The following is an 86,346-nucleotide window of genomic DNA, read 5'->3' as shown; positions in this document are numbered from 1 at the left end:
GAGAAGAAGACTCATCAGCTTGGGATGAAGATTCCTCAGGAGAAGAAGACTCATCAGCCTGGGATGAAGATTCCTCAAGGGAAGAAGACTCATCGAAACTGGAAGAGGACTCCTTAAGAGAAGAAGACTCGTCTAAACCGGTAGAGGATTCCTCAAGAGAAGAAGACTCAGCAAAACTGGAAGAGGACTCTTCACGAGAAGAAGACTCATCAGAGTAGGATGAAGATTCCTCCAGCATAGAAGTGAATTGTTTTACTAAGTCTTCATTGAGAATGGAACCATTCTCAATGGAAGAAGACTCATCTTGGATAGTAATCGAATGACGGTGATCCTTGCTTTCTTCCTCACCTATTCCATCTGCAGATGAATATTTTTCTGTATTGTCTTCATCGGAAGGAGGATTCATTTTCACCATTTCTTTCGTCTGGCTGCCTTCTTGTTCTGATAATTGCATGAGGAACTGGGTTTCCAATTCACTTGAATGTATTTCTTCAGTTTCATCTGATAGGTAATCCTCTGATTCCTCATAATCCATAATTTGCTTATACTTTATTTGTCGGTCAGGAACCTTTGGGGGAGTGAATATTAAAGGATGAGATGCCTTAGGTTTGTATGGGTTATTATTTTTGGGGATCTGTTCTTTTTTTTCGGCTTCAGGAATCTCATTCTGTATAAAAGGTCCATTTGTAAAACTATTATTTTCACCTTTGTTAATTCTATCATTTGTTATACTGTTACCTGGTGGGAGTGCATATTGCTGTGCCTGGTAGTACGTGACAGGCATTTTACTTTGAAAATAATTCATTTCATGAAAAACATTCCTCTCATTATTCATTTCGTAAAGGAAGGACCGCTTTAATAAGATCCGTTCCTGTCCCCTCCTTGTAACTTTCTTCAATAAGATTTTCCACCAATAATTAGGAAGGGGATTATACCCGAAAGAGAGTATATCCCCTAATTCATTTCATTGTTTCTGAAATCAATCAATCAATCACAATCAGAGTCCCAATCATGATCATTGGTTGTGGAAGAAATGCGTACTTGCTGATTTTGAAGAACCTTCAAAGTAAAATCTACTACCATTTTTTCTTCTATTTTTGTAAAAACCCCTTCATCTAATGGAGAAGAAACAGGCAGAGGCTCTCTGTCAATAGCTTCATCCCACTCAATAATTTTGCTTGAAATCAATTCGCAGAATGGCAGTTCATTGTAAAATTGCTTGCTTTCCTGATGGAATTGGGAAAGGTCACTTGTTAACAGTTCATCTTTTTCAGGAAACCCTGATGGCAATGGTTTTGACACGAAAAAATCAAATTCTCTACGATCGTTCGTTTCAGGCATGACTGGATTTGATAAAAACTTTTTGATTTCAGTTACACACTGGAATGGAATATCCACAGTTAATGAATGTAAATCTGAGGCCACGGATGTGGGATTGCTTTCTGATATATCTTTGCACGGGCTTGCATATTGAATATTTTTACGTACAAATCCTTTTACAAACAATTTATTTGTCGGCAGTAGAAGACGGCACTGAGTGATTTTTAATCGCTTCTTGATATCTTTAATTTCTAATACCAGCTCAGGAAAAGTAATAATAGTATCCACATTCACCTGCAATGTAACTTCTGCTAAAACTACGGGTACTTTTGTAATAAGTTTTCCAATGGAAACATGTGGATGGTGGTTATGAATCGACTCACACTCGCAATGATCATCACATTTATGATGATGTTTTTTATTTTTTTTCTCAGACATATTTTCTCCTCCTAGATGACTCAGAATAGTTTTATCGTATGCGGTACAAATGACTATGTATGGGTATTGGCCCATGGACATTTAAGTAAAGGGAAATTTAAAATCTCAAAAAGAAATCAATAAGATATTTTCTGGATTCCCAATTTTAAGAAAAATGAATATATATCTGATGTGAGCATTTTTATTTTTTATTGCAAAGAAAATCTCGGCATTACCATCTCTTTAAACAGAGGATTCATGATAATGACGAGATTTATTTTTATTTAGGAATTGTAGTGAATTCCTTTTCTAAATTACTATGGTAGAGCAGTTACTCTAACTTGCTGATTTTGCAATACTTTAATAGTAAAACGTAAGATCATTTTTTCCACGATACGTTGGAAAGTTCCCTCTTCAAATGGTGCATTTCCAGGCAGAGGTTGACGGTCTACCGCTTCATCCCATTCAAGTATATTATGTGAGATGATCTCACAAGTTGGAAATTGATTGTAAAAGCCAGTGCTCGATTGATGGAACTGGGAAAGATCGCTTGATAGGAGATGGTCCTTTTCAGGGAAGCCCATTCCTAAATTCTGTGATCTGAAGAAGTCAAATTCCGCACGTGAATTCAGTTGTGGACGTTGTGGTGGAGAAAGAAATTCATCTTGTGGAATTGTTGTTACACATTCAAATGGTACATCTACAGTAAGTGATTTTAGGTTTGAAGACACACAAGAGCCTGAAGAATCGCGAATAGGTGTTGCATATTGAATGTTTTTTCTTACAAAACCTCTGAGAATTAAAGTTCCTGGTGAAAGGTCAAAAGGGTTTTGAGTACCAACAACTGGATCTAGCAATAAACTACATTGAACAATTTTCACCCGCTTTTTTATATCCTTAATTTCCAAAACAGGGTCTGGGAAATTAATATTAGCTGAAAGATTAGTAGTGACTGTTCTTTCTGCAAGTGTAACAGGTACTCTTAGAGTCACTGTACCAGCGGGTGTAGTGACTGGAGTGACTTCAACACTATCACATTCACCTAACCCGGCAGTCTTATTAAAATCGATACAATCATTATGATGATTTTCACACATTTATTTTCCTCCTTTTTAATTTAAGGTTCTATTTATGGTATGCAATCAAATAGAGTTCGCATAGTTAAATGAATCAGTATAAACGCGGAAAAATTATTAGAATTTATATTTTTAAAATTAGGTACTTGCACATTGAAACTCCTACTTTGCATAAGATTCAAAAGGAGGTAGATACGATGAATAGACATAATTTTCTTGCTGTTGACATAGGAAACAGCTGGTATAAGGCATTGGCTTCTGATAAAGGAATCGTTAACGAATATCAAATTCCAAACGCCATTTCATTTTTTGATGAAGAGTTTTTCGAAAAACCATATGATGATGATGATGTAGTTTTGGAAGAAAATCTTATTGTTGAAATAAAAAGCAAGGCAATTTCTGATAAAAGGGAAATATATTATATGGGGAAAGCTGCTGCGAAACAAAGGGATGTCAGTTTAACAGCTTTCAATAATCAGAAAGTTGATGAGGATCGTACCTATGTGCTGTTATTTGGCCTTGCAGCTTATCATGCTGTTTTATCAAACCCTGACGAAACGGACATTCAATATCATATAGATCAATTGTCTGTATCATTGCCAACGACTCAATACAAGGAAAAGAAGGACATATTTAAACAACGTTTACTTGGTACGCATACAGTTATTTTTCATAAGATACCACAATTGCCTGAGCCAAAAGAGTTAGTGGTCAAACTTCATGTGAAAGATGTAATCGTTGGTGCAGAAGGGGCGTGCGCTTACCTTGGTTTGACGCGAGACCTCGATACGTTAGGGATTAAAGATGATGCACTAATTAAAGAAACACGTAAAGGAATAATAATTGGTGACCTTGGAGGAGATTCTGTAGATTTCGTTGGAATCAAGAACAATAAACCTGTCGCGTCTGTAGAGGGAGAACCTTTCGGGATTAATCAGTTCCTGGACGGTATCATTCAAAAAGTTAGTAAATATGAACTTTATAGATTCGATTCACGTTCAGAGCTGGAGGAAAAATTAGCCGCAGGCCAATCGGAGTGGTATGTGGAACCATTTGCAGGAGTAAAAAAAGATATTAGTAAGTATATTATCCCTCAGTTAAAATCAATGGCAGTCAAATACCTTGAACACTTCGACCGTGTTAGAAGCAGATCAAATGAAATAAAAGGTGCAACTAGATATATTGCTGTAGGTGGAGCGGCAAAATTAGCCAAAAGGCAAATTCAAGAATCTGCTGTCAGATGGACCGAAAGAGGTCGACCGATTGAATTATTTTTCCCGGAAGATATGGAAAAACTCAATGTTAATGGATTAATGATCCTGGCAAAAATGAATCAAATAAAGAGGGATCAAGAGAGTGAAGTTGATTTTGCTAGTATTAAAGGCTAGAAGGTGATAGATATGTCTAGAATTTTTACTGATTACCACAATAAGACAGCAATTACTCTCCCTGATGAATTCATCGATGTGAAAACAGGTGACACTCATATTGTTTCTTCCAAAATTCAGGACCAAATTGAATATCATGCGAAAAACAATACTCTTATCCATCTTGTCTTATCTGCACTAAATAGTTACCTTCATCCAAGATTGCCTAATGGTAATCTTGAAGAAGTATTATTGGAGTTATCAGAAATAAAAAAAATGCTGCAATATGGCACCTCCCCAAAAAAACATTCTCCATATGTCACACAATTAGGTGATTTGCAAAAGGAGTCCAAAGACTTGAATTTAGAAGATATCGAGGAAGTGCTAAATGCTTTTGGAGGATAGAAGTTATCAAAAAGGTCATCACTTAAATTTAAGTTTACCTTTTAGATAAAGTAGTTTAAACCCAGTTAATTAACTGGGCTTAAACTACTTTTTCATTTATTTTAAGCAAACTGCAGGCAAGCATGTAATAGCGCAGAAGCAGGAAAGGTCAACTGTAATGCAAATCCCTGTTTTTTCTAAATCGTCTACATCTTTACCATCGATTTGACAACATGGAGAACAAACATCTTTAGATTTGCAATTTTTACTATCTGAAGAGTGCTCCTTTTCAGATTTGATTTTTAAAAGCTCAAGAACGGCGCAATTATTTTCAATTGCCTTTATTCTGAATATGAATGAAGTGATACAAGCGAACTTTTCCTTTTTCGAATAACTTGAATAAGTAGTTACTCCAGTAGCTTTAAAAGGTTCACAATCACCGCAATAAAGAATGAAAGGAATTGTGTTTTTCTTAGGTTTCTTCGACTCACCTAATAATTGCTGAATGGATTCCTTGCAGGAAGTATCGCACTCTTTTTCCTTTTTGACCTTCTTCTGTGCATGTAATATCGCTTTTAGAACATCTTCTATACAATGTTCTTGATGTCCAGGAGGATTCCAAGGGTGGCTACTACTACTGCTGCTACTGCTGCTACTGCTGCTACTGCTGCTACTGCTGCTACTGCTGCTACTACTGCTGCTACTGCTACTTTCATCAGAATGATGATCACAGCTGCTTTCATGTTTCTTTTCAAGATGCCAATGGACCTTCTTATCAAACTCCTTTTTCTTGACATGAATCAAACCCATGTTATTCCACTCTCCTTTAAAAATTTTGTTCAAATTAGCATACGGAAATAATCGATTTTTGAGTGAGAATCCGGCCTATAAATTGGAATTATTTTATGGACAAGGGGAATGATTTTTCATTTAATGAAAAGTGGTACTATAATAAATGGGTAAAATATACATAATAGGATAATTTATATTGATAAGTTAAATTTCTTGCGGGGCCATTGGGACAATGCCTATGCCTAAACAAATGAGATTCTATTGGACGAGCCTGAAAGAAGAAAAGGAGAATTGCTTTTTGGCTTTATGATAGTTAGAGGTAATAAGAGTGTCACTGTCACATTACATAATGAATCCTTAGAGGGGACCAGAGGAAAAACACATTGTATGTAGGATAGATGATCTTTATTATATGAGGGGGTTTTTTGAAGAGACAAGAGTATATTCTTTAACTGAAATGAGGTTTGATCGCTATGAAGTGTTAGTAGCTATACTGGTATTAGAATAAAGCAAGTGATAACAAAATTGGTGTCAGGCGCGGAAAACGAAACATTTCCATTGCCTGACACCAATCAACCCTTACTTGTTTCAATATTCCGGAGTTCATACTCACATTCAGGACAATGGAAGATTACATTTTGATTTGATTGAGCGGTTAGAACCATATCAATTTCGTGTTGGGCGTTGCAGTTCGGACATATGACTTTAGGAAAATTAGTGTTCATCTACATCCCTCCGTTTGTATGTTGTGGTGTTTTGGAAGATTGTATACATAACTCATTTTTGAGAGGTGCCAAGGTAGGAAATTTTCTAAAGATGTATGCTATTATAGAAAGAATTAATGAATGCAGGAGGTCCATTATGGCTATCATCGATATTACTGTAATCCCAGTAGGGACGGAAACACCAAGTGTGAGCGAGTATGTGGCTGAAATACATAAAGTTCTCCAAAAACATGAAGGGGAAATCAAATTCCAATTAACTCCAATGAGTACGTTGATTGAGGGTGACCTAAAGAAGTTGCTTGAAGTGGTTCAGGAAATTCATGAAGTTCCTTTTCAAAAAGGTTTGCAGCGAGTGTGCACGAATATTCGCATTGATGACCGACGCGACAAGAAACATTCAATGGAGAGCAAGCTACAGGCAGTTCAAGCGAAATTATAAGGTAGTGCTGATTTTGGTGCCTGTCACTCCCCGAAGTTTGTCGAATGTTTTTGACATTTTTCGGTTGGTGACAGGCACTTTTTAAGTAAATAAGAAAGTTTAAAATTCTTACGGAGACCACTGTCTAGCTCCAGCGCCCAGCCCCTCGGGGTCATAAGCCAAATCGCTCCAGAAATCAGGATTTCCTGCGCGCTTCGTCTTATGCCTGTCGGGGCTGATCAGGGCGCTTCCGCTTTTCTAACACAACACAATAATTTTATAGGGTGTAGTTTGGGCAGGTATGCTTTTTGTGGAAGCGCCATAGATCACAATCAGATTACGGTTAGCTGGGGGGCTCGTAAATGCTTGCCCGTTTTGTAATATGATTTGTGTGTATGGGGAAACGTTTAATCTTAACTGACCATCACTGCTCACTAATTGGTTGTTAAAGTAGCTTACTTTTACATTTTGATAGGGTGTTTCTTTTACCATGACAAGTGCTCGGTATTGTGGAGGGTATATCATTGGCACGGGTGCATTGGCATCATAGTATCCTGTTACTCTGTCTCCTACTCCCACCATTAAGTGATCTACAAAATAAGTAGTAGGCTCCACTACGAAATTAACTGAATTACCGAATCCGTTATCGACTGAGAATAGTTTATAACAACCGGCTGCTGGATCATTTTCTGATACTGAAAAGTCACTAATCATGGTTACGGTTCCACTAAAAGGCTGGAAATTAATCATTTTTATCCTCCTATCGCTCATTAAACTTCTGCCTATATATTATGTAGGGTGAGAAGATTTGTGCCTGTCACTCCCCGAAGTTTGTCGATTGCTTTCGACACATTTCGGGCGGTGACAGGCACTTTTTTTACAATTCAGCAGGAAATCATAATGGCTCAATCAAACTATTAGAAGATGAGGAATACAGGAGGATAATAGAAATGGGAAAATTATATATAGTTGAGGGAATTCCCGGATCAGGAAAGACGACAACTGCTACTTGGCTGGCTGATATATTACAAGATCAGGGAAACGACGTGAAGATTTATTTAGAAGGTAATAGTGAGAACCCGGCTGATTATGAATCGATCTCTTGTCTCTCAGCATTACAGCTCAAAGAGTTGGAAAAAGATTTTCCTGATATCCGTTCATATGCAACTCAAAAACAGAATAGGTTCTTCATTCCATACGGGAATTTATATGAGAAGAACCCCCACCTACATCATGCTCTTAAAGCTTATGATGTCTACGGATTGCCCATCGAAGATTTTTGTGAAGTTACTTTAGCTAAGTGGAAAGAATTTGTGGAAATGGCGCGTTCTGATAATGATGTTTATGTCCTTGAATGCTGCTTCCTACAGAATCCATATACTTTTTTACTTGCAAAGCATGATGTTCCCAAAGAGCAGATATTCAATCACATAGATAAAATAACGGGAATCATTGCGGAGTTAGACCCAGTCATTCTTTACTTTGAACAAGACAATATAGAGGAAAGTTTAAACAGTGTTCGGAAAGACCGTTCAAAGGAATGGTTTGAATTTCTTACTTGGTATTATACAGAACAATCTTATGGGCAAGCACGAAACTTACAAGGCGAAGCGGGTGTTATCCAGTTCTTAAAAGAACGTAAAGAATTAGAAAAAGAAACGCTTGCCCAGCTGCGCATTAAAAGTTTGCTGCTGAATAATAGCGAGTACGATTGGGAGAAGCGAAAGGAAGAAATATTAGCCTTTATTCGATAATAGAGGAACACAATCATATATGATTATAGGAGATTAAGATGATTCATAAACTAGAAGCGAAAAACGAGAACTTGCATGCATCTTTCAGCAAAGACTATGAACCTATTCTTACGATCAACTCGGGAGATTCTATACGGATGAATTCAATCGATATTGGTTGGGGGTTCACACCTAAAGATGGTGAGAGAATCCGTTATCAATCCAGAGAAAAGGAAAAGGAGTGGGGACACCCAGTTATCGGTCCTATTGCCATAAATGGTGCGAAACCAGGAATGACGTTAGAAGTTAAGATCAATGATATCATACCGAGTTGGTATGGTTGGAATTGTGCTGGTGGGTCAAAAAACTGGCATAACATAGCACTAGGCTTATCAGAAGAAAATGAAATTGTTTTTGATTGGGATTTAGATAGCGAGAGGGCACTTGGGTCATGTCATTATAAAAATCACCATTTCACAGTGCCACTTAAACCATTTATGGGTGTCATGAGCACAGCACCAAGCGAACGAGGAATACATTCTACTATTCCTCCAAGGTATTGTGGCGGAAATATTGACTGCAAAGAGCTTGTAAAAGGGAGTACCTTATTCTTACCAATTGCAGTTGAAGGTGGATTATTCTCCGTAGGGGATGGTCATGCAGCACAAGGCGACGGAGAAGTTTCAGGGCAAGCAATCGAATGTCCGATGGATCTAGTCGATCTTTCATTTGTCTTAAAAGAAGATATTTCTTTAAAAATGCCTATGGCACATACACCTTCAGGGTGGATTACTTTCGGTTTTCATGAAGATTTGAACAAGGCAACTATTATGGCCCTTGAGGGGATGCTTGAATTCTTACAAGAGTCATATACTTTAAGTAAGGTAGAGGCTACAGCTCTTGCAAGTGTGGCTGTAGATTTGAAAATCACTCAAATTGTAAATAGGGTTAAAGGGGTTCATGCGGTATTACCTGATGGTGCCATTGGGCATTTTCATAGATAAGCCATGACATTTTATAGGTATGGTAAGGAAAGAGAATTCGCAATTGGAAAGGAAGTATTGCACATGAAAGCGATGATTACCGGTATGAATGGAGCAGTTGCCCCGTTTGTTTATAAGGAATTGCTAAAGCGCGGAATAGAGGTTATTGTTTGGGACCGTTCTAAGGTTCCAACAGATGATGCTCAAGTTGTATACGATTATATTAAAGAAACGAATCCGGATGTATTTTTCCAGATTGCTACCGGTCCGGTTGAATGGCTTCAATACATAGCGAAAGCAACGAATGAGCTTGGAATTAAACTTTTGTTTACGAGCACGGTCTCTGTTTTTTCCGAAAAAGGAACGGGACCATACACAGTGGAAAGTACTCCGAATGCAGAAGAAGATTACGGACGATATAAAATAGAATGCGAGGAAACGGTTCGTAAATACCATCAGAATGCTGTCATATTAAGACTAGGCTGGCAGATTGGTACTGAGGCAGGCTCCAATAACATGATTGACTTTTTAGAACGCAGCTTTAAAGAACATGGTGCGATTGAGGCGAGTTCAAAATGGTATCCTTCTACAAGCTTCTTGCCCGAAACTGCCCGTATAATTGTAGAGGCTGCGCTTGAATATAGTCCAGACACTTATCTCGTTAATTCTAATCAAAAGTTTCACTTTTATGAAATCGTCAATTATTTAATGGAAAAACACAAGGCTAATTGGGAAATTAAAGAGGTCACTCATTTTCAACGTGATGATCGGATGTTTGATCAGCGTATAAATATTGCGGAATTATTTTAATAGGTGCCTGTCACTCACCGATATTTGTCGATAGATTTTCGACGCATTTCGGGCGGTGACAGGCACTCTTTTGTTGGGAAAATTTCTGTTTTAGGTTTTCTTCACATTCCGTCAACATTCCTGTGTTAATTTAGAGAGGAATACAACAAAAAGGAGTGAAAAGAATGGTTCGTAAAAAGTTATCGCTTTTCGCATTATTGCTTTTGCTTGTATCTCCAATCTCTTATTGTTTTAACGAATTTGTTGCAGCAGAAAATGCCCTTGATCCTGCACCGCAGCTGCAACCAATCGGAACTGCGAATGGTAAGAAGGTCTTATTTGATAATACACATGGACAAACAGCGGGAGCAGCGGACTGGGTTTTGGATGGGGGATTCTCAGATTTTGCGAATGCTTTAGCCAACAAAGGTTACTATGCAAAAGAGTTGCGAAAAACCACTCCAATCACTTATCAAGATTTACAAGGCTACAATGTGTTCGTCATTGGGGAAGCGAATATTCCCTATAAAACATCAGAACAAGACGCCATGATTCAATATGTTCAAAATGGAGGAAGTATCTTTTTTATAGGAGACCATTATAATGCTGATCGTAATAAAAATCGTTGGGATGCCTCAGAGGTCTTTAATGGTTATCGCAGGGGAGCCTACTCAAATCCCACTAAAGGAATGGGAACAGAGGAAGCCTCGTCAACAGCGATGCAAGGAGTAACAGGATCCGACTGGTTAGCAACCAACTTTGGTATCAGGTTCCGTTTTAATGCGATTGGAGATGTAACTGCCAACGATATTGTAGCTCCAAGTCAAGCTTTCGGGATAACGACGGGAGTCTCGACGGTTGCTATGCATGCAGGATCTACATTAGCTATCACAGATCCAAATAAAGCAAAAGGTATTGTTTATCTTCCGCCAACATCTGCAGCCTGGGGTTCAGCTGTCGACCAAGGTGTTTATAATGGCGGGGGAAGAGCGGAGGGGCCGTACGCTGCAGTTTCCAAACTAGGATTAGGTAAGGCAGCGTTCATTGGGGATTCTTCTCCAGTGGAAGATGCCTCTCCTAAATATTTGCGTGAGGAAACTGGTTCTAAAAAAACAACGTATGATGGTTTTAAGGAACAAAACGATAGTACCCTGCTTGTGAATTTGATAGATTGGTTGTCACTACAGGAAAGCTACACGGCCCTGTCACAAGTAAGTGGATTACAGCTTGATCAGCCAACTGACTTGTTATCGATGGAAAATCCACAAACTTCAACAGAACCAGTAGCCGAACCATGGTCTGCACCTGCTGCAGGTTACAAATGGTACGATCCATCAACGTTTAAGTCTGGTTCATACGGATACGGTTCTAGTGGAAGTGGCGGAACGGTAATGGTGAATGAGAAATTCGAGTCAGGTTCAAAGACGGCCTATACCTCAGGAAATGTTACACTCGCGAGCGGTTCATGGTATTTTGATAATGCCCTTATCGGCAATTTGTCTGGAGATAAGAAAAATGGTATACAGTCCGCTCGTGTACGTGCAAGTGGAGCACTGACAATGAACTTCGATGTGAGCGGGGCAAAAAGCGTTCAGATTTCACATGGTAACTTTAGTACGGATACTGGGGCGGTTTGGCAGTTACAAATGTCCTCAAATGGTGGCTCGACATGGACAAACGTTGGCAGCTCTAACACTAGTTCCTCCACATTAACAGTCAAAACGTTTACCCTCACCCAGACAGTTCCTGTTAGATTCCGAATTGTCGTTACAGGAACCTCAGGCATGAGGCTAAACTTTGATGATATTGTCATAAGTAATTAATGCTTTTTTAGAACATACAGCATCCATTTTGGGGGTGTTGTATGTTTTTTTATTTAGGCTCTGTTAAAGTACATTGTTGATTTTTTGCACTTGTTGATTGGAGTGGAAGGCGCTTGACTCCTCGAAATTCCTCAATGATGCTACCGCATCATTTCGTGCGATGTAAATTCAAGGATGCTTTCCTTGTGCTATCGCATTTTCTTCGTGCGTGGGTTATTTCGAGGAAGATTATCAATGTCCTGGGGGATTAGCGTTACAGGCGAGACCCCGCAGGAGCGATAGTGACGAGGAGGCTTGGCGCGAACGCCCCCAAGACGAATTTGCTCTTGAAAAAGCCGGCATTAGGGCTTTTTCGAAAATTCGTACCGGAAAGCAAGCGACTGGAACGGAAATCAACAGGCAAGTATAACAGAGCCTTTATTTAATACTCATAAATAAGGATATGGTAAAATTAGGATGTTGGCTTGAGTGAGAACTACAGTCGGGAGTTGTTGATAAAGATGAATCAATTATCAGAACGTTTTCTTCAGTTTGCAAAGAAAGAGTGCAGAGGGTCTAGTGAGTTGTATGAGTATTTGTCTATGCAAATTGCTCAGGATGACGAAGTGCTTTATTTATGTGAACATGTACAAAAAGGGCAGCCTGTACCCAACTTGTTATTCGGTGCGGTTCATTATCTTTTGCTAAAAGGCAAAGATCATACTTTAAAAGAATATTATCAAAGTCTAGTCAAGGAACCAAAATCGATAGAATGTTCTTTTCCTATTTTCAAAGAATTCTGTATGACATTCAAAGAAGAAGTCATTTCAATTCTTCAAACCAAGTTAGTACAGACGAATGAAGTGAGACGTTGCGCTTACCTCTATCCTGCCTTTTGTTATATATACGAAAGAATGAAAAAACCATTAGCATTGGTTGAGATAGGAACAAGTGCGGGTTTACAGTTGCTTTGGGATCAATATAGTTACTCATATGGTACGGGAACTACTTACGGAAATAGATCCTCGAATGTACATATTACCTCTGAAATCAGATCCAGTTATGATCCTTTACTATTTCTCACCGCCCCCCCTGTCACACAAAGAATCGGACTTGATTTACATGTTAACGATGTTTCTAATGAAGAGAATTTCCTATGGTTAAAAGCATTGATTTGGCCTGAACATAACGAAAGAAGAGAATTATTTGATAAGGCTGCTCAATATGTTAAGGATTTTCCTATCAAATTTATTGAAGGTGATGGGGTAAAATTAATTCTTAATATTTCGAGTCAAATTCCAAGTGATTCTGTTCTATGTATTTTTCACACACATGTTGCTAATCAAATTCCCTTGGAAGGGAAAAAGGACTTATTTGAGAATATTAGAGTCATAGGGGAAAATCGAGACGTAGTGCATCTATATAATAATATGACAGACGGAGATCTCCATTTAGATTATTTCATGAATGGTATCAAGTACACGCATAATGTTGGAAAAACAGACGGCCATGGTAGATGGTTTGAGTGGAGGTTAGAATAACTCGTTTTTCATATTTTATAAGGGTTGTACATATATTACACTAATACATTTTCGAAGGTGGTTTCTGGTGGAAGCTCATTTAGGAATATTTATTAGTGCTTTATGTACTGCATTAGGAGCATTACCTGCTCTATTATTGAATAATGTGTCCCATCGCCTCAAGGACAATCTTTTGGCATATAGTGCAGGAATTATGGTGGCGGCTTCCACTTATGCACTTATTCCCTCGACTTTAAAGCTGTCGAATATGTTTGTCTTAACGGTTGGAATTCTTCTTGGAACCTTAACCTTAACTTTATTGGAAACCTACTTGCCACACGTAGAGTTGGAGCATGCAAATCATCCTGGTCAACAAGCAAATCCTCTTTTGTTGATAGCTGCCATGGCCATACATAACATCCCAGAAGGAATATCTGTAGGAGTGAGTTATGCGAGCCATTACGAGGAATTAGGTTCGCTGGTGTCGTTTTCAATAGGTTTACAGAATTTTCCCGAAGGCTTTTTAGTTTGTCTATTTCTAATTACCAATAGGGTGTCTAAACTAAGGGCTTTTTTGTATACAGCTTTTACAGGGGCCATAGAATTTGTTTCATCGCTGATCGGATTGCAATTAACAGATCAGTTTCTTGGGGTAGTGCCGTATGGGTTGGCTTTCGCAGCAGGCTCAATGCTGTTTGTTGTATACAAAGAGTTAATCCCAGAAAGCCATGGGGATGGAAACGAAAAATCTGCCACATTTTCATTTGTTATCGGTTTATTAACGATGATTATCATTACTGATATGTCATAGCCCTGCTCACTACCTAAGTTGAGTCGATATTATTTTCGACAAATTTCGGGTGGTGACAGGCACTTTTTTAAATCCCCAACGGCTTCAAACTAAAATAATACAACGCTTGATTGACCTCTTCTATCTTAAAAATCTTTTTCTCTATACAAAATTGAATGACAAGGTCAGATGTATCACTTTGCGATAAGGAATAACCGGCGGAATCTAAAAAATCGTCGGTTTCTTCACTGTTTAGTTCTAGTGCCAACGCCAGTGCGATTACGGTATTTTTTTTAGGCTGGTAGTTTGGATTAGAACGTAATTTTGAAAAATGTTTACGATCCATTCCCGCTTTTTTGTATATCTCTGGATCACTGACACCTTTTTGATCAATATAAGTAAACAATAACTGTGTCAGTGTAGGTTTATGATTATTCTTAATAAAGTCGTCAAGTTCATCCAACCATACTTCTTGGCTGCACTTTTCTAGTGAATCGGAGAATATCATATGACTCATCTCAGGAACATTTAAATGGAAATCAATGAATTCCTGTAATTCGTCAAATAGCTTTTTATCAAGCAAGTGGTCTACCTCCCTAAATGTCGCTTAGCAGGCGACCAAATTATGGATATGATTAGCTACAATTATATCATGAAAGAATTTAAGGGAGATGATCATAATGAATAAGGATTTAACAGAAATTATTTTCCTGCTTGATAGAAGTGGATCAATGGCAGGCCTTGAAAGTGATACGGTTGGGGGATTTAACGCATTTGTTAAGAGGCAATGTCAGTTAGAAGGAAAAACGATTCTTACAACGGTTTTGTTTGATGATGAATATGAGGTCTTATGGAATGGTATTGAAGCTAAAAATGCAGTATTAACCGAAGCTGAGTACTATGTTAGAGGGTGTACAGCTCTTCTTGACGCTATTGGGAAAACGATTTTGGATGTGGGCAGAAGGTTGTCGCAAACTGAGGCTGAAAATAGATCGGGAAAAGTCATTTTTGTCATAACAACCGATGGGATGGAAAATGCGAGCAGTGAGTTCACTTATGGAAAAATAAAAAAACTAATCAATCATCAGCAGGAGAAATATAATTGGGAATTTATTTTCATGGGCGCAAACATTGATGCAGCTAGTGAGGCAGAGAGCATTGGGATTGCAAGAAATCATGCCTATAAGTTTGAGGCTTCAGACAAAGGTGTGGAGTGCATGTATGAAATGATTTCAGAAGTAGTATCAGAAAAAAGGCAGAAATGAGCTCTTAACATGCAAAAAGCATAAGACATCTATCCTAATCTAGAGGCTTAGCCCTCTAGATTTTTTATTTACTGCTGGGCTTCTAATTATATAAAAATACTTTAAGGTTATTTCCTTTATCTAGGGTTGCTAGTAATACCTCGTTTACAGTAACGCCATAAGTTTCTTTGATGCTGTCTTTAAGCCATTGTTCGTCTTTTCCAAGCTGCTGTAATTCATTGTTATCAATCGTTCTTTCCTTAATAACTGTTTTTGGAAAATCAAAAGATTTTATCGGTAAATTTAGATCGGCAGTAGTAACGGGCTGATGTTGAGGAGCTAAAAATATCGATATCGTTCCTCCTGGTTCCCAAAGTGCAAGCGCTACTTTTTGAATATCATCTGTTTTTTCTTTTCGTAATTCAGATAGTAGAAATTCAATCGTTATCTTTGCTTTAAATAAGTTCTTATATAGAATTTGTCCATTTTCAATAAGAGGCATCGGTGAAGGGTTAAAGAACGTTCTAATTCGATTCGATTTCAAGCTCAAAAGAATTCCTGATAGATAGAGAATAACTAATACACTTATCGAAATCATGGAACCTTTAAGCCCTAAACCCTCGTCAGATAACGGGTGGGCAAGAATATTTCCTAACAGTAGTAGTATCACGAAATCCAAAAATCTCAACTTTGAGATGGATCGTTGTCCCATTATTTTTGCTACAAAGACCAAAAAAAAGAAACTAACGATTGCTCTCATACTCCACTCGACTGCTGTAAGAGATTCTTGACTGCTAAAAAAATCCATTGGTGCTCACCCCATAATAACAAATCCTTCATATTAGATTGTTCAATTTAGTATGTTTTATCCACTAATATATAATAAGTTGGTTATGATTAGAGCGAATATGTATAAGGATGTTAAACTAAGTAGTAGCTAAATAAGTGATAACTACTGGACAACGAAAATTAAAATGACATTAGCTTAATTTCCAACCCCAAGAAGGAGCAAGGCATATGAATATCAAACTCAATCATAAAATCATCATTGATCTGTGCGGGCCAGTCTCTTTCAAACGAGGGGATGCTTTTTTTCGTTCCCATAAAGTGAAATTTGAACACTTTGAAGCGGATCGATGTGAAGCTACGGTTATTGGAGCCGAGGATTTCCATGTCATTATTGAAAAAGATGATATGGGTGGATTTCGAACAGAGTGCAGCTGCCCATCGCTTGCTTCCTTTCAAAAGGATTGTCAGCATATAGCAGCAGTGTTAATGGCTATAAATGAGCAACAGCGCCTTGAAACGACTGAAGAACATTCAAGCAAACCAAAAGACGATTCAATGGACATCAATTTTTCAGAAGGATTACTGAGCATTTTCCAAAGCAAGCCCAGAAAAAAAAGTGGGCAACAACTTCATTTTGAAAAAAGAAAAACGATTGATGCAGAATTTATCTTGAGCCCTATTAACATAGATAATGGACAGTTTTTATTGGGGATCGAAATAAAAATCGAAGCCGAGAATGTTGAAGACATAAGAGGTTTCTTTAAGAATGTGAAAGAAGGAAAGGTCACAAATTTATCACCGTCCTTCACTTACGATCCTAGCCAACATTGCTTTTCACATGAAACCAATGTTGTTTTGCAGCAACTTATCCAAATTGTTGATGATGAAAAGATATTTATAGATAACAAGTCGGAGTACCATGAAGAAAAAAGGGGGAAGCATCAATTGATAATCCCCCCATCTTCATGGGATAGCCTTTTTTCTCAATTAAGAGTGGATCCAAAGGTAAAGTTAGAGGTAGAAGGCGAAATGTATGAGGGCCTTCACTTATCGACTGAACGGCTTCCCCTTCGATTCGATTTTTCTGAAATCGAAGGCAAAGGCTATCAATTGAAGATGCGCGGATTCAATAAGCTAATCATATTGGGTTCATATAGCTTGGTATTGACTGATGGAACATTTGTAGAGCTGAAAGATGAAGATTGCCAGCGCCTTACAGATATGAAACGGATGCTGGATTCTACAGGGAAGAACGCTATACCCATTGCCGAAAAACAAGTGGGTTTTTTTCTAGAAAAAGTCGTGCCAGGTTTGAAGAAGTTAGGCGAGGTTCATCTATCAAAAGAGATATCTTCCCAACTAGTGAAGACGCCTCTGAGTGCCAAACTATTCTTGGATCGAGTGAAGAACCGGCTGCTCGTCGGGCTTGAGTTCCACTATGAAAATGTTGTCATTAATCCTTTAGAGGATAAGGTAAACAAGCTCCTCATCAGGGACGTAGCAAAGGAGAATACCATCCTCGAGTTGATGGAAGATAGTTCTTTTGCCAAGACAGATGGTGGATATTTTCTCCATAATGAAGATTTAGAATATGAATTTCTATATTATGTGGTCCCAAAGCTGCAAAAACTTGTACAAATTTATGCGACGACTGCAGTCAGGAACAGAATTTTCAGGGAGAGCGCTCCACCAAAAATTAGGGTGAAAGTCAAAAGAGAGCGGACCAATTGGCTTGAGTTCAAATTTGAAATGGACGGTATTCCAGATAGTCAAATACGTGAATTGCTTTCAGCGCTAGAGGAAAAACGAAAGTATTATCGATTAAGAAACGGCTCGCTTCTTTCGTTAGAGACGAGGGAATTTAAAGAAATTCAACGATTTCTCAATGCACTTCCTGTTCAAAATGAGGATCTTGAAAGTGGGTTAAATGTTCCAATTGTTCAAGGACTTCGACTGATGAATAGTGTCGAAGAAGATCAAACGTTCACCTATGAAGAATCGTTCCGCAGATTCCTAGAAACGATTGAAAACCCCAGTCTCATGAATTTCAAAGTGCCAGAAAACTTGCAAAAGCTTCTTCGAGACTATCAAACGCACGGGTACAAATGGATGAAAACCTTAGCCGGCTATGGATTTGGTGGTATCCTGGCTGATGATATGGGGTTAGGGAAAACACTGCAAAGCATTGCGTACATCGCTTCGGAACTTCCTGATATCCGAAAGAGAAACCTTCCTGTTTTGGTTGTCTGTCCATCTTCACTGACGTATAACTGGCTAAGTGAACTGTTGAAATTCACTCCTGATATACAAGCCATTATTGTGGATGGAAAACAATCAGAAAGGTTAAGGATACTTAAGGAGGTTTCAAAAGCTGATGTCGTCATCACTTCTTATCCATTGTTACGTAAAGACATCAAGACCTATGAAAATCAAAAATTTCATACAGTATTTTTTGATGAGGCACAGGCTTTTAAGAATCCTATCACACAGACAGCTAGAGCAGTAAAGAAGATAAAAGCCGTACATCGCTTTGCTCTAACCGGTACGCCCGTGGAGAATTCACTTGAAGAGCTGTGGTCTATTTTCCACGTCGTTTTCCCAGAATTGTTCATGGGGTTACGAGAATACAGTCATCTCTCCAAAAAGAAAATCGCTCGCAGGATTCGTCCATTCTTGCTGCGTAGACTAAAGGAAGATGTACTAGGAGAGCTTCCAGAAAAAATTGAGTCGTTGGAGTCCATGGAATTGCTTCCTGAACAAAAGAAATTGTATGCTACTTATCTAGCGAAGCTACGACACGATACATTGAAACATCTTGATAAGGATACTTTGAGGAAAAATAAAATAAGAATTCTCGCAGGATTAACTCGGTTAAGGCAAATATGCTGCCATCCTGCCCTTTTTGTAGATGGATACAAAGGAAGTTCAGCGAAATTTGAACAACTTCTCAAGATTGTAGAGGAGGCCCAACTTTCAGGAAGAAGAGTTTTGATTTTTTCCCAGTTTACAAAGATGTTGAATTTGATTGGCAAGGAGTTAACAGAACAAGGACTGGCTTTCTTCTATCTTGATGGTCAAACTCCATCGGAAGAACGAGTGGAAGTTTGCCATCGTTTCAACGAGGGTGAACGTGATCTTTTCCTGATCTCATTGAAAGCCGGAGGCACAGGTCTTAATTTAACTGGCGCAGATACAGTGATCCTCTATGACCTATGGTGGAATCCAGCCGTAGAGGAGCAGGCAGCTGACCGAGCCCATCGAATGGGGCAGAAGAATGTTGTTCAGGTCATTAAGCTAGTTTCCCGAGGAACGATTGAGGAAAAGATGAATGAATTGCAGGAGAAAAAGAGAAATCTCATTGAAGAGATTATTGATCCAGAACAGAAAGAGAATTTCTCTCTGACGGAAGAGGATATAAGGGAAATATTGATGATTTAGACAGGTGACAAAAATCTATTTCCTTTTGTTTTAAAGATTTTCTCTCCTAAATGGCTGTTTTTTTCGTCTACCCTAAGATTAATCTCTACAGAAGTCCAATTATTTTCGTCCAAATCGAAATCAATTTCTACTTTCTATATAAACACGCCTTATTTTTAATATCTGACTCCCAATTATAAGAAAAGGAACCGTTTCAACCGGTTCCTTTTCTTATTACAAAAAATTGTCAGAGGTAGATGCTGTTTAATAACAGAATTCTTGAAAAAATCCCACTCTTTGGCATATAATCACTAGATAAACATGAAGGAGAAACCATCTATGATACGACGCTTTTTTACGTATTACCGTCCGCATCGAAAGTTATTCATCATTGATTTTAGCAGTGCTGTGATTGTGGCGTTGCTTGAGTTGGCGTTTCCGCTGGCTGTTCAATGGTTTATTGATAAACTTTTGCCAAGCGGTAACTGGAATACCATAGTAGGAGTTAGCATCGGGCTGCTTCTATTGTACGTAATCAGTACTTTTCTGCAGTTCATCGTTAATTACTGGGGACATAAGCTTGGGATCAATATTGAAACCGACATGAGGCAGCAGCTTTTTCAACACGTTCAGAAACAGTCATTCAGGTTCTTTGATAATACAAAGACGGGACACATTATGAGCCGCATCACAAACGACTTATTTGATTTAGGTGAACTCGCCCATCATGGACCAGAGGATTTGTTTATTGCTGTTATGACGTTTGTCGGCGCGTTCTGGATTATGCTAACAATTAACGTAAAGCTGGCGCTTATAACGATGATCATCGTTCCATTTTTGATATGGTTAATCACTTATTCCAATGTAAAAATGAACGCTGCATGGAAGAATATGTACAGTGACATTGCAGATGTAAATGCAAGGGTAGAGGATAGCGTTGCTGGTATCCGAGTCGTTCAGTCTTTTACAAATGAAGATTTTGAGATTGAGAGATTTACAGTTAACAATCGGAAGTTCCGTTCTGCAAAATTGGCTGCTTACAAAGTCATGTCATTTAGTTCTTCGAGTATCTATATGCTGACTCGGCTTATTGTTTTGATTGTCCTTGTTTATGGGGCGTGGCTCAGTTTTCGCGGAAGCCTCAGCTATGGAGAATTGGTCGGTTTCTTGCTTTATGTGAATGTATTATTCAAACCTATTGATAAAATTAGCGCGATTCTCGAACTATACCCAAAAGGAATGGCCGGCTTTAAGCGTTTTACAGAATTAATGGACCAAAATCCAGATGTGGTAGATCAGGAGAATGCCCTAGAGATTTCTCGTTTAAAAGGAGACATTGTCTTTCAAAATGTAACCTTTGGATATGAGAATCATAAGCCCGTCCTTGAAAAAATTGATTTGGAAATTAAAAGCGGGGAAACGATTGCCTTTGTTGGTCCTTCAGGCGCAGGTAAAACGACTATCTGCACTCTAATTCCGCGCTTTTACGATGTCAATGAAGGTTCAATCCAAATCGATGGCATCGATATCCGCAAAATGACAAAGAAATCGTTGCGCTCACAGATTGGAATCGTCCAGCAGGATGTTTTTCTCTTTACAGGAACGCTTCGTGAAAACATTGCATATGGTTCACTTGGAGCAAACCATGAGGATATTGTAAAAGCTGCCAAAAGAGCTCATCTAGAAGATTTTATCGCCTCCTTGCCAGCAGGATATGAGACACAAATAGGAGAACGAGGTCTAAAGTTATCGGGAGGACAAAAACAAAGAATCGCTATTGCAAGGATGTTTCTTAAAAACCCGCCGATTCTTATTTTGGACGAAGCCACATCTGCACTTGATACGGAAACGGAAAGAATTATCCAGAAGGCTTTAACTGAACTCTCCCAAAATCGTACGACACTCGTAATCGCTCATAGACTTGCGACGATAAGGAATGCAGACAAGATCGTGGTTGTTACAGAGGCCGGCATTGCCGAGCAAGGAACACATGACGAATTGATCAGACAAGACGGAATATTTGCCAACCTTCATAAAGTACAGTTTGAAACAACTTTACAACCGAATTAACTATAGCGTAAAGATTGTATAAAAAAAGAGGTTCCCACATGATATTTAAAAAATCAGCAGTGGAACCTCTTTTTTTCATTTACTTATCTTAATCGAATTAACTTATGTCGTAAGAAGGATAGCGTAAACGCTAAAGAAAAAGTAGTTAAAGTAATTGGAATGAAGTAATATATGATTTGCTGCTGGGTATCAAAAAGGTTTTTCAAGACGTACTCATATACAAATCTATCTGTGATATTCGAGGCTAGATAAATATCAAGAGATAATAAAGAAACTAGTGTTATGGCCTTTGAAATGAAATTAACCTTAATGTTCATATCATAAAAGATAAGGAAAAAAATCAACGAATGAATCGCAATAAGTAGTGAGGAGTAATATCCTGACATTCCCTTAAATATTCCGCCCATTGCATAATGAACTTCGATAAACGTTTCGAAAAGGATGACTGTGAAGAGCGCAATCAATCCCCACACTTTGTTAAGTTTAATTTGATATTCTCTAATGTAACACCCGATTAGATAATAAGTTATAGGATAAATTGTTACCCAAAAGTCTGGGAAGAAAAGGATTCCTCTTAACTTGTGATTCAAAAAGTCAGGAACGCCAGTAATAAAAAATAAAATTGCAATCAATATTATTTTTTGCTTCCTCGTATTTATATTTTTATATAGGATATTGATGTACGGGCTAAGTAAGAATAACCCAATATACATATTCACATACCATGAGTAACTGTCAGCCTTGAAACTTAAAATCATCGCAAACCATTCTAATGCAGAATTATTTTCTTTAAAATAATACTCTCGTACCAAGATTGCGATAATTGAATAAATGAGATACACGACGAGGATAGGTATGATTTTTTTGAAATAGCTTTTTGTTGGTGTTTTCTCAATTTGTAGATAGCCTGTAAGGATGATGAACAGGGGGACACAAATTAAAAAACTCATCCTCATGGAAACTTGAAGATACATGTTTTTTCCTAACAGTGATGTCGAATAAAACTCAGTTTTGAGAAAGAAATGCACACATATTACAAATAGGATGGCAAATGCCCTTACTAGGTCGAGCCCTGTTTTTCTGTTTGTTTTCATGGTGGAAAGCCTTCCTTCTAGATTAACTCTTACTATATTCAAATAACTTTACAATATTAATTCTTTTTTATACATGATGCAATAAAAAGAGGGAGGATTGCTTCTTATGGGGTATGAGTGAAGGCGTAAAGTATAAGTGTAGGAATGAAACCTAGTAATTTTGGCTGAAGGAAAGGGTTTTGATATTCGAAATAATAGAGGAATTCACGAAGCTCATAGAGAAATATCCATAGGATTAAAAAGGTTTGAATGAGTGATTATTCAAGCCTTTTTTTATGTAGTAGTGTTATTTAACGGAATTCCTTCAGAATATGATAGATATGGGGTGCGTAATTGTTAAAGTATACTCGGTTAGTCATGTTCGTGCTTTTAAGCACGGTTTGTTATTTGAGGCTGCCTGACAATCATTACTTACTAAAGGGATTTGTCATTTTGGCTGCTATTATTTTTGCTTTCAATCATTTTGTCATCTTTACTAGCAAAAATCAAAAGACCGTAAATATCGTTATTTTAACGGATGCCTTTCTAAGCTTTACCTATGGCTTCTTATTTCCTGGTTCGACTTTATACTTAATATTATTAGGGATCGTTTCTGTTACTTTGTTTTTACATAATGATAATAAAAAGTTCTTTAAAGCCTGTGCAATCATATTTCTTATAATGTGGATCTCTGTCATGTATTATTGGAAAAAGGAAACGGGGTATCTAGATTTTTCTGATAACCTCATTAGTACTATGTTTGTGTTTTATGGTGCGGTTGTCGGAGATTTGATTCGGAAATTACTGAGTGCGCGGGAGACAATGAATGAACAATACACCCAATTAAATGATTCTCATGACGCGCTTTCGGATGCTCATCAGCAACTGAAAGTGTATTCAAAGCAAGTGGAAGAACTCACTTCCATTCATGAGAGAAATCGGATCGCAAGGGAAATTCATGATACGGTTGGACATAAAATGACTGCCTTGCTTGTGCAATTAGAGTTGGGGCGTGAATTAATCAAACTTAATCCTGATAAAGCAGGAGAAACGCTGTCGGTTTGCGATGAACTTGCTAGAGGAGCTCTTGACGAAATCCGATTTTCTGTAAGGACTATTCATCCTCAAGAGAGTGAACACCTTTCCTTTATTCCATTGATTCGTAAACTACTAGGAGACTTCTATAAAACGACAAGTTTGGAAACGGTTTTTGAGTTAAGCGGAGATCCAGTCATGATTCCTGTTTCGTTGCAACCGACATTGATAAGACTCATTCAGGAGGCAATGACCAATGCAAAAAGACATGGAGATGCAAGATCCTTTTGGTTAAGCATCGATTGTTCTTCTGACGAAATCATCGTTACGACGAAGGACAATGGGAAAGGGGTTCCTTCGATTCATCCAGGTTTTGGACTTATCAATATGAAAGAGCGCGTTGAAGAACATGGGGGATCAGTTTTATGTCAAAGTAAGGAGGGCGAAGGTTTCCACATGAAAATGAACTTTCCTCTTCTGCAAAAAAAATGGGTCGCAGGGGGAAGTAAATGATAAAAGTAATCATAGTGGACGATCAGCCATTGATTCGGGAGGGGTTAGCCAGTCTGCTCGGTTTGAGACCAGAACTATCGGTAATCGGGACAGCTGCTGACGGACAGGAGGCTTTTCAAAAAGTATTAGAGTTGGCCCCTGATATTGTTCTAATGGATATACGCATGCCGGGAACGAGCGGTGTGGAAGGGACGAGACTAATCACAAAAAATACATCTGGAACAAAGGTGTTGATGCTGACAACTTTCAAGGACAGTGATCTCATCTTTCAAGCCTTGGAAGAAGGGGCGAGCGGTTATTTGCTGAAGGATATGTCGACTGATACCATTGTGAAAGCCATCCAAACCGTTCATTCGGGTGGAGTCGTCCTGCCGCCAGACATTACCGCTCAAATGCTCAGCGAATTAAAGAAGACGCGTACCATTGAGAATGTAAATGACAAAGTAGAGTTTCCGAAAGAATTGGAAGAACTGACCGAGCGGGAGACGGATGTTCTTCAACAACTTGGATTTGGATTGAGTAATAAAGAGATAGCAAACTTATTGTTCATTACAGAAGGAACTGTGAAGAATCATGTCTCTAATTTGATTAATAAACTTGGGTTGCGAGACCGTACACAAGCGGCCATCTTTGCAGTAAGATATGGCATCACGATTTTTGAGTAATGTATAGGTACATGACTTTTAGCATAGAGAAAACGAAAGTAGGCCTGATAAGGGCCTTTTTTTATGGAAAAGTTCTATCTTGCGCTACATGGAAAAAATTTCTTTTATTAATAAAATAAGAGTATAAATTGGAACAGGGGAGTGACCAGCAATGTTAGTTGTGGAGGATATCAAAAAATCGTTTAATCATAAAGAAGTTGTGCGAGGAGTTTCGTTTCAAGTCAATAAAGGTGAGGCTTTTGGTTTATTAGGTCCTAACGGGGCCGGAAAGTCTACAACCATCAGCATGATTTGTGGACTGCTTTCTTACGATGCAGGTGAAATAACTGTTGGTGGAAGTTCAGTCAAAAAGAACACGATGGACGTTAAAAAGAAAATAGGGGTTGTGCCTCAGGAAATAGCACTTTATCCAACGATGTCAGCTAAAGACAACTTGCTTTTCTGGGGAAAGATGTACGGATTGTCCGGTTCACAAGCGAAAAAGAGGGCAGAGGAAGTACTTGAGTATGTGGGATTGAGCGAGCGCGCTAAGGATAAAATTGAGACATTTTCAGGTGGGATGAAACGCCGGATAAATATCGGTGCTGCCTTGATGCATGATCCTGAACTATTAATCATGGATGAGCCAACAGTAGGAATTGATCCACAATCTAGAAATCACATTTTAGAAACGGTAAAAAAGTTGAATGAAAACGGCATGACAGTTATTTACACAAGTCATTACATGGAAGAAGTTGAATACCTTTGTAACCGAATCGGTATCGTCGATCAAGGAAAAATGATTGCGCTTGGAACGAAGAGCGATTTATGCAATCGTCTTGCAGGCGGAACAGTTATTAAAATGATCGTCAATCATCTAAATGAAGAGTTTGTTACATGTATAAAGGAAATGGAGCATGTTGAGCGGATCGTTACCGATACGGAAGCACTTTCACTTGATATTTTTGTTAGTAGCCATCAGCTTGTAGTAGGGGAAATCATGGCGTGCGCTGTAAAACATCATGTTCACGTGCAGTCTTTTGAAGTGAAGGAGCCCAATTTGGAGAGTTTGTTTTTATCATTAACCGGCAGATCATTGCGCGACTAAGGGGGAGAGAAAATGAAAAGCTTAACAATTGCTTGGAAGGACTTTATGATCCGTTTCACTGACAGAAAAGGATTCTTGACGATGATCTTAATGCCTCTTGTACTGACGGCGATACTAGGTTCTGCATTGAATTCGGTCATGGGAGGCGACGGAGGATTCGCGGAAACAAAAGTGGGATTGGTATTAAATGATCAAGATCCACTGGCTGTAACGTTTAAAGAAGAGGTTTTACCAGAACTTTCTTTTATTAAAGTAAAAAAAGTGAAGGATGACAAAGAGTTAAAAGATTTGATTAAGGATGAAAAAATAGATGTAGGCCTTTCCTTTCCTCAAGGATGGAGCAGAGATTTAGAGCAAGGTGAATTGAAAGAAGTCAGTATTTTATCATTATCAGAACAACCATTAAAGGCATCAGTCGTAGAATCCGTACTCAAGTCTTTCAGTGAGCGTGCCAAGATGCTTTCGGTCACGGCTAAAATCGTCATAAGTGATTTGACACAATCAGAAGCTGTTACGACAGGAAAAGTGAACATGAATGAAGCGGCTACTGAAATCGTGCAAGAATTGAAGGAAGCTGGAAAGGATGGAATACCGCTTATGGAGGAATCAGTTGGGAAGAAATTTGTTTCATCCATGCAATATTACGCAGCAGGGATGGCTGTCATGTTCTTACTCTTTAATGCAACGGTCGGTGCCAAATCCATTATTGAGGAGCGTTCAACCGAAACATTGGCGCGCTTAATGATTACGCCAACCAGCCACACCTCCATTCTTATCGGCAAGTTCTTAGGGACATTGTTGTTTGCACTCATCCAATTAGTGATCTTTTTTACGGCAACTACTTTATTCTTTGATGTCAGTTGGGGAGAAAATGTTTTGCAGGTATTTTCGATTGGCTTAGCTTATTCAGTAGCTGTATCTGGTTTGTCAATGGCGTTAGCCGCAGTCGTTTCAGATGCGAAAACCACCGACGTGGTAAGTGGTGTAGGGGTGCAGATTTTCGCAATCTTAGGAGGTTCCATGCTTCCAATCTACTTGTTCCCCGATACATTGCAGATGGTTGCCAGCGTTACACCTAATAAATGGGCGCTAACGAGCTTTTTGGATATTATGTCCGGCACAGAGTGGAACGAGTTGTATGTGCCAATCGTTGTATTACTATTTATGGGGCTTGCGTCGTTAAGCATTGGTACTTGGCGACTGCGAGCGAATTAAGGAGGGGATAGCATGAGAAAAGCATGGACAATTTGTGGTATGGAGCTACAGAGGATTTTGAAAAAAAGACAAAGTTATCTCTTGATGTTTGCAATGCCATTGTTGTTCACACTTATATTCGGATCCTTGTTAGGAGAGCATTCAGAGGATAAGATGACAATCCTATGGGTTGATCAGGACCAATCTGATTTATCGAAACAATTATATAAAAGTTTAAAAGAAAATCAGTCTGTATTTGAGGTAAAGAAAAGTACACAGAAGAATGCAGAACGCCTTCTAGATAACAAAGATTTTCCTGGAGCAATCATTCTTTCGAAAGGTTTTGAAGGAAGCTTATTAGCAAGTGAACAACCAGAAATCAAATTTCAAAAAATTCCGGAGTTCACTTCAAGTTCTACGATTACACAAATCGTGTCTGATAGGTTGGCAAAATTGCTACTCAGTGTTACGGCCTCTAAAAAATGGAGTGATTATAGCGGTGAAGCTTGGCAGGTAATGTACGAAAAAGTCGGAGCCGATTCAGATATTTCTTCAATGCCGATTCAAAAATTGAATCTCGACGCAAAAAAGTCCAATCCTGAATTGAATGAAATGTCAGGGAGGGCCGCTGGATTTTCTATCATGTTTGTGATGATTATGATGATGAGTGTAACAGGTACCATTTTGGAAGCAAGAAAGAATGGCGTTTGGTACCGTATGTTGACGATGCCAGCTAGCAAACTTGAAATCGCAAGCGGTTATTTATTATCCTTCTTCCTTATCGGATGGATCCAGTTCGGTGTCTTGATATTGGCGACTCATTTCATTTTCGATGTGAATTGGGGAGACCCGTTGGCAATTGTAGTATTGGTATCTGCGTTGTTGCTTGCCATCGTTGGCCTTGGATTATTTATTGCGGGTATAGTAAAAACAGCCGAACAGCAAGCTTCTATTGGGAACTTGGTCGTTGTCGCAACTTGTATGGTGAGCGGAGTCTACTGGCCAATCGAAATTGAACCCGATTTCATGCAAAAAATTGCAGGATTCTTGCCTCAAAGATGGGCGATGAGCGGCTTTGCTGATTTGTTGGCAAATGGGGGGACATTGGTAGACATTCTAGATAATGTGGCGATATTGATGGGATTCGCATTGCTGTTTTTGATTGTTGGTATGCGCAGGATTAGATTCGAGTGAACATAGTCGGAACAATTTTTTCTAACGCTCTTTTAAGTGATGCCGTTGATGAAATTAAGGAAGGAAGGGAATCCATTCTCTTTCCAGTTCGTCTACGGAAAGAGAGGGATTCCCGACTTCTACTTAAAAAATTAACACTAAACATTAAAAGAACTTTTCCAAATAGAAATTCATTAAATTTGGCTCAGTCTTCGTACTGGCCATTTTTTTGTTGTCTAAAAAGTAACGTGTAGAAACCTCTAGCTTTTACTTTCTTGTAATCTAGTATGGGACTTATCTTTACCTGAGTGAAAAAGGAAATTAATAAACTACTGCTAACTTTGAGATGTAGTTAATTAATAGATAGGGAGATGAGCAGATGAAAAGAAAGTGGATGTCCGCATTAGGTACGCTTGTGATTGGATTTGGTATTATTTCAGGAAATGGAGCGGCTATGGCGGAGGAAAAACATAAAGACGTTGTAAATGTATCCCACCGTGGCGCTTCTGGCTATGCTCCTGAACATACAATTACTTCTTATCAAATGGGCGAGAAAATGCATGGAGATTATATAGAAATTGATTTACAGATGACAAAAGATGGCCAATTAATTGCGATGCACGATGAGACATTAGACAGAACAACAAATGGATCGGGCAAGGTAAAAGATTATACTCTCAATGAAATCAAACAGTTGGATGCTGGTAGCTGGTTCAATGAAAAGTACCCGCAATACGCTAATCAGGAATATGTAGGTTTGAAAGTGCCAACACTCGAAGAGGTATTTTCAAGATTCGGTAAGAACGCTCATTATTATATCGAAACAAAATCCCCTGATGTTTATCCGGGTATGGAAGAGGAACTTTTGCGCCTTGTAAATAAATACGGTATTAATAAGGATACACTCCTTGTTCAGTCATTCAGTTCTCTCAGTCTGTTAAAAATAAAGGACCTTGACCCATCCGTAAAACTGATTCAACTGCTCTCTTATAAAGCACATGCAGTTATTACAGATTCTGAAATTGAATCTATTAAAAAATATGCAATCGGAGTGGGACCCAACCATAACTATCTAGACAAGGAATACGTACAGAAGGTTGTTAATAGTGGTCTCCAACTTCATCCTTACACAGTTAATGATAAGGAAAGAATGAAACAACTTATAGACTGGGGAGTTACAGGCATGTTTACAAACTTTCCAGACCTACTTCGTGGAGTATTGAAAGGCAGATAAGTTTTAATTTGAAAGATGACAATGCCTAGCGTTGTCCTCTTAGAAAAAATAAGGCCCCAATGAGATTTGATTCAATCTTCCTCATTGGGGCCTTATTATGTCCGATTCCACAGCAGAGAGAATACTAAAGAAAAATAAAGCTGTCTATGCATATTCAAATTCGATAAAAAAACGTCAGAATTTGTAAATAGAAATTATGGATAATGTTCATAAGATTAATCAAATTTTTTGAATGTGTGGCATTTTTGCATTATGAGCCATTTGTGAAAGAAATCGGACATATGTCCTTTCTCATACACCGTTTTTTGTATTTTAATAAGTTCAAGAGTTTCAGAGAGGGGGATTACGTTGAAAGGAATGATCTTTTCAATTATTGCAGGAGCATTTATTTCATTACACGGGGTTTTCAATTCGAGAATGAGCGAGGAGCTGAGTCCTTGGCACACAATCTCGATTGTGCATCTTGTTGGATTTATTGTAGCGATTATTATATATATGTTCGTTCGAGATGGAAGAGTAAAGGGCTTTGGTGAGGTTCCTTTTTTATACGTTCTAGGAGGTACGTTCGGAGTTGTCATTGTATTGGGGGAAATGACAGCTATTCGTCTTTTAGGTATGTCGTTTGCGATCGTGATACTTTTAATCTCCCAGTTGCTTTTCGCTTTCATAGTTGATTCGAATGGACTTTTTGGGATGAGCAGGCTAAAAGTGACATTCCAACACGTAATAGGGATGGTCATGATGATAGCTGGTGTGGTTATATTTAAGTTATAAAATTTTAAAAGGTGATAAGAGATGAAAGAAGTGAATGAGGTTTCTAAGATTCAGGGATATCTCGATCAATTTGATCTAAATTCTATTTTTTCGAGAGAAGTGAAACAGAAATTATCTCTCTATCAATTTCAACAGGGAGACATTCTGTGTTCAAAAGGTGATGAAATTCAACATATGTACTTCCTTGTAAAGGGAAAGGTGAAAATATCGACTACCTCTCCTGAAGGAAAGACTTTGATTGTCCGGTTCAAAACCCCTTTAGCCGTCTTAGGAGATATTGAATACGTAAAAGGAATGCATATTTTTAATACGGTCGAAGCCGTTACGGAAGGGTTTACCCTTGGCGTGCATTTTAATGATTTGAAATCCATGAAATCGAACCAACTCGAATTCTCACAATTTTTATTAGAAATTATTACACAAAAATTTTACACAGAGTCTCATGCAGCAAGTTTTAACATGCTATATCCTGTTGAAACAAGATTAGCTAGCTACTTGCTGTCCCTTTCTTCAGACGGAGAGGGCTCAATGTTTCATGAAGAAATGCAGACGTCAAACTTAACAGAGATAGCCGACGTATTGGGGACAAGCTATCGCCATCTCAATCGAGTAGTCCATAAATTAAACGAAGAAGGAATTATCCGACGGAAGAGAGGTGCCCTTTATATTGCCGATTTACCCAGGCTTCGAGAAAGGGCTGAAGGAAATATATATGAGTAAGAAAAGGAGCGCGGTACAATGGAAGGAATGCTATTTGCTATTTTAGCTGGTGTATTCATCAGTTTACAAACCGTTTTTAATGCAAAAGTGAGCGGAAAAGTGGGAGCATGGGCAACAACCGTACTAGTTCTCGGACTAGGTTTTATTGCGTCTCTCCCGATGTTTATTGCTATGGATGATAGGAGTTTGTTTGATATTGGAGGGATCAACAAGCTATATCTATTAAGTGGTGCGATCGGAGTTGGAATTGTATTTTGTATCACGCAGGCAATAAGACTCCTTGGACCTGCTTATGCCATCTCACTTGTTTTGGTCTCTCAGCTTACAATGGCTGTAATAATAGATACCTTCGGTTGGTTTGGTTTTGCGACAAATCCGTTGACTATGAATAACGTAATTGGTCTAGGATTGATGATGATGGGCATAGTTGTGATTAAAATGAAGGCAAGGTCATGGAAAAGAACACAAAAACAGGGGTCTTTGTGCGAATAGGTAGATTCAAAGATTCATACAAAAAAGTAAGACCTCTTAGGATGTGACCTAAGGGGCAGTTTCCGTTCACGCATTTTCATAAGCCCATTTTGGATAACATATTAAACTTCTTAATATGTTTATAATATAACGTACAGGTCAAAATCGAAGATAAAGCTGCCACAATCATTAGAGTGAATATAATGAAAATTTGATATTTAACTGACTCAAAAGGATTTCCCCCGGCTAAAATCATTCCTGTCATAGTCCCAGGTATTTGAACTAATCCTACAGTCTTTAAACCATCAATTGTTGGAATCATAGCGATTCTTAGCACTTTTCTTTTTAAATCTATTTCATTAAGTTCTTCTTTTTCTTTATTCATAGCTTCTAACACGACAGCACAAGCTACCATAGCATTTCCTATTAGCATTCCACTTACTGGAATTAAATATTGTGCCTTTAAAGGAATAATAGAAAAAGAAACCCAAAGTGAAACGGTAAAGATTACAGTAAATGAAATCGAAGCAAAGACGATAATAAATGATTTTCCTCTTACATCTCCTCTTTTTGATGCATTTAAAGAAGCGATTATGATCATCAAAATGATATATATAAAGATGAAATATAAATGATCTATGGAAAAAATATAAGTCACGAAGATTCCTAATAGCATGAGTTGTCCAAAGCCTTTTAAGGAGGATAAAAGAATGTCTTTTTCCATGTCTAATTTTTGATGGTATGAAATGAGTATTGGAATTATAATCAGTAGAAATATCATGATAAAAGCCATGTTATTTATGTGCTGCATGAATATTCCTTCTTTCAAAAGATTTATCTTAGATATGGTTAACCAGTTGAAAACAAATATTTATAACTAGTAATCAAGTATTTCATCTAAGTATATTCAAATAATTGATAATCATTATCAAATAAATTAGCAAGAATAACTCTTAGAACATACAGAAAAAGCAAATTTTAGTACTCTTAAAAATTTTCTCTTTTTGAGGCGGAAAAGGAGCCAACCAAGCCGTTGCAGCAGCTAAAATGGGTGCAAAAGTTATGATGGTTACAAAAGTAGGAGACGATCTTTTTGCCGATAATACAATTCGTAATCTAGAAAGCTATGGAATTGACACAGAGTTTACAAGTAAGGTGCCGGGAACTTCAAGCGGAGTAGCACCGATTTTTGTGGACCAAGAGTCAAAAAATCGCATTCTGATTATCAAGGGAGCGAATCAGCATTTACTCCCCGAAGATGTTGATCGTGCAACCGAGAAGTTAAAAAAATGCTCCCTGATCGTTTTGCAACTTGAAATTCCGCTTCAGACCATTTACCGTGCGATTGATTTTGGAAACGAGCATGGCATACCTGTCATTTTGAATCCTGCACCTGCATCAAAGGACTTGGATTTTGATTTTGTATGTAAAAGTGATTATTTTATTCCTAACGAAAGCGAACTAGAAATCTTAACAGGTTTGCCTGTTGAGAATGAAGCACAGATTGAAGCAGCAGCGTCTACTTTGATTGAAAAAGGATTAAAGAACGTGATTGTCACAATGGGTAGTCGCGGGGTGATGTGGGTAACGAAGGACAACACACAAATGGTTGACTCACACAAAGTCAACGCTATTGATACAACGGGAGCCGGAGATGCGTTCATTGGATGCTTCGCGCATTATTTCGTGAATAATGGGGATGTGCTACATGCTATAAATATGGCTACAGCTTTTGCAGCATTAAGTGTAACAAAGCGAGGCACTCAAACATCCTATCCAAATAAAGAGGAAGTTGAGCAGTTTTTGAAGGTTCTCGCTTAATTAGTTTCTGAGAATGATAACATAAAGCTTATTGGTGTCAGACACCCTAGGTGGACATTGTCCAACTGGGGAACCTGACACCATTTTTGTTTATTGATAAGATTGCTCTAATTGATTGATAAGCGACCCTACATAAGAAACAGCTTTTTTGATTGGATCCGGTTTGGACATATCAATACCAGCATGCTTTAGTAGTTCAAGAGGTTTCATGGTCCCGCCAGCACGAAGTACCTCCAACCAACGGTCGACGGCAGGTTGCCCCTCCTTTTGGATTAATTCTGCCACTGCAGTAGAGGCAGTTAAACCGGCTGAATAGGTGTAAGGATATAAACCCATGTAATAATGAGGCTGACGCATCCAAGTCAATTTTGCACCCTCGTCGATTTCCACTGTATCTCCCCAGAACTCAGAAAGTACTGCTCCAGTGATCTCAGACAGTTTATTCGCAGTCAGTGCTTCTCCTTTCTCAGCAAGATCGTATACTCTTCGCTGAAATTCCGCTTCGAGTAAATGAGTAACAAAGTTATGATAATACGTGCCTAGCAACTGTAGAATTACCCATCGTTTCATTTGGTTATCCGCTGTTCCAGCCAACAAATGCTGAGCTAGGAGAAGTTCATTTAAAGTAGAAGGAGCTTCGATAAAATACATGGATGGACGTGTATTCATGATTCTTTGATGTTGATGGGCTAAATAAAAGTGACCTGCATGACCGAATTCATGAGCTAAAGTAAAAGTGCCTCTCATGTTATTCTGCCAAGTTATCAGTATATAAGGATGTACTCCATATGGACTCGAGCAGAACGCCCCTGTTGATTTTCCAACATTGTCTGCAAGGTCGACCCATCGTTCGTTAAATCCTTTTTCCATCATAGCGCTGTATTCAGGTCCTAGCACTTTAAGAGAATCAAAGATTAATTGACTAGCTTCCTCATAAGTCGTTTCAGGATTGAAATCCGGATCTAATGGTGCCTTTAAATCACAAAACATCATTTTATCGAGACCTAATTCTTTTTTCTTCAAAAGGGCAAAGCGGCGCATATGTGGTGCAAGTTCTTTAAAGATAATATCAATTTGATTATGATACATTTCTAGTGAAATTTGATGAGGCTCTAATAGCATGTGTGTAATGGTTTCATATTTTCGCAAGCGGGCAAAAGCCCTTTGCTTATTCACTTCAGTTGCATAAGCTGTTGCAATGGTATTTCTATATTTCTTAAGCGTATCGACAAAGGATGCGTAAGATTCTCTGCGTAAATCTGTATCAGATGAAAACTCATAACGGCTCTCGAATAAGGCAAACGAAACTGGAAGTTCATTTCCTTCCTGATCGTGAATCGGTGCAAATTGCATATCAGCCGATTTCGCTATTTCGTATAAATGATATGGGGAACCATAAACTTCCCCTAGAGCAGCAAGTGCTGCTTCTGTTTCTGAGGAAAGTTTATGTTTTTTTGTTTCAAGCAGTTCGAGAAGATTCTTTCGGAAAGGCTGAAGACCTGCTTCTTCTTGCAAATATCTTTCAACTGTTCCCTCAGCCAACGAAAGAACTTCGGAGTTGATGAAAGAGAGGGAAGCATTTATTTTCGTTCTTAATGCTGAAAATTTTGCGGAATTTTCTTGATTAGCAGGATCCGTTCCATCTGTAGCTTGATTGAGACTTGCATAAGTCCAAGTCTTGCTTAGTCTCATTGTCAACTGTTCCTGAGCGCTTAAGCACTCAAGCAATACCTTAGCTCCTGTATGTAGTTGTCCTTTGTATGTATCAAATTTTGTTAAGTCTTCATTTATTTCTTTTAATTCAGCTTCCCATGCTTCTTTAGATGTAAAGAGATCGTCTAAGTTCCAAGTCAACTCCATAGGTACTTCTAAACGGTAAAGTCGTTTTTCCATCGTCTTTGTCATCTTCATCTCCTCCTAAAATATTTCGTCTAACTAAGTTTTATTTTATATTATTAGAAAATTTCGTCAACATAACTATTTTTTGAAAAAGCAATGTTTTGTCATAAAATGAATTGACATGGTGGTGCACCACACAGTTTATGATAAATAGGCGGAGGGATGTTGTGTATAAAGTAAAAGAGTTTTCTGAAATGACAGGATTAAGTAAGGAAACACTCCGTTATTATGCCGAAATGGAACTTCTCGAGCCAGCCTATATTGACCCAAAAAATAACTATCGGTATTATGACAATGGTTCTTATTTGATTGCCATGCTACTGGGGCAACTAAGAAGTTTTGACTTCACCATCCAAGAAATGTTCACTGTCATGAAAGACGAATCATTCAGCAATCTGGAAAATATTTTGCTAGAAAAGAAAAACAATATAGAACAAAAGGTTAAAGACTTAAATAATAAAATTGCTGAAATCGATGAATTTTTGAAATTGGGAAAAGAGGAGGATGAGATATGATTACTTGGAAAAAGGAAACGATGATACCAGTAAATATCGAAAAAGTATGGGAGTTATTTTCACTTGAGAACATTCAACGAATCATGCCGAATGTTATTGAAAATAAAGTATTAGAGCGAAAAGAAGGCATTGTAGGATCAACCTATCAGCAGAAGTATAGGGAAGGTAAGCGTGTAGAAACATATATCGTTGAGGATCTCGAATACGAAAATACAGAAACCAAAAAGCATAATAAAATTGGATTTACATTAGCAAAAGCATTTGAGATTGAAGCAGCCTTTACATTACATAAATTAGACGAGCAGCATACAAAGTTTATCTATCATGGCCAAAACAAAGGAATCAATTTTCTAGGTAAAGCATTATTAAAAATAGGCGGCACGAAGAATAACGAGAAAGTCGTACAAGATTTTATGGACTTAGTAGAGAAAGAAGCATTGAAGCAATAATATAGAGAATACACTACCAAACCTAGTTCAAATGGGAACTAGGTATTTTTTATACAAAATTTTTTTTATGGAAATGATTGACTTTAATGATCATTCATCATATTATATCGTCATACGATATATCGTTAATCATAATAACGCGTAGCGATATAATATGGAGGTCTCAACATGAAAAACGCAACAGAGAAGTTTCTGCCACTAACACATACAACTTACTACATATTAATATCACTTCTAGATCCTTTGCATGGATATGGAATCATGCAGAAAGTAGAAGAAATGAGTCAAGGGGAAGTGAAACTAGGACCTGGAACACTCTATGGTGCCTTAAGCAAATTAGAGAAGCAAAAGTTGATAGCGAAAATGGAAGATCTGGATGAGGAACGCAGAAAGTATTATGTTTTAACAGCCTTAGGAAAAGATGTCGTGAAGTTAGAGTACAAGAGGCTGACAAATTTGATTGCAGCAAGTAAAAATTTGATCGAGGGTATGGGGGAGTTAAAATGAAAAAGACAAAGAAAGTATTTAAGATATTCTTTGCGTGGCAAGACAACAAGGAAGAAGAATGGTTGAATGATATGGCAGTACAAGGCTGGGGGCTAAAGAAGTATGCGCTGTATTATGAGTTTGAAAAAATTGAGCCGACAAACTATGTCTATAAACTGGATTTCAAAGCCGGAAATCATGACATGGATGAATACAAGGCTATTTTTGAGGATGCTGGTTGGGAACATGTAGCACAATATGGAGGTTGGCATTATTTCCGTACTGTTGGAGTTCAAATGGCATCCCCGGATATTTATTCTGATTCAGAATCGAAAATACAAAAATATAAATCTTTAAATAAAAGTCTTGTATTGGGGTTAATCTCTTTGTTCTTTTTAACAGGTGGCTTTTTCTTTGATTTACATTCAAGGTTCTCTGATTTTTCAAAAGTTGCAATGGCTGCTTTCATGATGACGGTTGTGTTTGGGATCTGGAAGGTAAATCAGAAGATTCGAACGTTAAAAGGATAGTTCCGAAGAAAATGAGATGGCGATACTTTAGCATCGCCATCTCGTATCATTAATACTTCTCAATTTGTTTCGCAAGGTAAATACTTAATTTCCTGCGGTCTTTTCGTAGCTTTGTTCGTTCTGGTGCAGAGTCGAATAAGTATTGTTCTTCTTCAGTTTCAGGAAATACTTCAGGAACTTTTTTGGGTTTTCCTTGTTCGTCCAATGATACAAAGGTAATAAAGCTCGTAGCCGCTACTCTTGTATCCCCACTCAATAAGTCCTCTGCGATAACTTTTACAAATACCTCCATAGAACTGCTTCCCGTATACGTTACAAATGATTCGAGGTGAACAGCATCACTCGGTCGGATAGGATGAAGAAAATCAACCGAATCCATTGAAGCTGTGACGCATTCAGATCGGCAATGTTTGGCTGCTGAAATGGAAGCAACTACATCAATATCTGCCATTAACTTGCCGCCAAACAAAGTTTGGTGGTTATTTGTATCTGGTGGAAGAACCCTGTTCGTTTGTAAAACTCTCGATGCCGCACATGGTTTTGCTTCTTCTTTCTGTGTCATATCTGTCTGCCTCTTTTCTGCCTATTCTCTTAATGTGTTTATTATATAGGTTTCCAACAAAAGTTACATAATATAAAAGTCTTTTATAAGTGATGTGCGTGTTGTTGCATTTTTGTAAAAGCAACAATTAATGCGAAAACAGCCTTCAGTAATAAGGAAAAACCCCTGATTTGTTGAATCAGGGGTTAGTGAATTGGGATCAATCTATTTTTTGAAGATGCCAAAAGGCTTGCCGATTGGCAGTACTACTTGTCCAAAGTGAGTGTTTAAGACAATTGCTGCAGAACCATAGAATGAGAGAAGTGCAATGATCATCTCTGATACGGCTGCGAGCATATGTGTCGCTTCGTGCATGATGTCAAATGAGCTAAGTGATAGCCCGATGAATAAGAAATCGATGAATACAAAGATCATGAAAAGCACTTTGTGTGTTTCCATTGCTCCAATAGTCATATAAAGACTGAATATCAAATATCCTATAAATGCGACTCCTAGCTGTTTTGAATCCACATTGGCAGCCAATTCTTCTCCAAAAGCCCCAAGTTGAATCAACCAAGAAAATCCAACCCCAAACCAAAATAAGCCGAATGCACCAAAAGCTGTTGTTCCAAAAATATTATTGTGTTTTGCATCTTGGACACAAGCAAACAACTGAGCAATTCCTCCTAGGAAAAAGGCCCAAGGCAATATAAATGAGAGTCCCTCTGTTAAACCTAATTTTTGTGATGACGCGACAAGAGTAACCATTGCTAGACCAAAAAGCCCGAGTGCGGACGGATCTGCTGTTGTCATTTTAACGTGATGTGTATTCTGATTATCCATACTTTCCTCCTAGTAAAAACATACTTATCTAAAATACAGATATAAAAGAGGGGTGTCAATATCATTTATTGGAAGTACTGAAATACATAGCAGGAACCAAAAAGCGTCTATTTTTTGGGCGTTTAGCCAAAAAGATATGAAATTTTCCTTGCCTACTTAGTATTCTAAAAAATTATTTAAAAATTCATTAGAAAAAACGATGTTTTATTATTTCCTATTCACATTTCAATATTTCAATTGAATGTAAAGCGACTCTTTATCCTCTTGAATTCAATGATACAAAGACTTTGATACTTCGGTTTTCGAATAAAAAACAGAGAAAAATATTTTTAAAATTTTTAAAATTGTTTGACAAATTACGACAAAATAAGGTCTAATAGATATGTCATAATAGTCATTAAATTCAGTTTTAAATAATAATTTATACGGTTCACTAGAAAAGAAATGGCAGGCAGGTGGAAACGTGAGTAAAGAACCTATTCTAAAAATAAAAGATTTGAAGGTTTCATTTCAGTCCGGAAAAAAATTGGTTCCAGCTGTAGATGGAATATCTTTTGAATTAAGAGACGGAGAGATACTAGGAATTGTTGGTGAATCCGGAAGTGGGAAATCTGTAACTTCATTAGCGACAATGGGGTTAATTCCTTCACCTCCTGGGACAATTGAACAAGGGGAAATCCTCTTTAACGGCAAAGACCTTACGAAGCTTTCCGAGAAAGAATTTAGAAAGATACGTGGGAACCAAATATCGATGATATTTCAGGAACCTATGACATCTCTTAACCCGTTGTTTACAATCGGCAATCAAATTATGGAAGCAATCAAATTACATACGGATTTATCTAAGGCAGACGCAAGGGCGAGAAGTATTGATTTACTTAAGCTCGTAGGGATACCAAGAGCCGAAGGAATCCTAAAGGAATATCCACATCAGCTTTCAGGAGGAATGAGGCAGCGTGTCATGATTGCCATGGCTATGGCATGCAATCCGAAGGTTCTGATTGCGGACGAGCCGACTACAGCACTTGATGTGACCATTCAAGCTCAAATCCTTGCATTGATGAAGAACTTAAATAAGAAAACAGATACTTCTATTATTCTCATCACTCACGATTTAGGTGTAGTAGCGGAAATCTGTGAAAGAGTCATTGTTATGTATTGTGGGCAGATTGTAGAGCAAGGCGATGTAAGAACAATCCTAAAAAATCCACAACACCCTTATACAAAGGGTCTTCTAAAGTCAGTTCCTGATTTAAGAGGAAAGAAAGATAGGCTTTATAGCATTCCGGGTAGTGTACCGACACCTGGAACGATTCATGGAGGCTGCCGATTTGCGGCTAGATGTTCAGAAGTATTCGGTCAGTGCCTAGAAGGTAAACCAGATTTATACAAAACAGAAAAAGATGGACATGAAGTGCGATGCTTCCTTCATACAGTAAAAGAAAGGAGTGACGAACATGTCAGAGTTACTTCTTGAGGTTTCAGGTCTTAAAAAGTACTTTCCAATCACAGGAGGACTTTTTGGAGGTAAAAAAGGAGAAGTCAAAGCCGTCGATGATGTTTCTTTTTATGTGAAAAAAGGAGAGACGTTAGGCATTGTAGGTGAGAGTGGATGTGGTAAGTCAACGACTGGTCGCTTGTTGATGCGCCTGTTTGAAGCGAGTGACGGCAAAATTGTTTTTGAAGATAAAGAGATTACGAGTATGTCAAAAACAGAGTTGCGAAAAACACGCCGAGACATTCAAATGGTATTTCAGGATCCCTATGCATCATTGAACCCAAGACATTCCATCCAACAAATTTTGGAGGAACCTTTAATTGTCCATGGTATTGGCACAAAAGAGGAGCGCAGGAAACGGGTTCAAGAAATGCTTGAGGTCGTTGGATTGAGTAGTTATCACGCAAAGAGATATCCTCATCAATTCAGCGGTGGACAACGCCAGCGAATTGGGATTGCCAAAGCGTTGATGACAAAACCAAAGCTTATCATTGCTGATGAACCAGTTTCAGCACTAGACGTCTCCATTCAAGCACAAGTTCTTAACTTGATGAAAGACATACAAAAGGAATTCGGTTTAACTTACATATTTATCGCCCATGACTTAGGAGTTGTTCGCCATATTAGCGATCGCGTCGGAGTAATGTATTTAGGAAGATTGATAGAGTTATCCGATAGCGAGACGCTTTATGAAGATCCAAAACATCCTTACACAAAGGCGCTCCTGTCTGCCGTACCGATTCCAGATCCTGATATTAAAAGGGATACAATTTTAATAGAAGGAGATTTGCCAAGCCCGGCCAATCCACCGTCAGGATGTGCGTTCCACACAAGATGTGTAGAATGTATGGATGTTTGCAAAACCGTAAGGCCAGAAGGCCGAGTTATCGATGGTCATTATGTGGCGTGTCACTTGTATAACAAGTAGAATGTCATGTTTATGATAAAAAAACACAAAAGAATACGGGGGTTAGAAAGCAAATGAAGAAGACATTTAAAATGATGTTGATTTCTCTTCTTGCTATTAGTTTGTTCTTAGTTGGCTGTAACAGCAAATCAGAACAAACTTCTGGTGAAAAAGAACCAGCTAAAAATGAAGGTTCTAAGAAATCTGAATTAATCTATGCGCGTGGCACGGATTCTACATCTCTAGATCCAATCACAACAACTGAAGGAGATACTTTCAAAGTAACAGACAGTATCTTTGATACACTTCTTACTTATGGCGAGCAAGATACTGAAGTTAAACCTGGTCTTGCTGAGAAATGGGAAGTAAGCCCTGATGGCTTAACTTATACTTTCCACCTTGTAAAAGGCGTAAAATTCCATGATGGTACAGACTTCAATGCTGAAGCAGTTGTTTTCAACTTTGAACGCTGGATGAACGGTAATGCTGACAGCTTCCCTTACTACTCAATGTTTGGTGGATATAAAGGTGATGAAGGTCACGTTATCTCTGAAGTGACAGCTGTAGATGATAGCACAGTTAAATTTGTATTAAAAAGACCACAAGCTCCATTCTTAAAGAACCTTGCTATGTCACCATTCGGTATTGCGAGCCCAACAGCTGTTAAAGAATCAGGCGATAAGTTCCGTGAAAAGCCAGTTGGAACTGGAGCATTCAAGTTTGTTGAGTGGAAGCAAAATGATCGTATCGTACTTGAAAAGAATGCGGATTACTGGCAAAAAGGTTATCCGAAGCTAGACAAGATTATTTTCCGAGTTATTCCTGAAAACACTGCTCGTCTAAACGCTCTAGTTAACGGCGAGATCGACATGATGGATGGTTTAAATAACTCTGACGAAGGCACAGTTACAAGCAATGCAAATCTTCAATTAATCGAACGTCCTTCTATGAACGTTGGTTACCTTGGCTTCACCCTTACTCGTAAGCCTTTTGACAACAAACTTGTACGTCAAGCTTTGAACCACGCTATCGATAAGAAAGCAATCATTGAAGCATTCTATGCTGGCCAAGCAGAGCCTGCAAAGAACCCAATGCCTCCTTCAATCGAAGGTTATAACGATGAAGTAGAAGAATACCCGTTTGATCTTGAAAAGGCTAAAGCTCTTCTTGCTGAAGCTGGCTATCCAGATGGATTTGAAATGGATCTTTGGGCTATGCCTGTAGCACGTCTATACATGCCTGAAGGAATGAAAGTTGCAGAAGTTATCCAAGAAAACTTCAGTAAAATCGGCGTTAAAGCAAAGATTCAATCTGTTGACTGGGCAACTTACCTAGATAAAGCAGCGAAAGGTGAATTTGATGCCTTCATGCTTGGTTGGACTGGTGACAACGGAGATGCTGATAACTTCCTTTACACATTGCTTGATAAGGATAGCATCGGAGCTAACAACTACTCTTACTACAGCAATGATGAGTTACATGACATCTTAATCAAAGCTCAAACAGAAAACGATAAAGATAAGCGTAACGAACTTTACAAGCAAGCTCAAGTAATCATTCATGATGATGCTCCATGGGTACCACTTGTTCACTCAAGACCACTTATGGCTGCTTCAAAGGATGTTACGGGCTACCTGCCACATCCAACAGGATCAGAATCTTTCTACAAAGTTGAATTCAAATAAGAATGGCTGAAAGGGGAGGGAGGTTTTCCTCCCCTTTTGCTAAGCAAGATGTTTCTCCTTCCTATAGCAGTCATTAACGTTTTCAAAAACTCGCTATAGCATCCAGAACTGGCTGTACTTTTTTTACAAAGAAATAAGAGGTGAGAAGGTTGTTAACTTATACAGTCCGCCGTGTGCTTTCTCTTATACCTGTTCTATTTGGAATGACGCTCGTCGTTTTCGCCATTATTCACGCTATTCCAGGTGATCCCGCACAGGTAATCCTTGGACAAAGAGCAACTAAAGAAGCGATTGCTACTTTAACAAGGGAATTAGGTTTAGATAGAGCATGGTACATACAATATGGAGATTATATAAAGTCGTTGCTACAAGGAGATTTAGGTACGTCATTGCGTACAAGAGGTCCCATTAATGCGGAGGTTTGGCCGTATTTAGCAGCAACTATCGAATTGACGTTAGTAGCCATGATCGTTGCTATCGTTATCGGTGTAAATGCTGGAATCATCAGTGCATGGTTTTCCAACTCATGGTTTGACTATGTAGCGATGGTTTTGGCACTTGTGGGCGTATCCATTCCTATTTTCTGGCTTGGATTAATGGGACAATGGGCGTTTTCAATTGAGCTTGGCTGGCTTCCGACAACCGGTCGTGAAAATGTCCGGGATCCTGTAACAGCGATTACAAACTTATATCTAGTAGATACGTTGCTACAAGGAAGAATGGATCAATTTGGTGAAGTGATCAAACACTTAATTTTGCCGAGTCTATCTCTTGCAACGATTCCGATGGCGATTATCGCCAGAATGACTCGCTCAGCAATGCTAGAAGTAATGAAATCCGATTATATCCGTACGGCTCGTGCAAAAGGGTTAAGAATGTTCTGGGTTGTGTACAAGCACTCATTAAAAAATGCAGTCATTCCTGTTCTTACGATTATTGGTCTTCAAATGGGATTATTGCTCGGAGGGGCAATTTTAACAGAAACGATCTTTGGTTGGCCTGGATTAGGCAGATACTTATACGATGCCATCGGTTATCGTGATTATCCTGTCATTCAATCCGGAATCCTGATCATTGCTGCCATTTTTGTATTGATTAACTTGATCGTTGACCTTCTATATGCTTTTGTCGACCCAAGAATCAAATACAACCAATAATAAGGAGGGAATTAACAGTGGCTGAACTAGCGAAAAATACAGTGAATATTACTACCGTCACCGCAGAAGAAAAGCTGACACCTCCTTGGAAGGAAGCCTGGCAGGCATTCTGCAAAAACCGTTTAGCATTAGTTGGCATGGGGATTGTCATTTTCTTTATCATTCTTGCCTTTATTGCGCCTATGATTGCTCCATACAGCTTTAAGGAGCAGGTTTTAACGGAAAGGCTTCAAGCTCCATCCGAAAAACACTGGTTCGGAACAGACGATTTTGGCCGAGATATATTCTCGCGAATCCTTTATGGAGCGAGAATTTCCCTATGGGTAGGCTTCTTTTCTGTACTAGGATCTGTAATCGTAGGTACTTTCCTTGGAATTGTTGCTGGATATTATGGAAGATGGATTGATTCCATCATTTCTCGTTTTTTTGATATTATGCTAGCTTTCCCAAGTATTTTGCTTGCCATTGCAGTTGTGGCAATTCTCGGTCCTTCGTTGCAAAACGCATTAATTGCAATTGCAGTCATTAATATTCCTAACTTCGGACGACTTGTTCGATCCAAAGTTTTAAGTGTCAAGCAAGAAGAATATATTATGGCTGCAAAAGCTGTTGGGATGAAGGATTCACGGATCTTGTTTAGACATATTCTACCAAACAGTGTCTCTCCAGTAATTGTACAAGCCACTCTAGCGATCGCAACGGCAATCATTGAAGCGGCAGCATTAGGATTCCTTGGTCTAGGTGCACAAGCGCCAACACCGGAATGGGGGAAAATGCTTGCTGATTCTAAACAATATCTCGTGCAGGCCCCTTGGACATTATTCTTCCCAGGTGTAGCAATCATGCTGACGGTTTTAGGTTTCAACCTAATGGGAGATGGATTACGGGACGTACTAGATCCGAAAATGAAACAATAATAGTAGAGACTCCATTGAGAGTCTCTTATTTTTTTGCTTGTTTTACTCACTGTTAATCTTAAATTCAAGCAACACAGTTAACAGAGGTTTGAAAAGTATTGTTCAAACGTTTGATTAAGCTGTATGTTCGTATTTTTCTATTCATCAAACGTTTGATGAATGCTTATTATTAGTCACTTCTTTAAAATCCCCTTCCTTTCTAAGTAAGAACCTACTCCCTAAACCGAAAATCCTAGTTTATAAGGTCTTTTCGAGTGGTATACCTCGAAATAGGCATGCCGATAAAAGTAGAAAAAGTGCTTGAGAGAATGGGCAGAAAAATACATACGAATATCAACTCATCAGGCTCAGAACCAACAAATCAGGAGGGATTCAATCTTGACAAAAAATGATGACATCAATGAACAGAATAAGGAAAAGCAATTAGAAGTGTATACAGTAGATAATAACGGTCAAAGATTGACTACGAACCAAGGGCTTCGGGTTTCTGATGACGAGCATTCATTGAAAGCTGGAGTAAGAGGTCCAACTTTAATGGAAGACTTCCATTTTAGAGAGAAGATGACGCATTTTGACCACGAGCGTATTCCTGAACGCGTCGTTCATGCACGTGGTTATGCGGCACATGGTTTCTTCCAAGTGTATGAATCGATGGCAGATTACACTAAAGCAAAGTTTCTTCAGGATCCCAATACTAAAACCCCAGTATTTGTCCGTTTTTCAACAGTTGCTGGCTCCCGTGGGTCTGGGGATACGGTTCGTGATGTTCGAGGCTTTGCTACGAAGTTTTACACAGAAGAAGGAAATTATGACCTTGTTGGAAATAACATTCCTGTTTTCTTCATTCAGGACGCCATAAAATTCCCGGATTTGGTTCATTCCTTTAAACCCGAACCGCACAATGAGATGCCACAAGCCTCAACGGCACACGATACATTTTGGGATTTTGTCGCAAATAACACTGAATCTGCACACATGGTGATGTGGGCGATGTCTGACCGCGCCATTCCAAGAAGTTTTAGGATGATGGAGGGCTTTGGCGTTCATACGTTCAGGTTTGTGAATGACGAAGGTAAAGCACGATTCGTAAAATTCCATTGGAAGCCTGTACTAGGGGTGCATTCACTCGTATGGGATGAGGCTCAGAAGATTGCAGGGAAAGATCCTGATTTCCACCGTCGTGACTTATACGAATCTATCGAAATGGGAAACTTCCCAGAATACGAGCTTGGTGTCCAAATGATTGATGAGGCAGATGAATTCAATTTCGATTTTGATATTCTTGATCCTACAAAACTTTGGCCAGAAGAAATCGTTCCGGTAAAAATAGTAGGGAAGATGACTCTCAACCGAAATGTAAATAATGTTTTTGCTGAAACGGAGCAGGTGGCTTTCCATCCAGGACATGTCGTTCCTGGAATCGATTTCTCAAATGATCCCTTGCTTCAAGGTCGTTTATTCTCTTATACAGATACACAGCTTACCCGTCTTGGCGGGCCAAATTTTCATGAAATACCGATTAATCGTCCGGTTTGTCCGTTTCACAATAACCAGCTTGACGGAATGCACCGCATGACAATCAACAAGGGACCAGTTGCTTACCATAAGAACTCCTTGCAAGGAAATGATCCACAGACATCTTCTGCGGCAGAGGGCGGTTATGAGCATTATCAGGAAAAGATTGATGGGAAAAAAGTACGACAGCGCAGTGAAAGCTTTAAGGATCACTACTCGCAGGCAAAAATGTTCTTTAACAGCATGTCCCAAGTAGAAAAACAGCACATTACGCAAGCTTTTCTTTTTGAAGTTGGAAAGGTTCGAAGTAAAGATGTTCAGCAACAAGTAGTTGACATGCTAAACAATATCGACTTGAATCTGGCACAACAAGTTGCAGAAGGAGTCGGGGCTTTGCCTCCTAATGGTGGTGAAAGCAGTGCAAGTTCACAAGCATCTCCTGCATTAAGTCAGGAGAATACGGTGAAGTTGCCGTATACTAGAAAAGTGGCTTTACTAGCAGCGAACGGCTTCAATGGTAAGGAAGTGGAAACTGTCATCGAGTCATTAAGGGCAAGTGGTATTATGACTGAAGTAATCAGTAAGAATCTGGGGATGATTACAAGTGACGAAGGCCAGCCTTTAAAAGTGGATAAAACATTGCTTACGAGTGATTCGGTTTTCTATGATGCTGTTTACGTTCCTGGGGGAAGCCAAAGTGTTGGAGCATTAAAGACCCAGAAGGAAGCACTTCAATTTGTCGATGATGCGTTTAGCCATTTTAAAGCGATTGCGCTTGGCAGGAGTGCTGATGAATTGTTTGCAGCAGCTGGGCTCAACAAAGGTGAGGAGACACAACCTGGTGTGGTTTCGTTACCTCAAGAAGGAACGCAATCTTTTGGAGAGAACTTTATCAACGCTATTGTTCAGCATCGTCACTGGAACCGAATTGTATAATTTTTAAGAAGAAAGCTGTACCGTCATTCGGTACAGCTTTCTTCCGTATTTCAACTATATGGTTCGGTGTGTTTGGAATGAGCTCTCTTCCGTATTCCAGATCTGAAAAACTCCTGTTTGCTGGAGCACGTGTTTTTGTTTCATGACTGTATTTTAACTTGCTGGCATTCTCAGGTTGTATGCCTACTTGATTTGAATTCTGATATTCATATGTTTGAAGTAGCTTTTCATCTCGAATAATCCATTTTAAAGGAACATACTTACATTGGCGACAGTAGTAAGACTTTGATAATATAAATGAAGATGTTTTTTTATAAAAATAAGAATCTAGCATTCTTACAATATTTGACGATTATTACTTTTTGATGGTATTATCACTTACATAAAGTAAGTGACCATTAAAAAGTAAGTAAATGAGTTTAGTAGCAAAAAAAGAGGAGCGTTACTATGATTACAACACAACTTGATCGCAAAGTTCTTTCTATTTTAGAAGAAAAAATACAATCCATAAAGACAGAGATGGGAGCCATTTATTTAGTGGGGCCGATTAACCTCCCTGTAAATCTTGACGGAGAAACTGTCACTTTCAAATGGTATTCTTGGCTGCAAAGCACTGAATTAACTACAGACTATAGTCAAATTATTGAAAAGCTTTCTTCTTCAAATCTTGCAGAATATCAACAATCAAGCGTTTTGGTTTATGGAGACTTCGAATTCAACGAAGACGCTTTAATACGTATGCATTCCATTTGCCATACTGGTGATATTTTCGGAAGTAAGCGTTGTGACTGTGGTTATCAATTGAAACAATCGATGAGAATGATGATTGAACACGGTACAGGAGCACTCTTTTATTTAGCGAACCATGAGGGAAGAGGAATTGGCTTATTTAGTAAGGCAATGGCGTACGTATTACAGGAAAATGGCTATGATACGGTTGAAGCCAACTTAAATTTAGGCTTTGTTGATGATTCACGCAATTATTCCGATGCCATTCATGTGTTAAAAGCATTGAGAACAAAACCTGTAACATTGATTACGAACAATCCAAAGAAAATGGAAGCTCTGAAAAATGCAGGGATGAGTGTAACGGGAAGAACTCCGCTTTGGGGAGACATTTCCGAATTTAACGAAAAGTATTTGCAAACGAAAATCAAGAGATCTGGGCATTTAGAAGAAGGAGGCCCTTTACTAAATGACTAACCATGAATTTTATATGGATTTGGCACTTGCAAATGCCCGTGCAACAAAAGGACAAACAGACCCCAATCCACTTGTTGGTTCCGTCCTTGTCAACGACAATCGTATTGTTGGTATTGGTACACATCTTAAAGCGGGTGAACCACATGCCGAAGTTCATGCAATCCGGATGGCTGGTGATTTGGCAAAAGGCGGTACGATTTATGTAACGCTTGAACCTTGTTCACACCATGGCAGGACAGGTCCTTGTGCGGAGGCAATTGTTGCTGCGGGCATAAAGACAGTGGTTGTAGCAGCTAATGACCCAAATCCGCTTGTATCTGGAAGAGGCATCTCTATCTTGAAGGATGCGGGGATTGAAGTCATTACGGGTGTGAGGGAAAAAGAAGCGACCAAGATGAATGAAGTGTTCAACAAGTTCATCGTTGAAAAGAAACCATTTGTCACATTGAAATCAGGTATTACACTGGATGGGAAGATTGCGTCAGCATCTAATGACAGCAAGTGGATTACGTCTGCTGAAGCAAGGCATGATGTCCATGTGCTTAGAAACGAAAACATGGCCATACTTGTAGGAGCGAACACGGTCTTAAAAGACAATCCAGAACTGACAACGAGAATTCCAAACGGTCGAAATCCAATCAGAGTGATTATGGATTCTACCTTAAGATTGCCTTTAGATTCAAAGGTCATAACCGATGGATTGGCTCCAACATGGATATTCACCAGCCAGAAGCATGATTCAGCCAAACGAAATGCACTTATCGATGCTGGAATTAAAGTTTTTGTCACCGGAGGAATAGACAGTGTTGATCCCCAAGACGTCCTCGACATTTTGGGAGAAGAAAATGTTTCCTCTTTGTTAATCGAAGGCGGAGGCAATATTAATGGATCATTCCTGACGAAGAGATTGGTAGATAAAGTGGTTTTATATATTGCCCCAAAACTGATAGGCGGACAGCATGCTCCAACTTTCTTTGAAGGAACAGGGATAGATAAAATGGCTCAAGCGATAGAGCTAAAAGATGTAAACGTGGCGCCTGTAGGCAAGGATTATAAGTTCTCGGGTTATCCGGTTTATGTATAAAAACTTAAAGAGGTTAATGATGAAATTCGGATTTGATATTGATGATACGCTCATAAATTTACGTGAACACGCTTTTGATTTGTACAATAAAAAGTTGCAACAGAATATTTCTCTAGAAATCTATCACTCGTTAGATAAAGTAGAAATTCATGAACCATTCGGTTTATCAGCCGAAGAGGGCGGAAAGATGTGGAATAGTTCCCTTGAAGAGATTTACTATACCTCGTGTCCCCCATTCGCTGGAGCTGTGGAGTTTTTACAGGAATTAATCGCTGACGGGCATGAAATTTATTATATTACTGCAAGACCAAAAGAACACGGTGAACGGACGAAAGAATGGATGAAAGCAGCAGGCTTCCCAGTTAGAGATGATAGATTTTACTGTGGGATGAAGGATGGAGAAAAGGTCCAAATCATTGAAGAGCTTGAATTGGACTATTACTTCGATGACAAGCCTGCAATTTTAGAAACGCTTGCCCATCTACCGGTAAAGCCCTATGTCATTCATCAGTCTTACAATCGTGATTTTGCAGTCGTCCCTAGAATTAAGGATTGGCAAGAATTCTCACACCAACTGAAGATTAAGCAACGATGAAGTTAACCCAAATTCATCACATTGCCATTATCTGTTCTGATTACGAAAAATCGAAAGACTTCTATGTAAATATATTAGGGTTGCCGATGTTAAGAGAAACTTACAGAGAACAGAGACAGTCGTATAAACTAGATTTGATGGTTGGTGACACCTATCAAATTGAACTGTTCTCGTTCCCTGATCCACCCGTTCGTCCAAGTTTCCCAGAAGCTGCTGGACTAAGACACCTTGCCTTCAAAATAGATAACATCGAAGCAGCTGTTGCAGAACTAAAGGAACGCGGGATTGCAGTAGAAGATATCAGGATTGATGAATTCACTGAAAAGAAATTTACTTTTTTCGCAGATCCAGACGGTTTGCCAATCGAATTATATGAAAGCTAAGAGCGTGTCCCAAAAGTTATACTTTTGGGACACGCTCTTTTGTTTTGAAAATGTGATAATGTGCAAATCCTTAGTGAATGGGGGATTTTTTTAGGGAATAGAAGAACAAATTTGTGAGGGCTTTGGAGATAAGTCCTTCATATGTAAGATGAACAACAAATCTCGATTATGTTTTGTGTGAAAAGTACTTCATAAGCGAGAAAAAGCATATTGTAACGGGTAATCCCCTTTGCATTTACTTCTAATACTCCCAAAAACGCCTAAAATGAGTTCTCAAAAAAACTGACTGTTGAGATCGTTATAAAACGACCTTTTGAGTCAGCCTCTTTTTTCTAAGGAAAGTTGAAGGAGGTTTCCACTTTTTTGTTGAAGTTTACGTTAACGTCAATGTTATCATACACATATCGATTATTTAGAAAAGGGTGGTATCAATGTATAGTATCTCTGATTTAGCGAATGAATTTAAGGTTACCACTCGTACCATTCGCTATTATGAAGAACTAGGTTTATTAAAACCGAAGCGAACAGAGACAAACGGCAGGGTTTATACAAAAAAGCAATATGCTCAACTTAAACTGATATTGCGTGGAAAGAAGTATGGATTTTCTCTAGAGGAAATCAAAGAAATGGTTTTGCTTTTCGACAAGGATAGGACTGGAAAAAAACAGCTGAAAAGGACAATGGAGTATGGCAAGCAAAAACTAGAGGAGGTGAATGAACGAATTCGAGAGTTAGAAGAAACGAAAAGAGAGATTGAATCGTTGTTACATGACTTTACTATAAAACTTGATTCTATTGGGGGCGAAAAAGGATGAATGTTTCAGAGTTATTGTCCAGAAATGCCAGGAAATACCCTTTCCAGGAAGCGGTAGTAACTGAGAGTGATAGAGTTACTTACAAAGAATTAAACGAATTTGTGAATAGGTTCGCGCAATCCTTGAAGGATCAAGGTGTCAGTCCTTCAGACAAGGTGGTTCTCTTTTTGCCAAATACTCTTGAATTCGTGATTTCTTATTTCGCGATTCAAAGACTAGGTGCGATTGTCGTACCTGTGAATGCAAAACTTAGTCAAGGAGAGCTTGCCTATATCGTCGAGCATTGTGATGCGAAAGCGATGATTACCCATGATTTATTGTTTGAAACGGCAAAACTATTACCTAACTTGCCAACTATATGTATCAAGACAGGCGAAGATTCTGGTGTATGGCGATCATTTTCTAAACTGCTCGAATCTGGAGCTGACGGCGAGATTCTTTGCCAATTGAAGGAAGATGACGAGTCAACCGTCCTCTACACTTCGGGTACAACAGGCAAGCCAAAGGGAGTTCTATTCACTTATCGCAATATCTTGACTGTTGCCACGATGATGAGTGTAGAAATGGAAATGAAACCTGAGAGCCGAATCCTACATATGATGCCGTTAAGCCATTCTGCTCCGTTGCATCTATTTTTGGTGGCCGGCACATTTGTGGGCGCTACCCATGTTCTATCAGAAACTTTTACACCGGAAAGACTCCTTCAACTCGTTCATACAGAAAAAACAACTCACTTCTTTGGTGCACCTGTAGCTTATTTGTTTACAGCGAAACAACCAAACCTTCCCTCTTATGATCTCTCTTCTATGAAATATTGGGTTTACGGCGGAGCGCCGCTCTCAAAGGGCGAAGTCGAATTTGTTGAAAACAGCTTCCAGACAAAATCTTTGTATTGTGTTTATGGTCTAACCGAATCAGGCCCGAGTGGTACCTTGTTAATGCCGGAGGAACATGGTGAAAAAGCAGGAAGCATCGGACGCAGAGGCGCACTTGGTACAGAACTTCGTATCGTAGATAGCGAGGGTAATGACGTGAAAACCGGCGAAATAGGTGAAATACTTCTTTTCGGAGAAGGGATTATGAAAGGGTACTACAAGAATCCGGAAGAAACGAAAGCCGTTTTCTTAGGTGAATGGGTGCGGACTGGTGACCTTGGTAAAAGAGATGCAGAAGGATTTCTTTGGATCGTGGATAGGAAGAAGGATTTGATAATCTCGGGCGGGGTCAATATTTATCCGAAGGAAATAGAGGAAGAACTTATCAAACATTCTCTTATTTCTGAGGTTGCGGTCATCGGTGTCCCACATCCTGAGTGGGGTGAAACAGTCAAAGCTTTTGTAGTTTGTAGAGATGAACTTCAAGATATTGGTAAAGAATGCCATGCTTTTCTCGCTGGTAAAATTGCTTCTTATAAAATACCGCGACTTTACGAACAAGTAGCAGTACTTCCTAGAAATGCTACGGGCAAAATTTTGAAGCAAGTCCTTAGAAAAACGCATCAGGAGGTGTAATTCCATGAACTTTTATACTGAAGATGAATCATTTCGTTCCTTATTGAAAGAACTTCTGGAACCAGATTTTTTTGAATTTGCCGATCAGGAATTGAGTTCATTCGGAGAGAAATGTGCCAATGAAATAGATGAAAGAGCTAGATTTACCGATCGGGAAGGACAACCTCGCCTAATCAAATATGATAAATATGGTGATGATATTTCCGAGGTTTGGGTGAATGAAGGGTATCTAAGGACCGTTAGTGATACGTACAATAGCGGGATTGTCGGCTTCGTACACAAAGAGATACCAGAGTTAAAAAGGAAGGGCAATTATATTTATTCTTATGCTCAGGGGTATGTATTGTCACAGACGGAAGCAGGCTTTTATTGTCCTGTCACTCTTACGATGGCAACCGCTTATTTATTGGATCACTATGCTTCATCTGAAATAAAGGATCGGTTTTTACCCCACGTCCTTTCGACAGGGGAAACCGACCTTTATGAGGGAGCAACCTTTCTAACCGAAAGACAAGGCGGTTCGGATGTAGGGGCGAACGAAACCAAGGCGGTTAACAATGGAGATAGCTATAAGCTTTATGGTGAGAAATATTTTGCTTCCAATGCAGGCATGTGTGGAGTCGCTATGGTTCTAGCACGAATCGAAGGGGCCCCAAAAGGATCAAAAGGTCTGACTCTCTTTGCTGTCCCTTGGCGTAAAGAAGATGGTTCACAGAATGGAATCAAAATTCGCCGATTGAAGGATAAGTTGGGTGTGAAGGCTGTTCCATCTGCAGAGGTAGAGTTTGATGGGGCAGAAGCTTTTGTAGTGGGTGATCCCGAAAAAGGAATTTATTATATGATGGAGGCTCTCAATTTATCGAGGGTATGTAATACGATAGCATCGTTAGGGATAATGAGAAGAGCTTACTATGAAGCAAGGAAATACGCCTTAAGACGAGATGCTTTTGGTAAGAAGTTGGTCGAGTTTCCGATGGTCAAAGATACGCTGACAAAGCTTGCAACAAAGCTGGAAATTGAAACTCGAACCGTGTTTGAATACTTGCCGCTCTTTGATAAGGTAATGAATTCTAGAGAAGCGATACAACCTCAAGAGGAAATATTGAACAGACTTTATATTGCATTGTTGAAAAAAGAAACTGCCGAACAAGCCATTCATTTTTCGCATGAAGCGATTGAAATGCACGGTGGCAATGGGTTCATTGAGGATTTTGTTACACCGAGATTATTACGGGATGCGCAAGTTTTGACAGTTTGGGAAGGGACGGCAAACATTTTAGGTTTGGAAGTTCTCCGTCTCATGCATAAATACCGTGTTCACGAATTATTTATTGCTGAGATGCGCAACAGATTGGAAAAGGTCGCTAATTTAAGTAGGAAGTGGCTTGCACCCGTTGAAAAAGGGTTACTACTGCTAGAGCACTTAACATCTTCTTTAGTGGCGGCTTCAGATCATCATCAAACATTCCACTCCAAAAAAGTGGCTAAATTGATGACAGTCATCCTTGAAAGTGTAGTAGCACTGGAGTACGCAGCAAAAGGCAGTGAGAAAGCTCAGAAGTTAATGGAAATCTTTCTTGAAGATACTTGGAACGATCGGTATGAGTTCAATGAGGAATTAAAAACGGTTAAGTATTTTGAGGACATCGTATTGTCTGAAGTCCAAAAGTCGGTTACTTCATAAACCAAGAAGAGGTGTGCGAGGATTCATCCATGATAGGGATAATACCTTGCACATCTTTTCTTTTGCGGATACTCTATTAAATGCAAAAAGAAGCAGGCTTGTCTCAAAAAAATATCTATTAGGATCATATTTTTTTGCTTTTTTTGAAATATTTTCAGATGTGGTTTCGTGTATAATAGGGGCAAATCTATGAAAAAAATGGAATCGGGGTGTAATAATGGATATAGCTTTGACCATATCGATTATTTCTTTTGTTCTTTCCCTTGTGACGGTGTACATCACTTATCGCTTTAACAAAATTACGATTAGGAATACGGCTAAACTGGAGCATAATAAGCTTCTGCTAGAAATTGATAAACTGCTTATTGATGACCCGGAATTGTGGGGGATATATGATAATCATCCTCTTTCAAAAAAAGAAGATCAAAGTGATTTAAAATTGCAGGCTAAACAAGAAGCATTTATTTACTATTACCTAAATTTATTTGATGTAATATATGAATTCTATGCACGTCAAATCGTAAAGAATAAGAATGATAAGAAATTGTGGAAAGCCTGGGTTCAATTTCTTGAACACTTCCTATCTGGATGCTCTCAGGCGAGAGCTACCGTCAAAAAATCATATCATCTATATGACGAGGATCAAGCTGAATTTTTTAAAGAAATTATTCACAAAATTGAATCCGAAGGGAGACTATTATGAATAGTGAACAGTCGGACAGCATGAGCCATTCTTTTCATGTTACAAAGGCCGAAAGAGAAGATATAAAAGGAATGCTGGATCTGAATTATAAAATTTATCCAGAGGAATGGCACGTTTCTGAAGATTATGTGGCTGAGATTATGGATAAAAATCCGGAAGTTTACAATGTCGTAAAAGTAAACGATGAGATAAAAGGAATTTATAGTTTGTTTCCTTTGAATCAACATACATATGAAGGAATTCTAAATGGTACTTTAGAAGAAGGTAATTTAAGTGAGCATTTATTAGATTATGATAGCCCGAAGGAAGTCTATATTTATTTTATTTCCCTGATAGTAGATATTCACGATCCAATGCGGAAGGAATTCGCAAAAAAAATCATCCGTGACATTCCAAAAGAACTTCAACGTCTTAAAGAAAAAGGTATTGAGATTAAAGAAATCGGCGCGATTGCCATTACTGAAGAAGGAGAAAATGTTCTTACCCGAATCGGCTTTAGAAAAATGAAGAAGCCATTAGATATGTACAATAACTCCTATCCCGTATTAAGAGCATCTGTTGACGACATCATAAAAAACATTACGTGAAAAAAAAGACCCCAAAAACTACCGGGTTCGGTTGAGAGGAAGAAAACATTGATTAAAGATTTTAGTTGGGTCGGTAGCCAAGAAAACTTCGTCGATAAACCGAATATTCTTCAGCTCAACCATATTGTAGTTGGTCGTTATGGTGGTAATTCAAATGCAGGACAATATAAAAATGAAGATGGATGTTTAGTATGGACAAACGTTAATGAAGATTGGGAGTTCGCCATTATTCTGGATGCACATAACACATCCGAAAGCGCAAAAATCATTTTAGACCTTTTTGGAAGTGAGAAATCTGAAATAAAACAATTACTATCCCTACCCACAAATCACTGTACTTTTAAACAACTTGAAGAAAAGATTTTAAATATGTTTCAAGGTGAAACGTTCCTATCTGATTGTCGAAAGGTTACAGGTGAAACAGCTTGTTTAATTGTGGTAAGAAAAGATAAGTATGTATGGTGGTTTTCGGTTGGGGACTGTGTTCTTTATTTATTTCACCCAGAACTTGCTGCTTTTGGTCAGTATCAGTTAAATCAAAGACAATTTTACGAATGGATAGGACAAGTAAATACTTTTGAAGAGGAAGTACCTTGTTATAGCGTTGGTGTAAAGGAACTAAGAAAAGGTAAAAATCATATATTTTTAACTACGGATGGTTTAATTGAATGCCCAAATGAACCATTTTTAAACCCACATGACATTTTCAAAGCTTTTTCTAACTCTCATGAAGATAGTATTCAGTCAATCCTAAAGAATATCCGAGATAATGATGTCAGAGATAGCACTACAATTGTTTCCTGGAAAGTAAATATTTCAAAGGAAGCAAGTAGAGCAAGTAATCAGTAAGCAATTTCTTACTGATTGGTAAGTAATTTAGAAGTTAATTACAATATAAAAGAGGTGCGAATTGCACCTCTTTTTCTACTGCATTTTTAATTTTTCTCCCTGTGAATCGACCTCGTTTCCCAAAGCGGAATCTTTTTTCGTAATGAAAAGACTGTTATTTTAAGCTTGAGGCCAGTTCTATGAGGATGTTCTCATATATGTAGACAGAATCGATCCATACATATTCTTCATCACCATGCCAGTTTGCTCCGCTTGGTCCAAACTCGATGGCTGGTATGCCCTTTTTAGAAAAGAATACAGTATCAGCTGTTCCATGTTGTCCAAAAAAGACAGGATCTCTATTTGTAAGTTTTTTAAGAATAGGAGAAAGTTGAGTAAGAACAGAATGGTCCTTACTTGTTTCAATTGGGGGAGCAAACATGTTTACAAGAACTGATCCATCAGTTACTCCTTTAATTTGTTTCAAAATGTCCTCCATCCTCTGAGTAGGTAAGTAACGAATATCCAAAGAGACGGTGCACTCATCGGGAACTTTATTATAAACATCACCCGCATGAATTTTTGCCAAGTTTAACGATGGGAAAGAGTAATATTCCGAGCTTTCAGTAGTGAAGGGAAGCGTACGGATTTTTTGATACGTATTGTATGCTTTTTCAATTGCGTTCTCACCTTGCCAAGGTCGACTTCCATGGGCTGATACACCATATTCTTTAATGTCCAGCTGTAATACCCCTTTAGCTTGCAATGCCACGTCTAGTTGAGTCGGTTCTGAACAAATGACAAAATCACCAACATAACCTTGTTCAACAAGATAGCCACTGCAATTAAAACCGCCAATTTCTTCGTCAGAGACGATTTGAAGTTGAATCTTAATATCTAAATGCTTTTCACTTAATTGATAGAGAGCGCACATCATGGCGGCAACACCTGCTTTCATATCGGCAGAACCTCTACCATAAAGCTTTCCCTCTTTTTCAAACGGCATAAATTGACCAACTTGTCCGCTTACCACATCAACGTGACCATTGAAAATGATTGTTTTGTCTCCTGAACCAATTTCACAAATAAGCATCTTATAACCGTTATTTTCTAAAAGCTTAGGGGAAAGACCATGGCGAGTCAACCAGCCTGCGCAAAAATCAACAGCCGTGTTCGCTCCATCCTTGTTTGAACTTTCGATGGATATCAGTTCTTTTAGCAATTCGATAACCATTTATTAAACCTCCAATCATGTGACTATGTATCTATTCCCTCATTTCGACGAAATATCCTTCCTTTTTGTAAGAGAAAAGAAAGCGTTATCAACAGAAGTTAAAGGTTTTCCACAGGTAAATCGTTGAAAATAGAGTATTCCACAGACTTATACACATTATCAACAGGTAAAAGGAGGGTTATGCACAGAAGGATATGCACAATTCAATGATACAACAAACCTTAATACGACAACGATTCGACAAATTTGTCCACATTATAAACAGTTTCCACAATTTCCGACGTTAGGGGAAGGAGGACTATTTTCCTGCAACTTGATACCATTATTTTTGAATGTTCACATTGTTTTCATATTTCCAATCTGGATATGTTAACAATCTGTGAAAGCCGTTGTCACTTTGACGGTTCAGGAGTATATTGATAGTGAAGAGAGGGAAATAGAAAAAACCTCATCTTCAAACGAAACGCTAGCCGGCTGATTGTTAAAAAAGAATTGTTTTTCTGTGAGGTACCACATGTAATTGTGAAAAGCTTCACAATAATACTAGGAGATGATTGTAATGAGATGGTGGAAAACTCCTCAAGCAGCTATGGTATGGACCGTATTAAGAATATGGCTTGGTATTCAATGGATTGAAGCTGGATGGCATAAGATCACAGGTGGTTTCGAAGCGAGTGGTTTCTTACAAGGAGCAATAGCTAAAGCGACCGGGGAACACCCAGCAGTACAAACATGGTATGCAGCCTTCTTAGAGAATTTTGCAGTTCCGAACGCAGGGTTATTTAATATCTTAATTCCATGGGGAGAATTCCTCGTTGGATTAGGTCTAATCATCGGATTGGCAACAATTCCAGCTTTAATAGCCGGTGCATTCATGAACTTGAACTTCTTACTAGCAGGTACAACAAGCACAAACCCAACTCTTTATACAATAGCAATCATTCTATTATTCGTAGGTAGCGGGGCATATTACTGGGGCGTTGACAGATTTGCAATTCCTTATGTTAAAAACTACTTTGCTAAAGGCAAAAACGCAACTACTCCAAATAACGTGACTCATTAATAACTTAAATTCAAAGAGAAGAAGCAGGGATCTCGTCCCTGCTTCTTTTAACGTTTACTTTTTACTACGCTTTTGCTGCACACGCTGGTTAGCAGCGTTGGCACGTGCAAGGGCTTCTAAATCACCTTGGTCAGCCGTCTCGCGTGAAAATTCAACGTCTTGTCCGTCAGATTTTAAATTCTTAGGGACTTGTGGAAGTGACCCTTTATTCTTATCACGAGCTTTGTGCTTGTTGGAACGACCCACTGCAAAAACCCCTTTCAAAGATAAAAGTACGGAAAACAGATGTCATCCGTACTTTTATTTTCTGCAAATCGCTCTCAGATATGCTTGGAAATATATCCTGATATTTAGATGTTTCCGCCGCGTTTCCCGGATGTACCAAAGCCTGCTGCACGGTCAGCTTTCCTAAATTCATGCGCATACAAAACTTCCTGCATGCTTGATAATGTACTTTTCGTTTTTTCTTTTTTCTTCTTTTCCATTGTAAAAATCATCCCTTCTGGAAATAGATTTCTTTCATAGTCCATTTTTACCTTACAGAAAAGGATTGATACGATTTTAAGAAAAAATATTTTTTAGTGCTGGAGGAAGAGTTGGATATTCAAATCGAAAGTCATGAAGGAGCAGTTTTTCAGGCAGCACTTCTTGTCCTTCCAATACCAATAAACTCATCTCTCCAAGCAGTAATTTAAGAGCGAATCCTGGGGCAGGTATCCAGTGAGGACGGTTTAGAACCTTTCCTAGAATTCTGCCAAATTCCTTCATCCGAACTGGTTGAGGGGCTGTGAAATTTACAGGCCCATGTAATTCATTTTTCTCTATGGCATATTGGATGCCACGAAGGACATCTTTAAGATGAATCCACGATAGCCATTGTTGTCCATTTCCTACAGTACCTCCGGCAAATAATCTATAAGGAAGAGCAATTCTAGGTAAAGCTCCTTCCGTACTATCTAAGATGATTCCAAATCGACACAAAACCACTCTAACACCATGATGTTTTGCTTCAAGTGCCGAGGATTCCCATGCAGCCACAGTGCTTGCCAAGAAATCTTGCCCATATGAAATGTCATTTTCAGTAAAGGTTTTAGACAGAGAAGTACCATATATACCGATTGCACTAGCATTTATTAACACGGAAGGTTTATGATTTAGCCTATCTATAATCCGAAGAGCTTCCTGTGTTGCCTCAAGTCGGCTTTTTAGGATTCGTTCCTTACGACTCTCTGTCCATCTACCGCTATTTATGGATTCTCCTGCCAGATTGATAAAAGCATCAAGTCCATCCAAGTCTTTCTCCGGCATCGATTGTGAAGAGAGCCATTGAACATAATGGAGCATTTCTTGAGAGGTTTTTTTTACAGTTCTTGTTAAGACAAAAACTTCATGACCCTTATTTAACAACTCTTCAGTAAGAGCCCTTCCAACAAACCCCGTACCTCCTGCAATCGCTATTTTCATCCTCTGTCCTCCTCTTTCCATTCTTTTCTTTTTATTTTACACCGTACCAAAAGAAAAACCCCCTTTGAATGTGTTAAATTAATAACGAGGTGAAACGGATGGCTATCATTACGAAGATTTCCATACAGCAAAAAAATAAAGATCGTTATAATATTTTTATGGATTCAGGACGTGGAGAAGAATACGCATTTAGTGTAGATGAATCAGTTCTGATAAAATATGGGTTGAAAAAGGGGATGGAAGTAGATCAGTTAGCACTAACTGAAATCGCCTATGCTGATGATATAAGGAAATCATATAATCTTTCCATTCATTATCTCTCCATGAGAATGCGTTCCGAAAAAGAAGTACGGGATTATTTGAAACAAAAGGACATGGAACCATCTGCTATAGATGAGGTAATACACAAACTAACTGAACAAAAATATTTGGATGACGAACAGTTTGCCATCGCATTTGTGAGAACTCAAATCAATACAACGGATAAAGGTATTAATGTCATTCGAAACGAGTTAAAGGAAAAAGGCATTTCTGAAACACTTATTCAGTTATCTCTTAAGGAATTTAAGACTGACTTGCAAGTGAGTAAAGCAGTTAAATTATGTGAAAAGGGCATTAAGAAACATCAAAAGGATTCTGAAAGGATTCTGAAGCAAAAACTTGAGCAAATGCTCGTGCGTAAAGGTTATCCTTTTGATATCATTTCAATCGCCATGGAAGAGGTAGAATTTAAAGGAGATGATGAGCACGAAATGGATGCAGTCAGATTCCAAGGAGAGAAGGCACATCGTAAGTTCGAAAGCTTAAGTGGATTCGAGTATGAGCAAAAAATGAAGCAATTTCTTTTTAGAAAAGGTTTTAATTTGGATGTAATCGAAAAATTCATCGAGGAAAAAGAAAAATAAAAAATCATGACATGAAAGATGTCATGATTTTTTATTTTCAATGATAATCTCGTGCTTTTCCAAATTGTTTATGATTATTTCTGCAATTTCGCAAGGAGCACGTAATCTTGAAGGATCTGCAATATGATCACTGTTTTCCCAAAAAGGTGTGTCCATGCCACCCATGTACACAGATGTAAAATGGATGCCTGTATTTTCGTACTCTTTTTGCAAGCTTTCTGTAAAGCCTCTCACCGCAAATTTACTCGCAACATAGACCGCTTCATTCACTTTTCCCCGTAAACCAGCCGTTGAAATGATATTGATGATATGTCCTCTCCCTTTTGAAGTTAAAAAAGGAAGGATAGCTTTTGTTGTATAGATGGTTCCTAAAACATTGGTTTCGATCATGTTTGTAATTTGATTATTAGCTATATCTGTGAACGGACCAAAGTAGCCAACACCGGCGTTATTAACAATCCCTTGGATATCATAGAGACTGCTTGCGGATGCCAGTAGAGACTGTACATTTTGAGGATCTGTCACATCGAGCTGACTTACATCTGCCTTTCCGCCAAAGTTTTCGATATCTTTTTGCGTAGCACTTAATTTTTCAAGATTTCTGCCGGTCAAGAGAACATGGTAGTCCTGTTTAGCAAGTAAAAAAGCAATCTCTTTACCAAGACCGGAGCCTCCACCGGTAATAATCATTGTTTTCATCATTTGAGTTCCTTTCTTCATTGCTTTTACTTTTCTAATCATACAGGATTGCCTATACTAGAGGAAAGTGAACGTTATTAGAACATCTAAGAAAGGTGAAATCATTCATGAATCAAGAAAAAAGATATAGTGAAATGAGCGAGTATGAACTTAAACAGGAAATAGCCCAACTTCATGAAAAAGCAAGAAAGGCTGAGCAAATGGGGATGGTCAATGAATTCGCCGTACTAGAACGAAAAGCAGTAATGGCAAAAGCGTATCTTTTGAACCCTGAAATCTTTATTCCAGGCGAAACATATGAAATTGAAGGAGATCCAGGATCTTATTTTAAAATCGACTATCTTAACGGTATTTTTGCGTGGGGCCAACGTGTAAACAGCCCTGAACAGGAAGATGCCTTGCCTATTTCTATGTTAAAGCTAAAAGAATAAAGCCAGAGCGAGATTCTCTGACTTCATTGGGACAATTATACTCTAAATGATCCTTCTAGAATAATTCGTTTGTATCCACATCTCGATTGGATGAAGCATGCATTCTTTCTTGCGGATGGGTGTTGATTGTCCCATTTGCGCGTTTTGACGCGTATTCCGCTTTAGCACGAGGTTCTCCCTCAAACTTGTTGTTGTTCTGATTTGGGAAATTAGTTGCGTTATTTCTCATACGAATAACCTCCTGTGTAAGGTTTGAGAAGCGTGAAAAGCAAAGCGTCATCAGTGCTATCCACGTAAGTATAGTATTTGACTAATCGAGGGCTTGTATGAAAAAAACAATCGCTAAATATTGGAGGAGATCTTAATGCATGAATATCATGAAAAACTTGCGAATCTCTTGTTAGAAAAGAATGATAAGCTATCCTACAATCAGGCAAGGACTTGGGTGGAGCTGCTTTGGGACGATTTTGAAACGACTTACGCAAAGGCGGGCAGGTCATACAAAGGAAGTGAAATGACAGAGAAGATTGTAAGGGAATGGATTGAAAGCTATGGAGAAAAACTTCATGAATTTGCGGCGAAAAATCCTAAATACAAACAATATCTTGATCAGGATAAGAATACATTAAATTAAAAGCGGTGACACATGTCACCGCTTTTAACTTGGTAGGATATCTAATTTCTTTCTTAACTTTTCTTCACTAAAAATCCAGCCTGTATATGAATTGATGATCTCCAATTCCCTATTTAGCTTCACGACTGCCACGAATGGATAATATCCATTGCTTCGGTAGCGCAGGTCGATAAATCTTACTTCGAAATGCTCATCAAATTCATCTACCTCCCACCGATATACAGGTGAGAAGGATAAAAAAGCAGACAGGTTTTTATCTTTCTTGGCAGCCTCTATAACCGCTGTTTTTGGCACCGCCACTCGATTAAATTGATCCAAAATCATTACTTTGTTCTTTTCGGCACGCCCCACAAAAAATTGTTTTTCTGACATGACGGCAATTCGCCAAATATGAAACTTCATGGTCGGAGCAATGATAATTTCAGTTGCATCAGGTATCATTTTTCTTACTTCACGGTGAACCCTCATCTTGGCTATAAAGCGAACGACATAATAGGCCACAATAATAGCGTAAATAGCAATAAAAGTGTATCCAGGGTGAACACCAGTGGCCCAAATAAATAAACCAATCACGTGAATGGCAAAAATGAATGGATCAAAGGTGTTAATTACTCCTAAAGCGACCCACTTCGACGAAAAAGGCCTTAGCGCTTGTGTTCCATATGCATTAAAAATGTCGACGAAAACATGAAGGAAAACGGCCACAAATGTCCAAATCCATAGGTGTAATAGATTGGCTGTAGGAAAAAATGGATAGACGACGGCAATAATAATGAGCGGCCATAATAAAACGGCTGGTATAGAATGGGTTACACCTCGATGATTACGTATATAAACGGCATTACTTTTTAACTTTAAAACTGTATCTATGTCAGGGATTTGCGATCCTACAATTGTACCAATCAGAACACTACTTGCTGTTACAGAACTTTCTGCTACAACAGGATCCAATGTGGCCAAACCGCCTAATGCTAAACCCATGACAACGTGAGTTCCAGTGTCCAAAAGGAAGTGTCCTCCTTTTCAGCCAAAATTTGTTCACCGATATTGGGAACAAGGCGTCACAAATGACTTGTCAAATACGCATAAAATGTTTTACGGTAAAGGAGTTGCAAATGTGGAAAACCAATTTCAAGTTTTTTTTCAATATGAAATAAAAAAGACGATGTTCCATCATTACAAACAAGAATTGCCTTACACTTTAAAAAAGTTGAAGGAATTTGGAGCCAAAAATATTCAATGTCGTCAATCCACAACCAATCCGTATGAAATAGTCGAATCATTTCGTCTACCGACAGAAGCCCATTATTTTTCCTTAAAAAAAATGAGGCAATCTAAATCGCATAGAGTGTTTGGAAATCTTGACTGCCTAATAGAAGGCGGGCTAAAAGAAATAGAGTGCTTTGCAATCAAAAAAACAGCATCTACTTTTTAGCCTTTCAAAAGGGCGTTACTATTATATTCCCAACTTTGAGCATTGTTTAACACCTTGGAGGATGAAAATTGACAATAAATCATTTGGAAAATTTAGAGAAGATGGATATTAAAGCCTATCAAGAAGATTTAATTTCTTGGTTTACTGAGGAACAACGTGATTTACCCTGGAGAAAAGATCGAGATCCTTATAAAGTATGGGTATCAGAAATCATGTTGCAGCAAACAAGAGTTGATACGGTCATCCCATATTTTAATCGCTTCGTTGAGCAATTTCCGACTGTAGCCGATTTGGCAATTGCGGATGAAGATAAGGTACTAAAAGCATGGGAAGGACTAGGTTATTATTCTCGTGTAAGAAATCTTCAATCTGCTGTCCGTGAAGTGAATGAAAAGTATCAAGGAAAAGTCCCAAATACCCCAAAAGGAATCTCATCTCTAAAGGGAGTAGGTCCTTATACGGCAGGTGCAATTTTGAGTATTGCATACGGTATTCCTGAACCTGCAGTAGATGGCAATGTTATGAGGGTACTATCACGAATCCTTTCAATATGGGAGGATATAGCCAAGCCTTCTACGCGCAAAATCTTTGAAGAAGCTGTAAGAAAGCTAATTTCTCATGAAAATCCATCTTATTTTAATCAAGCTTTAATGGAACTTGGGGCACTAATTTGCACACCTACTTCACCATCATGCTTGTTGTGTCCTGTTCGTGAGCATTGCCAGGCCTTTCATGATGGAAACCAAAATGAATTGCCTGTGAAAACAAAAAAGTCAAAGCAGCGCGATGTACAATTGGTAGCCGCAATATTGATGGATGCAGAGGGAAGAATATTAATTCACAAACGGCCTAGTGAAGGGCTTCTTGCAAACCTATGGGAGTTTCCTAACTTGGAAATCCATCTTCCAATCGAACCGGATAAAGTTCAACTTATGAAATTTATGGAAGATACTTATCAAATAATGATTGAGCCACAAGAAATGATTGGGCAAATTGAGCATGTTTTTACCCATCTAAAATGGAATATCCGTGTTTACACCGGGAAAATTTTATCAACCGTAGAAGAGAGCAGTAACTTAAAGTTGGTGGCGCAAGATGAAATAGAACATTTTGCATTCCCCGTATCGCATCAAAAAATGAGGAAGCTTGCATTCACATAAACAGGAACGCCTTTTGCGCTCCTGTTTTTTATCGGGAAATTAATCATAACTAATCCTAGTACCATGTGTGTAATCGGCTTCATGGCGTTGCAAGCCGCCTCGTTGTTCAATTTCCTTAATGATTTCGGTGTGAATAGATTGACCTTCACTATTTAGGTAAGGAGTCATTTGTTGTAAAGAATGATGAAAAAATGAGAGTTCGCTGTCTTTCCAATCTGATTTTGATATCATCGATAATTCCGTCATGTCGCGTCCGACGTACATTAAAATTCCACCTTTCGTATGATTGCTAAACGTTATTGTTCGATTGTTAATTGTTTTCTATTCATTTTGAAGTTAAAATGAAATCAAAATTCAGACAGGGAAGGAAAGTATATATGACACAAAAAATTGCACTCGTTACAGGAAGCAGTAGAGGGATTGGAAAAGCCACGGCTATTCGTCTGGCACAACAAGGTTATGATATCGTCGTTAACTATGCGAGAAGCAAATCATCTGCACTTGATACTGTAAAAGAAATTGAAGCGCTTGGCAGAAAAGCATTTTTGGTAAAAGCAAACGTTGGTGACGTTGATAAGATCAAAGATATGTTTGAGCAAATCAAAAATGAATTTGGCAGACTTGATGTATTTGTAAATAATGCAGCGTCAGGTGTACTAAGACCAGTTATGGAATTAGAGGAGTCACATTGGGATTGGACAATGAATATTAACAGCAAAGCATTATTGTTTTGTGCCCAAGAAGCAGCTAAATTGATGGAACAAAATGGTGGCGGGAAGATCGTAAGTATCAGTTCACTTGGGTCCATCCGTTATTTAGAAAATTACACAACAGTTGGAGTGTCCAAAGCAGCGGTTGAAGCACTAACTCGTTATCTTGCAGTGGAGTTGGCATCGAAAAATATCGTTGTCAATGCAGTGTCAGGTGGTGCGGTTGATACTGATGCATTAAAGCACTTTCCAAATCGAGAGGAATTGCTTGAGGGAGCAAGACAAAAAACTCCTGCAGGAAGAATGGTTGAAATAGAAGATATCGTTAACAGTGTTATGTTCTTACTTACAGATGAAGCAAGCATGATCCGAGGACAGACAATTATTGTAGACGGTGGAATTTCCCTTTTAGTATAAGGCTCTTTTCGTAAACTTTGTTGTTATTGGAATATGAAAAAGTCGGCTGTAGGGCTTTTCTATACTGAAACCAGTAGGACTTTAGCGTGTAGAATTTCATATTGAGGAAGAGTACGAAATATGTATCCATACGTGTTGTTGCCTTTTTCGCTATATAAGAAAGTTTAAGAATTTTACGGAGACTACTGTCTAGCTTCAGCGCCCAGCCCCTCGGGGTTGTTTCCTAAAGCCCAAACAACCTTGGTCATAAGCCAAATCGCTCCAGAAATAGGATTTCCTACGCGCTTCGTCTTATGCCTGTCGGGGCTGAACAGGGCGCTTGCGCTTTTCTTATAAAAGCTACAATCTATGCGAAATCAGCTTAGTAGAAAAATATTCACTTTAAATTATCTTTTTTTCCGAATATCTCCCCCCTTGCTCGGTTAAATTAATGAGCGTGGAGGTGATATCAATGGCAAATTTCAATCAACAACCAAACAAAAGTGCAGCTGGAACTAGCATCCAGCATGTAAAGCAACAAAATGCTCAAGCAGGTCAAGCTGCTGGACAAGGTCAATTCGGCACTGAGTTCGCTAGCGAAACTAACGCTGCTGAAGTGAGACAACAAAATGCTCAATCCCAAGCTAACAAAGCTAAAGCTTCTGGTAGCTACGGACAAAATCAACAAAGCTAATTGAAAAGAAGGTACTCTTTCATAACGAGAGAGTGCCTTCTTTGTGTTTTTTGGATGAAATGCATAAAGATGCTTTCGACAAAACCTCTTAGGTGTCTACAGAAGTAGTCAAAGGTAAATGGGCATTTCTAAAGAATATGTACATAGAAGATACGGAAGCTCCTTAATAATGTAATTTCAACAAATATATAGGGCGGTGATGGAGAATGAATAACTTTAACCGTTTAGTTTCGGAACAGATGAAGACAATGGAGAAGTTACTATTTTTGCAAGCGGAACTTGAGCGTTGCAAAGAAATTGAAGAAGAGTTGATCAGTTTACAAAATGAAACTGAGCTGGAAGGCTTGCAATATGAAATTGTAAGAATGAAAACAGAATTACGTGAAATTCAACAAATTTTTGAAAATCAGACAGAAGAGGTCATTCGCTCTTATCGTGATATCAATGCGACAACAGTGAACTAAGAAGAGAGAAATTTAACTAAAATAACAAAAAAATATGAAATTTTGTAAAGAGTCATTGATTTTCAATGGCTCTTTTGTTTTAAAATCTCGGTGCAACCGTTATAATAATAGAAAATAGGAAAAGTACTTTGTTGCCTTTTGTCGTTTTTAGATGATTTTTATTGGTATAGATAGGTTGCAAAGCGTTTGGAGAATGAAAGTAGGGGAGATTCATGGGCGTACCCATAGAAGGAGAGCCAGTACAAATACACAGTTATAAACATAATGGGCACATCCATCGCGTCTGGGAAGAAACGACTGTACTAAAAGGAACGCAAAATCTTGTTATCGGTGGAAATGATCGTACCATTGTTACCGAATCCGATGGACGAACTTGGATTACCAGGGAACCGGCTATTTGTTATTTTCATTCACAGCACTGGTTTAATGTTATAGGAATGATACGTGAAGATGGTGTATATTACTATTGCAATCTCAGTTCTCCGTTTATCTTCGATGGAGAAGCGCTGAAATACATTGATTACGATCTTGATATCAAAGTATTTCCTGATATGACATTCAATCTATTGGATGAAGATGAGTATGAAAGGCACCGTCGGGAGATGAAATATCCAGAAGCCATTGATCACATTCTTAAGCGCAACGTGGAAACCCTCATTCAATGGATTCGTCAACGTAAAGGACCTTTTTCCGCGGATTTCATTGATATTTGGTATGAACGTTATCTTACATACAGACGCTAAGATTCGAGGAACAATTTGCCCGAATGGCTGCCTGTTGATTTCCGATCAACAGGTTTTTGTTTGTTTTAAACACCTCTCGAAGAATGGTTTTCACATTTGAGTAGGCATGTCGCATATGCTTTTCTATTGTCTAGCTTCAGGCACCATCGGCTCGAGGTTGTTTCCTAAAGCCGAAACAACCTTGGTCATAAGCCAATGGCTTCGGAAGGTAAAGGACGCCTTCTGCCAGCGATTGGCTTATGCTGGTCGCCGATAAGCAGGCGCCTTACGCTTTTCTATAAAGGAGGATTATTTTGGGTAGTATCCGCAGGTATTTGCAATTTGTGAAGCCTTATCGATTGCAGATAATAGGAACCATCATTATAGGGATTATAAAATTCGCAATACCGCTTATCATCCCGATGCTCATTAAATATGTTATTGATGACATCATTGGCAATGACGCTTTATCGAAACAGGTTCGGACGGAGAAGCTTTTCACTGTTATGGCGATTATGATTGTCATCTTTGTGATCCTACGGCCTCCAATTGAATATTATCGTCAATATTTTGCGCAATGGACATCAAGTAAAATTTTATACGATATCAGGGACAAGTTATATACTCACATACAGAAACTTAGTTTTAAATACTACGCGAATACAAGAACTGGAGAAGTCATTTCACGTGTTATTAATGATGTAGAGCAAACTAAGACATTTGTGATGACTGGGTTAATGAACCTATGGCTGGATATTGCAACAATCTTTATTGCCATTGGCATCATGTCGACCATGAATCTTAAACTTACGATCACTTCGCTCGTTCTGTTTCCATTTTACGCGATCTCAGTCCGATATTTTTTCGGAAACTTACGAAAGCTTACAAGGGTAAGATCACAAGCTCTAGCAGAGGTGCAAAGTTATTTGCATGAACGCGTTCAGGGGATGTCGGTAATCAAGAGTTTTGCAATTGAAGATTATGAACAAAAACAGTTTGATAAGCAGAATAAGAACTTTCTGGTCAAGGCGCTCGAGCATACAAGTTGGAATGCAAAAGCATTTGCAGTCGTAAATACAATCACCGATATTGCACCATTATTGGTCATTGGTTATTCAGGATATCTGGTTATTCAGCAAAACCTTTCACTCGGCACAATGATTGCTTTCATAGCTTATATTGACAGGCTATATAATCCGTTAAGAAGGCTTGTGAATTCATCGACGACATTGACACAGTCACTAGCTTCAATGGATCGTGTCTTTGAATTCTTAGATGAAAAGTACGATATTCTAGATGGACCAAATGCAATACATTGTGAAAATGTTAAAGGTGATATTTCATTCGAAAAAGTTAGTTTTGCTTATGCTGAAAATGAGGACTTAGTATTAAAAAAGATTGATTTGCATGTGAAAAAGGGTGAGACCATCGCGTTTGTAGGGATGAGCGGTGGCGGTAAGTCGTCACTTGTCAGTTTAATTCCGCGTTTCTACGATGTGTCGGAAGGTACCATTTTGCTTGATGGAACAGATATCCGTTCTTTTCAAGTACAAACGCTCAGGGATCAAATCGGAGTGGTCTTTCAAGATAATATCTTGTTTAGTGAATCTGTTAAGTCTAATATCCTTATTGGGAAGCCAGAGGCTACGGATGAAGAGGTCATTGCAGCTGCCAAAGCAGCAAATGCCCATGATTTTATTATGAATCTGCCAGAAGGATATGAAACAAAGGTGGGAGAGCGAGGCGTGAAACTTTCGGGCGGTCAAAAGCAAAGGGTGGCTATTGCACGCGTCTTCTTAAAAAATCCGCCAATCTTAATCTTGGATGAAGCAACTTCCGCACTGGATCTTGAAAGTGAACAATCGATTCAGGAATCACTAGAGGAACTTGCTAAAGAAAGAACTACATTTGTCGTCGCACATCGACTTTCGACTATCACTCATGCTGACAGAATCGTACTAATTGAACACGGTCAAATTGAGGAAGTGGGTAAGCATGAAGAACTGATGGCACTAAAAGGACATTATTATAAGTTGTTTCAAGTCCAACAGCTTGAACAACCTAAGGATACGGATACACAGTAAAAGCAGCTGAATGATTCAGCTGCTTTTTACGTTTATTCGTTCATTTCTTCAATTTTAAGCTCATTTTCATCCTGATGATACGATTGGAAACTTGTTATTAACGTTTCTAAATGTTCCACTTGTTCGCCATAATCTAGGATTGCTGAAACAATTTGCATGGAGTGGTATAGCTTACTATCGTCTTTATTCGCCATATCCGTACTCTGAGCAAGAAAAAGGGAGAATAGATCCTTTTTATTAAGACATACAGTAGGATCATCATTTGGGTCAGGCTGACGTAACTTTCCGATAAAACGCAGCATTAATTCCTCATGATGGTAGATAAGACAATCGAGTTGTTCTTGAATGGATTGTTGAAAATGCTCTGGCATTTGCTGTAACTCGTTTTCAAAGCGATGAAGCCTTTTTAATGTTTCAAGTCCCTTTTTTGTTACAGAAACCATTTGCCTGAAGACAACGAGCTTTCTTGATTTAACTAAATCGTTTTTCTTAAAATAGTTCCGTTCTTCTTGATACATAATGTAAAGTTGTTCAATATTAAGCAGGTTTGTTCGAAGTCTTTCGATATCTTGTTTTAATAAGGTATGTTCTGCGGAATGTCGAGTGCTTAATCTAATCCATTTTATTAATTCTTCAACTGTGTTGGAGATTTTGAAGTATAGCTTGTTTTCGTATTTTGGAGGCAGGAATACAAGGTTCACTATAAACGCTGAAAATACACCAAGCATGATGGTGGAAAAACGAATGAACGCAAATTCGATAAAGTTTTCACCGGTATTTTCCATGATAGCAATCAAGGTTACGAGTGATAACGCTATCGTATTGTCAATTTTCAGCTTAAGATTGATGATTATCACGATAATCGCAGCTAAGCCTACAATGATAATGTTATTTCCAAGGATTAATACAAAAATAATTGCTACTAATGCACCAACCAAATTTCCTTGTAGTTGTTCCATGATGGAAAGGAAAGAGCGGTAAATAGTCGGTTGAACAGCGAATATCGCTGCAATTCCAGCGAATAAGGGAGCTGGAGAATCTACAATTTGAGCTAAAAATAAGGACAAAATAATTGCAATTCCCGTTTTTAGGATGCGGGCGCCTAACTTCATTCTAAGAAAATCCTCTCATTTTTAAAGATTAGTTATACTATAAACCACTTTATTCATTATTAAACAATAATGTACTATACATGGCTTCTGATTGAATATCAAGAGATAATTGGTATTAGGTAAAAAGGGACTGAGTGTAGGATATAAAAGGAAAGTATTTTGATGGAAATAAGTAGCTGTTAAACGTGTCTGTTGATTTCCACTCTAGGATGCTCGCTTTCCGCGTTACGAATTATGAAAAAGCCCTAATGCCGGCTTTTTCATGGACAAATTCGTCTTGGGCGTGCGGTAAGCCTCCTCGGCGCACGTCGCCTGTGGGGTCTCACCTGTCCCGCTAATCCCGCAGGACATTGTTTTTCTTCCTCGAATGGAACCCACGCACGAAGAAAAGGCGGTAGCAAAAGGAAAGCTTCTAGGAATTCACATCGCACGAAATGATGCGATAGCATCATGAGGATTTTCGAGGAGTCTCGCACCTTCCGCTCCAATCAACTGCATTATCAATGGCTTGCTATCACAAACCTAACTTTCAAAAACAACAATACTTTAGAAAAGAACTAAAATAAAGAAAGGAGCTAGCTTCAATAGCTTGCTCCCATCTTACTGTTATTCCGTAGATACTGCAGGGTCTGCCTGTTCTTTGGCAGGAAGAACCATAAGAAAGTTTTGTACTGGATTTTTTAAAAGGTTCTTCAAATTTTCTGCTTCTTCCTTTTGTTCATTTTCTTCAAGTAGGTTAATATATTTTCCCAGAAGTTCGCTAACATCACTTACACCGTTTTGATTAAGTGGTGAGATAGAAACTTTAGCACCTTTAGCGATACGTCTCTTAATAGCAGATTCTGTCAGACCCATTTCTGGTTGATGACGTAAATAAATGACGCCGCCTGTCATACCAGCACAGATCCATGGTCCAGGATCGCCTAACACAAGCCCTCTGCCATTTGTCATATATTCAAAAGCGAATCCTTTAATATTGGCATTCGTGCCAATATTGCCAGCTTCGTTTTCAGGAAGAGGCTTTGTCATTTGTCCGCCAATAATCATATCTGCTCCAGAAAGACGGATACCGGCACGCGCATCGGCATTGCCTTGGGCAATTAATAGGCCTTTTTGTGCGCCATAACCGAAACCTTTTCCAACAGACCCGTTATAAAAACGTCCGTCTTTTCCCTTGGATTTAAGAATTTGGATACTTCCACCAAAAGCAGCCTTACCGATGCCGTCCTGTGCACCACCATTAACCGTAATTGTAAGTCCCTCACTGTTATAAGCACCAAGGCCGTTTCCAGGAATGGAACCATCCTTATACTTCAGATGAACAGGGGCTAGTTGACGATACGACCCATCCAGACGACCGCGGACTCTATGGCATGAAACACGACTACCAAGGACTCTTTGCTCTGAAGTAACGCTTGTAAATTCACGGGAGGAATGTAAATGCTCAACTGCTGCATCCAGGTATTCTGCTCCTGCAGCAACCTGAAGTTGAGTCTCCAACAGATTAGTTGTCATTTCTTCATGTTGATGAGTAAATTGACTTATTTCGAGCGGCTTCAATAAGGTTGAAAGATCCAACCGCTCCTGTCCATCCAACTGTTCCAGTAAATCAGATCTTCCTACTGCATCTTGCAAATTCCTTATCCCCGCAGAAGCAGCCAATTCTTTTAATTCATTCCCAAAAGCGGTATATAAATTCATGATACCTTGAACAGCTAAATCAAATTGACGAGGAACAAATCTTCTTAAACCATGTTCCTTTGCTTGGGCTTCGGAGTCAATTTGTGTGGCAATACCAACATGACATGTATCAAGGTGACAGCCTCTGCATGTTGTACAGCCAATAGCCAGCATGGATAATGTACCGAAGCCAACGCGGTTGGCACCAAGTAACATAACCTTTAAGACATCTTGTGCACTCTTAATGCCGCCGTCTGCCCATAGTTCAACTTGATGTCGCATGCCACATTCAAGCAATGCGTTGTGAGCAGCTTTTACTCCGATTTCTACCGGTAAACCCACATGCTGGAGGGCGTGGATTCTTGCAGCTCCGGTACCTCCATCAAAGCCACTCAGGGTGATGATATCTGCACCAGCTTTCGCAATTCCTACTGCGATGGTTCCGATGTTAGGAACAACAGGAACCTTAACTGCGACCTTAGCCTTGTCATTCGCTGTTTTTAACTCATGTATCATTTGTGCCAAGTCTTCGATTGAGTAGATGTCATGATTATTAGAAGGTGAAATCAAGTCTGATCCAATCGTGGCATTTCTTGCTTCTGCAATCTTTGCCGTAACCTTTGAGCCAGGAAGATGTCCACCTTCACCAGGCTTCGCGCCTTGCCCGATTTTGATCTCAAGTAAATTAGAAGAGTTTAATAGTTCGGCATTTACCCCAAAACGTCCAGAAGCTACTTGTTGTCCACGTGTCCGTGGATATTTACCAAGCATATCCTTAATTTCGCCACCTTCACCATTCATACTAATCATGTTAAGGCGATCTGCACCTTCCGCATATGCTCGGAACGCGATTTCATTTTGTGATCCAAATGACATAGAAGCAATCACAAATGGCAAACTGTGTTCACCAACACTTATATCAACTTCGCCAGAAGATAGAGGCTGGTTGCTTTTCTTTATACTAGTTAAGTGGCGGATCGTAGTTGGGTGCTCGACTTCTTGTTCCGTGATTTTTTCACCATACGCTTTGTAATCACCGGAAGATGCCACTTCACCGATTGATTTCCAAATACGAGGGAAGAGATTAAAGGATTTCCCAATGCGCTCTTGTTCATTTTGGTAATCTGCAGCACGCTGAATGGCATCTTTCTCCATAGCTTCAAAATCGTAAGAAAGGGTAGATGCTCCAAAGAAATTCACAATGTTTAACTCTTTGGATATCTCCTCATTCAAGCCAATGGATGAGAAAAGTCTGCCATAGCCACGCAATTCGTGAATGCCAATTGTCGAAATAACCTTTTCGATACCTTTAGTAAGTGCTTGATATAGATTGACTAATGGTTGCAGTGACTGATCATTTACAGTCGTAAACATGTAATAAGGACTAACCAAGTCTGCTCCAAGTCCGATTGTAACGATAATATCATGTAGTGAGCGCATAGCAGCAGAGCGGATTAGAATAGAACACTCTCTGCGCAACTGAGCCTTTACAAGGGCTTGATGCACGGCTGATGTGACAAGCAAGGGGTCAATCCAATATTCATCATTTTGATGTGACATTGCATCATTCAAAACGAGGAGTGACTTTCCTTCTTCTACAGCAGCTACCGCATCTTCAGAAATCCTTGTTAGTGCGGATGAAAGTTTTTCTGATGTCGTAAAAGTTGCTGAGAGATAGGCTGAAAGTTTCTTAGATTGAAAGAATTCAACAGTTTGATCAAAGCTAGGCTGCTTTAGTTGCCCAGAAAGCTCGAATCCTGTTCTTCCTTCAATAAGAATTGGGGTAAGCAACTCTAAAGTAGCCTCCGTCTTTTCCTTCTTAAATAAAGAAGGCCTTGCTCCTACAATAACTCTTGTTGAAAAATGCTCCATTTCACGGTCACGATCGATTGCTGGGTTTGTTACGACTGCAACACTTTCTTTTATAAAATCAGCAAGGTTTTTTCTATCAGGGTTTAAGGCGGCGAGTGGTGAATCGTGTCCGAGTGATCGGATTGGTTCCGCTCCTTTTGCGGCCATTTGTTCTACTAGTTGAACATGGTCACGCTCCCAACCGAAAGCCTTATATTGGCCGTTATGAACCTTTTCGGGATAGTTCATTGTCACCGTCTTTTCAAAGGTCGGAGTGCTTAATCGAGTTCTTGCATTCTCGAAGTCTACCCGTTTTGCGAAACGATTGAACACTTCCTGCTGAAAGCCTTCGTATTCAAAAACTTCCAAACGATTCCCTTTCCATTTCACCCCTACTTTTTCACCAGGTGCCAAAGGTTTCGGATCATTCACATACTCACTAGAAGGTATGATGCCAGGTTCAGAAGAGAAGAGGTAAGAGCTTTCAGTTTCTAACATCCAAACAGGACGTAGGCCTAACGAATCTACACTAAATACCGCTTCATCATCGAATCTAGAAATGATGCCGGCTGGACCTTGAGCAAAGTGTCCCCATGCTTCTCTCATATAGGTGTACATATCTTGTAAATTTGGAGAATATGATTTTATTTCATTAATAATAGGTGGAAATAACAAATCTACAGCTTCAAATAATGAATAGCCTTCTCGACAGATGAGGGTTTCCATCGTTCTGCTTAAGTCTTGAGAATCGCTTCCATCTTTCACAAGTGGAACACCAATCATTTTTGCTTCGTCACGTAATTTTGCAATTGTATTGATTTCTCCATTATGTCCTAACACACTGAAAGGCTGGACGCGGAAGAAGCTGGATAATGTATTTGTTGAATATCGATTGTGCCCGAGAGTCATCGTTGAAGCAACTAATGGGTCAGCTAAGTCCGTATAGAATTTTGGCAGAATATCACCAGCTCCCATTACTTTATAAACCGCGTGGTATTGGCTTAATGAAGCAACATGGACAAAATCATCTTTTTCGAATTCAACAATTGTTTGGAATAATGTACTCGATAAATTTTTTACAGAGATATTTGGTAAGCATGCAAATTGCCAGAATATTGGGTTTTCTTGAACCGCAATTGGACCTAATGCCGAAGAATTCGTCACTTCTTCGGATTCAAAAATAAGAGTGAGTCCCCGTTCTTTTAATATTTGAATCAACTTACTATGAAGAGTTGCCCAATCTGATTTTCTACTGACAAAAACATGACCGACAACAAAATCTTCTTGATCAGGGAGGGAAGGGTTAAGTCCGGCATCCGCTAATTTAGATTTCCATAGCTGCCGTGGGATATCGATATGAATACCCACTCCATCACCTTCACCGTTGATAAATCCTGCACGATGATTCATTTTGACAAGGGCATCAATACAACTGTAAATGTTTGCTCGAGTCGGAACTTTTGTTTTCTCTATACAGGAAACGATGCCACATGCATCGTGTTCGTTTCTGAAGAAATCTTTAAAAAGAGAAGGACTCCAATTTTCCATTATTGAACGACTTTTGTAGACGATTCTACAAAGTCATTTCACCTCCTATGAAGAATTAGCTTAATTGTGAAAAGTAGTGGTATACAGTGGATTAACGTATTACAGGGGTACATAAATAAAGTGAAAAATGAAAATAATATTTTTATATTATCATAGGAATATTCAGAAATCAATTTTTTATACAGTATGTTGGATGGTTGTAATTGGATATTGTCTAAAACAAGCCTTCTTGTAAACGGTTTCATAAAGTTAGGGGGAATAAAAAAAGGAGATTTGTTAATCTCCTTTTTGCATAAATATTCAATTTATAAGTTTGAAAATGCGTTTCTTACTGCTGAAAGTGTGGCTTCGATATCCTCTTCTGTATGGGCGATTGTTAAAAACCACGCTTCATATTTCGAAGGAGCAAGATTAATTCCTTGGTGAAGCATCAATTTAAAGAACTTCGCAAAAACCTGACCGTTTGTGTTTTCTGCTTGCTCATAGTTTTCGATTTTTTCATCTGTAAAATAGATAGTAAGTGCGCCTTTAAGTCTGTTAATGGTAATCGGAACATTGTACTCTTTTGCGGCTTCAAGAATACCTTCTTCAAGAATGGCGCCAAGGCGATCAAGGTGTTCATAAACGCCTTTCTGCTGCAATACTTCAAGACAGGCAATGCCCGAAAGAATGGAAGCGGGATTTCCGGCCATGGTTCCGGCTTGATAAGCAGGGCCCAGTGGTGCGACTTTTTCCATAATTTCTTGTCGTCCGCCATAAGCGCCAATTGGTAGACCGCCGCCGATGATTTTTCCTAGAACAGTGAGATCGGGTTTTACTCCAAGCAAATCTTGTGCACCACCGTACATGAAACGGAAAGCAGTTATCACTTCATCATAGATCACCAGGGCACCAGCCGCATGTGTAATGTCGTTTACTTCTTGCAAGAACCCAGGTTTCGGTTCTACAATTCCGAAGTTCCCAACGATTGGTTCCACAAGAACTGCAGCAATTTGATCTCCCCATTTTTGAATTGCTTCCTTAAATGGTTCGATATCATTGAATGGTACCGTGATGACTTCTTGTGCAATGCTCTTAGGCACACCCGCAGAGTCTGGAGTACCAAGTGTTGATGGACCGGAACCAGCGGCTACAAGCACAAGGTCAGAGTGACCATGGTAACAGCCAGCAAACTTGATGATTTTATCCCGTCCTGTGTAAGCTCTTGCTACACGAATCGTCGTCATAACTGCTTCGGTTCCTGAATTAACAAAGCGGACTTTATCCATTGAAGGAATCGCTTCTCGAAGCATTTTGGCAAATTTGACTTCATGAGGAGTTGGAGTTCCGTATAGTACTCCGCTTTCTGCTGCTTTTTTGATGGCTTCTGTAATATGTGGGTGTGCGTGTCCTGTAATGATAGGGCCATATGCAGCCAAGTAATCAATGTATTGATTACCGTCAACGTCCCAGAAATATGCTCCTTGTGCTCGCTCCATTACAACGGGTGCGCCACCGCCAACTGCTTTGTAAGAACGAGATGGGCTGTTAACTCCACCAACAATATGTTCCAGTGCTTCGCTATGTAATCTTTCTGAATTTGTAAATTGCATGCTGCTCCTCCTTGTTTAGCCCATGTTTCTCTCTTTCCAAAAGAAACGGGCTTGTACTCTTCTAATTTATCCACCTGATTATTCTAGCATGTTTTTTCTAGCTTTAATCGTAAAAAGAATATGATTTTATGAACATGTGCAGGATAGTTGTTTTGTCATAGGACATTGGATAAACTAATTCTTCGAGGGAAAGTTCAGGAGGAGACTAAAACCAATGGAAAATATGATAGAAGTAAAGGGTTTGCGTAAAGAATTTAAATCCTATTCAAGCAGGGCAGGATTAAAAGGTGCATTTAGGGATTTATTTACCCGTAATTACAAAATTGTTCCTGCTGTAAATGATATTAGTTTTTCGATTAAGCAAGGAGAAATGGTCGGGTATATCGGAGAGAACGGTGCGGGTAAATCAACGACGATAAAAATGCTAACAGGGATTCTAACACCAACAAGTGGGAACATCATGGTAAATGGGATGGTTCCATTTAAAGAACGTGAAAAATTCGTGCAAACAATTGGTGTTGTTTTTGGACAGCGGTCTCAGCTTTGGTGGGATATTGCAGTTCAGGAGTCATTTAGGCTTCTGAAAAAAGTATATAAAGTGTCGGATGCCCAATATAACGAGCATATGGATCACGTTATTCGTACGCTGGATTTAGAACCATTATTGGATAAACCGGTAAGGAAATTATCGCTGGGTCAAAGAATGAGATGTGAATTAGCCGCAGCTCTCATTCATAATCCTCCATTGTTATTCTTGGATGAACCCACAATTGGGTTGGATGTTCTTGTGAAATTAAAAATCCGTGAGTTTTTGAAGGAAATCAATGAAAAGTACAATACAACGATTTTATTGACGACCCATGATTTATCGGACATTGAAGCACTTTGCGAGCGTGTCGTGATGCTTGATGAGGGAAAAATCATTTATGATGGCGAATTAAGAAGCCTGAAAGAAACATGGGGAGAAGGAAAAGAACTTCAATTTCAATTTTTAGAAAAAGTAGAATTGGATACTTTACAAGCGGTAACGAGTGGACTTCCTGTAAAATGGGAATGTGAAGAAAAGAGCCAGGTCTTTACAGCCGTTACAGATGATCTTGATGAAGTCATTTCACAAGTCATGGCAAAAGTAGCTTCCGCATTTAAGATTAAAGATGTCAAAATCAATGAGACTTCAACAGAAGAAATCATTAGAAATATATATGAAAAAGGAACTGTGTAAGAGAAGGGAGTGAAGAGGATTGGATAAATACTTAGAGATGATCCGCATCAGATTTCTGATGATGCTCGCGTACCGGACGAATTACTACACAGGAATCCTAATTTATAGTATCAACATCGGTGCTTATTATTTCTTGTGGACGGCCATTTATGGAGGGAAACCGGAGATTCAAGGATTGTCGGTTTTGCAGATGACGACGTATGTAGCGGTCGCATGGATGGCACGAGCTTTTTATTTTAACAATATCGACCGAGAAATGGCGCAAGAAATAATGGAAGGTAAAGTAGCGGTTGAATTGATTCGTCCCTATAGTTACTTAGGAATGAAAACGATGCAGGGATTAGGAGAGGGTATATTTAGGTTGCTTTTCTTTTCGGTCCCAGGAATGTTCATCGTGTCTCTTATTTTTCCGCTTCAATTTACTTGGGACTTAACGATTTGGGGAATGTTTGCTATTTCCATAACATTAAGCTTTCTTATTAATACTCAAATTAACTTGTTAACCGGAATTACCACTTTCTTCTTATATAATAATAGTGGACTTATCAGGGCCAAACGCGTGGTAATTGATCTCTTCTCGGGACTACTACTGCCAATGAGCTTTTTCCCGTTGTGGGCGCAAGAGGTTATGAAGTACTTGCCTTTCCAAGGGATTAGTTATATACCAAGCATGATATTCACAAACGGCTTCTCTCATGCAGAAGCAGTGAATGCATTGATTACCCAGGTGGTGTGGGTAGCTATTCTGATTTTCCCGATTCAAATCCTATGGCATTTAGCTAAAAAACAGCTCATTGTGCAGGGAGGTTAATATGTTTTATCTTTCTATGCTTTTTCAATATGTATCTCAATATATAAAAACCAGGCTCGAATATCGTGCTAACCTTTTTGTGGAGATCTTCTCCGATCTTTTGTTTCAAGCAGTCAATTTGGTTTTCATCGTAGTGGTCTTTGGTCATACAAATCTCCTCAGCGGCTGGACAAGAGATGAAATTATCTTTATTTATGGTTTCTTTATGGTTCCGTTTGCGGTATTCGGTTCATTCTTTAATATCTGGGACTTTAACGAAAGGTATATCGTGAAAGGTGAGTTAGACCGTATCTTGACCCGCCCCATCCACAGTCTATTTCAAGTGATTTTGGAACGTATGGAACTTGAATCCCTATTTGGTGCCCTTACAGGGATTGCGGTCATGGTTTATGCAGGAATCAACTTAAAGCTAACGCTAAGTTGGTACGATCCATTTCTTTTCATTGTTTTGGTATTGGGTGGTGCACTCGTCTATGCAGGAGTTTTCATCATGTTAGCATGTATCAGTTTCTGGGCTGATGCTAAAACTTCCATTATGCCAATGATGTATAATATCGGGAACTATGGGCGTTATCCAGTGGATATCTATAATAAAATCATCAAATTCGTTCTGACTTGGATCCTTCCATTTGCATTTGTTGGGGTTTACCCTGCAGCCTATTTTCTTGAAAAAGAAGAATGGTATTTTTATGCTTTTATGACACCTGTGATGGGAATCTTATTCTTCGGAATGTCTATCTTCGTTTGGAATCAAGGGGTGAAAAAGTATCGCGGAGCCGGAAATTAGATACTAGAAATTGTGTTTGATATGAAAGCTGACAAGCCTGCATACACATAAACTAACCAGTTATTTGGAGGCGGGTTAGTTGGGGCTATATCTCTTTTTCATATTTGTAACTATCATTATCATTATGAGTTTGCGTTCGCTTTTTCTTCCTCACAAAATAAAGGGAAAGGCAGTTTCCTTTGAAAATTTTCTGATGTTGGGTTGTATCTATGCAAACGTAATGATTGGTTTTGGGCTTTTCTATTTATTGCTTGAATTGAACGGTATGACTGTTTTGCTAGATACAGGGGAGAGGCTTAGTGGTCATTTTTATCATAAATTTGAGGCTAGCTTCTATTTTAGTGCAATGACTTTGTTTTCTGTTGGGTATGGGGATGTCGTTCCGATAGGAATTGGTAGAATGATTGCTATCGTGGAAGCCTTGATAGGTTACACGATTCCTGCGGCTTTTGTTGCAAGAGCAGTTAGAGACTTAGAACATTAATGAAGGAAAAGGAGAATGACAATGATAAATGTAGGGGAATCTGCTCCTGATTTTGAACTTTTGGCAAATAACGAAAAAACGGTAAAGCTCTCTGATTTTCATGGTAAAAATGTTGTTCTATATTTTTATCCGAAAGATATGACGCCAGGATGTACGACTCAAGCATGTGATTTTCGTGACCGTTTTGAAGACTTTTCCAGTGCAGATACAGTTGTGTTAGGTGTAAGTCCGGACCCTATTAGCCGCCATCAAAAGTTTGTGGATACACATGGATTGCCATTTCTGTTATTGGTGGATGAAAATCATGAAGTCGCAGAGAAATATGGCGTCTGGACCCTCAAAAAGAATTTCGGTAAAGAATATATGGGAATTGAAAGATCAACATTTGTCATTGGTAAAGAAGGTAAGATTGTGAAGGAATGGAGAAAGGTAAAAGTGAAAGGACATGTAGACGAGGCACTCGAGTTCATCAAAACAAACCTTTAGACAGCCTATTTTTATATAACAAGGCTTTTGTCCATGCAATTAAACAAGTTTTGAATATCATTAAATTAGGGCATACCTCCTCAGAAAAACTTTACGAGTCGGAAACGGCTCGTCTTTTTTTTGTTTATTTTTCTGGCTCAAGAGGATTTTATTCAATGTAGATTCAAACTTGGGTTGAATTTCTAAGATTGTTAATTTTTAAAAATCTTAATCTAATGATAAAATTAATCTAACCAAGATATTTAGAGGTGATAGATGTGGAAATAGTCTCATCAATTTATCCTGCAGAAGAACTTCAAGAGGATATTAAAAACCAATTTCCAAATGTGAATTTTAAATTTTATAAAGGCATGAAGGAAGCGCGCGAATCCTTTTATAGAGCGGAAGTTTTTGTTACATATGGTGAGGATTTAGTTGAAGAGGATATAAATAATGCTGAAAATCTGAAATGGATTATGATCATGTCTGCAGGGATGGATAAAATGCCATTCAAAGCTTGTGCTGATAGAGGAATCTTAATTACAAACGTTAGGGGGATTCATAAGATTCCTATGGCTGAGTTTACGCTAAGTCAGATGCTAACGTATGTTAAACAAACGAATGCCCTTTTGGAAAACGAGCGTCAAGAAGTATGGGATAGGAAGATTCCAATGGGGGAATTGGCAGAAAAAACGCTTCTTGTTTTAGGTATCGGTGCCATAGGGGGAGAGATTGCAAGGCTGGCGAAAGCGTTCAGGATGAATGTCATAGGGATAAATCGTCATGGTCATCCACATGAATATGCTGATCAGACCTTTAAAATAGATCAAATGAAAAAGCATCTCGATAAGGCTGATTTTATTGTGTCAGTTCTTCCGAGCACGAAAGAAACGCAATACTTATTAAATGAAGAACATTTTAAGTTAATGAAAGAATCTGCTGTTTTTATCAATATCGGCAGAGGGAATTTAATAAAGGATGAGATTTTGTTAAAAGTAATGGAGAATCGAGAAATTGCCCATGCATATCTTGATGTCTTTGAACGGGAACCGCTTCCGCAGGGACACCCATTCTGGAGGATGGATCAAGTAACGGTAACACCACACTTATCAAGTATTACAAAAAAATATATGCCGCGTTCTTTTGAAATTTTTAAACATAACCTTCATACATATATGAATAAGAGCGAAGATTTCATTAATCCAATCGATCCAACCAGGGGGTACTAGTAATGAAAATTTATACGAAAACAGGAGACAAAGGAAAAACCTCACTTATCTACGGTGTTCGAGTTGATAAAAATGACGTCAGAGTCGAGGCCTATGGAACATGTGATGAAGCAAATTCCATGATTGGATTGGCGCTCAGTTATTTGGCTTCAGAGCCCTTTGAAGGTAAAGAAAAATTAACCGAAGTATATCATCGTATCCAGACGAACCTTTTCCATGTAGGAGCAGAACTGGCAACACCACAAGGGAAAGAAGTGAAATGGACTTTACAGTCTGGGGATGTCACAAGTCTCGAAGAGCAAATCGACGAGTGGGATGCATCATTGCAAACATTAACTAATTTCATTCTTCCGGGAGGTCATCCTGCAGGAAGTGCTTTTCATGTTGCTAGAACGGTTGTTAGAAGAGCGGAGAGGATTGCTGTTTCACTAGGAGAGGATGTAAATCCACTGGTACTTGCCTATTTGAATAGGTTATCAGATTTGTTATTTGTAACAGCTCGTTATGTGAATCAACAATTGGGAGTTAAAGAACTAACATTGCATACTTAGAGGAAAAGAAGGAACGCTCATTGATTAGGTTGTTATATTGACAAAAGTAGTAAATGATTAGTAAACTGTTTATAAACATTATAAAGTAAGAATCTTTTCAGGAAAGAGGTGCATGGCGGTGTCTTATCCACAGTTAAAAGAAGCGTTAGAAACGCTGAAAGAAACGGGCGTAAGAATCACTCCGCAGCGTCATGCGATACTCGAATATTTAATAAGCTCAATGTCACACCCTACGGCCGATGATATTTATAAGGCGTTGGAAGGGAAATTCCCAAACATGAGTGTGGCGACAGTTTATAACAATCTAAGGGTATTTCGTGAGGTTGGCCTTGTAAAGGAGTTAACCTATGGAGATGCTTCGAGCCGGTTTGACTACGTAACTACAGAGCATTATCACGTCATATGCGATCAATGTGGAAAAATCGTTGATTTTCATTATCCGGGACTCAATGAAGTGGAACATCTTGCTTCACATGTCACAGGATTTAAAGTAAGTCATCATAGAATGGAGATTTACGGAACCTGTCCCGATTGTGCAAATTCAGATATTCATTAAAATAGTCGGTATCTTCATTGATATCGGCTTTTTTGTATAAAAAAAACAAGGCAGTCTCCATATTGGGAGATTGCCTTGTTATTTTGATTTCTTATTATATGTTTCGTTAAACTCTTTACCCTCTAGGGTAGGATCTAAGGTTAATGGCTCATTGCAATACATGCACATATCAACTCGGCCTAGCATTTTGGTGTGCCTTTCACAGTTTGGACAGACGACCTGTACAGATTTAGTGGAGAGCATACCTATCCAAAAATAAACCACTGTACTTGCGATGATAAAAAGTAGTCCCAAGATCATGAAAATCGTCATGATTAAAGGGGATGATCTAAAAAATATTCCGCCATACATGACAATGAAGCCGATGAAGATTAAACTTAAAGCAAATGTTCTTATTTTATTTATCTTATTAGAGTATTTCGCCATTACTTTCCCTCCTGCCAAGAAAACTATATCATATTTCCTTCTATAAAGTGAATCATACACTATGAAGTTGTTAGCTTGAATGACAATGTCGAATTTTGTCCGCTGATTAAGAAGGATTTTTTTAGCAGGTGTCGAAAGTATAGGCTATCAATAAAATGGAGGAATGATGATGGAAGATATCCTTCGTCCCATTTATCAAGAAAGAGCAAGTCAATCCAACACTCTCGGAGTATTGATGATAGAAAGAACAATTGGTTCCGATGCTGTGACAGATTCTTTTGATGCTATCCTGCTAATCATCGTTAAAGATGGGGAAGCACCGTTATTTATTAAACACTATAGTTATCAGGGTAAAAAAGCAGCGATGCATATTGTAACGGAGCGTCAGTTGAAAGAATGGATTCTCCTTGGAACAAACCGTAAGATTTTTGAATGGTTATATAATGGGAAAATCCTGTTTGACCGAAATGAATATATAGGACAACTGAAGACAGAACTACGTGATTTTCCGTTTTATGGTCGAAAGCTTAAAATGGGTGTGGAGTTTGCTAAGCTTATCAGACGCTACATGGATGGCAAAGCATTGTTTGAGAAGAAACATTATTTAGATGCGTACAATCATATTGTTCATTCCCTTCACCATCTTGCTAGATTGGCTGTTATTGAAAATGGATTCCATCCTGAGGTGACGGTTTGGCATCAAGTTAAACAAATTGAACCAGAAATCTTTAAGTTATATGAAGAACTTGTAAATAGTGAAGAAACTCTTGAGAAACGATTGGAATTATTATTTTTGGCAAGCGAGTTTATGATCAACTCTAGGACGTATATTGGTGCAACTCATTTACTTGAAGTTCTTGAAGGTAAAGAGTATTGGAGTTTCAATGATATGCTTATTGAAAAAGAATTGATCCCTTATTCCGTAGATTTAGGTGTCCTTATAGAGTTCTTGGTAGAGAAGAATCTCATTGATGTGCATAACGTAGAGACCAAAGGAACGGGCGTATATCACCGTCATTATAAGGTCTCTGAAAAATTATCTTAAAAAAATATTAAATAGGGTTGACCTTTGCTAAATAACTTGGTATATTTATATCCGTCGCTGCGATACAAACACAACAGAGTGTTGAAATCGTAGGTGACGGATTTGAAAAAAGATGTTGACACTGATTAACATCATATGTTATATTAATAAAGTCGCTTCTGAAGGAAACGACGGAATGATAACAAATTGTTCCTTGAAAACTAAACAAACAAAAATGTCAACAAA

The 86,346-nt window shown here is 38.7% G+C and carries 87 protein-coding genes and 1 pseudogene; 62 read left to right on the top strand and 26 right to left on the bottom strand.

Translation table 11 applies throughout. From position 1 onward, the window contains the following. The 3 genes from BMZ31_RS20375 to BMZ31_RS12520 all read right to left on the bottom strand — a co-directional run. Nucleotides 1-805 (bottom strand): hypothetical protein (locus tag BMZ31_RS20375; protein WP_175478095.1); only part of this gene is annotated, 805 nt, incomplete at its 3' end. A gap of 182 nt (nucleotides 806-987) precedes the next feature. Then, nucleotides 988-1,758, bottom strand: coding sequence for a CsxC family protein (locus BMZ31_RS12525; RefSeq protein ID WP_090832111.1), 771 nt, complete (start codon nucleotides 1,756-1,758; stop codon nucleotides 988-990). 296 nt (nucleotides 1,759-2,054) lie between these two features. Further along, entirely contained in the window at nucleotides 2,055-2,834 is a 780-nt protein-coding gene (locus BMZ31_RS12520; protein ID WP_090832110.1) for a CsxC family protein, read from the bottom strand. A gap of 176 nt (nucleotides 2,835-3,010) precedes the next feature. On the opposite strand from BMZ31_RS12520, the gene BMZ31_RS12515 reads away from it, so the two are divergent. Together BMZ31_RS12515 and BMZ31_RS12510 are read left to right on the top strand one after the other, a co-directional pair. Continuing rightward, on the top strand, nucleotides 3,011-4,201 hold the full coding sequence (locus tag BMZ31_RS12515; RefSeq protein ID WP_090832109.1) for a ParM/StbA family protein: 1,191 nt from the start codon (nucleotides 3,011-3,013) through the stop codon (nucleotides 4,199-4,201). A 12-nt stretch (nucleotides 4,202-4,213) separates the two neighbouring features. Continuing rightward, a complete protein-coding gene (locus BMZ31_RS12510; RefSeq protein ID WP_090832108.1) occupies nucleotides 4,214-4,585 on the top strand; it encodes a hypothetical protein in 372 nt (123 codons plus the stop codon). 96 nt (nucleotides 4,586-4,681) lie between these two features. Here BMZ31_RS12510 and BMZ31_RS12505 read toward each other — a convergent pair whose 3' ends face one another. Together BMZ31_RS12505 and BMZ31_RS20745 are read right to left on the bottom strand one after the other, a co-directional pair. Next, nucleotides 4,682-5,134 (bottom strand): CotY/CotZ family spore coat protein, encoded by a 453-nt coding sequence (locus tag BMZ31_RS12505; RefSeq protein WP_368086652.1) that lies wholly within the window; start codon nucleotides 5,132-5,134, stop codon nucleotides 4,682-4,684. 17 nt (nucleotides 5,135-5,151) lie between these two features. Next, complete coding sequence (locus BMZ31_RS20745; RefSeq protein ID WP_254778822.1) at nucleotides 5,152-5,361, bottom strand: hypothetical protein; 210 nt, start codon at nucleotides 5,359-5,361, stop codon at nucleotides 5,152-5,154. 856 nt (nucleotides 5,362-6,217) lie between these two features. Here BMZ31_RS20745 and BMZ31_RS12495 point away from each other — a divergent pair. Continuing rightward, complete coding sequence (locus BMZ31_RS12495) at nucleotides 6,218-6,520, top strand: MTH1187 family thiamine-binding protein (protein ID WP_090832105.1); 303 nt, start codon at nucleotides 6,218-6,220, stop codon at nucleotides 6,518-6,520. Nucleotides 6,521-6,757: 237 nt separating this feature from the next. Here the strand turns inward: BMZ31_RS12495 and BMZ31_RS12490 are convergent, their stop codons facing one another. Beyond that, complete coding sequence (locus tag BMZ31_RS12490; protein ID WP_090832104.1) at nucleotides 6,758-7,249, bottom strand: hypothetical protein; 492 nt, start codon at nucleotides 7,247-7,249, stop codon at nucleotides 6,758-6,760. A 200-nt stretch (nucleotides 7,250-7,449) separates the two neighbouring features. Here BMZ31_RS12490 and BMZ31_RS12485 point away from each other — a divergent pair, with 200 nt between their 5' ends. The 6 genes from BMZ31_RS12485 (at nucleotide 7,450) to BMZ31_RS12455 (ending at nucleotide 14,137) form a co-directional block, all read left to right on the top strand. Further along, nucleotides 7,450-8,253, top strand: coding sequence for a P-loop NTPase family protein (locus BMZ31_RS12485; protein WP_090832103.1), 804 nt, complete (start codon nucleotides 7,450-7,452; stop codon nucleotides 8,251-8,253). Between the two features lie 38 nt (nucleotides 8,254-8,291). After that, nucleotides 8,292-9,236: an acetamidase/formamidase family protein gene (locus tag BMZ31_RS12480; RefSeq protein ID WP_090832102.1), complete on the top strand. Its 945-nt coding sequence runs from the start codon at nucleotides 8,292-8,294 to the stop codon at nucleotides 9,234-9,236. A 63-nt stretch (nucleotides 9,237-9,299) separates the two neighbouring features. After that, nucleotides 9,300-10,025, top strand: coding sequence for a sugar nucleotide-binding protein (locus BMZ31_RS12475; RefSeq protein ID WP_090832101.1), 726 nt, complete (start codon nucleotides 9,300-9,302; stop codon nucleotides 10,023-10,025). A gap of 164 nt (nucleotides 10,026-10,189) precedes the next feature. Continuing rightward, nucleotides 10,190-11,827, top strand: a complete 1,638-nt coding sequence (locus tag BMZ31_RS12470; protein ID WP_090832100.1) for an Ig domain protein group 2 domain protein — start codon at nucleotides 10,190-10,192, stop codon at nucleotides 11,825-11,827. A gap of 491 nt (nucleotides 11,828-12,318) precedes the next feature. Next, nucleotides 12,319-13,347 (top strand): DUF2332 domain-containing protein, encoded by a 1,029-nt coding sequence (locus BMZ31_RS12460; RefSeq protein ID WP_090832436.1) that lies wholly within the window; start codon nucleotides 12,319-12,321, stop codon nucleotides 13,345-13,347. A gap of 64 nt (nucleotides 13,348-13,411) precedes the next feature. Beyond that, nucleotides 13,412-14,137 carry a ZIP family metal transporter gene (locus BMZ31_RS12455; protein WP_090832098.1) on the top strand — a complete coding sequence of 242 codons (726 nt, stop codon included), beginning with the start codon at nucleotides 13,412-13,414 and terminating at the stop codon, nucleotides 14,135-14,137. Between the two features lie 67 nt (nucleotides 14,138-14,204). Here BMZ31_RS12455 and BMZ31_RS12450 read toward each other — a convergent pair whose 3' ends face one another. Continuing rightward, on the bottom strand, nucleotides 14,205-14,699 hold the full coding sequence (locus BMZ31_RS12450; protein ID WP_090832097.1) for a hypothetical protein: 495 nt from the start codon (nucleotides 14,697-14,699) through the stop codon (nucleotides 14,205-14,207). Nucleotides 14,700-14,796: 97 nt separating this feature from the next. Here BMZ31_RS12450 and BMZ31_RS12445 point away from each other — a divergent pair, with 97 nt between their 5' ends. Further along, on the top strand, nucleotides 14,797-15,381 hold the full coding sequence (locus BMZ31_RS12445) for a vWA domain-containing protein (protein WP_090832096.1): 585 nt from the start codon (nucleotides 14,797-14,799) through the stop codon (nucleotides 15,379-15,381). Nucleotides 15,382-15,463: 82 nt separating this feature from the next. On the opposite strand, the gene BMZ31_RS12440 is transcribed toward BMZ31_RS12445, so the two are convergent. After that, a complete protein-coding gene (locus tag BMZ31_RS12440; protein ID WP_090832095.1) occupies nucleotides 15,464-16,168 on the bottom strand; it encodes a DUF421 domain-containing protein in 705 nt (234 codons plus the stop codon). A 209-nt stretch (nucleotides 16,169-16,377) separates the two neighbouring features. On the opposite strand from BMZ31_RS12440, the gene BMZ31_RS12435 reads away from it, so the two are divergent. Both BMZ31_RS12435 and BMZ31_RS12430 read left to right on the top strand, forming a co-directional pair. Continuing rightward, nucleotides 16,378-19,587 carry a DEAD/DEAH box helicase gene (locus BMZ31_RS12435; RefSeq protein WP_090832094.1) on the top strand — a complete coding sequence of 1,070 codons (3,210 nt, stop codon included), beginning with the start codon at nucleotides 16,378-16,380 and terminating at the stop codon, nucleotides 19,585-19,587. Between the two features lie 318 nt (nucleotides 19,588-19,905). After that, nucleotides 19,906-21,636, top strand: coding sequence for an ABC transporter ATP-binding protein (locus tag BMZ31_RS12430; RefSeq protein WP_090832093.1), 1,731 nt, complete (start codon nucleotides 19,906-19,908; stop codon nucleotides 21,634-21,636). A gap of 83 nt (nucleotides 21,637-21,719) precedes the next feature. Here the strand turns inward: BMZ31_RS12430 and BMZ31_RS12425 are convergent, their stop codons facing one another. Next, nucleotides 21,720-22,730 carry an acyltransferase gene (locus BMZ31_RS12425; protein ID WP_090832092.1) on the bottom strand — a complete coding sequence of 337 codons (1,011 nt, stop codon included), beginning with the start codon at nucleotides 22,728-22,730 and terminating at the stop codon, nucleotides 21,720-21,722. 333 nt (nucleotides 22,731-23,063) lie between these two features. Here BMZ31_RS12425 and BMZ31_RS12420 point away from each other — a divergent pair, with 333 nt between their 5' ends. The 9 genes from BMZ31_RS12420 (at nucleotide 23,064) to BMZ31_RS12380 (ending at nucleotide 31,596) form a co-directional block, all read left to right on the top strand. Beyond that, nucleotides 23,064-24,257, top strand: coding sequence for a sensor histidine kinase (locus BMZ31_RS12420; protein ID WP_090832091.1), 1,194 nt, complete (start codon nucleotides 23,064-23,066; stop codon nucleotides 24,255-24,257). Next, nucleotides 24,254-24,922 (top strand): response regulator transcription factor, encoded by a 669-nt coding sequence (locus BMZ31_RS12415; RefSeq protein ID WP_090832090.1) that lies wholly within the window; start codon nucleotides 24,254-24,256, stop codon nucleotides 24,920-24,922. Before BMZ31_RS12420 ends, BMZ31_RS12415 begins: the two co-directional genes overlap by 4 nt. Nucleotides 24,923-25,073: 151 nt before the next feature. Further along, nucleotides 25,074-26,009 carry an ABC transporter ATP-binding protein gene (locus BMZ31_RS12410; RefSeq protein WP_090832089.1) on the top strand — a complete coding sequence of 312 codons (936 nt, stop codon included), beginning with the start codon at nucleotides 25,074-25,076 and terminating at the stop codon, nucleotides 26,007-26,009. A gap of 12 nt (nucleotides 26,010-26,021) precedes the next feature. Continuing rightward, nucleotides 26,022-27,224 carry an ABC transporter permease gene (locus BMZ31_RS12405; RefSeq protein ID WP_090832088.1) on the top strand — a complete coding sequence of 401 codons (1,203 nt, stop codon included), beginning with the start codon at nucleotides 26,022-26,024 and terminating at the stop codon, nucleotides 27,222-27,224. 12 nt (nucleotides 27,225-27,236) lie between these two features. After that, nucleotides 27,237-28,397: an ABC transporter permease gene (locus BMZ31_RS12400; RefSeq protein ID WP_090832087.1), complete on the top strand. Its 1,161-nt coding sequence runs from the start codon at nucleotides 27,237-27,239 to the stop codon at nucleotides 28,395-28,397. Nucleotides 28,398-28,755: 358 nt separating this feature from the next. Beyond that, on the top strand, nucleotides 28,756-29,610 hold the full coding sequence (locus tag BMZ31_RS12395; RefSeq protein ID WP_090832086.1) for a glycerophosphodiester phosphodiesterase: 855 nt from the start codon (nucleotides 28,756-28,758) through the stop codon (nucleotides 29,608-29,610). Between the two features lie 357 nt (nucleotides 29,611-29,967). Further along, complete coding sequence (locus BMZ31_RS12390; RefSeq protein WP_254778821.1) at nucleotides 29,968-30,384, top strand: DMT family transporter; 417 nt, start codon at nucleotides 29,968-29,970, stop codon at nucleotides 30,382-30,384. A 21-nt stretch (nucleotides 30,385-30,405) separates the two neighbouring features. Further along, the gene (locus BMZ31_RS12385; protein WP_090832084.1) at nucleotides 30,406-31,104 is read left to right on the top strand and encodes a Crp/Fnr family transcriptional regulator; all 699 of its coding nucleotides are present in this window, start codon (nucleotides 30,406-30,408) and stop codon (nucleotides 31,102-31,104) included. Nucleotides 31,105-31,122: 18 nt separating this feature from the next. Further along, nucleotides 31,123-31,596 carry a DMT family transporter gene (locus tag BMZ31_RS12380; RefSeq protein ID WP_090832083.1) on the top strand — a complete coding sequence of 158 codons (474 nt, stop codon included), beginning with the start codon at nucleotides 31,123-31,125 and terminating at the stop codon, nucleotides 31,594-31,596. 76 nt (nucleotides 31,597-31,672) lie between these two features. Here the strand turns inward: BMZ31_RS12380 and fetB are convergent, their stop codons facing one another. Beyond that, a complete protein-coding gene (fetB, locus tag BMZ31_RS12375; RefSeq protein ID WP_175478094.1) occupies nucleotides 31,673-32,368 on the bottom strand; it encodes an ABC transporter permease in 696 nt (231 codons plus the stop codon). A 227-nt stretch (nucleotides 32,369-32,595) separates the two neighbouring features. Here fetB and rbsK point away from each other — a divergent pair. Beyond that, a pseudogene (gene rbsK / locus BMZ31_RS12370) lies at nucleotides 32,596-33,396 on the top strand (ribokinase); the annotation flags it as partial. A gap of 90 nt (nucleotides 33,397-33,486) precedes the next feature. Here the strand turns inward: rbsK and pepF are convergent. Further along, a complete protein-coding gene (gene pepF / locus BMZ31_RS12365; RefSeq protein WP_090832080.1) occupies nucleotides 33,487-35,301 on the bottom strand; it encodes an oligoendopeptidase F in 1,815 nt (604 codons plus the stop codon). A 161-nt stretch (nucleotides 35,302-35,462) separates the two neighbouring features. Between pepF and BMZ31_RS12360 the strand changes: the two genes are divergently transcribed. The 4 genes from BMZ31_RS12360 to BMZ31_RS12345 all read left to right on the top strand — a co-directional run bounded on the left by BMZ31_RS12360 (nucleotide 35,463) and on the right by BMZ31_RS12345 (nucleotide 37,275). Then, nucleotides 35,463-35,810 (top strand): MerR family transcriptional regulator, encoded by a 348-nt coding sequence (locus BMZ31_RS12360; RefSeq protein ID WP_090832079.1) that lies wholly within the window; start codon nucleotides 35,463-35,465, stop codon nucleotides 35,808-35,810. Further along, nucleotides 35,807-36,259 (top strand): SRPBCC family protein, encoded by a 453-nt coding sequence (locus tag BMZ31_RS12355; RefSeq protein ID WP_090832078.1) that lies wholly within the window; start codon nucleotides 35,807-35,809, stop codon nucleotides 36,257-36,259. The genes BMZ31_RS12360 and BMZ31_RS12355 overlap by 4 nt, the downstream gene beginning before the upstream one ends. 168 nt (nucleotides 36,260-36,427) lie before the next feature. After that, on the top strand, nucleotides 36,428-36,766 hold the full coding sequence (locus BMZ31_RS12350; protein ID WP_090832077.1) for a PadR family transcriptional regulator: 339 nt from the start codon (nucleotides 36,428-36,430) through the stop codon (nucleotides 36,764-36,766). Continuing rightward, nucleotides 36,763-37,275, top strand: coding sequence for a DUF2812 domain-containing protein (locus tag BMZ31_RS12345; RefSeq protein WP_090832076.1), 513 nt, complete (start codon nucleotides 36,763-36,765; stop codon nucleotides 37,273-37,275). Before BMZ31_RS12350 ends, BMZ31_RS12345 begins: the two co-directional genes overlap by 4 nt. 49 nt (nucleotides 37,276-37,324) lie before the next feature. Here BMZ31_RS12345 and BMZ31_RS12340 read toward each other — a convergent pair whose 3' ends face one another. Continuing rightward, nucleotides 37,325-37,837: an acyl-CoA thioesterase gene (locus BMZ31_RS12340; RefSeq protein WP_090832075.1), complete on the bottom strand. Its 513-nt coding sequence runs from the start codon at nucleotides 37,835-37,837 to the stop codon at nucleotides 37,325-37,327. Nucleotides 37,838-38,041: 204 nt separating this feature from the next. Further along, entirely contained in the window at nucleotides 38,042-38,659 is a 618-nt protein-coding gene (locus BMZ31_RS12335) for an acetate uptake transporter (RefSeq protein ID WP_090832074.1), read from the bottom strand. 463 nt (nucleotides 38,660-39,122) lie between these two features. Between BMZ31_RS12335 and BMZ31_RS12330 the strand changes: the two genes are divergently transcribed. The 6 genes from BMZ31_RS12330 (at nucleotide 39,123) to BMZ31_RS12305 (ending at nucleotide 47,274) form a co-directional block, all read left to right on the top strand. Continuing rightward, the gene (locus BMZ31_RS12330) at nucleotides 39,123-40,136 is read left to right on the top strand and encodes an ABC transporter ATP-binding protein (RefSeq protein ID WP_090832073.1); all 1,014 of its coding nucleotides are present in this window, start codon (nucleotides 39,123-39,125) and stop codon (nucleotides 40,134-40,136) included. Further along, nucleotides 40,117-41,085: an ABC transporter ATP-binding protein gene (locus BMZ31_RS12325; protein WP_090832072.1), complete on the top strand. Its 969-nt coding sequence runs from the start codon at nucleotides 40,117-40,119 to the stop codon at nucleotides 41,083-41,085. Before BMZ31_RS12330 ends, BMZ31_RS12325 begins: the two co-directional genes overlap by 20 nt. Nucleotides 41,086-41,138: 53 nt before the next feature. Next, complete coding sequence (locus BMZ31_RS12320; protein ID WP_090832071.1) at nucleotides 41,139-42,749, top strand: ABC transporter substrate-binding protein; 1,611 nt, start codon at nucleotides 41,139-41,141, stop codon at nucleotides 42,747-42,749. 149 nt (nucleotides 42,750-42,898) lie between these two features. Next, nucleotides 42,899-43,906: an ABC transporter permease gene (locus BMZ31_RS12315; RefSeq protein WP_090832070.1), complete on the top strand. Its 1,008-nt coding sequence runs from the start codon at nucleotides 42,899-42,901 to the stop codon at nucleotides 43,904-43,906. Between the two features lie 41 nt (nucleotides 43,907-43,947). After that, nucleotides 43,948-44,823: a nickel transporter permease gene (gene nikC, locus BMZ31_RS12310; RefSeq protein ID WP_254778819.1), complete on the top strand. Its 876-nt coding sequence runs from the start codon at nucleotides 43,948-43,950 to the stop codon at nucleotides 44,821-44,823. A 378-nt stretch (nucleotides 44,824-45,201) separates the two neighbouring features. Continuing rightward, nucleotides 45,202-47,274, top strand: a complete 2,073-nt coding sequence (locus BMZ31_RS12305; RefSeq protein ID WP_090832068.1) for a catalase — start codon at nucleotides 45,202-45,204, stop codon at nucleotides 47,272-47,274. On the opposite strand, the gene BMZ31_RS20370 is transcribed toward BMZ31_RS12305, so the two are convergent. Further along, nucleotides 47,237-47,608: a hypothetical protein gene (locus BMZ31_RS20370; RefSeq protein ID WP_090832067.1), complete on the bottom strand. Its 372-nt coding sequence runs from the start codon at nucleotides 47,606-47,608 to the stop codon at nucleotides 47,237-47,239. The two genes, BMZ31_RS12305 and BMZ31_RS20370, sit on opposite strands and share 38 nt — an antisense overlap. A 113-nt stretch (nucleotides 47,609-47,721) precedes the next feature. Between BMZ31_RS20370 and BMZ31_RS12295 the strand changes: the two genes are divergently transcribed. The 10 genes from BMZ31_RS12295 to BMZ31_RS12250 all read left to right on the top strand — a co-directional run bounded on the left by BMZ31_RS12295 (nucleotide 47,722) and on the right by BMZ31_RS12250 (nucleotide 56,688). Beyond that, entirely contained in the window at nucleotides 47,722-48,477 is a 756-nt protein-coding gene (locus BMZ31_RS12295; RefSeq protein ID WP_090832066.1) for a GTP cyclohydrolase II, read from the top strand. After that, nucleotides 48,470-49,561, top strand: coding sequence for a bifunctional diaminohydroxyphosphoribosylaminopyrimidine deaminase/5-amino-6-(5-phosphoribosylamino)uracil reductase RibD (gene ribD, locus BMZ31_RS12290; RefSeq protein ID WP_090832065.1), 1,092 nt, complete (start codon nucleotides 48,470-48,472; stop codon nucleotides 49,559-49,561). The genes BMZ31_RS12295 and ribD overlap by 8 nt, the downstream gene beginning before the upstream one ends. A gap of 19 nt (nucleotides 49,562-49,580) precedes the next feature. Next, complete coding sequence (locus tag BMZ31_RS12285) at nucleotides 49,581-50,156, top strand: 5' nucleotidase, NT5C type (protein WP_090832064.1); 576 nt, start codon at nucleotides 49,581-49,583, stop codon at nucleotides 50,154-50,156. Further along, the gene (locus tag BMZ31_RS12280; protein WP_090832063.1) at nucleotides 50,153-50,539 is read left to right on the top strand and encodes an SMU1112c/YaeR family gloxylase I-like metalloprotein; all 387 of its coding nucleotides are present in this window, start codon (nucleotides 50,153-50,155) and stop codon (nucleotides 50,537-50,539) included. Before BMZ31_RS12285 ends, BMZ31_RS12280 begins: the two co-directional genes overlap by 4 nt. A 431-nt stretch (nucleotides 50,540-50,970) precedes the next feature. Next, complete coding sequence (locus BMZ31_RS12275) at nucleotides 50,971-51,354, top strand: MerR family transcriptional regulator (RefSeq protein ID WP_090832062.1); 384 nt, start codon at nucleotides 50,971-50,973, stop codon at nucleotides 51,352-51,354. Next, nucleotides 51,351-52,865, top strand: coding sequence for a class I adenylate-forming enzyme family protein (locus tag BMZ31_RS12270; protein WP_090832061.1), 1,515 nt, complete (start codon nucleotides 51,351-51,353; stop codon nucleotides 52,863-52,865). Before BMZ31_RS12275 ends, BMZ31_RS12270 begins: the two co-directional genes overlap by 4 nt. 4 nt (nucleotides 52,866-52,869) lie before the next feature. Next, on the top strand, nucleotides 52,870-54,549 hold the full coding sequence (locus BMZ31_RS12265) for an acyl-CoA dehydrogenase family protein (RefSeq protein WP_090832060.1): 1,680 nt from the start codon (nucleotides 52,870-52,872) through the stop codon (nucleotides 54,547-54,549). A 217-nt stretch (nucleotides 54,550-54,766) separates the two neighbouring features. Next, nucleotides 54,767-55,252 carry a hypothetical protein gene (locus BMZ31_RS12260; RefSeq protein WP_090832059.1) on the top strand — a complete coding sequence of 162 codons (486 nt, stop codon included), beginning with the start codon at nucleotides 54,767-54,769 and terminating at the stop codon, nucleotides 55,250-55,252. Then, nucleotides 55,249-55,839, top strand: coding sequence for a hypothetical protein (locus tag BMZ31_RS12255; protein WP_090832058.1), 591 nt, complete (start codon nucleotides 55,249-55,251; stop codon nucleotides 55,837-55,839). Before BMZ31_RS12260 ends, BMZ31_RS12255 begins: the two co-directional genes overlap by 4 nt. Nucleotides 55,840-55,890: 51 nt before the next feature. Next, the gene (locus BMZ31_RS12250; protein ID WP_090832432.1) at nucleotides 55,891-56,688 is read left to right on the top strand and encodes a PP2C family serine/threonine-protein phosphatase; all 798 of its coding nucleotides are present in this window, start codon (nucleotides 55,891-55,893) and stop codon (nucleotides 56,686-56,688) included. A 154-nt stretch (nucleotides 56,689-56,842) separates the two neighbouring features. Here the strand turns inward: BMZ31_RS12250 and BMZ31_RS12245 are convergent, their stop codons facing one another. After that, a complete protein-coding gene (locus BMZ31_RS12245; RefSeq protein WP_090832057.1) occupies nucleotides 56,843-57,901 on the bottom strand; it encodes a M20 family metallopeptidase in 1,059 nt (352 codons plus the stop codon). Nucleotides 57,902-58,460: 559 nt separating this feature from the next. Here BMZ31_RS12245 and BMZ31_RS12240 point away from each other — a divergent pair. Continuing rightward, nucleotides 58,461-58,964, top strand: a complete 504-nt coding sequence (locus BMZ31_RS12240) for a DoxX family protein (protein WP_090832056.1) — start codon at nucleotides 58,461-58,463, stop codon at nucleotides 58,962-58,964. 54 nt (nucleotides 58,965-59,018) lie between these two features. Here BMZ31_RS12240 and BMZ31_RS12235 read toward each other — a convergent pair whose 3' ends face one another. From BMZ31_RS12235 to BMZ31_RS12225, 3 genes are all read right to left on the bottom strand, one after another. Then, complete coding sequence (locus BMZ31_RS12235; protein WP_090832055.1) at nucleotides 59,019-59,210, bottom strand: YfhD family protein; 192 nt, start codon at nucleotides 59,208-59,210, stop codon at nucleotides 59,019-59,021. Between the two features lie 104 nt (nucleotides 59,211-59,314). Next, nucleotides 59,315-59,449 carry a YfhE family protein gene (locus BMZ31_RS12230; RefSeq protein WP_090832430.1) on the bottom strand — a complete coding sequence of 45 codons (135 nt, stop codon included), beginning with the start codon at nucleotides 59,447-59,449 and terminating at the stop codon, nucleotides 59,315-59,317. A gap of 76 nt (nucleotides 59,450-59,525) precedes the next feature. Next, entirely contained in the window at nucleotides 59,526-60,428 is a 903-nt protein-coding gene (locus BMZ31_RS12225; RefSeq protein ID WP_090832054.1) for a TIGR01777 family oxidoreductase, read from the bottom strand. 98 nt (nucleotides 60,429-60,526) lie between these two features. On the opposite strand from BMZ31_RS12225, the gene recX reads away from it, so the two are divergent. Then, the gene (recX, locus tag BMZ31_RS12220; protein ID WP_090832053.1) at nucleotides 60,527-61,333 is read left to right on the top strand and encodes a recombination regulator RecX; all 807 of its coding nucleotides are present in this window, start codon (nucleotides 60,527-60,529) and stop codon (nucleotides 61,331-61,333) included. 21 nt (nucleotides 61,334-61,354) lie between these two features. On the opposite strand, the gene BMZ31_RS12215 is transcribed toward recX, so the two are convergent. After that, complete coding sequence (locus tag BMZ31_RS12215) at nucleotides 61,355-62,035, bottom strand: SDR family NAD(P)-dependent oxidoreductase (RefSeq protein WP_368086648.1); 681 nt, start codon at nucleotides 62,033-62,035, stop codon at nucleotides 61,355-61,357. Between the two features lie 104 nt (nucleotides 62,036-62,139). On the opposite strand from BMZ31_RS12215, the gene BMZ31_RS12210 reads away from it, so the two are divergent. Beyond that, the gene (locus BMZ31_RS12210) at nucleotides 62,140-62,463 is read left to right on the top strand and encodes a YfhH family protein (RefSeq protein WP_090832052.1); all 324 of its coding nucleotides are present in this window, start codon (nucleotides 62,140-62,142) and stop codon (nucleotides 62,461-62,463) included. A gap of 55 nt (nucleotides 62,464-62,518) precedes the next feature. Here the strand turns inward: BMZ31_RS12210 and BMZ31_RS12205 are convergent, their stop codons facing one another. Further along, on the bottom strand, nucleotides 62,519-62,692 hold the full coding sequence (locus BMZ31_RS12205) for a small, acid-soluble spore protein K (protein ID WP_090832051.1): 174 nt from the start codon (nucleotides 62,690-62,692) through the stop codon (nucleotides 62,519-62,521). 135 nt (nucleotides 62,693-62,827) lie between these two features. On the opposite strand from BMZ31_RS12205, the gene BMZ31_RS12200 reads away from it, so the two are divergent. After that, nucleotides 62,828-63,097, top strand: coding sequence for a YfhJ family protein (locus BMZ31_RS12200; protein WP_090832050.1), 270 nt, complete (start codon nucleotides 62,828-62,830; stop codon nucleotides 63,095-63,097). Nucleotides 63,098-63,121: 24 nt separating this feature from the next. Here the strand turns inward: BMZ31_RS12200 and BMZ31_RS12195 are convergent, their stop codons facing one another. Next, nucleotides 63,122-64,102 (bottom strand): metal-dependent hydrolase, encoded by a 981-nt coding sequence (locus tag BMZ31_RS12195; protein WP_090832049.1) that lies wholly within the window; start codon nucleotides 64,100-64,102, stop codon nucleotides 63,122-63,124. A gap of 112 nt (nucleotides 64,103-64,214) precedes the next feature. Between BMZ31_RS12195 and BMZ31_RS12190 the strand changes: the two genes are divergently transcribed. Together BMZ31_RS12190 and mutY are read left to right on the top strand one after the other, a co-directional pair. Next, the gene (locus BMZ31_RS12190; protein ID WP_090832048.1) at nucleotides 64,215-64,532 is read left to right on the top strand and encodes a hypothetical protein; all 318 of its coding nucleotides are present in this window, start codon (nucleotides 64,215-64,217) and stop codon (nucleotides 64,530-64,532) included. Nucleotides 64,533-64,633: 101 nt separating this feature from the next. Continuing rightward, a complete protein-coding gene (mutY, locus tag BMZ31_RS12185; protein ID WP_090832426.1) occupies nucleotides 64,634-65,692 on the top strand; it encodes an A/G-specific adenine glycosylase in 1,059 nt (352 codons plus the stop codon). A 39-nt stretch (nucleotides 65,693-65,731) separates the two neighbouring features. Here mutY and BMZ31_RS12180 read toward each other — a convergent pair whose 3' ends face one another. Next, a complete protein-coding gene (locus BMZ31_RS12180) occupies nucleotides 65,732-65,956 on the bottom strand; it encodes a hypothetical protein (RefSeq protein ID WP_090832047.1) in 225 nt (74 codons plus the stop codon). A 113-nt stretch (nucleotides 65,957-66,069) separates the two neighbouring features. Here BMZ31_RS12180 and fabL point away from each other — a divergent pair, with 113 nt between their 5' ends. From fabL to BMZ31_RS12155, 5 genes are all read left to right on the top strand, one after another. Continuing rightward, entirely contained in the window at nucleotides 66,070-66,819 is a 750-nt protein-coding gene (gene fabL / locus BMZ31_RS12175; RefSeq protein ID WP_090832046.1) for an enoyl-[acyl-carrier-protein] reductase FabL, read from the top strand. A gap of 451 nt (nucleotides 66,820-67,270) precedes the next feature. Continuing rightward, entirely contained in the window at nucleotides 67,271-67,492 is a 222-nt protein-coding gene (locus tag BMZ31_RS12170; RefSeq protein ID WP_090832045.1) for a gamma-type small acid-soluble spore protein, read from the top strand. A 206-nt stretch (nucleotides 67,493-67,698) separates the two neighbouring features. After that, nucleotides 67,699-67,956, top strand: coding sequence for a YgaB family protein (locus tag BMZ31_RS12165; protein WP_090832044.1), 258 nt, complete (start codon nucleotides 67,699-67,701; stop codon nucleotides 67,954-67,956). A gap of 212 nt (nucleotides 67,957-68,168) precedes the next feature. Beyond that, nucleotides 68,169-68,699 (top strand): nucleoside tri-diphosphate phosphatase, encoded by a 531-nt coding sequence (locus BMZ31_RS12160; RefSeq protein ID WP_090832043.1) that lies wholly within the window; start codon nucleotides 68,169-68,171, stop codon nucleotides 68,697-68,699. Nucleotides 68,700-68,992: 293 nt separating this feature from the next. Further along, nucleotides 68,993-70,762: an ABC transporter ATP-binding protein gene (locus BMZ31_RS12155; protein WP_090832042.1), complete on the top strand. Its 1,770-nt coding sequence runs from the start codon at nucleotides 68,993-68,995 to the stop codon at nucleotides 70,760-70,762. A gap of 32 nt (nucleotides 70,763-70,794) precedes the next feature. Here BMZ31_RS12155 and BMZ31_RS12150 read toward each other — a convergent pair whose 3' ends face one another. The 3 genes from BMZ31_RS12150 to BMZ31_RS12140 all read right to left on the bottom strand — a co-directional run bounded on the left by BMZ31_RS12150 (nucleotide 70,795) and on the right by BMZ31_RS12140 (nucleotide 78,545). Continuing rightward, entirely contained in the window at nucleotides 70,795-71,874 is a 1,080-nt protein-coding gene (locus BMZ31_RS12150; RefSeq protein WP_090832041.1) for an FUSC family protein, read from the bottom strand. Nucleotides 71,875-72,480: 606 nt separating this feature from the next. Beyond that, the gene (locus BMZ31_RS12145) at nucleotides 72,481-76,956 is read right to left on the bottom strand and encodes a glutamate synthase-related protein (protein ID WP_090832040.1); all 4,476 of its coding nucleotides are present in this window, start codon (nucleotides 76,954-76,956) and stop codon (nucleotides 72,481-72,483) included. A 302-nt stretch (nucleotides 76,957-77,258) separates the two neighbouring features. Continuing rightward, complete coding sequence (locus BMZ31_RS12140; protein ID WP_090832039.1) at nucleotides 77,259-78,545, bottom strand: glutamate-1-semialdehyde 2,1-aminomutase; 1,287 nt, start codon at nucleotides 78,543-78,545, stop codon at nucleotides 77,259-77,261. Between the two features lie 214 nt (nucleotides 78,546-78,759). On the opposite strand from BMZ31_RS12140, the gene BMZ31_RS12135 reads away from it, so the two are divergent. From BMZ31_RS12135 to perR, 8 genes are all read left to right on the top strand, one after another. After that, a complete protein-coding gene (locus tag BMZ31_RS12135) occupies nucleotides 78,760-79,767 on the top strand; it encodes an ABC transporter ATP-binding protein (protein ID WP_090832038.1) in 1,008 nt (335 codons plus the stop codon). Between the two features lie 19 nt (nucleotides 79,768-79,786). Beyond that, nucleotides 79,787-80,578 carry an ABC transporter permease gene (locus BMZ31_RS12130; protein WP_090832037.1) on the top strand — a complete coding sequence of 264 codons (792 nt, stop codon included), beginning with the start codon at nucleotides 79,787-79,789 and terminating at the stop codon, nucleotides 80,576-80,578. 1 nt (nucleotide 80,579) lies between these two features. Continuing rightward, on the top strand, nucleotides 80,580-81,365 hold the full coding sequence (locus tag BMZ31_RS12125; protein ID WP_090832036.1) for an ABC transporter permease: 786 nt from the start codon (nucleotides 80,580-80,582) through the stop codon (nucleotides 81,363-81,365). 193 nt (nucleotides 81,366-81,558) lie between these two features. After that, nucleotides 81,559-81,849, top strand: a complete 291-nt coding sequence (locus BMZ31_RS12120; protein WP_368086647.1) for a potassium channel family protein — start codon at nucleotides 81,559-81,561, stop codon at nucleotides 81,847-81,849. Between the two features lie 15 nt (nucleotides 81,850-81,864). Then, nucleotides 81,865-82,335, top strand: a complete 471-nt coding sequence (gene bcp, locus BMZ31_RS12115) for a thioredoxin-dependent thiol peroxidase (RefSeq protein WP_090832034.1) — start codon at nucleotides 81,865-81,867, stop codon at nucleotides 82,333-82,335. Nucleotides 82,336-82,592: 257 nt separating this feature from the next. Continuing rightward, nucleotides 82,593-83,543 (top strand): D-2-hydroxyacid dehydrogenase, encoded by a 951-nt coding sequence (locus tag BMZ31_RS12110; RefSeq protein ID WP_090832033.1) that lies wholly within the window; start codon nucleotides 82,593-82,595, stop codon nucleotides 83,541-83,543. 2 nt (nucleotides 83,544-83,545) lie between these two features. After that, nucleotides 83,546-84,094 carry a cob(I)yrinic acid a,c-diamide adenosyltransferase gene (locus BMZ31_RS12105; RefSeq protein WP_090832032.1) on the top strand — a complete coding sequence of 183 codons (549 nt, stop codon included), beginning with the start codon at nucleotides 83,546-83,548 and terminating at the stop codon, nucleotides 84,092-84,094. 118 nt (nucleotides 84,095-84,212) lie between these two features. After that, on the top strand, nucleotides 84,213-84,650 hold the full coding sequence (gene perR / locus BMZ31_RS12100; RefSeq protein ID WP_175478115.1) for a peroxide-responsive transcriptional repressor PerR: 438 nt from the start codon (nucleotides 84,213-84,215) through the stop codon (nucleotides 84,648-84,650). 78 nt (nucleotides 84,651-84,728) lie between these two features. Here perR and BMZ31_RS12095 read toward each other — a convergent pair whose 3' ends face one another. Next, nucleotides 84,729-85,076, bottom strand: a complete 348-nt coding sequence (locus BMZ31_RS12095; RefSeq protein ID WP_090832030.1) for a YgzB family protein — start codon at nucleotides 85,074-85,076, stop codon at nucleotides 84,729-84,731. A gap of 169 nt (nucleotides 85,077-85,245) precedes the next feature. On the opposite strand from BMZ31_RS12095, the gene BMZ31_RS12090 reads away from it, so the two are divergent. After that, nucleotides 85,246-86,121 (top strand): nucleotidyltransferase-like protein, encoded by an 876-nt coding sequence (locus BMZ31_RS12090; RefSeq protein ID WP_090832029.1) that lies wholly within the window; start codon nucleotides 85,246-85,248, stop codon nucleotides 86,119-86,121. The last annotated feature ends 225 nt before the right edge of the window (nucleotides 86,122-86,346 follow it).

Origin of the sequence: Bacillus sp. cl95 (assembly GCF_900115925.1) — a bacterium.
Taxonomy (GTDB): domain Bacteria; phylum Bacillota; class Bacilli; order Bacillales; family Cytobacillaceae; genus Neobacillus_A.
Note: the sequence above shows the minus strand (reverse complement) of the source record. Positions and strands in the feature narration are given on the sequence as shown.

What these genes read in the sequence shown, in the direction of transcription:
- BMZ31_RS12520 (WP_090832110.1), bottom strand. Translation starts at nt 2,834, where the DNA reads ATGTGTGAAAATCATCATAATGATTGTATCGATTTTAATAAGACTGCC.
- BMZ31_RS12335 (WP_090832074.1), bottom strand. Translation starts at nt 38,659, where the DNA reads ATGGATAATCAGAATACACATCACGTTAAAATGACAACAGCAGATCCG.
- BMZ31_RS12215 (WP_368086648.1), bottom strand. Translation starts at nt 62,035, where the DNA reads ATGATGAAAACAATGATTATTACCGGTGGAGGCTCCGGTCTTGGTAAA.
- BMZ31_RS12285 (WP_090832064.1), top strand. Translation starts at nt 49,581, where the DNA reads ATGAAATTCGGATTTGATATTGATGATACGCTCATAAATTTACGTGAA.
- BMZ31_RS12390 (WP_254778821.1), top strand. Translation starts at nt 29,968, where the DNA reads ATGATCTTTTCAATTATTGCAGGAGCATTTATTTCATTACACGGGGTT.
- BMZ31_RS12340 (WP_090832075.1), bottom strand. Translation starts at nt 37,837, where the DNA reads ATGACACAGAAAGAAGAAGCAAAACCATGTGCGGCATCGAGAGTTTTA.
- BMZ31_RS12320 (WP_090832071.1), top strand. Translation starts at nt 41,139, where the DNA reads ATGAAGAAGACATTTAAAATGATGTTGATTTCTCTTCTTGCTATTAGT.
- BMZ31_RS12445 (WP_090832096.1), top strand. Translation starts at nt 14,797, where the DNA reads ATGAATAAGGATTTAACAGAAATTATTTTCCTGCTTGATAGAAGTGGA.
- BMZ31_RS12095 (WP_090832030.1), bottom strand. Translation starts at nt 85,076, where the DNA reads ATGGCGAAATACTCTAATAAGATAAATAAAATAAGAACATTTGCTTTA.
- BMZ31_RS12170 (WP_090832045.1), top strand. Translation starts at nt 67,271, where the DNA reads ATGGCAAATTTCAATCAACAACCAAACAAAAGTGCAGCTGGAACTAGC.
- BMZ31_RS12475 (WP_090832101.1), top strand. Translation starts at nt 9,300, where the DNA reads ATGAAAGCGATGATTACCGGTATGAATGGAGCAGTTGCCCCGTTTGTT.
- BMZ31_RS12415 (WP_090832090.1), top strand. Translation starts at nt 24,254, where the DNA reads ATGATAAAAGTAATCATAGTGGACGATCAGCCATTGATTCGGGAGGGG.
- BMZ31_RS12515 (WP_090832109.1), top strand. Translation starts at nt 3,011, where the DNA reads ATGAATAGACATAATTTTCTTGCTGTTGACATAGGAAACAGCTGGTAT.
- BMZ31_RS12350 (WP_090832077.1), top strand. Translation starts at nt 36,428, where the DNA reads ATGAAAAACGCAACAGAGAAGTTTCTGCCACTAACACATACAACTTAC.
- ribD (WP_090832065.1), top strand. Translation starts at nt 48,470, where the DNA reads ATGACTAACCATGAATTTTATATGGATTTGGCACTTGCAAATGCCCGT.
- BMZ31_RS12205 (WP_090832051.1), bottom strand. Translation starts at nt 62,692, where the DNA reads ATGAGAAATAACGCAACTAATTTCCCAAATCAGAACAACAACAAGTTT.
- BMZ31_RS12225 (WP_090832054.1), bottom strand. Translation starts at nt 60,428, where the DNA reads ATGAAAATAGCGATTGCAGGAGGTACGGGGTTTGTTGGAAGGGCTCTT.
- BMZ31_RS12425 (WP_090832092.1), bottom strand. Translation starts at nt 22,730, where the DNA reads ATGAAAACAAACAGAAAAACAGGGCTCGACCTAGTAAGGGCATTTGCC.
- BMZ31_RS12140 (WP_090832039.1), bottom strand. Translation starts at nt 78,545, where the DNA reads ATGCAATTTACAAATTCAGAAAGATTACATAGCGAAGCACTGGAACAT.
- BMZ31_RS12150 (WP_090832041.1), bottom strand. Translation starts at nt 71,874, where the DNA reads ATGAAGTTAGGCGCCCGCATCCTAAAAACGGGAATTGCAATTATTTTG.
- BMZ31_RS12125 (WP_090832036.1), top strand. Translation starts at nt 80,580, where the DNA reads ATGTTTTATCTTTCTATGCTTTTTCAATATGTATCTCAATATATAAAA.
- BMZ31_RS12495 (WP_090832105.1), top strand. Translation starts at nt 6,218, where the DNA reads ATGGCTATCATCGATATTACTGTAATCCCAGTAGGGACGGAAACACCA.
- BMZ31_RS12380 (WP_090832083.1), top strand. Translation starts at nt 31,123, where the DNA reads ATGGAAGGAATGCTATTTGCTATTTTAGCTGGTGTATTCATCAGTTTA.
- BMZ31_RS12470 (WP_090832100.1), top strand. Translation starts at nt 10,190, where the DNA reads ATGGTTCGTAAAAAGTTATCGCTTTTCGCATTATTGCTTTTGCTTGTA.
- BMZ31_RS12165 (WP_090832044.1), top strand. Translation starts at nt 67,699, where the DNA reads ATGAATAACTTTAACCGTTTAGTTTCGGAACAGATGAAGACAATGGAG.
- BMZ31_RS12105 (WP_090832032.1), top strand. Translation starts at nt 83,546, where the DNA reads ATGAAAATTTATACGAAAACAGGAGACAAAGGAAAAACCTCACTTATC.
- BMZ31_RS12395 (WP_090832086.1), top strand. Translation starts at nt 28,756, where the DNA reads ATGAAAAGAAAGTGGATGTCCGCATTAGGTACGCTTGTGATTGGATTT.
- BMZ31_RS12485 (WP_090832103.1), top strand. Translation starts at nt 7,450, where the DNA reads ATGGGAAAATTATATATAGTTGAGGGAATTCCCGGATCAGGAAAGACG.
- BMZ31_RS12120 (WP_368086647.1), top strand. Translation starts at nt 81,559, where the DNA reads ATGTTGGGTTGTATCTATGCAAACGTAATGATTGGTTTTGGGCTTTTC.
- BMZ31_RS12160 (WP_090832043.1), top strand. Translation starts at nt 68,169, where the DNA reads ATGGGCGTACCCATAGAAGGAGAGCCAGTACAAATACACAGTTATAAA.
- BMZ31_RS12405 (WP_090832088.1), top strand. Translation starts at nt 26,022, where the DNA reads ATGAAAAGCTTAACAATTGCTTGGAAGGACTTTATGATCCGTTTCACT.
- BMZ31_RS12510 (WP_090832108.1), top strand. Translation starts at nt 4,214, where the DNA reads ATGTCTAGAATTTTTACTGATTACCACAATAAGACAGCAATTACTCTC.
- BMZ31_RS20370 (WP_090832067.1), bottom strand. Translation starts at nt 47,608, where the DNA reads ATGCTAGATTCTTATTTTTATAAAAAAACATCTTCATTTATATTATCA.
- BMZ31_RS12260 (WP_090832059.1), top strand. Translation starts at nt 54,767, where the DNA reads ATGGATATAGCTTTGACCATATCGATTATTTCTTTTGTTCTTTCCCTT.
- BMZ31_RS12180 (WP_090832047.1), bottom strand. Translation starts at nt 65,956, where the DNA reads ATGTACGTCGGACGCGACATGACGGAATTATCGATGATATCAAAATCA.
- recX (WP_090832053.1), top strand. Translation starts at nt 60,527, where the DNA reads ATGGCTATCATTACGAAGATTTCCATACAGCAAAAAAATAAAGATCGT.
- BMZ31_RS12090 (WP_090832029.1), top strand. Translation starts at nt 85,246, where the DNA reads ATGGAAGATATCCTTCGTCCCATTTATCAAGAAAGAGCAAGTCAATCC.
- bcp (WP_090832034.1), top strand. Translation starts at nt 81,865, where the DNA reads ATGACAATGATAAATGTAGGGGAATCTGCTCCTGATTTTGAACTTTTG.
- BMZ31_RS12345 (WP_090832076.1), top strand. Translation starts at nt 36,763, where the DNA reads ATGAAAAAGACAAAGAAAGTATTTAAGATATTCTTTGCGTGGCAAGAC.
- BMZ31_RS12480 (WP_090832102.1), top strand. Translation starts at nt 8,292, where the DNA reads ATGATTCATAAACTAGAAGCGAAAAACGAGAACTTGCATGCATCTTTC.
- fetB (WP_175478094.1), bottom strand. Translation starts at nt 32,368, where the DNA reads ATGGCTTTTATCATGATATTTCTACTGATTATAATTCCAATACTCATT.
- BMZ31_RS12400 (WP_090832087.1), top strand. Translation starts at nt 27,237, where the DNA reads ATGAGAAAAGCATGGACAATTTGTGGTATGGAGCTACAGAGGATTTTG.
- BMZ31_RS12275 (WP_090832062.1), top strand. Translation starts at nt 50,971, where the DNA reads ATGTATAGTATCTCTGATTTAGCGAATGAATTTAAGGTTACCACTCGT.
- mutY (WP_090832426.1), top strand. Translation starts at nt 64,634, where the DNA reads ATGGATATTAAAGCCTATCAAGAAGATTTAATTTCTTGGTTTACTGAG.
- BMZ31_RS12240 (WP_090832056.1), top strand. Translation starts at nt 58,461, where the DNA reads ATGAGATGGTGGAAAACTCCTCAAGCAGCTATGGTATGGACCGTATTA.
- fabL (WP_090832046.1), top strand. Translation starts at nt 66,070, where the DNA reads ATGACACAAAAAATTGCACTCGTTACAGGAAGCAGTAGAGGGATTGGA.
- BMZ31_RS12410 (WP_090832089.1), top strand. Translation starts at nt 25,074, where the DNA reads ATGTTAGTTGTGGAGGATATCAAAAAATCGTTTAATCATAAAGAAGTT.
- BMZ31_RS12245 (WP_090832057.1), bottom strand. Translation starts at nt 57,901, where the DNA reads ATGGTTATCGAATTGCTAAAAGAACTGATATCCATCGAAAGTTCAAAC.
- BMZ31_RS12270 (WP_090832061.1), top strand. Translation starts at nt 51,351, where the DNA reads ATGAATGTTTCAGAGTTATTGTCCAGAAATGCCAGGAAATACCCTTTC.
- BMZ31_RS12295 (WP_090832066.1), top strand. Translation starts at nt 47,722, where the DNA reads ATGATTACAACACAACTTGATCGCAAAGTTCTTTCTATTTTAGAAGAA.
- BMZ31_RS12280 (WP_090832063.1), top strand. Translation starts at nt 50,153, where the DNA reads ATGAAGTTAACCCAAATTCATCACATTGCCATTATCTGTTCTGATTAC.
- BMZ31_RS12200 (WP_090832050.1), top strand. Translation starts at nt 62,828, where the DNA reads ATGCATGAATATCATGAAAAACTTGCGAATCTCTTGTTAGAAAAGAAT.
- BMZ31_RS12210 (WP_090832052.1), top strand. Translation starts at nt 62,140, where the DNA reads ATGAATCAAGAAAAAAGATATAGTGAAATGAGCGAGTATGAACTTAAA.
- BMZ31_RS12355 (WP_090832078.1), top strand. Translation starts at nt 35,807, where the DNA reads ATGATTACTTGGAAAAAGGAAACGATGATACCAGTAAATATCGAAAAA.
- BMZ31_RS12525 (WP_090832111.1), bottom strand. Translation starts at nt 1,758, where the DNA reads ATGTCTGAGAAAAAAAATAAAAAACATCATCATAAATGTGATGATCAT.
- BMZ31_RS20745 (WP_254778822.1), bottom strand. Translation starts at nt 5,361, where the DNA reads ATGTCAAGAAAAAGGAGTTTGATAAGAAGGTCCATTGGCATCTTGAAA.
- BMZ31_RS12255 (WP_090832058.1), top strand. Translation starts at nt 55,249, where the DNA reads ATGAATAGTGAACAGTCGGACAGCATGAGCCATTCTTTTCATGTTACA.
- BMZ31_RS12325 (WP_090832072.1), top strand. Translation starts at nt 40,117, where the DNA reads ATGTCAGAGTTACTTCTTGAGGTTTCAGGTCTTAAAAAGTACTTTCCA.
- BMZ31_RS12430 (WP_090832093.1), top strand. Translation starts at nt 19,906, where the DNA reads ATGATACGACGCTTTTTTACGTATTACCGTCCGCATCGAAAGTTATTC.
- BMZ31_RS12490 (WP_090832104.1), bottom strand. Translation starts at nt 7,249, where the DNA reads ATGATTAATTTCCAGCCTTTTAGTGGAACCGTAACCATGATTAGTGAC.
- BMZ31_RS12385 (WP_090832084.1), top strand. Translation starts at nt 30,406, where the DNA reads ATGAAAGAAGTGAATGAGGTTTCTAAGATTCAGGGATATCTCGATCAA.
- BMZ31_RS12435 (WP_090832094.1), top strand. Translation starts at nt 16,378, where the DNA reads ATGAATATCAAACTCAATCATAAAATCATCATTGATCTGTGCGGGCCA.
- BMZ31_RS12440 (WP_090832095.1), bottom strand. Translation starts at nt 16,168, where the DNA reads ATGGATTTTTTTAGCAGTCAAGAATCTCTTACAGCAGTCGAGTGGAGT.
- pepF (WP_090832080.1), bottom strand. Translation starts at nt 35,301, where the DNA reads ATGACAAAGACGATGGAAAAACGACTTTACCGTTTAGAAGTACCTATG.
- BMZ31_RS12135 (WP_090832038.1), top strand. Translation starts at nt 78,760, where the DNA reads ATGGAAAATATGATAGAAGTAAAGGGTTTGCGTAAAGAATTTAAATCC.
- BMZ31_RS12265 (WP_090832060.1), top strand. Translation starts at nt 52,870, where the DNA reads ATGAACTTTTATACTGAAGATGAATCATTTCGTTCCTTATTGAAAGAA.
- BMZ31_RS12230 (WP_090832430.1), bottom strand. Translation starts at nt 59,449, where the DNA reads ATGGAAAAGAAGAAAAAAGAAAAAACGAAAAGTACATTATCAAGCATG.